This is a genomic window from Pseudoduganella sp. SL102 (assembly GCF_027856995.1).
Classification (GTDB): Bacteria; Pseudomonadota; Gammaproteobacteria; order Burkholderiales; family Burkholderiaceae_D; genus Rugamonas; species Rugamonas albidiflava.
Genome location: NZ_CP115554.1, coordinates 6,825,870 through 6,941,212 on the forward strand (window position 1 = coordinate 6,825,870; position 115,343 = coordinate 6,941,212).

General features: G+C 65.7%; 99 protein-coding genes (2 of these 99 cut by a window edge). 38 read left to right on the forward strand and 61 right to left on the reverse strand.

The window, feature by feature from the left end; translation table 11 throughout:
* The 4 genes in view from accC to OU994_RS28935 are tightly spaced (at most 10 nt apart) and all read left to right on the forward strand, a layout consistent with a single transcriptional unit that may run on beyond the window.
* Positions 1–730, forward strand: partial view of an acetyl-CoA carboxylase biotin carboxylase subunit gene (gene accC / locus OU994_RS28920; protein ID WP_131143931.1) — the 3' portion only. 629 nt of this gene lie to the left of the window's left edge; only the last 730 of its 1,359 coding nucleotides appear in the window; its start codon lies off the left edge, out of view; its stop codon occupies positions 728–730.
* The gene (gene prmA / locus OU994_RS28925) at positions 727–1,668 is read left to right on the forward strand and encodes a 50S ribosomal protein L11 methyltransferase (RefSeq protein ID WP_281608703.1); all 942 of its coding nucleotides are present in this window, start codon (positions 727–729) and stop codon (positions 1,666–1,668) included. Before accC ends, prmA begins: the two co-directional genes overlap by 4 nt.
* A 10-nt stretch (positions 1,669–1,678) precedes the next feature.
* Positions 1,679–2,863 (forward strand): DUF3426 domain-containing protein, encoded by a 1,185-nt coding sequence (locus OU994_RS28930; RefSeq protein WP_281608704.1) that lies wholly within the window; start codon positions 1,679–1,681, stop codon positions 2,861–2,863.
* A gap of 8 nt (positions 2,864–2,871) precedes the next feature.
* Positions 2,872–3,807, forward strand: a complete 936-nt coding sequence (locus tag OU994_RS28935) for a carbohydrate kinase family protein (RefSeq protein ID WP_281608705.1) — start codon at positions 2,872–2,874, stop codon at positions 3,805–3,807.
* Between the two features lie 403 nt (positions 3,808–4,210).
* Here the strand turns inward: OU994_RS28935 and OU994_RS28940 are convergent, their stop codons facing one another.
* Together OU994_RS28940 and OU994_RS28945 are read right to left on the reverse strand one after the other, a co-directional pair.
* Positions 4,211–4,720, reverse strand: coding sequence for a YggT family protein (locus tag OU994_RS28940; RefSeq protein WP_371861748.1), 510 nt, complete (start codon positions 4,718–4,720; stop codon positions 4,211–4,213).
* 210 nt (positions 4,721–4,930) lie between these two features.
* Positions 4,931–6,136, reverse strand: a complete 1,206-nt coding sequence (locus OU994_RS28945) for a transcriptional regulator (protein WP_307731762.1) — start codon at positions 6,134–6,136, stop codon at positions 4,931–4,933.
* A gap of 1,025 nt (positions 6,137–7,161) precedes the next feature.
* On the opposite strand from OU994_RS28945, the gene OU994_RS28950 reads away from it, so the two are divergent.
* Together OU994_RS28950 and OU994_RS28955 are read left to right on the forward strand one after the other, a co-directional pair.
* Positions 7,162–7,353: a hypothetical protein gene (locus OU994_RS28950; RefSeq protein WP_281608706.1), complete on the forward strand. Its 192-nt coding sequence runs from the start codon at positions 7,162–7,164 to the stop codon at positions 7,351–7,353.
* A gap of 74 nt (positions 7,354–7,427) precedes the next feature.
* Complete coding sequence (locus OU994_RS28955; RefSeq protein WP_281608707.1) at positions 7,428–9,512, forward strand: glycoside hydrolase 43 family protein; 2,085 nt, start codon at positions 7,428–7,430, stop codon at positions 9,510–9,512.
* A 401-nt stretch (positions 9,513–9,913) separates the two neighbouring features.
* Here OU994_RS28955 and OU994_RS28960 read toward each other — a convergent pair whose 3' ends face one another.
* The 13 genes from OU994_RS28960 to OU994_RS29020 form a co-directional block, all read right to left on the reverse strand.
* The gene (locus OU994_RS28960; protein ID WP_281608708.1) at positions 9,914–10,954 is read right to left on the reverse strand and encodes a T6SS immunity protein Tli4 family protein; all 1,041 of its coding nucleotides are present in this window, start codon (positions 10,952–10,954) and stop codon (positions 9,914–9,916) included.
* A gap of 103 nt (positions 10,955–11,057) precedes the next feature.
* Positions 11,058–12,947, reverse strand: coding sequence for a triacylglycerol lipase (locus OU994_RS28965; RefSeq protein ID WP_281608709.1), 1,890 nt, complete (start codon positions 12,945–12,947; stop codon positions 11,058–11,060).
* Between the two features lie 194 nt (positions 12,948–13,141).
* The gene (locus OU994_RS28970) at positions 13,142–14,263 is read right to left on the reverse strand and encodes a ribonucleotide-diphosphate reductase subunit beta (protein ID WP_281608710.1); all 1,122 of its coding nucleotides are present in this window, start codon (positions 14,261–14,263) and stop codon (positions 13,142–13,144) included.
* Between the two features lie 99 nt (positions 14,264–14,362).
* Complete coding sequence (locus OU994_RS28975) at positions 14,363–17,326, reverse strand: ribonucleoside-diphosphate reductase subunit alpha (protein WP_281608711.1); 2,964 nt, start codon at positions 17,324–17,326, stop codon at positions 14,363–14,365.
* Positions 17,327–17,994: 668 nt separating this feature from the next.
* Positions 17,995–19,452 (reverse strand): sigma-54 dependent transcriptional regulator, encoded by a 1,458-nt coding sequence (locus OU994_RS28980; RefSeq protein ID WP_281608712.1) that lies wholly within the window; start codon positions 19,450–19,452, stop codon positions 17,995–17,997.
* Positions 19,449–21,167 (reverse strand): PAS domain-containing sensor histidine kinase, encoded by a 1,719-nt coding sequence (locus tag OU994_RS28985; protein ID WP_281608713.1) that lies wholly within the window; start codon positions 21,165–21,167, stop codon positions 19,449–19,451. Before OU994_RS28985 ends, OU994_RS28980 begins: the two co-directional genes overlap by 4 nt.
* Before the next feature lie 53 nt (positions 21,168–21,220).
* Positions 21,221–21,493 (reverse strand): PP0621 family protein, encoded by a 273-nt coding sequence (locus OU994_RS28990; RefSeq protein WP_131143918.1) that lies wholly within the window; start codon positions 21,491–21,493, stop codon positions 21,221–21,223.
* Complete coding sequence (locus tag OU994_RS28995) at positions 21,490–22,293, reverse strand: inner membrane protein YpjD (protein WP_131143917.1); 804 nt, start codon at positions 22,291–22,293, stop codon at positions 21,490–21,492. Before OU994_RS28995 ends, OU994_RS28990 begins: the two co-directional genes overlap by 4 nt.
* A 202-nt stretch (positions 22,294–22,495) precedes the next feature.
* Positions 22,496–23,308, reverse strand: a complete 813-nt coding sequence (locus tag OU994_RS29000; protein WP_281608714.1) for an ABC transporter ATP-binding protein — start codon at positions 23,306–23,308, stop codon at positions 22,496–22,498.
* A 1-nt stretch (position 23,309) separates the two neighbouring features.
* Positions 23,310–24,131, reverse strand: a complete 822-nt coding sequence (locus OU994_RS29005; protein WP_131143915.1) for an ABC transporter permease — start codon at positions 24,129–24,131, stop codon at positions 23,310–23,312.
* Positions 24,132–24,140: 9 nt separating this feature from the next.
* Positions 24,141–25,106, reverse strand: a complete 966-nt coding sequence (locus OU994_RS29010) for an ABC transporter substrate-binding protein (protein WP_281611747.1) — start codon at positions 25,104–25,106, stop codon at positions 24,141–24,143.
* 83 nt (positions 25,107–25,189) lie between these two features.
* Positions 25,190–26,221 carry a M48 family metallopeptidase gene (locus OU994_RS29015; protein ID WP_281608715.1) on the reverse strand — a complete coding sequence of 344 codons (1,032 nt, stop codon included), beginning with the start codon at positions 26,219–26,221 and terminating at the stop codon, positions 25,190–25,192.
* Positions 26,222–26,224: 3 nt separating this feature from the next.
* Entirely contained in the window at positions 26,225–27,274 is a 1,050-nt protein-coding gene (locus tag OU994_RS29020; protein WP_281608716.1) for a YjgN family protein, read from the reverse strand.
* Positions 27,275–27,491: 217 nt separating this feature from the next.
* Between OU994_RS29020 and ffh the strand changes: the two genes are divergently transcribed.
* The 3 genes from ffh (at position 27,492) to OU994_RS29035 (ending at position 32,518) form a co-directional block, all read left to right on the forward strand.
* A complete protein-coding gene (gene ffh / locus OU994_RS29025; protein WP_131143911.1) occupies positions 27,492–28,859 on the forward strand; it encodes a signal recognition particle protein in 1,368 nt (455 codons plus the stop codon).
* 332 nt (positions 28,860–29,191) lie between these two features.
* A complete protein-coding gene (locus OU994_RS29030; RefSeq protein WP_130187556.1) occupies positions 29,192–29,575 on the forward strand; it encodes an SWIB/MDM2 domain-containing protein in 384 nt (127 codons plus the stop codon).
* 264 nt (positions 29,576–29,839) lie between these two features.
* Positions 29,840–32,518, forward strand: a complete 2,679-nt coding sequence (locus OU994_RS29035) for a Calx-beta domain-containing protein (protein WP_281608717.1) — start codon at positions 29,840–29,842, stop codon at positions 32,516–32,518.
* Between the two features lie 77 nt (positions 32,519–32,595).
* Here OU994_RS29035 and OU994_RS29040 read toward each other — a convergent pair whose 3' ends face one another.
* Entirely contained in the window at positions 32,596–33,231 is a 636-nt protein-coding gene (locus OU994_RS29040; RefSeq protein ID WP_281608718.1) for a lytic transglycosylase domain-containing protein, read from the reverse strand.
* The gene (locus OU994_RS29045) at positions 33,231–34,967 is read right to left on the reverse strand and encodes a proline--tRNA ligase (protein ID WP_281608719.1); all 1,737 of its coding nucleotides are present in this window, start codon (positions 34,965–34,967) and stop codon (positions 33,231–33,233) included. The genes OU994_RS29040 and OU994_RS29045 overlap by 1 nt, the downstream gene beginning before the upstream one ends.
* 263 nt (positions 34,968–35,230) lie before the next feature.
* On the opposite strand from OU994_RS29045, the gene OU994_RS29050 reads away from it, so the two are divergent.
* On the forward strand, positions 35,231–35,860 hold the full coding sequence (locus OU994_RS29050; protein WP_131143907.1) for an RNA pyrophosphohydrolase: 630 nt from the start codon (positions 35,231–35,233) through the stop codon (positions 35,858–35,860).
* Positions 35,861–36,061: 201 nt separating this feature from the next.
* Complete coding sequence (locus tag OU994_RS29055) at positions 36,062–36,493, forward strand: DUF1841 family protein (RefSeq protein ID WP_281608720.1); 432 nt, start codon at positions 36,062–36,064, stop codon at positions 36,491–36,493.
* 189 nt (positions 36,494–36,682) lie between these two features.
* Here OU994_RS29055 and OU994_RS29060 read toward each other — a convergent pair whose 3' ends face one another.
* Both OU994_RS29060 and OU994_RS29065 read right to left on the reverse strand, forming a co-directional pair.
* A complete protein-coding gene (locus OU994_RS29060; RefSeq protein WP_131143905.1) occupies positions 36,683–37,027 on the reverse strand; it encodes a cytochrome c in 345 nt (114 codons plus the stop codon).
* Positions 37,028–37,035: 8 nt separating this feature from the next.
* A complete protein-coding gene (locus OU994_RS29065; protein ID WP_131143904.1) occupies positions 37,036–37,365 on the reverse strand; it encodes a cytochrome c in 330 nt (109 codons plus the stop codon).
* A gap of 217 nt (positions 37,366–37,582) precedes the next feature.
* Here OU994_RS29065 and OU994_RS29070 point away from each other — a divergent pair, with 217 nt between their 5' ends.
* The 6 genes from OU994_RS29070 (at position 37,583) to OU994_RS29095 (ending at position 43,751) form a co-directional block, all read left to right on the forward strand.
* Positions 37,583–38,446, forward strand: a complete 864-nt coding sequence (locus tag OU994_RS29070) for a MoxR family ATPase (RefSeq protein WP_281608721.1) — start codon at positions 37,583–37,585, stop codon at positions 38,444–38,446.
* Positions 38,443–39,054, forward strand: a complete 612-nt coding sequence (locus tag OU994_RS29075) for a GNAT family N-acetyltransferase (protein WP_281608722.1) — start codon at positions 38,443–38,445, stop codon at positions 39,052–39,054. Before OU994_RS29070 ends, OU994_RS29075 begins: the two co-directional genes overlap by 4 nt.
* Positions 39,048–40,217, forward strand: coding sequence for a VWA domain-containing protein (locus OU994_RS29080; RefSeq protein WP_281608723.1), 1,170 nt, complete (start codon positions 39,048–39,050; stop codon positions 40,215–40,217). Before OU994_RS29075 ends, OU994_RS29080 begins: the two co-directional genes overlap by 7 nt.
* A gap of 155 nt (positions 40,218–40,372) precedes the next feature.
* The gene (locus OU994_RS29085; protein ID WP_281608724.1) at positions 40,373–41,716 is read left to right on the forward strand and encodes a sensor histidine kinase; all 1,344 of its coding nucleotides are present in this window, start codon (positions 40,373–40,375) and stop codon (positions 41,714–41,716) included.
* Positions 41,716–42,465: a LytTR family DNA-binding domain-containing protein gene (locus tag OU994_RS29090; protein ID WP_281608725.1), complete on the forward strand. Its 750-nt coding sequence runs from the start codon at positions 41,716–41,718 to the stop codon at positions 42,463–42,465. The genes OU994_RS29085 and OU994_RS29090 overlap by 1 nt, the downstream gene beginning before the upstream one ends.
* Before the next feature lie 194 nt (positions 42,466–42,659).
* Positions 42,660–43,751, forward strand: coding sequence for a S41 family peptidase (locus OU994_RS29095; protein WP_281608726.1), 1,092 nt, complete (start codon positions 42,660–42,662; stop codon positions 43,749–43,751).
* 87 nt (positions 43,752–43,838) lie between these two features.
* Here OU994_RS29095 and OU994_RS29100 read toward each other — a convergent pair whose 3' ends face one another.
* The 7 genes from OU994_RS29100 to OU994_RS29130 form a co-directional block, all read right to left on the reverse strand.
* On the reverse strand, positions 43,839–44,543 hold the full coding sequence (locus OU994_RS29100) for a TorF family putative porin (RefSeq protein WP_281608727.1): 705 nt from the start codon (positions 44,541–44,543) through the stop codon (positions 43,839–43,841).
* Between the two features lie 111 nt (positions 44,544–44,654).
* On the reverse strand, positions 44,655–45,419 hold the full coding sequence (kdpE, locus tag OU994_RS29105; RefSeq protein ID WP_373922503.1) for a two-component system response regulator KdpE: 765 nt from the start codon (positions 45,417–45,419) through the stop codon (positions 44,655–44,657).
* Positions 45,397–48,150, reverse strand: a complete 2,754-nt coding sequence (locus OU994_RS29110) for a DUF4118 domain-containing protein (protein ID WP_281608728.1) — start codon at positions 48,148–48,150, stop codon at positions 45,397–45,399. Before OU994_RS29110 ends, kdpE begins: the two co-directional genes overlap by 23 nt.
* Before the next feature lie 18 nt (positions 48,151–48,168).
* Positions 48,169–48,753, reverse strand: a complete 585-nt coding sequence (gene kdpC, locus OU994_RS29115; RefSeq protein ID WP_281608729.1) for a potassium-transporting ATPase subunit KdpC — start codon at positions 48,751–48,753, stop codon at positions 48,169–48,171.
* A 22-nt stretch (positions 48,754–48,775) separates the two neighbouring features.
* Positions 48,776–50,851: a potassium-transporting ATPase subunit KdpB gene (gene kdpB, locus OU994_RS29120; protein WP_281608730.1), complete on the reverse strand. Its 2,076-nt coding sequence runs from the start codon at positions 50,849–50,851 to the stop codon at positions 48,776–48,778.
* 9 nt (positions 50,852–50,860) lie between these two features.
* The gene (gene kdpA, locus OU994_RS29125) at positions 50,861–52,579 is read right to left on the reverse strand and encodes a potassium-transporting ATPase subunit KdpA (RefSeq protein ID WP_281608731.1); all 1,719 of its coding nucleotides are present in this window, start codon (positions 52,577–52,579) and stop codon (positions 50,861–50,863) included.
* Complete coding sequence (locus tag OU994_RS29130; RefSeq protein ID WP_131143893.1) at positions 52,576–52,674, reverse strand: potassium-transporting ATPase subunit F; 99 nt, start codon at positions 52,672–52,674, stop codon at positions 52,576–52,578. Before OU994_RS29130 ends, kdpA begins: the two co-directional genes overlap by 4 nt.
* Before the next feature lie 355 nt (positions 52,675–53,029).
* Here OU994_RS29130 and OU994_RS29135 point away from each other — a divergent pair, with 355 nt between their 5' ends.
* Both OU994_RS29135 and parC read left to right on the forward strand, forming a co-directional pair.
* On the forward strand, positions 53,030–55,027 hold the full coding sequence (locus tag OU994_RS29135; RefSeq protein ID WP_281608732.1) for a DNA topoisomerase IV subunit B: 1,998 nt from the start codon (positions 53,030–53,032) through the stop codon (positions 55,025–55,027).
* A 17-nt stretch (positions 55,028–55,044) separates the two neighbouring features.
* The gene (gene parC, locus OU994_RS29140; protein ID WP_281608733.1) at positions 55,045–57,387 is read left to right on the forward strand and encodes a DNA topoisomerase IV subunit A; all 2,343 of its coding nucleotides are present in this window, start codon (positions 55,045–55,047) and stop codon (positions 57,385–57,387) included.
* 935 nt (positions 57,388–58,322) lie between these two features.
* Here the strand turns inward: parC and OU994_RS29145 are convergent.
* The 3 genes from OU994_RS29145 to OU994_RS29155 form a co-directional block, all read right to left on the reverse strand.
* Positions 58,323–59,387: a patatin-like phospholipase family protein gene (locus tag OU994_RS29145; RefSeq protein ID WP_281608734.1), complete on the reverse strand. Its 1,065-nt coding sequence runs from the start codon at positions 59,385–59,387 to the stop codon at positions 58,323–58,325.
* Positions 59,388–59,661: 274 nt separating this feature from the next.
* Positions 59,662–60,129: a hypothetical protein gene (locus OU994_RS29150; protein WP_131143886.1), complete on the reverse strand. Its 468-nt coding sequence runs from the start codon at positions 60,127–60,129 to the stop codon at positions 59,662–59,664.
* A 142-nt stretch (positions 60,130–60,271) separates the two neighbouring features.
* Positions 60,272–61,681, reverse strand: a complete 1,410-nt coding sequence (locus tag OU994_RS29155) for an IgA Peptidase M64 (protein WP_281608735.1) — start codon at positions 61,679–61,681, stop codon at positions 60,272–60,274.
* Between the two features lie 113 nt (positions 61,682–61,794).
* Between OU994_RS29155 and OU994_RS29160 the strand changes: the two genes are divergently transcribed.
* On the forward strand, positions 61,795–62,394 hold the full coding sequence (locus tag OU994_RS29160) for a sigma-70 family RNA polymerase sigma factor (protein ID WP_307731764.1): 600 nt from the start codon (positions 61,795–61,797) through the stop codon (positions 62,392–62,394).
* Positions 62,391–63,086, forward strand: a complete 696-nt coding sequence (locus OU994_RS29165; RefSeq protein WP_281608736.1) for an anti-sigma factor domain-containing protein — start codon at positions 62,391–62,393, stop codon at positions 63,084–63,086. The genes OU994_RS29160 and OU994_RS29165 overlap by 4 nt, the downstream gene beginning before the upstream one ends.
* On the opposite strand, the gene OU994_RS29170 is transcribed toward OU994_RS29165, so the two are convergent.
* The 8 genes from OU994_RS29170 to OU994_RS29205 all read right to left on the reverse strand — a co-directional run bounded on the left by OU994_RS29170 (position 63,087) and on the right by OU994_RS29205 (position 74,239).
* Positions 63,087–65,084 (reverse strand): TonB-dependent receptor, encoded by a 1,998-nt coding sequence (locus OU994_RS29170; RefSeq protein ID WP_281608737.1) that lies wholly within the window; start codon positions 65,082–65,084, stop codon positions 63,087–63,089.
* A 1-nt stretch (position 65,085) separates the two neighbouring features.
* A complete protein-coding gene (locus tag OU994_RS29175) occupies positions 65,086–66,306 on the reverse strand; it encodes a HupE/UreJ family protein (RefSeq protein WP_281608738.1) in 1,221 nt (406 codons plus the stop codon).
* The gene (locus tag OU994_RS29180; protein ID WP_281608739.1) at positions 66,303–67,466 is read right to left on the reverse strand and encodes a lipopolysaccharide assembly protein LapB; all 1,164 of its coding nucleotides are present in this window, start codon (positions 67,464–67,466) and stop codon (positions 66,303–66,305) included. Before OU994_RS29180 ends, OU994_RS29175 begins: the two co-directional genes overlap by 4 nt.
* A gap of 13 nt (positions 67,467–67,479) precedes the next feature.
* Positions 67,480–67,719, reverse strand: coding sequence for a hypothetical protein (locus OU994_RS29185; RefSeq protein ID WP_281608740.1), 240 nt, complete (start codon positions 67,717–67,719; stop codon positions 67,480–67,482).
* A 10-nt stretch (positions 67,720–67,729) separates the two neighbouring features.
* Positions 67,730–69,229, reverse strand: a complete 1,500-nt coding sequence (locus OU994_RS29190) for a DUF4331 domain-containing protein (protein ID WP_281611750.1) — start codon at positions 69,227–69,229, stop codon at positions 67,730–67,732.
* A gap of 125 nt (positions 69,230–69,354) precedes the next feature.
* Positions 69,355–70,587 (reverse strand): cyanophycinase, encoded by a 1,233-nt coding sequence (locus tag OU994_RS29195; protein WP_281608741.1) that lies wholly within the window; start codon positions 70,585–70,587, stop codon positions 69,355–69,357.
* Positions 70,588–70,725: 138 nt separating this feature from the next.
* Entirely contained in the window at positions 70,726–73,470 is a 2,745-nt protein-coding gene (locus OU994_RS29200; RefSeq protein ID WP_373922637.1) for a TonB-dependent receptor, read from the reverse strand.
* Between the two features lie 160 nt (positions 73,471–73,630).
* Positions 73,631–74,239: a hypothetical protein gene (locus tag OU994_RS29205; protein ID WP_281608743.1), complete on the reverse strand. Its 609-nt coding sequence runs from the start codon at positions 74,237–74,239 to the stop codon at positions 73,631–73,633.
* 105 nt (positions 74,240–74,344) lie between these two features.
* Between OU994_RS29205 and argH the strand changes: the two genes are divergently transcribed.
* The 3 genes from argH (at position 74,345) to OU994_RS29220 (ending at position 78,121) form a co-directional block, all read left to right on the forward strand.
* Positions 74,345–75,745 (forward strand): argininosuccinate lyase, encoded by a 1,401-nt coding sequence (gene argH / locus OU994_RS29210; protein WP_281608744.1) that lies wholly within the window; start codon positions 74,345–74,347, stop codon positions 75,743–75,745.
* Between the two features lie 131 nt (positions 75,746–75,876).
* Positions 75,877–76,449: a TRAP transporter small permease subunit gene (locus OU994_RS29215; RefSeq protein ID WP_131148839.1), complete on the forward strand. Its 573-nt coding sequence runs from the start codon at positions 75,877–75,879 to the stop codon at positions 76,447–76,449.
* Positions 76,450–76,462: 13 nt separating this feature from the next.
* Positions 76,463–78,121, forward strand: coding sequence for a TRAP transporter large permease subunit (locus OU994_RS29220; protein WP_281608745.1), 1,659 nt, complete (start codon positions 76,463–76,465; stop codon positions 78,119–78,121).
* Between the two features lie 123 nt (positions 78,122–78,244).
* Here the strand turns inward: OU994_RS29220 and OU994_RS29225 are convergent, their stop codons facing one another.
* A complete protein-coding gene (locus OU994_RS29225; protein WP_131143877.1) occupies positions 78,245–78,910 on the reverse strand; it encodes a hypothetical protein in 666 nt (221 codons plus the stop codon).
* Positions 78,911–79,440: 530 nt separating this feature from the next.
* Here OU994_RS29225 and OU994_RS29230 point away from each other — a divergent pair.
* Together OU994_RS29230 and OU994_RS29235 are read left to right on the forward strand one after the other, a co-directional pair.
* Positions 79,441–81,993: a M4 family metallopeptidase gene (locus OU994_RS29230; RefSeq protein WP_281608746.1), complete on the forward strand. Its 2,553-nt coding sequence runs from the start codon at positions 79,441–79,443 to the stop codon at positions 81,991–81,993.
* 207 nt (positions 81,994–82,200) lie between these two features.
* Positions 82,201–83,430 (forward strand): Xaa-Pro peptidase family protein, encoded by a 1,230-nt coding sequence (locus OU994_RS29235; RefSeq protein WP_281608747.1) that lies wholly within the window; start codon positions 82,201–82,203, stop codon positions 83,428–83,430.
* Here the strand turns inward: OU994_RS29235 and OU994_RS29240 are convergent.
* The 13 genes from OU994_RS29240 to paaA all read right to left on the reverse strand — a co-directional run bounded on the left by OU994_RS29240 (position 83,416) and on the right by paaA (position 95,919).
* Positions 83,416–83,886 carry a hypothetical protein gene (locus tag OU994_RS29240; protein ID WP_281608748.1) on the reverse strand — a complete coding sequence of 157 codons (471 nt, stop codon included), beginning with the start codon at positions 83,884–83,886 and terminating at the stop codon, positions 83,416–83,418. The genes OU994_RS29235 and OU994_RS29240 overlap by 15 nt on opposite strands.
* 56 nt (positions 83,887–83,942) lie before the next feature.
* Positions 83,943–85,979 carry a phenylacetic acid degradation bifunctional protein PaaZ gene (gene paaZ, locus OU994_RS29245; RefSeq protein WP_281608749.1) on the reverse strand — a complete coding sequence of 679 codons (2,037 nt, stop codon included), beginning with the start codon at positions 85,977–85,979 and terminating at the stop codon, positions 83,943–83,945.
* Between the two features lie 12 nt (positions 85,980–85,991).
* Positions 85,992–86,612, reverse strand: a complete 621-nt coding sequence (locus tag OU994_RS29250) for a phenylacetic acid degradation protein PaaY (RefSeq protein WP_281608750.1) — start codon at positions 86,610–86,612, stop codon at positions 85,992–85,994.
* Positions 86,613–86,618: 6 nt separating this feature from the next.
* Positions 86,619–87,839, reverse strand: a complete 1,221-nt coding sequence (gene pcaF, locus OU994_RS29255; RefSeq protein ID WP_281608751.1) for a 3-oxoadipyl-CoA thiolase — start codon at positions 87,837–87,839, stop codon at positions 86,619–86,621.
* A gap of 2 nt (positions 87,840–87,841) precedes the next feature.
* Positions 87,842–89,164 (reverse strand): phenylacetate--CoA ligase PaaK, encoded by a 1,323-nt coding sequence (gene paaK, locus OU994_RS29260; RefSeq protein ID WP_281608752.1) that lies wholly within the window; start codon positions 89,162–89,164, stop codon positions 87,842–87,844.
* Positions 89,165–89,203: 39 nt separating this feature from the next.
* The gene (paaI, locus tag OU994_RS29265) at positions 89,204–89,656 is read right to left on the reverse strand and encodes a hydroxyphenylacetyl-CoA thioesterase PaaI (protein ID WP_131143870.1); all 453 of its coding nucleotides are present in this window, start codon (positions 89,654–89,656) and stop codon (positions 89,204–89,206) included.
* Positions 89,646–91,202, reverse strand: a complete 1,557-nt coding sequence (gene paaH, locus OU994_RS29270; protein ID WP_281611751.1) for a 3-hydroxyacyl-CoA dehydrogenase PaaH — start codon at positions 91,200–91,202, stop codon at positions 89,646–89,648. Before paaH ends, paaI begins: the two co-directional genes overlap by 11 nt.
* Positions 91,202–91,993, reverse strand: coding sequence for a 2-(1,2-epoxy-1,2-dihydrophenyl)acetyl-CoA isomerase PaaG (gene paaG, locus OU994_RS29275; RefSeq protein WP_281608753.1), 792 nt, complete (start codon positions 91,991–91,993; stop codon positions 91,202–91,204). Before paaG ends, paaH begins: the two co-directional genes overlap by 1 nt.
* A gap of 172 nt (positions 91,994–92,165) precedes the next feature.
* Positions 92,166–93,248 carry a 1,2-phenylacetyl-CoA epoxidase subunit PaaE gene (gene paaE / locus OU994_RS29280; protein ID WP_281608754.1) on the reverse strand — a complete coding sequence of 361 codons (1,083 nt, stop codon included), beginning with the start codon at positions 93,246–93,248 and terminating at the stop codon, positions 92,166–92,168.
* 14 nt (positions 93,249–93,262) lie between these two features.
* Positions 93,263–93,793 (reverse strand): 1,2-phenylacetyl-CoA epoxidase subunit PaaD, encoded by a 531-nt coding sequence (paaD, locus tag OU994_RS29285; protein WP_281611752.1) that lies wholly within the window; start codon positions 93,791–93,793, stop codon positions 93,263–93,265.
* A gap of 16 nt (positions 93,794–93,809) precedes the next feature.
* Positions 93,810–94,574 carry a 1,2-phenylacetyl-CoA epoxidase subunit PaaC gene (paaC, locus tag OU994_RS29290; protein WP_281608755.1) on the reverse strand — a complete coding sequence of 255 codons (765 nt, stop codon included), beginning with the start codon at positions 94,572–94,574 and terminating at the stop codon, positions 93,810–93,812.
* A gap of 8 nt (positions 94,575–94,582) precedes the next feature.
* A complete protein-coding gene (paaB, locus tag OU994_RS29295) occupies positions 94,583–94,867 on the reverse strand; it encodes a 1,2-phenylacetyl-CoA epoxidase subunit PaaB (RefSeq protein WP_131143865.1) in 285 nt (94 codons plus the stop codon).
* 62 nt (positions 94,868–94,929) lie between these two features.
* Complete coding sequence (paaA, locus tag OU994_RS29300; protein WP_281608756.1) at positions 94,930–95,919, reverse strand: 1,2-phenylacetyl-CoA epoxidase subunit PaaA; 990 nt, start codon at positions 95,917–95,919, stop codon at positions 94,930–94,932.
* A gap of 119 nt (positions 95,920–96,038) precedes the next feature.
* On the opposite strand from paaA, the gene paaX reads away from it, so the two are divergent.
* Positions 96,039–96,977: a phenylacetic acid degradation operon negative regulatory protein PaaX gene (gene paaX, locus OU994_RS29305; RefSeq protein WP_281608757.1), complete on the forward strand. Its 939-nt coding sequence runs from the start codon at positions 96,039–96,041 to the stop codon at positions 96,975–96,977.
* 51 nt (positions 96,978–97,028) lie between these two features.
* Here the strand turns inward: paaX and OU994_RS29310 are convergent, their stop codons facing one another.
* From OU994_RS29310 to OU994_RS29320, 3 genes are all read right to left on the reverse strand, one after another.
* Positions 97,029–98,108: a suppressor of fused domain protein gene (locus OU994_RS29310; protein ID WP_281608758.1), complete on the reverse strand. Its 1,080-nt coding sequence runs from the start codon at positions 98,106–98,108 to the stop codon at positions 97,029–97,031.
* A 225-nt stretch (positions 98,109–98,333) separates the two neighbouring features.
* Positions 98,334–98,660 carry a hypothetical protein gene (locus OU994_RS29315; protein ID WP_281608759.1) on the reverse strand — a complete coding sequence of 109 codons (327 nt, stop codon included), beginning with the start codon at positions 98,658–98,660 and terminating at the stop codon, positions 98,334–98,336.
* A 146-nt stretch (positions 98,661–98,806) separates the two neighbouring features.
* Positions 98,807–99,295, reverse strand: a complete 489-nt coding sequence (locus OU994_RS29320; RefSeq protein WP_281608760.1) for a DUF1579 domain-containing protein — start codon at positions 99,293–99,295, stop codon at positions 98,807–98,809.
* 200 nt (positions 99,296–99,495) lie between these two features.
* Between OU994_RS29320 and OU994_RS29325 the strand changes: the two genes are divergently transcribed.
* A complete protein-coding gene (locus tag OU994_RS29325) occupies positions 99,496–100,176 on the forward strand; it encodes a hypothetical protein (RefSeq protein WP_281608761.1) in 681 nt (226 codons plus the stop codon).
* Positions 100,177–100,193: 17 nt separating this feature from the next.
* Here the strand turns inward: OU994_RS29325 and OU994_RS29330 are convergent, their stop codons facing one another.
* From OU994_RS29330 to OU994_RS29345, 4 genes are all read right to left on the reverse strand, one after another.
* Positions 100,194–100,544, reverse strand: a complete 351-nt coding sequence (locus OU994_RS29330; RefSeq protein ID WP_281608762.1) for a nuclear transport factor 2 family protein — start codon at positions 100,542–100,544, stop codon at positions 100,194–100,196.
* Positions 100,545–100,645: 101 nt separating this feature from the next.
* Positions 100,646–101,317: an aquaporin gene (locus tag OU994_RS29335; protein ID WP_281608763.1), complete on the reverse strand. Its 672-nt coding sequence runs from the start codon at positions 101,315–101,317 to the stop codon at positions 100,646–100,648.
* 134 nt (positions 101,318–101,451) lie between these two features.
* Complete coding sequence (locus OU994_RS29340) at positions 101,452–103,050, reverse strand: alkaline phosphatase (protein WP_281608764.1); 1,599 nt, start codon at positions 103,048–103,050, stop codon at positions 101,452–101,454.
* Between the two features lie 122 nt (positions 103,051–103,172).
* Positions 103,173–104,147, reverse strand: a complete 975-nt coding sequence (locus tag OU994_RS29345) for a GlxA family transcriptional regulator (RefSeq protein ID WP_281608765.1) — start codon at positions 104,145–104,147, stop codon at positions 103,173–103,175.
* Between the two features lie 117 nt (positions 104,148–104,264).
* Between OU994_RS29345 and OU994_RS29350 the strand changes: the two genes are divergently transcribed.
* The 4 genes from OU994_RS29350 (at position 104,265) to OU994_RS29365 (ending at position 107,026) form a co-directional block, all read left to right on the forward strand.
* Positions 104,265–105,155, forward strand: coding sequence for an MBL fold metallo-hydrolase (locus OU994_RS29350; protein ID WP_281608766.1), 891 nt, complete (start codon positions 104,265–104,267; stop codon positions 105,153–105,155).
* Between the two features lie 116 nt (positions 105,156–105,271).
* Positions 105,272–105,820 carry a cysteine hydrolase family protein gene (locus tag OU994_RS29355; protein ID WP_281608767.1) on the forward strand — a complete coding sequence of 183 codons (549 nt, stop codon included), beginning with the start codon at positions 105,272–105,274 and terminating at the stop codon, positions 105,818–105,820.
* A 203-nt stretch (positions 105,821–106,023) separates the two neighbouring features.
* A complete protein-coding gene (locus OU994_RS29360; protein WP_281608768.1) occupies positions 106,024–106,626 on the forward strand; it encodes a nucleotidyltransferase domain-containing protein in 603 nt (200 codons plus the stop codon).
* Positions 106,586–107,026, forward strand: coding sequence for a DNA-binding protein (locus OU994_RS29365; protein WP_281608769.1), 441 nt, complete (start codon positions 106,586–106,588; stop codon positions 107,024–107,026). Before OU994_RS29360 ends, OU994_RS29365 begins: the two co-directional genes overlap by 41 nt.
* Positions 107,027–107,061: 35 nt before the next feature.
* On the opposite strand, the gene OU994_RS29370 is transcribed toward OU994_RS29365, so the two are convergent.
* A complete protein-coding gene (locus OU994_RS29370; RefSeq protein WP_281608770.1) occupies positions 107,062–108,147 on the reverse strand; it encodes a TRAP transporter substrate-binding protein in 1,086 nt (361 codons plus the stop codon).
* A gap of 142 nt (positions 108,148–108,289) precedes the next feature.
* On the opposite strand from OU994_RS29370, the gene OU994_RS29375 reads away from it, so the two are divergent.
* The gene (locus OU994_RS29375) at positions 108,290–109,414 is read left to right on the forward strand and encodes a M14-type cytosolic carboxypeptidase (RefSeq protein WP_281608771.1); all 1,125 of its coding nucleotides are present in this window, start codon (positions 108,290–108,292) and stop codon (positions 109,412–109,414) included.
* Here OU994_RS29375 and OU994_RS29380 read toward each other — a convergent pair.
* Positions 109,335–110,201, reverse strand: a complete 867-nt coding sequence (locus OU994_RS29380) for a helix-turn-helix transcriptional regulator (RefSeq protein ID WP_281608772.1) — start codon at positions 110,199–110,201, stop codon at positions 109,335–109,337. The genes OU994_RS29375 and OU994_RS29380 overlap by 80 nt on opposite strands.
* Before the next feature lie 129 nt (positions 110,202–110,330).
* On the opposite strand from OU994_RS29380, the gene OU994_RS29385 reads away from it, so the two are divergent.
* From OU994_RS29385 to OU994_RS29405, 5 genes are all read left to right on the forward strand, one after another.
* Positions 110,331–110,726 carry a hypothetical protein gene (locus OU994_RS29385; protein ID WP_281608773.1) on the forward strand — a complete coding sequence of 132 codons (396 nt, stop codon included), beginning with the start codon at positions 110,331–110,333 and terminating at the stop codon, positions 110,724–110,726.
* 85 nt (positions 110,727–110,811) lie between these two features.
* Complete coding sequence (locus OU994_RS29390; RefSeq protein WP_281608774.1) at positions 110,812–111,216, forward strand: hypothetical protein; 405 nt, start codon at positions 110,812–110,814, stop codon at positions 111,214–111,216.
* The gene (locus tag OU994_RS29395; RefSeq protein ID WP_229420663.1) at positions 111,213–112,007 is read left to right on the forward strand and encodes a DUF2145 domain-containing protein; all 795 of its coding nucleotides are present in this window, start codon (positions 111,213–111,215) and stop codon (positions 112,005–112,007) included. The genes OU994_RS29390 and OU994_RS29395 overlap by 4 nt, the downstream gene beginning before the upstream one ends.
* Before the next feature lie 85 nt (positions 112,008–112,092).
* Positions 112,093–112,512 (forward strand): hypothetical protein, encoded by a 420-nt coding sequence (locus OU994_RS29400; protein WP_281608775.1) that lies wholly within the window; start codon positions 112,093–112,095, stop codon positions 112,510–112,512.
* Complete coding sequence (locus tag OU994_RS29405; protein ID WP_281608776.1) at positions 112,509–113,294, forward strand: DUF2145 domain-containing protein; 786 nt, start codon at positions 112,509–112,511, stop codon at positions 113,292–113,294. The genes OU994_RS29400 and OU994_RS29405 overlap by 4 nt, the downstream gene beginning before the upstream one ends.
* 422 nt (positions 113,295–113,716) lie before the next feature.
* Here OU994_RS29405 and OU994_RS29410 read toward each other — a convergent pair whose 3' ends face one another.
* Positions 113,717–115,343: the 3' end of a TonB-dependent receptor gene (locus OU994_RS29410; RefSeq protein ID WP_281608777.1), read on the reverse strand. Its footprint extends 2,072 nt past the window's final position; the window shows 1,627 of its 3,699 coding nt (coding positions 2,073–3,699); its start codon lies beyond the right edge, outside the window; the stop codon is at positions 113,717–113,719.

Genomic DNA, 115,343 nt, shown 5'->3' on the forward strand with positions numbered 1-115,343 from the left:
GGAAATCCAGATCCTCGCCGACGAACACAAGAACGCCGTATGGCTGGGCGAGCGCGACTGCTCCATGCAGCGCCGCCACCAGAAGGTGATCGAGGAAGCGCCGGCCCCCGGCATTCCACGCAAGCTGATCGAGAAGATCGGCGACCGCTGCGCCGAAGCCTGCCGCAAGATCGGCTACCGCGGCGCGGGCACCTTTGAATTCCTGTATGAAAACGGCGAGTTCTACTTCATCGAGATGAACACCCGCGTGCAGGTGGAACACCCGGTGACGGAGATGATCACCGGCATCGATATCGTGCAGGAACAGATCCGCATCGCCTGCGGCGAGCGCCTGCGCTTCCGCCAGCGCGACGTGATGCTGTCCGGCCACGCGATCGAGTGCCGCATCAACGCCGAGGACCCGTTCAAGTTCACGCCGTCGCCGGGCCGCATCACGTCGTGGCATGCCCCGGGCGGCCCTGGCGTGCGTGTCGACTCCCATTCGTATGCGGGTTACTATGTACCGCCGCACTACGATTCGATGATCGGCAAGGTGATCACCTATGGCGCCACGCGCGAGCAGGCGATCCGCCGCATGCAGATCGCGCTGTCGGAAATGGTGGTCGAGGGCATCCTCACCAACATCCCGCTGCACCGCGAGCTGATGGTCGATGCCCGCTTCATCGAAGGCGGCACCAACATCCATTACCTGGAACAGAAACTGGCGGAAATGCCGAAGGCGGGTGCATGAGCTGGAACGAAATCGTCATCGAAGTCGCCCGCGAGCATGCCGAGGCGCTGTCGGACGCGCTGATGGAAGCGGGCGCGCTGTCCGTTTCCGTCGAGGATGCGGACGAAGGCACCGAAGCGGAACAGCCGCTGTTCGGCGAACCGGGCATGGAGCCGAAGGAAGCGGCGTGGGAACACAGCCGCGTGGTGGCCCTGGCCGACGTCGATGCCGATCACTCGTTCATCGTGGCCGCAGCGGCCCGCGCCGTGGGCCTGAAGGCCCTGCCGGCCTACACCACGCGCAGCGTGGCCGACGAAGACTGGGTGCGCCTGACGCAATCGCAGTTCGAGCCGATCCACATCGGCAAGAACATCTGGGTCGTGCCGAGCTGGCACGAGGCGCCGGACCCTGCCGCGCTGATCCTGGAACTCGATCCGGGCCTGGCATTCGGCACCGGCAGCCACCCGACCACGCGCTTGTGCATGGAATGGCTGGAAGCCCATCCGGCGCCCGGCAAGACGGTGCTCGATTACGGCTGCGGTTCCGGCATCCTGGCAATGGTGGCTCGCAAGCTGGGCGCCGAAAAGGTCGCCGGCGTCGATATCGACCCGCAGGCGATCGACTCGGCGCGCGACAACGCCGCCCGCAACCAGGTACAGGACATCGAATACTTCGTGCCGGAAGACTTCGCGCAATCGGCTTATGCCAGCGCGCAGTTCGACATCGTCGTCGCGAACATCCTGTCGTCGCCGCTGAAACTGATGGCGCCGATGCTGTCGGGCCGCGTGGCCGGCGGCGGCGCGCTGGTGCTGTCCGGCGTGCTGGCACGCCAGGCCGAGGAAGTGGCCGCCGCGTACGCGCCGTTCATCCAGCTGTCCGTCTGGGCCGAGCACGAGGGCTGGGTCGCCCTGTACGGCCGCAAGGGTGCCGAAACCGCCCCTCCTTCTCGCCAAGGGTAACGCTGCACGCATGGCGCTCGCCACCAAATGCCCCCACTGCCATACCGTGTTCAGGGTCGCCCTGGACCAGTTGAAGCTGCGTGGGGGCATCGTGCGTTGTGGGGCCTGTAACGAGATCTTCGACGGCAATGCGGCGCTCGTGGAGCCCGCGGCGCCCTTCGCCATGACGCCCGTTGCGCCCATGGCGGCTACTCCCTCATCCGCGCCTGCCGCGCCGAAGCTGGACCTGGAGCTGGACCTCGATGACGTGGCGGTCCACGTACGGGAAGCCGAGCCGGAACCGGCGGCGGAACCGGCGCATGGACCTGAACCCGAGTTGGAGCCAGAACCTGAGCCTGAGCCTGAGCCTGAGCCGGAACCTGAGCCGGCGCCCGAGCCCGCATCAGCCGACAGCCACCGCCGCGAACCCGCGTTCGACATGCCGTCCGAGCACATCGTGGCGGTCGCGCTGGATGACCTGCACCATTTCGACGACGAACCCGGCGACGACCCCGAACCGGTCGTCCCGTCCCCTGCATCGAGGAACAGCGCCAGCGATGCAGCCAACGAGGCCGCCGAACGCGCGTCCGACGATGCTTCCGCTGCCGACCTGCTGGCGGCCGCGCCGGAAAGTGCGCTGCTGGCCGCCGGCGCCGGTGGTGCCACTGCCCTTCCCGATGACGCCGACGGGCACGAAGAAGAACCGGAATTCGTCCGCCAGGCGGCGCGCCGCGAGCGCTCGCGCCACCTGGCACGGCTGGCGATGATGGCGGGCATCCCGCTGCTGGCGTTCGTGCTGCTGGGCCAGGGCGTCTACTCCTTGCGCAATCGGCTGGCCGCCGACTATCCGGCCATGAAACCGGCGCTGCAGGCGCTGTGCGGCCCGCTGGGCTGCACGGTCGAGCTGCCGCGCCAGATCGATGCGCTGGCGATCGAACAGGGCGAGCTGCAGACGCTGGCACCCGACACGTACAGCTTCGTCACCGTGCTGCGCAACCAGTCGCGCTCCGTGCAGGCCTGGCCGCACATCGAACTGGTATTGAACGACACGGCCGACAAGCCCGTGCTGCGCCGCGTGTTCGCGCCGCGCGACTACCTGGGCAAGGCTGCGCTGGCCCAGGGCTTCCGCCCGCGCAGCGAGCAGTCCGTCAAGCTGTACTTCGAGCTGGACCGGCTGCGCGCCTCCGGCTACCACATCGCCATTTTCTACCCCTGAAGACTCCCATGAACCAGACTTCCCTGATCTGTGGCTCGCTCGCCATCGACATCATCATGCAATACGAAGGCCGCTTCGGCGACACGCTGCTGGCCGACCAGCTGCACAAGGTGAACGTATCGTTCCTGGTGCCGACCATGCGCACCGAGTTCGGCGGCTGCTCCGGCAACATCGCCTACAACCTGAAACTGCTCGGCGGCGATCCCCGCATCGTCGGCGTGATGGGCCAGGATTGCGCCGCCTACCTGGAGCGCCTGCAAAAGCTCGGCATCAGCACGCAGAACATCCTGATCAAGAAGGATGCGTACAACGCCCAGTGCTTCGTCACGGCCGACTCGGACAATAACCAGATCAACGCCTTCCACCCGGGCGCCATGTCGTTCGCGCACGAGAACGACATCGAAGCGGCCGGCCCGGCGCGCATCGCCATCATCTCGCCGGACGGCCACCTGGGCATGCTCAAGCACGCCGAGGTCCTGGCGCGCCTGGGCATCCCGTTCGTCTTCGACCCGGGCCAGCAACTGCCGATGTTCACGCCCGAGCAGCTGCACAAGTTCATCGACCAGGCCACCTACGTGACCTGCAACGACTACGAGATCGAGCTGCTGATGGACCGTACCGGCCTGGCGCTGGACGACATCGCCGCCCGCGTGGAAGCGCTGATCGTTACGCGCGGGGAGAAGGGTTCGGAGATCTACACGGCGGGCCAGCGCATCGACATCCCGGCCGTGGAAGCGGCCGTGCTGGACCCCACCGGCTGCGGCGACGCCTACCGCGCCGGCCTGCTGTACGGCCTGTCGCACGACCTGGGCTGGGAAACCACCGGCCGGCTGGCCAGCCTGCTGGGCGCGATCAAGATCGCCCACAAGGGCGCGCAGAACCACTGGTTCACGCGGGAAGAGATCGCGGACCGGTTCGAGCAGGCGTTCGGGTACCGGTTCTAGAGGTTGCTAATGGCGGTGGCGTACAGTTGTCTGTCCCTGATGTCGCCTGGTTAAGCGTTACCCGACACATTGAAAGTGCATGCATTCACCCCAACAGCGAAGGGCTGGGGTCAGGGAGGAATGCTGGCATGCATGCCAGCATCGTTCCGCAGGCGCGAAGCAGGCTTCGCGAAACCCCTGCTACACCCCGCCGGGTATCTGACCCCTGAATTTGCACTTGGGGTGGGCTTATCTAAGCGGCATAAGGATCAGTCCCTCGATCTGCGATGTCGGCTCCGCTCCCTGCCAACAACTGGCTGGGACAGACCCCTTAAACGCGACCGCCATCAGCGACATCGAGCTTCCACCCCACCCCAAAACAAAAAAGGCGCCGCGGCGCCTTTTTCATTGGCTCATCAACACCTCACCGGAACAGCATGTCCAGCACGAGCTGGGCGATCTGCAGCAGCACCAGCGCGACCAGCAGCGACAGGTCGAGGTTGCCCACCAGCGGCACCACGCGCCGCACGGGCTTGAGGATCGGCTCGTTCAGGGCGCGCACGAACGGCGCCAGCGGCGCGTGCGGGTTGACCCAGCTGAAGATCGCCTCGACGACCAGCAGGATCATGAAGCCATACAGGATCCACTGCAGGAAGCGGTGCAGCGCCATCAGCATGATGAGGTCGAACGGGTAGCCGGCGAACCAGCGCACCGACGTGGCCAGCACCACGATCAGGAAGGCGCCGAGCAGGCTGGCCCAGTCGTAGCCGCCCACGCCGGGCACGAGGCGGCGCATGGGGCGCACCAGCCAGTCCGACAGCTGGAACGTAAATTGCGCCACCGACGAAGGCGGACGCACGCGTGTCGCCTGCATCCAGAACCGCAGCAGCAGCACCCCGCCGAGCAGGACGGCAACGGTATCGACGATCAGCATCACAATACTAAGCACGAGCATTCTCCATAAAAAAACCGCCGTGCGATTGTCTCACACAGCGGTATTCTCGCCCATCAGGCCGCTAATCGGATCCGCTCAGTGGATACGCATCACTGGATGCGCTCACTGGACACAATTTGCGGATACGACGAGCGGCCGCGATCGGCGACCGGGACGGGCGGCCGGCATGGCCGGCACGCCCGTCGCCGATCAGGAAGGACGGGTGCTGGTCGGGAACGGCCATGCGGCCGCCGGTGCCAGCGTCGTCTTCGCCGATGGTACGGAAGCGGCGGCCGGAACAGCGGCCGGTGCTGCCGCCGGCGTGTCCTTCTTCGCTGCCGAATCCTTCTTCGCTGCGGCCTTCTTCGGCGCAGCGGCTTTCTTCGCTACTGGTTGTTCCGCGGGCTTGTCGGCCGTAGTCGCTGCCGGGGCGGTAGCCGGCGCGGCCTCAGGCTTTTTTGCTGCGGTCTTCTTCGCGGCTGGCTTGGCGGCTGGCTTGGCGGCTGCCTTCGTTGCGGCCGGCTTGGCTGCCGGAGCTGCCGACTTGGCTGCCGCCTTGGCGGCGGGCTTCGCTGCTGCGCCCTTGGCTGCAGGCTTGGCGGCTGCACCCTTGGCTGCTGGCTTGGCGGCAGCGGTCTTGGTGGCGGCGGCCTTTTTCGCTGCAGGCTTGGCTGCCGGCTTGGCGGCGGCGGTCTTGGTTGCGGCCTTCTTCGCTGCAGGCTTGGCGGCCGGCTTGGCGGCGGCGGTCTTGCCAGCGGCTTTCTTGGCTGCAGGCTTGGCGGCCGGCTTGGCGGCGGTCTTGCCAGCGGCTTTCTTGGCTGCAGGCTTGGCTGCCGGCTTGGCGGCGGCCTTCTTGGCTGCAGGCTTGGCTGCCGGCTTGGCAGCGGCCTTCGTCGCGGTCTTCTTGGCTGCAGGCTTGGCTGCCGGCTTCGCAGCGGCCTTCGTCGCGGCTTTCTTGGCTGCCGGCTTCGCGGCGGTGGCCTTGGTTGCCGACTTCTTCGCTGCCGGCTTGGCGGCGGCCGTCGTCGATTTCTTCGCTGCCGTCGACTTGGTTGCCGTCGTCGACTTCTTCGCTGCCGTCGACTTCGCTGCCGTCGACTTGGTTGCCGTCGACTTCGCTGCCGTGGACTTGGCCGCGGTCGACTTGGTTGCGGTGGTGGACTTCTTCGCTGCGGCCGGCTTTGCCGCTGCCGTGGTCTTCTTCGCCGCCGCCGGCTTCGCAGCCGCCGTGGTCTTCTTCGCTGCAGCAGGCTTTGCCGCGGCGGTCGTCTTCTTCGCCGCAGCAGGCTTGGCAGCCGCGGTGGTTTTCTTCGCAGCGGCAGCCGGCTTGGCGGCTGCAGCTTTCTTGGCAGGAGCGGCAGCGGCCTTGGTGGCGGCTGGCTTCTTCGTATCGGTCTTCTTGGTGGCGGTAGCCATTTTATTTCTCCTTCATCCGGGATGAAAATACGCACATAGTTGAAACCCGTCCGGCATACCCGTCGGCATGGCGGGCGAATTATTCATCGGCACAAGCATTTCGATGTTTGCGCTAATGAATTCGGCACCCGGCTGAACTGCTGCAGCTCCTCACGACTGCAGCACTTCAGCCATTCGACCAGCGTCACCGTCCGGTACGTTGTCGTTCGTACCCTGCCTCGTGCCTCATGCACGGGGCGCGGCGCCGGTCTCAAAATTCTTGTTCTTCGTGTCTCCGGTATCGGGCGCATACCCAGCTCCGACCCTTTGCATCCGCTCACATCGTGCCTGGCTCTCAAAGAAAAAACCGCCCGGCCTGACGATGTTCAGGCGAGGCGGCCTACCAGTTAACCATGTGGTTGTCGTGCATATCTGTGCGAACTTTTGTCCTGTTGTTCTTTGCCGCGGTGCTTGATTGCGCTCTTGGCTTTTTCGGGAATCGCAGCTTCGAGACACACTCGAAAAACACTGCTTGCAAATACCCTTGTTTTCAAGCTCGTAAAGTACACGAAAACCTTTGTGATGTGCAACCGGCACGCATGCTTTTCGCAGTGTTTTTTTACTGGGCTGCGCGAGGTAGCGCACATAGCCGAGCGCACCTCGCGCGCCGCGCGTCATCGCGCAGCCTCGCTGCGTGGCCAGCGAAAGAACATACCGCTTCGCATAGCGCCTTTACCTAAAGGCGCTATGCGAAGCGACACGACGCCGCCACATGCATGAGCCGGCATGCGCGCGACGCGCGATGGCTGCTTCGCCGACGCGCCACATGGATGACGCCGCACGAAAAAAAAGTGCGCGCCCATGCACACGCAATGGTGTGCGCTCCCCCGAAAGAGCCATCCCGCGGCGTCCGCGCGCGACGCGACGCAGCCCCTCCGCATATCGAAAGACGCGCCAGGCATATCGACGCTGCACGCCACTTCGCCTTCCACGCACTGCTGCCGCGCTAAGAAATCACCGCGCTGATCGAAGGCCTCGTTGCCGCGATGGTCGCGATCACGGCCGGCCCGGCGGCACGCAAGCACCTGCTGGACACGGCGGCGCGGCGCACCCCGGCACCGTTCGGCGGCCTCGCACCGGAAGGCTTCACGCTGTCCGATCCGGCGGCATCGCGCAGCGAAGGCGCCGCATTTGCGGGCCCGCCAGGCCATACCCTTCTTCATATGGATGAGCGCTAAAAATTGATTGGCCAGTGGCAGCCGTTACGGTTATGTTGGGCTCCCCACATCGACCGCCTCCACGGATTGCCGACATGCCGACTCTGTTCTCCCTGCGCCTCGCCGCCACCTTCGCCCTGTCCTCTACCCTGATCGTCGCACCCGCGATGGCCCAGCTTCAAGCGCGGCCCGCGACCGGGCTGTCGACCGCGACCTGGACGCCGGACAACGGCAACGGCACCTTCACGAACCCGCTGTTCTACGACGAGTTCTCCGACCCGGACATGATCCGCGTCGGCGAGTACTTCTACCTGACCGGCACCACCATGCATGCGATGCCGGGCCTGCCGGTGCTGCGTTCGAAGGACCTGGTGAACTGGGAGTTCATGAGCTACGCAACGCCGAAGCTCGACTTCGGCCCCGCCTACCGGCTCGAAGATGGCAAGGGGATCTATGGCCGGGGCATCTGGGCGCCCAGTTTCCGCTTCCACGACGGCACCTTCTACATCTTCAGCAACGTGAACGGCCGCGGCACGCAGATCTACACGGCCACCGACCCGAAGGGCCCGTGGACGCACCGCGAGATGAAGCGCAGCCTGCACGACCTGTCGGTGCTGTTCGACGACGACGGCAAGGTCTACGTGGTGTGGGATCACCAGGAAATGAAGATGGCCCAGCTCACCGCCGACCTCACCGACCTGGTGCCGGGCACCGAGAAAGTCCTCTTCAGGAAGGACCAGGGCATGGGTGAAGGCGCCCACCTCCTGAAGATCGACGGCAAGTACTACATCCTCAGCGCGAACTACGCCGGCGGCTTCCGCATGCCGGCCGCGCGCGCCGACCACCCGTTCGGACCGTGGGAGGTGAACCATTCGATCAGCACCAACGAAGGCTTCGGCCTGGCCCAGGGTAACCGGCTGAAGAAGAACGAGGCACCGTTCGAGGCGGTACCGGGCGACCCGAAGCGCCACGACGCCACCGCGATCCACCAGGGCGGCATCATCCTGACGCCGGCCGGCGAATGGTGGGGCTACTCGATGATGGACTACAACTCGGTGGGGCGCCTGCTGTCGCTGTCGCCGGTGACGTGGCAGGATGGCTGGCCCTACTTCGGCCTGCCGGGCAACCTGGGCCGCAATCCGCGCACCTGGGTGAAGCCGAAGACGGACGCGCCGCAACCCGTCGCGGTGCCGTTCCAGCGCAGCGACGACTTTTCAGGCACCGCGCTGAAGCCGGTCTGGCAGTGGAACCACGTGCCGGTGGATGGCAAGTGGTCGCTGGCCGAGCGGCCGGGTTACCTGCGGCTGCATGCGCTGCCGGCGAAGTCGTTCTGGGAAGCGAAGAACAGCCTGACGCAGCGCGCCATCGGGCCGAAGTCGTCGCCCACCGTCGCGCTGGACGTCGCGGGACTGAAGGAGGGCGACGTGGCCGGCCTGGCCCTGCTGAACCTGCCGTATGCGACGCTGGGGGTGGAGAAGACCGCCGCCGGCCTGTCGATCGCCGTGTTCGACCAGGCGAGGAATGCGACGCAGCGCGTGCCGGTCAAGCTCGATGCCAAAGCCGCGCGTGTCTGGCTGCGCGCCGATGCCGACTTCCTGACGGAGAAGGCGCGCTTTTCGTACTCGGTCGATGGCAGGAAATTCGTGCCGCTCGGCGACGAGTTCACGATGATCTTCCAGCTCGTGACCTTCCAGGGCGTGCGCTACGCCCTCTTCAACTACAACACCGCGGGCACCGAAGGCGGGGTGGCCGACTTCGACAGCATCGATGTTTACCAGCCCTACCCGCACGGCCTGATGCGCGCGATCCCGCTCGGGAAGACGATCCGGCTGACCTCTTTTGGTGCGAAGACGGGGTTGCAAGCCGGCGGCGGCCGCCTGTCGGTCGGCGCACCTTCCGCGTTCGCCGTGCAGGACATGCAGCTGGGCCGGGTGGCGCTGCGGTCCGGCAAGCAGTACCTCACGGTGGGTCCGGATGGCGCGGTGTCGCTGGCCGATGGCGCGCCGGGCGCGGCGCAAAGCTTCCAGTGGATCGAGACGCCGACCGGGGAGCTGGTGCTGATGTCGATCGCGAACAACCGCTTCCTGCGCATCGATCCAGCGTCGCGGTCGATCGCGGCGGATAGCCCGGGGCCGCTGACGGAGAGCGGGGATGGGACGCGGTTTATCTGGGCGCGGTGAGTTGGGTGGTTTGAGCTGAACGACCTGCGCCGAGCGCAGGGAGTCAGATAATCGCGCGTTATAGGGAACGCCAACCTGTCGAGGTTGGCGTTCTTTGATGAAGGACTCTACCCGGCAGGTCCATCGCTAAGGGTTGCGATCTTCCCTGTCCAACCTTCGCAAGGCGCGACGCAGCCGCCAATTCTCCCCGATCAAGCATATCGATGCCACCGTCAGCAGCACGTCGAACGCATCCTGGCTCAAGTAGTGCCAGAAGGCCCACGCTGCGAAGGAGCTTGCCAGCGCAGTGACGATGAGCAGGACACAGTCGCGGTAACCTTCAGGCATCGTCGTTCCTTGTTCTCGATATGGGTGGGGCAGCCGTCACTATCGTTCATCAAGAGTGAACTGCTGCAAAGGCGTCATCGCCTTCCTCCTCCGTCAGCCCCGACGCCTGGAGGAAAATAGTAGGACCCCACGGGGGCACCCGGCACCTTGACGCGGAACTTCAGTCCGTCAAGGAGTTTGTCCCACAGGGCGATTGCTTCTGCATCGCTCAGTGACGACTTCGCCGCTGCGCCAACCAGGTTATCGGCGACCTTCGTGTACATGCGGGCACTGAATTCCGCCGGGTTCGCGACATCCTTTGGCGTGCCAATGGAACACCATTCGAAGTCATGCGTGCCGTCTGCGCGCCTCACTAACGATTCCTCGCCCTGCCAATGCTGGACAGCGCGCCTCCCTTCGCGTAGTACTGTGCGATCGGGATAACGGCTGCCCTGGATCTCCTGAGCGCCCCGGATACGCGCCAGCAGCCCCAGCTCTTCGCGCTTCATCCTGTCGAAATCGTCTTTCTTGAGGTCACTGTACGCGTCCTTGTTGGAACTGATCGAGAACGTGACATCGGGAAGGGTGGGAATGTAGAGCCCTGCGTTCACCATTTCCTGATCGTTGTAGAGATCGCTGGCCATGAAGGCCTTCTCGATGCAATAGCCTTGGGACGTCGGGACCTCGTCATCTTCCCTCAGACTCAAGCTACGGGCTTGGGCCGCTTGTCTTCTCGCCACTAAATCCTGAGTTTCACGATCCCCCAAGGAATCGCCAAGAACAAAGATTAAATCATTCTTCACGATATAAGTGTCAAAGTATAAGGCATTATATTCTTTTGCAACCTCATCTTCGTAATACCGGATTTGCAAGCTACTCTCCACTGGCCCGCTTCCATTGTAGATCACTTCATAACTACTATATTTCCTCTTTAACATCGCGATATCTTCAACTATTTGTGCTCTTGCCTTGAGCAAGTCGCCTTCGATAATTCTGATCCGGGATGGAAAGGATGCTTCGCCCCACAGAAGTTCGGAATCCTCGGGAACTTGCAACGCATATCGACCAAAACATGCCAGCTTAGTTCGGTCGAACGTTTTTTTGAGTATCATATTGCTTTTAGAATTACGAGGCATCGCGCTCTCCTGACCCGACTGATTTGGTGTACATGCCAAAATAAATCCAGCGCAGGCCAACTGCACCAGCATAGATAAAGCATCTGTAGTACTCGCCCATCTATTACTTGGCCCAGTGCGCTTTTTTTGCGATCTGCACGATAGAGTAAAGAAGTGAAACAAGTACCTGCGGCTCGGAAAAACTCGCTTGATGCTCATAATCTCCTCCATCTCTGCCGTGAATATACTGGATCGCTTTTATATGCTGAGCGGAACGTGCTGATGGCACCGTCTCATCGCCGCTCGCGTTGGGTTGCTGTAGTGAAATTTTTATCAACCGTGATCCTGCCTGGACGGTTAATCCGCCTCTACCATTCTCCGATACTAATATCCACTTATCTGGAGGGGGTAGATTCTTGAGGGTGCCTCCATAGACGTCGGGTTCGGATATCTTCAGGATCACTTCGCCGTAGCAGCTTTTACTGGACGAGTCGCAGTAGCTTGCAAAACTGGCATTTGGATGAAAAGTGCTGCTGATCGCCTGCGTGAAACGGTAGGCCTTCACTAGCCGCATCATTACGTTTCGAATCCCGCCTCCATTAGTTTCCTTTACGTTGCCCAAGTTGACCCAATCGGGATTGATAAGCCGCCACCATATTGGTGCAGATTGCAAATAGATGCCTTGAAGCGAACTGTCATCAACACGTGGCCAGCTCGACACGAGCCGGTTAGCGTAGTCATGTAATCTCAACCATTCCTTTCCGTACATCTCGCTTGGCAAAAGCTCAAGCGGTCCAGGGGCGTTCGCCAGGATCGCCGTAGCATCCGCCCCGTGCAGCCCGAATAGCCGAGCCTGAACATCGGCGAATGGCGAGTTTCCCTCCCTGAAGCCGAAGCGCATACGTTTATAAGTGGCGGCAGCACCCGTCACAGGCATCGCGCTATGGTACATACCGAGCACTTTGACGGTTTGATCCGCAAGCAGATTCCCGTAGTCCGGGTGAATGAGCGCACGTGCCAGCAAGCCACCCATACTGTGCGTGACAACGATGACCTCATCGCACTTGAATCCGCGAGCGACGTATCCCTTGACCAGACCTCTGATTCGCTCTGCTATGACTCTGGCGCATTCGCCATTACTCTTCAAGAAGTTATAGCCCATGGCATGAACCGGATACCAGCACGGTGCGATCATTTTCAGGTCGGCTTCGGTAATCGCAGCGCCGGACTTTCCGCCGAAGGCGGTTGGCGGTTGTAACAGCAGATGGCTGAGACCACGGTTCGCCGCAGCCAGCAAAGGCTTGCCATCTTCCGAGGTCGAATGTTTGCGCCAGCGAAACTGGATTTCGCCGTCGCGGACGATATTGTTGAGGAACGCTTCCGTCGTTTTCAGCATCTCGGAATATGGCCCGGTGAAAAATAGTTCACTCCACCCGCGCCAGCGCGCTACCTGTGCAGCCGATTGCTGCTTCTTTGGTACCTGCCCCGGCTTGGTTGTACCGGCAGCCTTCCAGGGCTGGCCAAGCAGCGGTGGAATCGGCGCCAGGGTGTCAGGTACGTTTTGGTGGCGAGCATCCGATGCCAGGGTTTCTTTTCCCTCGGGGTCGAATCGGTCTTTGCTCTCTGTATAGTGGTAATACTCGACCTCGGTTTCGTTCGGGTCGAAATTCAGCTGGCGCTCTGCGGGAGAAGCGTTTCTAAGCCAGCCGCCATAGCCGGTTTCGGTAAGAATTTGCGACGCCCCCGACTTGGTGATCAGGTCATCCGGCCGCCAGCTACGATTATCGTCACGTTTCAGTTTTGCCTGCCTCGCCTTGCTCAATCGCAAATTACTGCCCATCACTCCAGGCAGAAAAATGACTGGTATGACCTTGCCTGGCGGGACACATACGTCATGGCGCACCTTGTCGCAGATTTCCGTCATGTGCACGTTGTATTCGGCCCATCCGCCCACCCCTTGCGTAAAATGACCTCGGTGGTTGCCTCGCTCATTCAAGTCGTCGTCCATGCTCATAGCAGCGCTCCTCAATTTTCCCCAAAAGCAACATCGGCCAAGGAAATATAGTCATTCGTGAGGAGTCGAGCATTGCGTCGACGCAATTTCAGGTCAGGCTCTACGCTGACACAGGGGCATACATTGCCGCGCAAAAGAAAAAGGCCTGTCTCTCGACAGGCCTCCATATAGAACGTATTACTTCAAGCTGAACATCAATCCCAGTTCAGCGCCCCACCCGTCTGGTACTCGGTCACGCGCGTCTCGAAGAAGTTGCGTTCCTTCTTCAGGTCGATCATCTCGCTCATCCACGGGAACGGGTTCTCGTCCTGGTCGAACATCGGCTCCAGGCCGATCTGCACGGCGCGGCGGTTGGCGATGAAGCGCAGGTAGCCCTTGAACATGGCCGCGTTCAGGCCCAGCACGCCGCGTGGCATCGTGTCTTCGGCGTAGCGGTACTCCAGTTCCACGGCTTCCTGGAACAGCGCCTTGATTTCGTCGCGGAACTGCGGGGTCCACAGCAGCGGGTTTTCCAGCTTGATCGTGTTGATCAGGTCGATGCCGAAATTGCAGTGCATCGATTCGTCGCGCAGGATGTACTGGTACTGCTCGGCGGCGCCGGTCATCTTGTTCTGGCGGCCCAGCGCCAGGATCTGCGTGAAGCCCACGTAGAAGAACAGGCCTTCCATCAGGCAGGCGAACACGATCAGCGATTTCAGCAGCTTCTGGTCGCTTTCGATCGTGCCGGTGGTGAAGGCCGGGTCGGTCAGCGTATCGATGAACGGGATCAGGAACTGGTCCTTGTCGCGGATCGACTTCACTTCGTTGTAGGCGTTGAAGATTTCCTGCTCGTCCAGGCCCAGCGATTCCACGATGTACTGGTAGGCGTGCGTGTGGATGGCTTCCTCGAACGCCTGGCGCAGCAGGTACTGGCGGCATTCCGGCGCCGTGATGTGGCGGTAGGTGCCCAGCACGATGTTGTTGGCGGCCAGCGAGTCGGCCGTCACGAAGAAGCCCAGGTTGCGCTTGACCAGGCGGCGCTCGTCTTCCGACAGGCCGTTCGGGTTCTTCCACAGCTCGATGTCGCGCTGCATGTTCACTTCCTGCGGCATCCAGTGGTTGGCGCAGCCGGCCAGGTACTTGTCCCAGGCCCACTTGTACTTGAACGGCACCAGCTGGTTGACGTCCGTCTTGCCGTTGATGATGCGCTTGTCCTCGGCGTGCACGCGGTGCGAGATCTGCTCGGCGGTGGCTTCCGGCTCGGCGGCGCCCTGGCCGCTCTGGCCCATCACAGGAGCGGCGGCAGGTTTCACCACGTCATCTTCCCAGTTCAGCATAGTGTTTTCCTTTGTTTGTGATGGAAACCGCCCCGGGCGGTTTCCTGTCTATATCAGATGGCGACTCGGCGGCGCCGAGTCAAGAAGCTGTCGGCAACCTTATTGGCAGGCTTCGCACTCTTCGAAGCCCGCATCGCCCGGACGGAGGTAGCACGCGGCACCTTCCTGCACTTCCTGCACCGTGGTCGGCGCGGTGTGCGTCGGCACGGCCGTGCCGGCGGCGGCGGTCGCAGAACCGGCAGCAGCGGCCGAGGTCGAGTCGATGGCGGCCGGCGACACGGCGTTCAGCGCGCCCGTCTTCGAGGTCGACTTCTCCATGTGCGAAGCGGCGATCGTGCGCAGGTAATACGTGGTCTTCAGGCCGCGCAGCCATGCCAGCTTGTACGTCTCGTCCAGCTTCTTGCCGGATGCGCCGGCCATGTAGATGTTCAGCGACTGGGCCTGGTCGATCCACTTCTGGCGGCGCGACGCGGCTTCCACCAGCCAGGTCGGCGACACTTCGAAGGCCGTGGCGTAGATGTCGCGCAGGTCTTGCGGCACGCGGTCGATCTTGGACAGCGAACCGTCGAAGTACTTCAGGTCGGCGATCATCACCTCGTCCCACAGGTCGCGCGCCTTCAGGTCGCGCACCAGGTAGGCATTGATCTCGGTGAACTCGCCGGACAGGTTCGACTTCACGTACAGGTTCTGGAACGTCGGTTCGATGCAGGCCGAGACGCCGATGATGTTCGAAATGGTCGCGGTCGGGGCGATCGCCACGCAGTTCGAGTTGCGCATGCCGAACTGCTTGATGCGCTCGCGCAGCGGGGTCCAGTCCATCGACGACGACATGTCCTGCTCCAGGTAGCCGCCGCGCTCTTCGAGCAGCAGCTTCACGGAGTCTTGCGGCAGGATGCCGCGGTCCCACAGCGAACCCTTGTACGAGGCGTACTGGCCGCGCTCTTCGGCCAGCTCGGTCGAGGCGTAGTAGGCGTAGTAGCAAACCGCTTCCATCGACGTATCGGCGAAGTTCACCGCCTCTTGCGAAGCGTACGGCACGCGCATCATGTGCAGGCAGTCCTGGAAGCCCATCACGCCCATGCCCACCGGACGGTGGCGCATGTTCGCGTTGCGCGCCTTGTCGACGGCGTAGTAGTTGATGTCGATGACGTTGTCCAGCATGCGCATCGCGGTGCGGATGGTCTTTTGCAGCTTCACATGGTCGAGCTTGCCCTCTTTCATGTGCGCCGGCAGGTTCACGGAACCCAGGTTGCAGACGGCGATCTCGTCCGGGCCGGTGTTCAGCGTGATCTCGGTGCACAGGTTCGAGCTGTGCACCACGCCCACGTGCTGCTGCGGCGAACGGATGTTGCACGGATCCTTGAAGGTGATCCACGGGTGGCCCGTCTCGAACAGCATCGACAGCATCTTGCGCCACAGGTCCAGCGCGGCGATCTTCTTGAACACGCGGATTTCGCCGCGGGCCGCCGCGGCTTCATAGCCGAGGTAGGCTTCTTCGAAGGCCTTGCCGACCTTATCGTGCAGGTCCGGCGTTTCGGACGGCGAGAACAGCGTCCAGTCGCCCTTTTCCATCACGCGCTTCATGAACATGTCGGGAATCCAGTTCGCCGTGTTCATGTCGTGCGTGCGGCGGCGGTCGTCGCCGGTGTTCTTGCGCAGGTCGAGGAATTCCTCGATGTCCATGTGCCAGGTTTCCAGGTAGGCGCACACGGCGCCCTTGCGCTTGCCGCCCTGGTTCACGGCCACGGCCGTGTCGTTGACCACTTTCAGGAACGGCACCACGCCCTGAGACTTGCCGTTGGTGCCCTTGATGTGGGCGCCCAGTGCGCGCACCGGCGTCCAGTCGTTGCCCAGGCCGCCCGCGAATTTCGCCAGCAGCGCGTTTTCCTTGATGGCGTCGTAGATGCCTTCCAGGTCGTCGGAGACGGTGGTCAGGTAGCACGACGACAGCTGCGAGCGCAGCGTGCCGGAGTTGAACAGCGTCGGCGTCGACGACATGAAGTCGAACGAGGACAGCAGGTTGTAGAACTCGATCGCGCGCGCTTCGCGGTTTTCCTCGTTCAGCGCCAGGCCCATCGCCACGCGCATGTAGAACGCCTGCGGCATTTCGATGCGCACGTCGCGGATGTGCAGGAAGTAGCGGTCATACAGCGTTTGCAGGCCGATGTAGCCGAACTGCAGGTCGCGGTCGGCGACCAGCGCCTTGGCCAGCTTCTGCAGGTCGAACTCGGCCAGCTTCGGGTCAAGCAGCTCGGCGGCGATGCCCTTGGCCACGTATTGCGGGAAGTACTCCACGTAGGCCGCGGCGGCTTGCGCCTGCGGGGTTTCCTTGCCGAAGACTTCGCGGCGGATCACGTGCAGCAGGATGCGGGCGGTAACTTGCGTGTAGGCCGGGTCCTTTTCCATCAGCGCGCGGGCAGCCAGGATGGCGGACTTGTACAGCTCTTCGACGGGCACGCCGTCGTACAGGTTGCGGAACGTCTCGGAGAGGATGGCGTCGGCATCGACGTGCTTTTCCAGGCCGGAGCAGGCGGCATCGATCAGGTCGCGCACTTCCTGCACCACCAGCGGGCGGCGCTGGCCATTCTCGGTCACATGCAGTTCCGGCTCGGCGATGCCGGCGGCGCCCGCGGCGGCCTTCTTGGCACGGCGCTCTTCCATCTGCTTGGCGCGGTACAGCACATAGGCCTTGGCCACGTCGTGCTCGCCGGAGCGCATCAGGGCCAGTTCCACCTGGTCCTGCACGTCTTCGATATGGAACGTGCCGCCGGAAGGCTGGCGGCGCACCAGGGCATTCACCACGTTGTCCGTCAGCTGTTCGGCCAGGTCGCGGATACGCGCGGACGCTGCGGCCGGGCCGCCCTTGTCCGTCTGCACGGCCAGGAAGGCCTTGGTCATCGCGACCTTGATCTTCGATGGCTCGAAGGCCACGACGGCGCCGTTACGGCGGATGATGCGGTAGTCGCCCATGGCTGCTGCGGTGGCCAGGCCGCTGGCCGGCTGCGCTGCGGCGGCTGGAACTTGCTGGGCGGACTGCGTGGTGATGTCTTGGTTCGATTGCATGTGTATTCAGCTCCCGATTAGTTGTTCGGAACAAATTCTTTCGCCACAAAAAAACGAGATAAGAATGGCAATGCCGGGGCCCTCGAAACAGATGTTCGAATGACTCTCCGGTTGCCGGTTCTTGCCCGGTGGCTCATGTGTGGTGCGGTATCGGGTGTGGGCCCTGGCGCTATCGAAGAGATGCCTGATCACAACAAAGTTATCAACGCAGTTATCAACTGGGTTATCAACTGAGTTATCAACCGAAATCGCCAAGTTACCCACCAGGTTATCCACCTGAGCACTAGATTTAGTGCACCACACAATCTATGACACTAATTGTAGTGAGCGAGGATGCGCGCGACAAGCGTTACGACCGGATATTTTTGCCAGAATGCCTAATAATTCTATTGACTTTTGAAGCCTTCGATAAGAACAGGCGTTCTTTGGTAAGCAAGCGCTAACCGCGCAAATGTGCTAGCCATGCAAGCTTGCCCAAGCTTTCAGCAATGGTCGCCACGACGCCTCCCCGGGTTGCTTTATGATACCGCCAGCGGTGCCCGCCAGCTTCGAAGCAACGAGTGCCGGACATTTCCCCGCATGCATTCGCCGGGAAAAATGCCGGCCCCCGGTCCCGGCCCGGCAGGCAAACACCGGTGTCCGGCACCAGGCTTCCAGGTACGTCTGGTTTACCCCTCGGGCTCCTGGATGCCCAGTTTCTGCATCTGGTAGCGCAACTGCCGGAAGCTGATCCCGAGCAGTTGCGCGGCCTGGGTGCGGTTGTACTGGGTCTGGTCGAGGGCGCGCACGATGATCTCGCGCTCCACCCGCTCGAGGTACGCGGGCAGGTTCGACGGCAGCACGGAAAGGTCGGGCAATGGCGGCATCCGTTCGCCGGCCGGTGCCGGTGCGGGGGACACCAGCGGTACCGGGGCCTCGACCGGAACCGAAGCGGCCGGCGCGGGCGCCGGAGTCGCCGCCTGGGGTTCGGCCAGCCTGGCCCCCTTCAGCGCCAGGTCGGCCACGCCGATCACGCCATCGTTGGAAAACGCCAGCGCCCGTTCCAGGATGTTTTCCAGTTCGCGCACGTTGCCGGGAAAGCTGTAGCCGCGCAGCGCATCGAGCACGCCCGGCCCCAGGGTGGCCGGCGGGCCGCCCGGCGCGCTCAGCCGGGCCAGGATCGCGTCGGTCAGCACCGGCAGGTCGTCGAGCCGCTCGCGCAGCGGCGGCAGCGACAGCTCGATCACGTTCAGCCGGTAGAACAGGTCCTGGCGGAACTTGCCCTGCTCCACGCAGCGCGCCAGGTCCTGGTGCGTGGCGCTGACGATGCGCACATCCACCGGTTCCTCGGCGGTGGCGCCGATCTTGCGCACGCGCCGCTCCTGGATCGCGCGCAGCAGCTTGACCTGCATCGGCAGCGGCAGGTCCGCCACCTCGTCGAGCATCAGCGTGCCGCCGTTGGCGGCCTGGAAGAAGCCGTCGCGCTCGTCCGCTGCGCCCGTGAACGCGCCCTTGCGGTAGCCGAAGAATTCCGCCTCCATCAGCGCCTCGGGAATCGCGCCGCAGTTCACGGCGATGAACGGCTTGTCGGCGCGCGCGCCCTGCGCATGGATTTCGCGGGCGGCCAGTTCCTTGCCGGACCCCGATTCTCCCGTGATGGCGATCGGCGCCATCGAGCGCGCCAGCCGGGCGATCTGCGCGCGCAGGGCCTGCATCGCCGCCGACTGCCCCTTCAGGCGGCTGTCCACCGTGCTCGGCACCGCCGGCCCGGAAGGCACATTCAGCTTCAGTGCCGACTGCACCATCATGCGCAGCTGGTCGAGCTGCAGCGGCTTCGTCACGTAATCGAAGGCGCCCGCCTTCAGCGCCACCACGGCGTTTTCCGCGCTGCCGAACGCGGTCACCACGGCCACCGGCAGGTTGCGGCCGCTGGCGGCGATCTCGCGCACCAGGTCCAGGCCCAGGCCATCGGGCAGGCGCATGTCCGTCAGCACCAGGTCGTACTCGTGGGCGCCCAGCTGGGCGCGCGCGCTGCGCAGGTCGGCCGCGCCATCCACGTCCAGGCCCATCTTGAGCAGCGTGATTTCCAGCAGGTCGCGCAGGTCGTCTTCGTCATCGACCACCAGTACGCGGGGGGAGGTACTCATGTCGGCTCTTCTTCTCTTGACGGGTGCGCGAACGTGATGACGAACCGGCCGGAAGACAGCGGCGCGGCCACCGGCCCGGCATCGAGGCGGTATTCGTAGTCCAGCATCGCCTCGTTGTTCAGGCACAGCTCGCGCGCCAGGTACAGCCCCAGCCCCGTGCCCTTCGACGAGGTAGTGTAGAACGGTTCGAACAGGTGGGCCCGCACCTCAGGGGAGATGCCGGGGCCGTCGTCCTGCACGTGCAGTTCCGTCGGGCGGCCCGGCACCTGCACCACGAACAGCCGGATCGACGACGGCTGCCGGCTGGCATAGCGGATCGCATTGCCGAGCAGGTTGAGGAGCACTTCGCGCAGGTGCAGCGGATCGAAGCGCACCGTCACGTCGCGCACCCGGGCCACGTCGAGCACCTGCGGATCGAGCCGGTGTGTTTCGTCGAATTCGGCCTTCAGCTCGGCGACCAGCGCGGCCAGCGCCAGCGGCTCGTCGTGCACGTGCGCCTTGCGCGACAGTTGCAGGATGTCTTCCACCATCCGGTTCACGCGCGCCACGTTGTCGCCGATGATCTTCAGCAGCCGGGCATGCACCGGCGTATCCAAGTCCTCGGCCAGCAGCGAGTTGGCATGGCCGATCGCGGACAGCGGGTTGCGCACCTCATGCGCGATGCTGGCGGTGAGCCGGCCCATCGACGCCAGCTTCAGCTGCTGCGCCTGGTTTTCGATGGCCGTCACATCCTGCAGGAAGATCACGTTGCGCTCGGTGCCCAGTGCCATCGTGTCGGCGGCCGCGAAACGCACTTTCAGGTGCGCTGCCAGGTCGGCCCGCACGCTCCACGCCGTGGTCGGGTCCTGCAGTGCGGGATCGGTGTACGGCTTGACGGTCACGTAGACGGTATGGCGGGCCGGGTCGGCGCGCCAGTCCTCGTAGGCTTGCGCGACCGGATGCAGCGAGGGCATCGCGCCCAGCCGCAGCCCCAGCGCGCCGGACAGGCCGAGCATCTGGCGCGCCGCCGGGTTGCCGGCCAACAGTTCGCCATTCGGCCCGACCACCACGATGCCATCGCCCGCCTGCGACATCACCAGCCGGTTGACGGCCTGCTGCACGCCGATCTCGATGCCGCGCTGTACCGCCAGCTCTTCCTGGTTGATCAGCCGCGCCGCCATGCGGTTCACCACCAGCACGGCGGCAAAGAAGGCCGCGCCATACAGGCCGGCCTGCAGCACGGCCTTGTCGCCATCGCCTTCCAGCGCCCGCCAGATACTGTCGGCCAGCATGAACAGCGACGCCAGCGAGGCCCAGAACAGGGCCAGCACCAGCGGCGCAAGGATCGCGCACCCGGCCAGCGGGAACAGGTACAGAATGCCCAGGCCGCTGCGCACGCCGCCACCCGCTGTATACAACAGCGAGATGACGACCAGGTCGCAGGTGACCTGGGACAGCAGCTGGAGCATGAACCGGCGGCGCCACCAGGCCGCCGTGAGCGCGAACAGGACCGCCAGGAACAGGTAGAACGCGCAGGTTTGCGCGTACAGGAAGCCGCCGGTCGATGGCAGGCCGCGGCTGTCGAAGCTCAGGTAGGCGAGCAGCACCAGCGCAATGACGACGCGCGTGGCGTTGAGCGTTTGCAGCGAGCGCCAGAACGTGTCGCGGGCCGCCGGGGACAGCGCCGGCAACGCGCCGGCCGCCTGCGCCCCCGCACTGAATCCCCTGTCGATCACCTGTCGATCACCTGTCGATCACCTGTGTTCCGGCCGTTGCGCGGACCGCCGGTTCATTTCAGCGGCGCGTGCGCGGGGCTGCAGTAATCGCGCCCGTTGGCGGGCACGTTCTCCGATGCCGGGAAATGCACGCCGCAATGGGCGCAGCACAGCATGGCTTCGGGCGGTGTCACCTGCCGCGAAGTCGAAGCATTCGCCTGGCGCTGCTGCTCGCGCTGTTGCTGCTCCCACTGCTGCTGCTGCCGCCGCTGCGACGCCTTCAGCTTGGAACGGATGGCGAAATACACCAGCAGCGCAAGCGCCAGCCAGAACAGGATACGTGTCATGCGAAACCTCGGTGTAGCACTACTTCCAGAACAAAACGGCTGCCGACGTAGGCCAGCAGCAGCGTGGCGAATCCCGCCAGCGTGAACGACAGCGCCGTCTTGCCGCGCCAGCCGCGAAAGTGCCGGCCGGCCAGCAGCGCCGCGAACAGTACCCACGACAGCAGCGTGAACACGGATTTATGGTCCCATTTCAGCGCCTGGCCGAACAGCTGCTCGGAAAAGACGATACCGGACAGGACAGTGAGGCTGAGCAGCGCGAAGCCGAAGCCGATCAGGCGGAACAGCAGCTTTTCCATCGTCAGCAGCGCCGGCAACTGGTCCAGCGCGGCGGACAGGAACGTGACTTGTTCGCTGCGGGTGTGCAGCCGCGATTCCTGCAAGGCCATCAGCACGGCATGGAAGGCGGCGATCGTCAGCGTGCTGTAGGCCAGCGTGGCGATCGCGATATGCCAGCCGAACATCGGCGAGCGCCCTGCCAGCGCTATCAGCGCGCCGGGGAACAGGGCCTGCAGCGCGCAGGCGATGGCGGCGCACGGCATCACCATGCGGCGCAAGCCATCCAGCGAGAAATTGCGGTTCTCGATCCAGTAGGCGCCCACCGAGATCCACAGGGCGGACGACAGCATCGCCGCGAAGCCGAGGCGCAGCGAGCCAGGCACCACCACATCCATCCACAGGCCCGCGCCATGCACCAGCCAGGCCAGCGCCGTGCCGGCGGCAATCGGCCTGGCCTTCGCGGCAGGCAACAGGGCGCACACGATGTACAGCAGCGCGGCTGCGATCAAGAGAATGGTCTGCATCCGCGCAGTTTACACTAACGCGGCCATGCCGACCGGTGGGCAAAAGCGCCGAAGTCCGGTGTCTGACACCATTTTCCAAGGGAAAATGGTAAGACACCGGTTTTCCTGGAGCCTGCCGATCGCGCCGATCATGCGAAAACCGGTGTCGGACAATTTTTCTGGAAACACCATCCAGAAAAAATGTCCGACACCAGGGCCAACGCTAATCCACCGCCGCCAGCCGCAGCTCGTCGTGGTGATGCCGCTGCTGCTCTTCCATCACCAGCTGCCCCAGCTCGCGCTTCAAGCCATTGAAATCGGCGCCGGCGGGGTCGCGCAGGCGCGGCAGGTCGACCAGGATGTCGCGCTTGATCGTGCCGGGCCGGTAGGTCATCACCACGATGCGGTCGGCCAGGTAGATCGCTTCCTCGATCGAATGGGTGACGAAGATGATCGTCTTCTTCAGTTCGGACCAGATGCGCAGCAGCTCGTCCTGCAGGTTGCGGCGGGTGAGCGCGTCGAGCGCGCCGAACGGTTCGTCCATCAGCATGATCGGCGAATCGAGGGCCAGCACGCGGGCGATCGCCACGCGCTGGCGCATCCCGCCGGAAAGGTCCTTCGGATAGCGCTGCCGGAAGTCCGCCAGCGACAGCATCGCCAGCAGCTTGTCGACGGTGGCGCGGATCGCCGCTTTCGGCTGGCCCTTGATTTCCAGGCCGAAGGCGATGTTGTCCTCGACCGTCATCCACGGGAACAGCGCATATTCCTGGAACACCATGCCCCGCTCGGGGCCGGGCGCGGTGACCGGCTGGCCGTCGGCCGTGATGGTGCCGGTGGAAGGCAGCGCGAAGCCGGCCACCGCGTTCAGCAAGGTCGACTTGCCGCAGCCGGAAGGGCCCAGCAGGCAGACGAACTGGCCGCGCGGGATGGCCAGCTCGATATCCTGCAAAGCCACGACTTCGCGCCCGCCACCGGTGGCGAACACCTTGCTCACGCCCGATACGACGATGTGCGCATCGTTCTTTTCCAGGTCCATGTCAGTTCTCCAGGCCGCGGTGCCAGCGCAGCAGGTGGTTGTTAAGGCGGTTCACGCCCACGTCGATGGCCAGCCCGATCACGCCGATGGTCAGCATGCCGGCAATGATCTTGTCGGACCAGAAGTACTCGCGTGCCTCGGTAATGCGGAACCCCAGCCCGTTGCTGACGGCGATCATCTCGGCCACGATGACGACGATGAACGCCGTGCCGATGCCGATGCGCACGCCCGACAGGATATACGGCACGGCCGCCGGCAGCATCACGCGCAGGAACAGCGTGCTGCCCGAGGCGCCCAGGTTGCGCGCCGCGCGGATATAGATGCCGTCGACCTGGCGCACCCCGGCGATCGTGTTCATCAGCACCGGGAAGAACGCGCCCAGCGCGATGAGGAACACGGCCGGCGGGTTGCCCAGGCCGAACCACAGGATCGACAGCGGAATATAGGCGATCGGCGGAATCGGCCGCAGCAGCTGCACCAGGGGATTGAGCCAGGCATACACGCGCGGGCTGGCGCCCATCGACAGGCCGATCGGCAGCGCCAGCCCGGCACCGATCAGGAAACCGACCGCCACTCTATATAGAGAGCCCAGCGAATCGTGGATCAGCTCCCCGGAAAAGGCCCACGCCAGCCACGATTGCGTGGCCGGGTCGTGCGGCTGCAGCGGCAGCAGGTACTCGACCCACTTCGTCACCACCGCCCAGGGCGACGGCAGCACCTGGGGATTGACCCACCCCATGCTGGAAAACAGCTGCCATGCGGCGATCAGGACCACCGGCACCACCATGCCGATGCCGGCTTCCCGCCAGTCGATGCGCGCCATGCCGCCCCCTTACTTGATGCCGAGGCTCTTGCGGGCCCCCTCCAGCAGGTCGGTCTTGACCCAGTCCTTTGCCACCGGCGGCCGGCTCATGCGGCCGACGCCGGTCTTCACCATCACGTCGGTCGTGGTCTGGATGTGTTCCACCGAAATGTCGTGCACATAGGGTGAATTGCCGATCGCGTCCTCGAAATCGTCCTTGGTGATCTGCCCCTTGAACACCACTTCGCGCACATATTTTTCGGCCACGGCCTTGTTGTCGATGAAGGTCCTGGTCGCTTCGACGAAGCAGCGCATGAATTTCTCGGCCACCGGCCGGCGCTCCTTGTAGAATTTTTCCGTCATCACCATGGTGCGCACTGGCTCGCCGATCGGCGTGTTGTACGGCTTCATGATCTCGTTGCCGAAGCCCTTGTTGATGGCTTGCGAGGACTGGGGTTCGGATTGCATCATCGCGTCGATGTTCTTGCCCAGCAGCGCCTGGTTCAGGTCGGCGTAGGCCAGGAACACCAGGCGCACGTCCTTGCCCGGCTGGTCGGAAGCGGTGAGCCCGGCCTGCTGCAGCTCGGCCAGCAGCAGCACTTCCTGGATGCCGCCGCGCGTGACGCCCACGCGCTTGCCTTTCAGGTCCCTGATCGACTTCATGGCCAGGTCGGTGCGGCCGACCAGCCGCGCGCCGCCCTTGGCGAAGCCGGCCACCACGTAGATCGGCGCCCCGCCGGCGCGGCCGGAGATGGCCGCCTCGGACGCCGTGGCGCCCACGTCGAGTTCACCGGCAATGATTGCCTGCATCACGTCCAGCCCCTTGGCGAACACGTGCTCCTCGACCTTGATGCCGCACTTCGGCGCGATTTCCTTGATATAGGAAACCGCCCCGTAGTGGGCGAACTTCAGGTTGCCCAGCCTGACCACGTCCTGCGCCTGCGCACCCTGGACCGCGCCGAGCGCCATGCCCGCCGTTACCACCATTGCCACCATCGACTTCAGCTTCATCCGCGTCTCCCCGATTGTTTGAACAGCGGGGCCATCATAGCAAGCCCTGCCGTTCGAACGCGAGGAATTCATTGCTTGTAGCGACCATGCTGGCGCACGCGCGCCAGCCGTTCGGCCGTATCGGGATGGCTGGACAGGTAGGCTGGCACCTGGATGCCTTCCTCCTGCAGGCCCTGCAGCGCTGAAAACACTTTCTCCATGTGCGCCAGCGGCAAGCCGTTCCTCTCCAGCAGCGCGACGGCGTAATCGTCGGCCTCGCGTTCCGCATCGCGTGAATAATGCAGGTCCAGCGCCAGCGCCGGCAGGCCGGCCACCAGCGAGCTGGCGTCGCCGGAGATCAGCAGGCTGGCTGCGGCAACGATGGAACCCTGGATCAGCCGCCGTGTCAGGTGGCGGCCATGCAGGTGGCCCAGTTCGTGCGCCAGCGTGGCCATCACGGCGCCATCGTCACCGAGCAATTCCACCATCTCGTCGGTCATCACGATGTGGCCGGAGGGCAGCGCAAACGCGTTCGGGCCGATGCGGCTCTTGCGGAACACCAGTTGCCACGCAGGCGCCGGCCCGCCGGCCAGTCCGTCGGTCGTGCCCGGCGGCACCAGCTGCGCGAAGCGCGCCGCCAGTTCGCCGCGCCGCACCGCGGGCAGCCGGCTCGGCGAGAACACGTGCCGGTCCAGCAGCGCCAGCGTGCCCTTGCCCATCTGGCGCTCGACCGCTACGGGCAGGTTGTGCGCCAGCAGGTCGGCGCCGGCCGGCAGCACGAACAGGTAGCCCAGCACCAGCACGCAGCTCGTGACGCACAGCGCCACCAGCGTGCCGCGCCAGCTTTGCTGTGCACGCACCACCATGCTGTCGCGGTGGCCGGTGGCGTGCAGCAGCGTGTCGAGCGCCGCCTGGTCGTCCGCCTCGAAGGTGGCTTCGTCGGGGAACGTCAGCTTGCGCGGTGCATGGGCGATCCGCTCGGCCACGCGCATCTCCCTCAGCGGCGTGCTGCGTTCGACGTCGCCCTCCAGGTGCACGGCGCCGTCGCGCACGGCCAGCGTGACACGGTGCGCGCGCGACGTGGTGCCATCGAAATAGCTGCCGGCCAGGCCCGTCTCCATGCCTTACAGCGCCAGGTCGAAGTCGGCCAGGTCGGCCGCGCCGTCGCCGATGGCGCTGACCTGCGCCTGCTGGCCGGCCACGAAGTCGTCCAGGTTGCCATTGACGATCAGCGAGGTGCATTCCAGGCGGTACTTCATGGCGCGCACGGTGGCGAACGGTATGAACAGGCCCAGCGTGAAGATGATCGCCAGCAGGTTGGTGATGTAGATGCCGGCAATGCGCGTGACCCGCATCGTGGAGCGGAAGGCATGGTCGCCCAGTTGCGTATGGTTCCAGACCAGGTTCTGCAGCACCGTCATGAATACCCAGCCAGCGCACAGGATGAAGGGGTAAAGGACCAGCGGACCGAATACGACCATGGCGATCCAGTCGGCCTTGAAAGATGTCGTCAGCACGATCGCGACCACGGCGACCGCCGCCACGCAGACAGCGAACAGCCCCAGGTAGGCCTTGTAGAAACTGCCCACTGCCGCGTCGAACGAGAACGGCGCATTGCCGAAGCGGCTGCTGGTGTGCTGGAAGCGCTTGACCCGCTGGTGCGCGAACGGATACAGCAGGCCCAGGGTGAGCACGCCGAGCAGTGGCAGCACCAGGAAATACAGGTAGGCTTCTTTCGCCGTGCCGCCGAAGCCGAAGCGGATGCCGCGGTAGCTGCTGTTATACAGCGCGAACTGCAGGCTTTTCCACAGCAGCCATGGCATCACCGCCCACATCAACGCCACCATGGCGAAACCGGCCACCGGCGACAGCTTGAACGCCAGGCTGTAGCCGCCAATCAGCAGGCCGGCGATGGCGCGCCCCTTCAGGATCGCGAGCGGCTTGGCATGGTACTCGAAGCCGCCGCCGGCCAGCCGCGTGTTGGCGTAAAAATACTGGTTGCGCCGCACCTTGGCCCAGGCCGTATAGATGCCCAGCGTGACGACCGACAGGAACAGGTTGACGATCCAGATCCGGAAATACTCGCTGCCCGAGGCGGTGAAGGCAAAGCCCTCTTCCCGGCTTTCCGGGTCTACCTGCCGTACCGCTGCACCGCCGCTATGTATGCTGCTCATGATGCTCCCCATGATGGTGAGATTGAAGTGAACGAGCACGATGCAGGCGCCTTGAATAGTTGTCAATCAGAAATGACAAATGTTCTCATGGAGTGTGCACGGCTGTGACAATTGGAGAGCATCGCCGGCTTCCCCGCGCCGGACCCGCGCCCTCCGCACTCATGTAAAATGGCACGGTTTCCGGGCAGCTGCCCGCCTCTCTTACTGATCACCCGACATGCTAGACAATCTGACTCAACGCCTCGCCAAGGTCGTCAAGACCATGCGCGGCGAGGCCCGCCTGACCGAAGCCAACACCGCCGAGATGCTGCGCGAAGTACGCCTTGCCCTGCTCGAGGCCGACGTGGCGCTGCCCGCGGTGCGCGAATTCATCGGCAAGGTGAAGGAAAAAGCGCTGGGCGAGGAAGTGGTGGGTTCGCTGTCGCCGGGCCAGGCGCTGGTGGGCGTGGTGCAGCGCGAGCTGGGTGCGCTGATGGGCGCCGACCTCGGCCCCGAAGCGGCGCAACTGAGCTTCGCGCAGCAGCCGCCGGCGATCATCCTGATGGCCGGCCTGCAGGGTGTGGGTAAAACCACCACCGTCGGCAAGCTGGCCAAGTACCTGCGCGAGCAGAAGAAGAAAAAAGTGCTGACCGTCTCGGCCGACGTGTACCGCCCCGCGGCGATCGCGCAGCTGCAGTCCGTGACCGGCCAGGCCGGCGCCGACTTCTTCCCGTCCACCGCGCAGGACAAGCCGGTGGACATCGCCCTCTCCGCGCTGGACTGGGCGAAGAAGCATTACCACGACGTGCTGATCATCGACACCGCCGGCCGCCTGGGCATCGACGAAGAGATGATGAAGGAAATCGCCGCCGTGCACGGCGCGGTGAAGCCGGTCGAGACGCTGTTCGTGGTCGACGCCATGCTGGGCCAGGATGCGATCAACACGGCCAAGGCCTTCAACGACGCGCTGCCGCTGACCGGCATCGTGCTGACCAAGCTCGATGGCGATTCACGCGGCGGCGCGGCGCTGTCCGTGCGCCATATCACCGGCAAGCCGATCAAGTTCGCCGGCGTGTCCGAAAAACTCGACGGCCTGGAAGCGTTCGATCCGGCGCGGATGGCCAACCGTATCCTCGGCATGGGCGACATCCTCGCGCTGGTGGAAGAAGCGCGCAAGGGCGTCGATGCGAAAGCGGCGGCGGACCTGGCCGCGAAGGTCAAGGCGGGCGGCAAGTTCGATATGAACGACTTCAAGGCGCAGCTGGGCCAAATGAAGAAGATGGGCGGCATGGCCGGCCTGGTCGACAAGCTGCCGGCGCAGTTCCAGCAGGCGGCCGGCAACGCCAACATGGACCAGGCGGAAAAGCAGGTGCGCCGCATGGTCGGCATCATCGATTCGATGACGCCGGCCGAACGCGCCAAGCCCGACCTGATCAAGGCGGCCCGCAAGCGCCGCATCGCAGCCGGCGCCGGCGTGCAGGTGCAGGAAGTCAATCGCATGCTGAACCAGTTCGAGCAGATGCAGACGATGATGAAAAAACTGCAGGGCGGCGGCCTGATGAAGATGATGCGCTCCATGAAGGGCATGATGCCGGGCATGCGCTAATCGGCCTGCGCTGAAACGCGGCCATGGCGGCGGCGCGGCGACTTGCCGTACCTGAGTACTGTCTGCGTCGCCGCGCCTTGCCCTGACCACGTTGCAGCACAGTCCCGGCGACTGTGTTCCGCGCCCGCAAAGCCTGATACCACGGGCGTTTCTTCCTTCTAACCGCCCTGTGCGCAAGCCCAGCGGCGGTTTTTGCCATTATTAACCTTTCTTTACGTGCCGTTTCCCACAAATAAGACGAAAAACGCTTGCATCCTTGTAAAAAGCCCACCAATATTAGCCGTGCGATTGTAGTGCGCAAATTTCCCTGTGTTTGTTAAGGAGGCTCGAATATGGCAACAGCCAAGAAATCCACGGCAGCACCTGCCAAGAAAGCCGCGACCAAAGCGGCTCCGGCAAAGAAGGCCGCCGCTCCAGCGAAAGCTGCAGCCAAGCCGGCAGCGAAAAAGGCAGAACCCGCAGCACGCAAGCCCAATGCAGCATTCATGAAAGAGATGACTCCGTCCGCACAGCTGTCTCCGGTAGTTGGCGCCTCCCCGCTGCCACGCACGGAAGTCACGAAGAAAGTCTGGGAATACATCAAGAAGCACAACCTGCAGGACGCTGCCAACCGCCGCATGATCAACGCGGACGACAAGCTGAAAGCTGTCTTCGGCGGCAAGGCCCAGGTTTCCATGTTTGAAATGACGAAGCTGATTTCCGATCACCTGAGCTGACCATGTACCGGCCAGCCCGGTTGTAATCGCCCCGGCGTGAAAACACCGGGGCATTTTTTTTGGCGCTGTTCGCTTTAAACAGGCATCGTCGCTGAGCAGGCCTTGTCACTAAGCAGGCTTTGTCGTTGCGTTTGGCGCTGTTCGCCTTCAGCGCCGCTTTCCAGGCCGCTTCTTTGCTCCGGCTGATGACAACTTGCATTTAATAAGTTGCCAAAAAGCTTATTTTTATCGATGATGGCATCCCCACAAGACAAAGGAGATGCCGTGTCCAGCCAAGTTTCCGCCCCCATCGACGTTGCCCAGCCGCCCACGCTGTCGGTTGGCGATATCCAGGTCGACCGCTCCACCCATTTCGCTACGTTCACCATCACGCTGGACCGGGCCATCACCCAGCCATTCAGTGTCGACTACGACACCATCAACGGCAGCGCGTATGCCGGCGTGCGCGGCGATTACATGGCCAAGGCCGGCACGCTGCATTTCGCCGCCGGGCAAACCACGCAGGTCGTGTCAATCCCGCTGGCCGCCGCGGACGCGCAGGGCGCCGAATGGTTCGGCCTGCGGCTCGGCGCGTTGCATGGCCCGGGCGCCCGCACGGTGACGGTCGGCGACGCGGTCGGCCAGGCCCTGCTGGGCGGCCAGGAGGCCGCTACCCTGTCGCCCTACCTGCGCATCGCGGACGTGGTGACCGACGAAGGCAAGGGCTACCTGGAGTTCGTGGCAACGCTGAGTGCGCCGAGCGCCGGCGCGGTCAGCTTCAGCTACAAGGCTTATGCGGCGGACAATCCCGGCCAGTTGGTCGCCGAGTCCAGGGTAACGATTCCCGCCGGCGCGACCCAGCATGTGATCCGCCTGCCCATCGCGGACGATACCGGCGTCCGCGATGCCCGCAACATCGTGCTCGAGACTTCCGCCGTGTCGGGCGCCCGCGCCGAACGTTCCGGTGCCACCGGGACGGTGCTCGACAACGACATGATGGCAAACGGCATCGTCAAGTCGCTGCTTTCCGTGGGCACGGTATCGGTCGATGAAACGGCGGGGCTGGTGACTTTCGCGGTCACGCTCGACAAGCCGGTGGACGCGCCCGTCTCGGTGCGCTATGCCACCGGGGATGGCAGCGCCGTTGCCGATCCGCTCGGCGGCGACTACCAGGCCGGGTGGGGCACCGTGCATTTCGCCGCGGGCGAGCAGGTCAAGTACGTGACCGTTGCGCTGCGCGACGATGCGCTGGCCGAACAGGCCGAGATGTTCCAGCTGCACCTTGCCACCAATCCCACCGGGCCCGGCGCCGGGTTCGTGGTGGTCAGCACGACGCCCGGCGAAGCGTGGATCGGCCGCAGCGACCTGCCGGCGGCCAGCACGCCGGCGCTGACCGCCGGCAGCGTGACGGTGGGCGGCAACGAAGGCTATGCCGAGTTCACGCTGACCCTGTCGGCAGCCGCGCCGGAACGCGTGAGCGCCGGACTGGTATTGCTGGATGCGCAGACGAAGGCGACGGTCCGCTTCGTCGGCAGCGTCGAATTCGAACCGGGCACCACGCTGCAGACGGTGCGCGTGCCGGTCGGCGAGGGCTCGCCCTTCGTGGCGGACAAGGCTTACGAGCTGGCGCTCGCCACCCCGCACAACCTGTCGACCGCGGCGGGTGCGACGCTGGCCAGCTTCACCGTCACCGAAGGCGACCCTTCCATCAGCAGGATTCCGGCCGCGTCCGTGCGCGACGTCACCGTCGATGAAGCCCATGGCACGGCCACGTTCAGCGTGGTACTGGACCGCCCGGCCACGTCGCCGCTGACGTTCTCCTGGCATACCGCGGACGGCACCGCGCGCGCCGGCAGCGATTATGTCGCCGCCAGGGGCGTGGTGACATTCGGCGCGGGTGACGTGGTACAGCGCGTCACGGTGCCACTGGTGCAGGACCACGCGGCGGAGGGGGCGACGGAAACCTTCCAGCTGGTCATCGAACTGCCCGACGGCAGCATCGACGCATCGATCCGCGACAACTCGGGAAGCGCCTTCATCCGCGACAGCGGCGGCACGGCGCAAAGCTACACGATCGCCGCCCGTGCTGCCGTGGCCAGCGAGAATGGCTGGGCGGAGTTCGACGTGACCGGCAGCGCGATGAAGGGCGGGCCGGAGCTGACCTACACGATCAGCGGCATCGATGCGGACCGCGTGGCCGGGGGCCTGGAGGGCACGGTCACGCTGGGCGCGGATGGCAAGGCCCTGCTGCGCGTGCACCTGCTGGACGACCTGTCGGCCAATCCGGATGCGACACTGAAGGTCACGCTCGGTTCCGGCGCAAGCGCCGCGGTGACCGTGGTCGACACGCTGCCACTGAGCGGCACTCCCGGCAACGACCGCTTCACGCTGCCGCTGCATCGCGATGACCGCTTCGATGGCGGCACGGGGCTCGACACCGTGCTGGTGGGCGGCGTGCGCGAACAGTTCGACCTGGCCAGCTTCGAAGGTGGCTGGCACCTGCGCAATGCGGCGACAGGCACCACGATCACGCTGGTGGACGTGGAGCGCATCGAATTCCAGAACGGCGCGGTGGCGCTCGACCTCGACGGCCATGCCGGCCAGGCGTACCGGCTGTACCAGGCGGCGTTCGACCGCCTGCCGGACCAGGAAGGGCTGGGCTTCTGGATCGCGGGCCTGGACAACGGCGCCACGCTGGCGGATGTGGCGGCCCAGTTCGTGGGTTCCGCCGAGTTCGCCCAACACTATGGCGCGAACCTGGGCGATGCCGCCTTCGTCACGGCGCTGTACGCCAACGTGCTGCACCGCGCGCCGGATGTCGGCGGCGAGGCATTCTGGCTGGGTGCGCTGCAAAAAGGCGTGTCGCGCGCCAGCGTGCTGGTGGAATTCAGCGAGTCGGCCGAGCACCGCGCTTCCCTGGTGGCCTCGGCGCAGGACGGCATCGAGTTCCAGGTATTCGGCTGACAAGCCGGCATGACAGGAAGAGCAACAGAAGAAACGCCGGCGGTTTCCGCATGACAGGAACCGCCGGCGGTACCGGCTCAGCGCCAGTTATTCCAGGCTTTGAGCACCGCGTTCGGGTAGGCCGGCTTGCCGCGGCTGCCGTTGTAGCGCCCCAGCGCCAGGAACAGGTCGCCCCGTTCCATGTCGATGTACATGCGCAGGATCGCGCAGCCATAGCGCAGGTTGGTCTGCATGTTGAACAGCTTGCGGCGGTCGCGGTCGCCGATCACGTTGGTCCAGAACGGCATCACCTGCATGTAGCCGCGCGCGCCCACGATCGACACGGCGTACTTGCGGTACGCCGACTCCACCTGGATCAGCCCCAGCACGAGCGAAGGCTCGAGGCCGGCGCGGCGCGCCTCGTACCACACGGTTTCCAGGAATTCGCGGCGATGCATCTCGTCGGGCAGCTTGCGCGCCAGGCGCCCTGACATGTCGGCCAGCCAGGCCTCGTAGCGCGCCTGGTCGGCCGGATTGGTGAACGCGGGCTTGGGTGGACGGGCATCGAGGATCGCGTTGGACAGCGCCAGCCGCACCGAGTCGGCCAGCGATTCCTCTTTCTGGTTGCCGGCAAAGCCGAAAGGCGCGCACAGCACGCCGGTGGCGAAGGCCACCGTGTGCCACCAGCGCAAGGGGCGCGCCCACCAGCGGCGCCTTTCCCGGCCCACCTTCATTATTGCTGCACTCGGGCCTTGATGAAGGCCACGATGTCCGCCACCGGCACGCTGGTGGCCTCGGTATCGCGGCGGCCCTGGTATTCCAGGTTGCCATCCTTCAGGCCACGGTCGCCGATCACCACGCGGTGCGGCACGCCGATCAGTTCCCAGTCGGCGAACATGGCGCCCGGGCGCAGGCCGCGGTCGTCGACGATCACGTCGATGCCGGCCGCCAGGGCCGCCGCGTACAGCTTCTCGGTCTCTTCCTTCACCAGTTCGCTGCGGTCGTAACCCATCGGGCACAGCACCAGCTCGAACGGCGCGATCGAGGTCGGCCAGATGATGCCCTTGTCGTCGAAGTTCTGCTCGATCGCCGCGCCCAGGATGCGCGTCACGCCGATGCCGTAGCAACCCATCTGCAGCGGTGCCGGCTTGCCGTTTTCATCGAGGAAGGTGGCGTTCATCGCCGCCGAGTACGCAGTACCCAGCTGGAACACGTGGCCTACTTCGATGCCGCGCTCGATCGCCAGCGTGCCCTTGCCATCCGGCGAGGGATCGCCCTCGACCACGTTGCGCAGGTCGGCGGTGACGTGCGGCTCGGCCACGTCGCGGCCCCAGTTGGCGCCCGTGAAGTGGAAATCTTCCTCGTTCGCACCGGTGACGAAGTCGGCCATGTTGGCCACGGTCCGGTCGGCTACCACCGTGACCGGGGCCTTGGTGCCGATCGGGCCCAGGTAACCCGGCTTGCAGCCGTACACTTCGGCGATTTCCGCTTCGGTGGAGAAGCGGTAGGCACCCTGCAGGCCCGGCACTTTCGCCGCCTTGATCTCGTTGAGCTCATGGTCGCCGCGCAGCAGCAGCATGAAATACTGTTTATCCAGTTTGCCGTCGGTCTCGGTTTCCACCGTCAGCGCGATCGTCTTCACCGTCTTCGACAGGTCGATGCCCAGCAGTTTCGCCACGTCCTCGCACTTGGCCGCCTTCGGCGTGGCCGTCTTCACCAGCTCGGCGGAAGGCGCGGCGCGCGTGCCCGACGCTACCGCCTCGGCCGCTTCCATATTGGCCGCGTAGTCGGAGGTGGGGCAATACACCAGCGCATCTTCGCCGGTGCTGGCGATCACGTGGAATTCATGGGAACCGGTACCGCCGATGGCGCCGTTGTCGGCCGCCACGGCACGGAACTTCAGGCCGAAGCGCGTGAAGATCTTCGTGTACGCATCGAACATGACCTGATAGGACTTTTGCATGCCTTCCAGGTCGCGGTCGAACGAGTACGCATCCTTCATCGTGAATTCACGGCCGCGCATCAGGCCGAAGCGGGGACGGCGCTCGTCGCGGAACTTGGTCTGGATGTGGTAAAAATTCAACGGCAGCTGGCGGTACGACTTGATCTCGCTGCGCACCACGTCGGTGATCACTTCCTCGGACGTGGGCTGGATCGCGAACTCGCGGCCATGCCGGTCCTTTACGCGCATCAGTTCCGGCCCCATCTTGTCCCAGCGGCCGGTTTCCTGCCACAGCTCGGCCGGCTGGACCAGCGGCATCAGCAGCTCGATGGCGCCGGCGCGGTTCATCTCCTCGCGCACGATCGCCTCGACCTTGCGGATCACCTTCAGGCCCATCGGCATGTACGTGTAGATGCCCGAGCCCAGCCGCTTGATCATGCCGGCCCGCATCATCAGTTTGTGGCTGACGATTTCGGCGTCGGAAGGCGCCTCTTTGAGTGTGGAAATAAAAAACCGTGACGCACGCATATCTGTGAATTCTTTTCAAAAAGAGAGGGTTATAATCAACCTAATTTTAAAGGATTAGCTGGCTGATGCATCCATCATTTATACAATCTGCGCAACTGCGTGGCCAACCGCGCGTTCAACGGCGCGCCAGGCCGCGGCCTTCAACCGCGGTCGCGCCGGCTGCTTCCCTACCCGGGGGGCGCTGCCGGCACGCGGAATCATGGGCAAAAATGTAAGAAGATAGGTGGGGGCTGCGTCGGCACGCAGAAAGTTTGAGGTGCACTATGCTCGATCGGGAAGGGTTCCGCCCCAACGTCGGCATCATCCTGCTCAACTCGCATAACGAGGTGTGGTGGGGCAAGCGGGTGCGCGAGCACTCATGGCAATTTCCGCAAGGAGGAATCAAGTACGGCGAAACACCCGAGCAGGCAATGTATCGGGAGTTGCAGGAAGAAATCGGCTTGCGCCCGGAACACGTGAAAATCGTGGGCCGCACGCGCGACTGGCTGCGTTACGAGGTACCGGACCATTTCATCAAGCGCGAGATCCGCGGCCATTACCGTGGCCAGAAGCAGATCTGGTTCTTGCTGCGCATGTGCGCGCGCGACAATGAAGTGAACCTGCGCCTGACCGACCACCCTGAATTCGACGCCTGGCGCTGGCACGAATACTGGGTGCCGCTGGACGTGGTCATCGAGTTCAAGCGCGAGGTGTACCAGCGCGCGCTGCAGGAATTATCCAGGTTCCTCACCTGGCCCGCGCACGGCGAACGCCGCCATTCGTCGCGCTACCTGCGCCAGCCGCATGGCCGCGGCCAGCAGGGCCAGCGGCCCCAGCAGCAGACGGTGGCGGCGCCGCCACAGGAGTTGGTCGGTTGCGACGGCGCGGCGCTGGCGACGTCCGGCAAGCGCTGACGTTCGCCGATCCGGCGCCGCCGGATGCACTGGTGTCGGACATCCTGCCTCCGGCAGGGTGTCCGACACCGTTTTTCGTCGCCCGCCACCAGCGCGTGTTTCTTCATCGGCAGGTATCGGCTGCTTTCCACCGCCCGGCACCGGCAAGCGTTTCTTTGTACAATGTGCGCCTCCCCGCACAATGCACGCCTTCCGCCAGCCATGTTCACCCCCTCCTCCCACGACGTCCGCCGTTTCTTCTGCGAAGTGTTCCGCAAGGACCGCGCCCATGAAATCCTGACCCCGCTCGAAGCGATGGCGCTGGACTGGGTGCGGCTGCATCCCGAGTACGATACGGCGCTGGCCGACGTGGATGCGGCACTGGCCCGCGATTACTCGGTGGAAGGCGGCGAAGCCAATCCCTTCCTGCACCTGGCGATGCACCTGTCGATTTCCGAGCAGGTCTCGATCGATTCTCCGCGCGGCATCCGCGCCGCCTACGAAGCGTTGTCGAAAAAGCGCGATTCCACGCACGAGGCGCAGCATGAAATCATGGAATGCCTGGGGGAGATGATCTGGAAGTCGCAGCGCAGCGGGCTGCCGCCGGACGGGGATGCGTACATCGACGCCGTGAAGCGCCGCGTGCAGCAGTGAAAGTTGCCTGGAAAATGGGGTCGTCCTGATGCCACTCGCTAAGCGTCATCCGGCACATTGAAAGCGCATGCGTTCACCCCAACCGCGAAAGGCTGGGGTCAGACCCGGCGGGTCTGACCCCGGATTTTGCACTGGGGTGGCATTATCTAAAAGGCATCAGGGTCTGCCCCTGAGTTTGCTGATTCTCGTTCAGCGCTTGATGACCATCGAGCCCGGCAGGCTGTGGAAATACGCCGCCAGGTCTTCGATATCCTTGTTCGACAGGGGCTTCACCAGCCCGCCCATGATCGGGTTGTTGCGGCCGTTCGGGCCGTCGCCGCGCTTGTAGGCGACCAGCGCATGGGCCAGGTAATCCTTGTGCTGGCCGGCCAGCTTCGGATAGCTCGGATCGATCGGCGAGTTGTAATCCTTGCCATGGCAGGTGGCGCAGGCGTACTTGTCGGCCAGGGCCTTGCCGTTGTTGATGTTGCCGCCGGCGGCGGAGACCGCGGCGGAGGCGATGCAGCAGGCCACGGCGAGCAGGGTTTTCTTCATCGTGGTCCTCATTTCTGCTTGGCGTAATAGGCGGCGATGTCGGCGATGTCCTGGTCGGACAGGCTGACGGCGATGCCCTTCATCGACGGGTGCTTGCGGTCACCTTTCTGGTAAGCCTTGAGCGCCGCTTCGATGTACCTGGCATTCTGGCCGCCGATCTTCGGCACCTGGAACACTTCGGGGAACGTGGCCTTGTAGCCCGGGATGGCGTGGCAGCCGATGCACATTTCGATCTTGGCTGGCGCGGCGGCCGGGTTGCCGACGACGTCCGCGGCGACGGCGACCTGGGTTGCCTGCGTGGCGCCGGCAAGCAGGCATACTGCTATGAGTCTATTCATGGGTGGCTAGTCGAATCCAAAAGAGTAATTGGAGGGGACTCATTCTCGTCGCGGTCTCCGTGTCCCCTTGCTGCTTGCATAAATACTTGCTTTTCGTGCTACCAGCGGCCGATTCTAGCGCAGCTGTTTCCGGTCGTCCACCACGATTCCAGTACGTTCTGGCATGCTCGGAACTACCGTATACTGGCTTTTTTCGTCCGCTACGGAAAGCTTTTCCATGACCGTCTCCCACCAGACCCCACGATTCGACGGCTCCGCCCAGTATGTTGCCACCGCCGACCTGAAACTTGCCGTGAACGCGGCCCTCACGCTGCAGCGCCCGCTGCTCGTGAAAGGCGAGCCGGGCACCGGCAAGACCATGCTGGCCGAGGAAGTCGCCGCCGCGCTGGACCGCCCACTGTTGCAATGGCACGTCAAGTCGACCACCAAGGCGCAGCAGGGGCTGTACGAATACGACGCCGTTTCGCGCCTGCGCGATTCCCAGCTGGGCGACGAACGGGTGCGCGACATCCACAACTACATCGTCAAGGGCGTGCTGTGGCAGGCCTTCACCGCGCCGGAACCGGTGGTGCTGCTGATCGACGAGATCGACAAGGCCGACATCGAATTTCCCAACGACCTGCTGCGCGAACTGGACCGGATGGAATTCTACGTGTACGAGACGCGGGAGATGGTGGTGGCGAAGCACCGCCCGCTGGTCATCATCACATCGAACAACGAAAAGGAATTGCCGGATGCCTTCCTGCGCCGCTGCTTCTTCCACTACATCGCCTTCCCGGACAAGGATACGATGGAAGCCATCGTCAAGGTGCACTTCCCGCACCTGAAGCAGGAATTGCTGGCGCAGGCGCTGCGGACGTTCTATGAAGTGCGCGATGTCTCCGGCCTGAAGAAGAAGCCGTCCACCTCCGAATTCCTCGACTGGCTGAAACTGCTGCTGGCCGAGGATATCCCGCCCGAGGCGCTGCGCAGCAACGACAGCAAGGCGATCGTGCCGCCGCTGCACGGCGCGCTGCTGAAGAACGAGCAGGACGTGCACCTGTTCGAGCGCCTGGTGTTCATGGCGAGGACCAACCGGTGATCGACGTCCGCCCCGTCACGCTGGAGTTCAATGGCGTGCGCCTGGAGCCGCTCGAGCAACGCCACGCCGACGGCTTGCGCGCGGCCGCCCGCGACGGCGAGCTGTGGAAGCTGCGCATCACCTCCGTGCCGGAGCCGGACAACGTGGCGGCCTACATCGCCACCGCGCTCGAGATGCGCCCTGCCCGGCTGGCCTTCGCCGTGCTCGATGCCGCCACCGGCGAAATCCTGGGTACCACCAGCTACCACGACATCGTACCCGCCATCGACCGGCTCGAGATCGGCTACACGTGGTATGCGAAAAGCCGCCAGCGCAGCCACGTCAACACCAGCTGCAAGCGCATGCTGCTGGCGCATGCCTTCGACACGCTGGGCTGCGCCGTGGTGGGCCTGCGCACCGACAACTTCAACCATGCCTCGCAGGCCGCCATCGAACGGCTCGGCGCAAAGAAGGACGGCGTGCTGCGCCACCATGGGATCCGGCGCGACGGCACCGTGCGCGACACGGTCATGTACAGTATCGTGCGCGGCGAATGGCCGGAAATCCGCGCGCACGTCGACTATCTATTGCAACGTCCGCAACGTCCGCAACCTCCACGCCCATGCTGATCGACTTCTTCTTCACGCTGAAGGACGCGAAAATCCCCGTCACCATCAAGGAATTCCTCACCTTGCTGGAAGCGATGGAGCGCGGCGTCGTCACGCAATCGTTCGACGATTTCTACTACCTCGCGCGCCTGGCGCTGGTGAAGGACGAAGCCCACTACGACCGCTTCGACCGCGCCTTCGCCCAGTATTTCAAGGGTATCGACGGTGCGTTCGACGGCAAGGCATCGATCCCGCTGGACTGGCTGCTGCAGCGCATGAAGCGCGAACTGACCGACGAGCAGAAGGCCTCGCTGGAAAAATTCGGCTACGACAAGCTGATGGACCGGCTGGCCGAACTGCTGAAGGAGCAGAAGGAACGCCACGAAGGCGGCGGCAAGTGGATCGGCACCGGCGGCACCTCGCCGTTCGGCAACGGGGGCACCAACCCGGAAGGGGTTCGCATCGGCGGCAAGGGCGGCGGTCGCACGGCCGTCAAGGTGTGGGACCAGCGCACCTACAAGGACTACGACGCCGACAAGGAGCTGGGCACCCGCAACATCAAGGTGGCCCTGCGCCGGCTGCGCCGCTTCGCGCGCGATGGCGCCCAGCAGGAACTGGCGCTGGACCAGACCATCCGCGCCACCGCCAACAATGCCGGCTGGCTCGATATCCGCATGCAGCCGGAACGCCGCAACAACGTGAAGGTGCTGATGCTGTTCGACGTGGGCGGCACGATGGACGACCACATCGAGCGCACCGAGGAACTGTTTTCCGCCGCGAAGTCGGAGTTCAAGAACATGGAGTTCTTCTACTTCCACAACTGCGTCTACGACTACCTGTGGAAGAACAACCGGCGCCGCAATGCCGAGCGCTTCCCCACCTGGGACGTGCTGCGCAAGTACCCGCCCGACACCAAGCTGATCTTCGTCGGCGACGCCACCATGAGCCCCTACGAGATCCTGCAGGCCGGCGGCTCGGTCGAATACAACAACGAGGAAGCCGGTGCCGAATGGCTGGCCCGTTTCACGCACGCCTTCCCGAAGTTCGCCTGGCTGAACCCGGAGCCGGAACAGTACTGGCAGTACCGGCAATCGATCGCGATCATCGGCCAGCTGATGAACGGGCGCATGTTCCCGGTCACCCTGGACGGGCTGGAGCGGGCGATGCGGGTGCTGAGCAAGTAGGGTATCGGCCGCCAGGCGCCGGCGGCGATCCGGTTAGCGGCATTCATCCCGCCGGCGCCGAGTTCCTCCCCGATTCACGGGCATTCGTCGCATGGGCGAAATCATCCTCTCGCCCGCCGCTAGAATGGCGGGGCAAGTCCAACACGAGGATTCCGATGAGCTCTCCCGCTTACCCGCCATTCAACGCGCCGCCCGTGCCGAAGATTACGCACGAGCGCCGCCTGGTGCGCCGCTACCTGCTGCAGTCGGCGCTGCGCTTCAACGCCGGTTCGCTGCTGTTCGTGTCGCTGGCGATCGCGCTGCTGCCTCTCGGGATGGATATCGGCACGCCTGCGCCGGGCGAAGCGGGAGTCCGCAAGCTGGATCCGTACATCGTCGGCGGTGTCGTGCTGGCGATCATGGCCTGGCTCGCACTGTTGTCCAGCGGGATCGCCCGCGGCTTTCTTTCCCGGCTGGGCGACCAGGGCACGGCGCTGTCCGCCGAGTGGATCGCATCCACGGTGACGCGCCGCATCGATGCCCCGTTCAATCCCTACACCACCTTCGACCTGTGCACCGAAACCCTGTCGGGACTGGCGCTCGGCACCGCGCTGGGCTACGCCGGGCCGCCGGCGTTCTCCCATGACCCGTTCAAGGGCCGGATCGTGCTGGGCCGCTGGCGTCCGCCGGTACTGGGACGCCATGTCGAGGTGAGGGTCTCGACCGAGCTGGGTCCCAGCTGCCGCATCGAGCTGCGCAGCCGCCCGGGCCTGGCCTGGTTCGCGATCCAGCAGGGCCAGTCGCTGAAGGCCGCCGAGACGGTGTGCGCCCACCTGCGCCAGCACCTCGAACGCCACGCGGCCGTGCTGGAAGCGGCGCGGCGCGAACGCGAGCTGGAACGCACCTCGCTGCAGGCGCGCCTGTCGGCCCTGCAGGCCCAGGTCGAGCCGCACTTCCTGTTCAATACCCTGGCCAACCTGAAGTACCTGATCCGCACCGACCAGCAGGCCGCCCAGGAAATGCTCGACCACCTGGTCGGCTACCTGCAGAACGCACTGCCGGACATGCGCTCGGTATCCTCGACGCTGGGCCGTGAAATGGACCTGGCCAGCGACTACCTGGCGGTGATGCGTATCCGCATGGGCGAACGGCTGCGCTTCGACGTCGCCGTGGACGACGACTTGCGCAGCCTGCCGTTTCCGCCGGCGATGCTGATCTCGCTGGTGGAAAACGCCGTCAAGCACGGCCTGGAGCGGGCCAGCCGGCCGGGCCTGATCACCGTCGGCGCGCAGCGCGAGCACAAGGGGGATGGCGAGCTGCTGTGCGTGTCCGTGGTCGATGACGGCGTCGGCCTCACCGAACAGGCCGGCCAAGGCACGGGCCTGGCGAACATCGCCGAACGCCTGGCGCTGCTGTACGGGCGCGCGGCCAGCCTGTCCGTGGAGCCCGGCGGCGGACAAGGCGAAGCACGGGGTGTGAAGGCCGTGCTGGCGGTGCCCGTGGCAGGAAAGGACGCCTGATGCCGACCGCCCTGATCGTCGAAGACGAACCGCTGCTGCGGGCGGAACTGGCGGACCAGCTGCGCGGCCTGTGGCCCGAACTGCGGATCGCCGGCCACGCCGAGAACGGCATCGACGCGGTGGCGCGCATCGACGCCTTGAAACCGGACATCGTGTTCCTGGACATCCAGATGCCCGGCCTGAACGGCCTGGAAGTGGCGCGCCACATTCCCGAATCCTGCCAGGTGGTGTTCGTCACGGCCTACGCGGAACATGCGCTGGCCGCCTTCGATGCCGGCGCATCCGACTACCTGGTCAAGCCATTGACCACCACGCGCCTGCTGCGGACGATCCGCCGCCTGAAGTCGCGCGCGGTCGCAAATCCGCCGCCGGCCGTGTGGGAAAAGCTGTTCGAACGGGATACCGCGCCGGTGTACCTCAAGTGGATCAAGGCATCGAGCGGCAATACGGTGCGGCTGGTGATGGTGAGCGAAGTGCTGTACTTCCAGTCGGACGAGAAGTACACCCGGGTGGTGACGGAGAAAGGCGATGCGCTGATCCGGCTGCCGCTGAAGACCCTGCTCGAGCAGCTGGACCCGCAGCAGTTCGCGCAGATCCACCGCAGCGCCATCGTCAACCTCCAGGCAGTCGACCGGATCGAACGCAATGATCCCGAGGGGCGCGGCGCCGGCCTGGAGGTGATCCTGAAGGGCCGGGCCGAGCGCCTGGCCGTCAGCGAAGCCTTTACCCGGCAGTTCCGCCAGATGTAGCCGGGCCGGGTAATGCCGGGCCGCCACCCGGCGCAGCGATGTCCAGTTTGCTGCCCGCGAGCTCGCAGCCGACGGTTATCCGGTCATCAAAATTAGTCTGAATGAAGCAGCTGGATGGCCTGTGGACTAGGCCGCCGATCGCGCACGCCTGTTCGATCGGCACGACACATTGTTATCAACCAGGAGGAGAAAAAATGAAGAAGAAATGGATCGTCATACCGTCGTTGCTGGTGCTGGCCGTGGTCGGCGTAGTGGCTGCAGCAGGTGCGACCCAGCCCATGTGGCGGCCGCTTTGGGAGCGGGTCAATCCACCGCCGAAGGTGGTGGTCGATCGCGCGATGCGGACGAAAGCGCTCGATACGCTGGTGGCGAAGCTGAACGAGAACTATATCTTCCCCGACAAGGCCAAGGAGATCGAAAAAGTGCTGCGCCAGCGCCAGCAGGAGGGCAAGTACGATGGCATTACGGAGGGCGAACAGCTGGCAAGACAGCTGACGGAAGATATTCACGGCGTCGTGAAGGACCTGCACATGGCGGTGGTATCCAGCCCCGGGATGGTTCCGCCCGACGACGCGCTCGGACCTCCTCCCAGCACGCGTGCCGAGTGGGAGGAGCGCGCCCCTCTACCCATGCGCCTGTTCGCCCGTGTGTCGGACCTTGGCGTGGAAAAGGTGGATCACCTGGGCCCGAGGGTGGGCTACCTGAAGCTCTCCGCATTCCATCCTCATTTCCTGGTGGAGGAAAAGTTTGCCGCGGCGATGGACAAACTGGCCGACACCGATGGCCTCATCATCGACCTGCGCGAAAACGGCGGTGGCGCACCGGACTCGGTGGCCTTGCTGGTCAGCTATTTCGTCGACGGGCGGACCCGCCTCAACGATATCTGGGACCGCAAGACCGGCGTCGCCAAACAGTTCTGGTCGGTGGACAAGCCTGGCGGCAAGCGCTATGGCGGCAAGAAGCCGGTGATGATCCTGGCCGGCCCAGGCACGATGTCCGCCGGCGAAGACTTCGCCTACACGATGCAGGCACTGAAACGCGCCACGGTGATCGGCGAGCGGACCTGGGGCGGAGCCCACCCGGCGCGCCCCTATCGGCTTGGCGACCACTTTTTCGCCGTGATCCCTGACGCGCGCAGCATCAGCCCGATCACCCGGAGCAACTGGGAAGGCACGGGCGTCATCCCGGATATTCCGGCGGCACCCGACAAGGCGCTGGCGATGGCCGAGGACCTGCTGCGGCGCCGCCTTCAGGGCTCCGCCCCGCTGGCCGCGGCGGGACACTGACGGCTCCGCCGCACTTCCCGGCGCTACCCTCGCCGCCAGCCGCGACGCGCTGTTATCCCGCGTGGTTCGCGGCTGATCCGACAACGGTCAGAATACCTTCGATACGGTCAGCAACACTGCATCCCGCCCCGTAAACTTGCCGTTGACGGGCGAAGCATAGGCGGCCTTGCCCGCGTTGGTCCCCACGTAAGCCACGGCCACGGTAACGATGCCGATGTCCTTCGTCACGCCGGCCTTCCAGTCCGTGTAGCTGGAGGCATCGTGGTTGCGCACTTCCTGCCGGCCGGCATGCAGGTTGACGGTCCAGCCGCCGCCCACGTCGTGGTTGACCGACGCATCCAGGTAGCCGCTGTGCCGGCTGTCGGCAAAGCCGAACAGGTTGGTCGCCGCATGCGAGTACTTCAGCGTGGCGGGGCCGTAGCCCAGCTGCCCGTAGAACTCCAGCGTGTCGGCATCCGGATGCAGGCCGTTCGAGGGATAGCCATAGCCCAGTACGCCGATATCGTACGTGACACCGTTCGCGAGCTCGCCGCGCTTGCCGGCGTAGACGTCGATCTCCACGCTGCCGTCGCCGCCCGCATCCTTCGTCCATTTGATCGTCGAGGCCCAGGCCCCCACGTAGACGCCGCCGTCCGTCCAGTCGGCGCCGCCCTGCAGTGCCGGTTGCAGCCGGGTCTGCGAAATGCCCCGGTAGCGGTAGTCGGATACGCCGGCCACGTTGTACGTGACCTGCGCCGAAGCGCCGGTCGCAAACAGGACGGCAAGGGAGATGCCTGAAAACAGTCGTTTCATGGTGTCTTTCAAAAATTGAGGGTGAGTGCGGCCTTCGCCGGCACGCGCGGGCGTGGCGGCGCAGCTGGCCTGTGCTGCGAAGTAAAGTTGCCAGCCAGTGCTGGCCGGGCGCTAGCCGGGGGCGAGCAGCAGCCGGTAGCCGACCGCCGTCTCGGTCAGCAGGTGTGCCGGCTGGGCGGGATCGCGCTCCAGCTTCTGGCGCAGGTGGCCCATGTAAATGCGCAGGTAATGGCCGTTGTCGGCGTTCGACGGTCCCCATACTTCGCGCAGCAGCTGGGGATTGGTCACCACGCGGCCGGCATTGTTGACCAGTACCGCCAGCAGCCGGTACTCGGTCGGCGTCAGGTGCACCATCTGCCCGCCGCGGGTGACCATGCGCGCCGGCAGGTCCACCTTCACGTCGCCGAACTGCACCACGCCGCCGGCATCCTGTTCCGGCGCGCGGCGGCGGCGCTGCAGCGCGCGCACGCGGGCCAGCAGCTCGCCGACACCGAACGGCTTGGTCAGGTAATCGTCGGCACCGGCATCGAGCGCGTGGATCTTCTGCTCTTCGGCGACGCGGGCCGACAGCACGATCACGGGCACCGGCGACCATTTGCGCAGGTCGGCGATCAGGTCGACGCCATCGCCGTCGGGCAGGCCCAGGTCGAGGATCACCAGGTCGGGGCGGCGGGTACCGGCGTCGATCAGGCCGCGCTGCATCGTCGCCGCCTCCTGCACGTGCCAGCCCTCTTCCTCCAGCGCCATGCGCACAAAACGGCGAATCTGCGGTTCATCCTCGACCAGCAGCGCGGTCGGCGTCGGCCCGTCCGCCAGCTTGCTGGTCGGCTTATTGGCCACCTTGTCGGTCAACTTATCGGTCAATTTGTCGCTCATCCAGTGGTTCCTCCGGCAGCGCGGGCGGGGTCCCCAGCGGCAGCGTGAAGACCAGGGCCGCGCCCCCGTCCCCGCCGCGCCGCGCGGAGATCGCGCCGCCGTGCGCCTCGATGATCGCGCGGCAGATCGCCAGCCCCAGCCCCACGCCGGGCTTGGCGGATTCGCGTTCGCCGCGCGTGAATTTTTCAAAGATCGCTTCTTCCTGGCCGGCCGGCAGGCCGGGGCCATCGTCGGCCACGGTGACTTCCAGGCTGCCGCGAAAGACCCGCGCGGACAGCGTGATCGTACTGCCGGCCGGCGTATATTTCGCCGCGTTTTCCAGCAGGTTGCCGAGTACCCGCTCGACCAGCACGGCGTCGTAGCGCACCAGCGGCAGGTCGGCCGGCAAGGCCGTGGCAATGCGGTGCCCGGCCAGCAGCGTGCGGCTGGCGCGCAGCGCGCTGCCCACCGTTTCCTCCAGCGCCTGCCATTGCAGGTTCAGGTGCACGGCGCCGCTTTCGATGCGCGCCATGTCGAGCAGGTTCGCCACCAGGGTGCTCATGCGCACCGTTTCTTCCTGCAGCGCGCGCGCCAGGTCCATCTGCATGGTGGACAGGGCCGGTTTCGACATCGCCAGCGACTCGGCCAGCCCCACCAGCGACGTCAGCGGCGTGCGCAGGTCGTGCGACAGCGCCGCCAGCAGCGAATTGCGCAGCCGCTCCGATTCCATCTGCACCAGCGCTTCCTGCGCCACATCGATGTAGTGCACCCGCTCCAGCGCGATCGCGGCCAGCGCGGCGAACGTGTCGAGATGGCGGCGCTGTTCGGGGATCAGCAGCCAGCGGCGCTCTTCCGGCTGCAGCGCCAGCACGCCACGGGTGCGCATCGGCGCGACCAGCGGCAGGTAGAACCAGGGCGACGCCGGCAGCGTGCCCGTGCCGATGCCGGCCGCCTCGGCATGGTCGAATGCCCACTGGCCGATGGCCGGATCGGGCGAATCCGCACCTTCGGCGGACGCCGGCGGCACGGCCGCTTCCAGGCGCCCTTCGGCATCCGGCAGCAGCAGTGCCACGCGCGCGCGAAACGCCTGCGCCAGCGTGCGCTGCGTGATCTCGACCACCTGCTCCCCCTGCAGCACGCCGGTCAGCTCGCGCGCATATTCATAGAGCGCACGCACGCGCTCCTCGCGGTGCGACGCCACCCGCGCCTGGAAGCGCAGGTTGGCGGTCAGGTGGCTGGTGATCAGGCCCACCACCAGCATGACGCCGAACGTGATCAGGTACTGGACATCGCTGACGGCGAACGAGAACGTGGGCTGCACGAACAGGAAATCGAATGCGGCCACGCTGGCGAAGCTGCACAGCACGGCCGGCCCGCGGCCCAGCCGGAACGCCACCACCAGCACGGCGAGCAGGAACAGCATCGCGATGTTGGTGACTTCGAGTGCGCCCGCCAGCGGCAGGCCCGCCAGCGCGACGGTGCCGCTGGCGGCCAGCGCCAGCACGTAGCGCCCGTACCCAGCCTGCCCCGAAAAACGGTGACAGTCACCATTTTTTCTGGAACTTCCGTTGCCCGTAAATTGGTGACTGTCACCGTTTTTGGAGAAACTTTGCTCGGCGGAAGCGACTTCGACAATGTCCAGCGCCGGAGCGGCGGCGGCGATGCGCCGCTGGTGCGGCGTGCGCCACGGCCAGGCGGGTGCGGCACGGCCCAGCACCACCCTTGGGATATTCTGCGCCAGCGCATAGCGGGCAATGGCGGCGCCGATGTCGTCGCCGGCCAGCACGGCCGTGGTGGCGCCCAGGTCCTGCGCCAGTTTCAGCACCTGCAGGATCTTCTCGCGCCGCGCGGCCGGCAGGCGTTGCAGCGCCGGCGTTTCCACGTACACCGCATGCCAGTCCGTGTTCAGCTGGCTCGCCAGCCGGGCCGCGCTGCGCACTACCTGTTCGCCATCCGCTCCAGTGCCCACGCAGGCCAGCAGCGCCACGCCCGACTGCCACAGCGGGCTGATGGCCTGTTCCACGCGGTAGGCCTGCACATCGCCGCCGATGCGGTCGGCGGTGCGGCGCAGCGCCAGTTCGCGCAGCGCGATCAGGTTCCCCTTGCGGAAGAAATTGCGGGCGGCGCGCCCGGCCTGCTCGCCCTGGTAGACCTTGCCCCGCCTGAGCCGGTCGAGCAGTTCATCGGCTGGCACGTCCACCAGCACGACTTCGGCGGCCCGGTCGAACACCGTGTCGGGCAGCGTTTCCGCCACGCGGATGCCGGTGATGCCGCCGACCACGTCGTTCAGGCTTTCCAGGTGCTGCACGTTCACCGTGGTGAACACGTCGATGCCCGCGTCCAGCAATTCCTCCACATCCTGCCAGCGCTTCGGGTGCCGCGAGCCGGGCGCGTTCGAGTGGGCCAGTTCGTCCACCAGGATCAGGCCGGGGCGGCACGCCAGCGCGCCGTCGAGATCGAACTCGGGCAGCATCCTGCCGCGCCAGGCCACCTGCTTCGGCGGCAGCACCTCCAGGCCGTCGAGCAGCGCCGCCGTCTCGCCGCGGCCATGCGTTTCGGCGATGCCCACCAGCGGCCGCACGCCCTCGGCCTGCAGCTTGCGGGCGGCCGACAGCATCGCGTAAGTCTTGCCCACGCCGGCCGAAGCGCCGAAGTAGATGCGCAGCCGGCCGCGCGCGTCGCGCTGTTCGCCGGCTTGCACCCGGGCCAGCAGGGCGTCCGGGTCGGGGCGTTGGCTGTCGATGGGAATCATGCGGCGCAGTGTAGACGATTACGGCGCAGCGGGCGCAAGGCGGTCGAGCGCCAGGTTCAGCGCCAGTACGTTGACCCTGGGTTCGCCGAGGAAGCCGGACAGCGGCCGCTCGGCGTGATCCTCGATCAGGGCCGCCACGCCGGCCGGGGCGATGCCGCGAGCGCGCGCCACGCGGCCGGCCTGGTAGCGCGCCGCCGCCAGGCTGATCTCCGGATCCAGGCCGCTGGCGGACGCGGTGACCAGGTCGACCGGCACCGGCGCCGTATTGCCCGGGTCGGCCGCGCGCAATGCCGCGATGCGGCCCTTGACGGCATCGTGCAGTGCAGGGTTCGTGGGGCCCAGGTTCGAGCCCGCCGAAGCGGCGCCGTGGTTCGGCGCCGGGCTGGTGGCCGACGGCCGTCCCCAGAAGTAGCGCGGCGACGTGAACGCCTGGCCGATCAGGCGCGAGCCGACGGCCTGGCCGTCGCGGACGACGACACTGCCGGCGGCCTGGCCCGGCCAGGCCAGCTTGCCGATGCCCGTGACCACGGCGGGATAGACGATCCCGCACAGCAGCGTCAGCGTGGCGAAGATGGTGGCGGCGGGGCGGAGATGGGAAATCATGGGGGTTCCTTTCAGACGTCGTTCAGGCGAAGTGCAGCGCGGCCAGCGCCATGTCGATCAGCTTGATGCCGATGAACGGCAGCACCAGGCCGCCCAGGCCATACACGAGCAGGTTGCGGCGCAACAGCACGGCGGCGCCCAGCGCCCGGTACTTCACGCCCCGCAAGGCCAGCGGGATCAGGAACACGATGATCAGCGCGTTGAAGATCACGGCGGACATGATGGCCGAGCCGGGGCTGGCCAGGCCCATCACGTTCAGGCTGTTCAATTGCGGATAGGTGCCCACGAACGCCGCCGGGATGATGGCGAAGTACTTGGCCACGTCGTTGGCGATGGAAAAGGTGGTCAGCGCGCCGCGCGTCATCAGCATCTGCTTGCCGATCTCCACGATTTCCAGCAGCTTGGTCGGATTCGAATCCAGGTCGACCATGTTGCCCGCTTCCTTGGCCGCCTGGGTACCCGTGTTCATCGCCACCGCCACGTCGGCCTGGGCCAGCGCCGGCGCGTCGTTGGTGCCGTCGCCCGTCATCGCCACCAGCCGGCCCTCGGCCTGCTGGTGGCGGATCAGCTTCAGCTTGTCCTCGGGCGTCGCTTCGGCGAGGAAATCGTCGACGCCCGCCTCGGCGGCGATGGCCGCCGCCGTCAGCCTGTTGTCGCCGGTGATCATCACGGTACGGATGCCCATCTTGCGCAGTTCGGCAAAGCGCTCGCGGATGCCGGCCTTGACGATATCCTTCAGCTCGACCACGCCCAGCACCCGCCCGCTGTCGACCACCACCAGCGGCGTGCTGCCGCGGCGCGCCACGTCGTCCGCCAGGCGCGCCACCTCGGCCGGCCAGTGGCCGCCCTGCCGCTCGACATGCCTGCGCATCGTATCGGCGGCGCCCTTGCGCAACTGCCGCTCGCCGATATCCACGCCGCTCATGCGCGTCTGCGCCGTGAATTCCACGAATACCATGTCCTCTTCGGCTCCCGCGGCAACCAGCTCATGCGCTCGTTCGTCCATCGCAAACCGCTGGCGCGCCAGCACGACGATGCTGCGCCCTTCCGGCGTCTGGTCGGCCAGCGAGGCCAGGTTCGCCGCACTGGCCAGCTGTTCTTCCGTCACGCCGGGCGCCGGCAGGAACGCGGCCGCCTGGCGGTTGCCGTGCGTGATCGTGCCGGTTTTATCCAGCAACAGCACGTCGACATCGCCGGCCGCCTCCACCGCCCGGCCGGAAGTGGCGATCACGTTCGCCGCCATCATGCGGCTCATGCCGGCCACGCCGATGGCCGACAGCAGGCCGCCGATCGTGGTGGGGATCAGGCACACGAGCAGGGCGATCAGCACCGTCACCGACACTGGCGCGCCGCTGCCGGAAGCCTGCACGGCGAACAGCGAGAACGGCAGCAGGGTCACGGTCACCACCAGGAACACGATGGTCAGCGCGACCAGCAGGATGGTCAGTGCGATCTCGTTCGGCGTCTTCTGACGTTTGGCGCCCTCCACCATCGAGATCATGCGGTCGATGAACGCCTCGCCGGGATTGACGGCGACGCGCACCACCAGCCAGTCCGACAGGACCCGGGTGCCGCCCGTCACCGAGGAAAAATCGCCGCCCGATTCGCGGATCACCGGCGCCGATTCGCCGGTGATCGCGCTTTCATCGACGGATGCGACGCCTTCGATCACCTCGCCATCGGCGGGCACGACGTCGCCCGCCTCGACCAGTACCGTCATGCCCTTGCGCAGGTCGCTGGCCGGTACCGGCAGCCAGCTGGTGCCGTATGCCGGAGTGGCCAGTTTCTTCGCCGTGACCTGCTGTTTCAGCGCACGCAGCGATGCCGCCTGCGCCTTGCTGCGGCCCTCGGCCAGTGCCTCGGCGAAGTTGGCGAACAATACGGTGAACCACAGCCACACCGCGATGGCGGCGATGAATCCGGGGCTGGCTTCGCCGCTGCCGGTGGCGGCCTGCGCGGCCAGCAGCGTGGTGGCGATGCTGCCCACGTAGACGACGAACATGACCGGGCTGCGGAGCTGCACGCGCGGGTGCAGCTTGCGCAGCGCATCCAGCGCGGCGGCTCCCGACAGCCGGCGGTCGAACAGGGTGCTATCCATGAAAACCTCTTAGTGGAAAAGTTGCAGGTGCTCGACGACCGGGCCGAGCGCCAGCGCGGGCACGTAGTTCAGCACACCCACCAGCAGCACGACGCCGATCAGCAGTGTCACGAACAGCGCGCCATGGGTCGGCATCGTGCCGGCCGTGACGGGCAGCCGCGCCTTGCCGGCCAGCGAACCGGCGATCGCCAGCACCGGCACGATCACGCCGAAGCGGCCGAACCACATGGCGATCGCCAGCATCGTGTTGAAGAACGGCGTATTGGCGGACAAGCCGGCAAACGCGCTGCCGTTGTTGTTGGCGGCGGAACTGAAGGCATACAGGATCTCGGAGAAACCGTGCGCGCCGGGATTGGCGATGCCCGCCGTGCCGGCCTCCGCCACCACCGCGACGGCGGTACCGGACAACACCAGCAGCGGCGTGACGAGAATGGCGATCGACGTCATCTTCATCTCGTAGGGGCCGATCTTCTTGCCCAGGTATTCCGGCGTGCGGCCGATCATCAGGCCGGCGATGAACACCGCCAGGATCGCGAACACCAGCATGCCGTACAGCCCGGAGCCGACGCCGCCGAAGATCACTTCGCCGAACTGCATCAGCAGCAACGGCACGGCGCCGCCCAGCGGCATCAGCGAATCGTGCATCGCGTTCACGGCGCCGCAGGAGGCGGCCGTGGTCACGGCCACGAACAGCGCCGATCCCTTCACCCCGAAGCGGGTTTCCTTGCCTTCCATATTGCCGCCCGACTGCAGCGCGCCGGCCGCCTGGTCCACGCCAAGTGCCTGCAGCGCGGGGTGCGCGGCCTGCTCGGCGGCGAACACCGCGAGCGTCATCAGCACGAACACCACCGTCATCGCCGCCAGCACGGCCCAGCCCTGGCGGATATCGCCCACCATGCGGCCGAACGCAAAGCACAGCGCGGCGGGAATCAGGAAGATCGCGAGCAGCTCGATGAAATTGCTCAGCGCCGTCGGGTTCTCGAACGGGTGCGCGGAATTGGCGTTGAAGAAGCCGCCGCCGTTGGTGCCCAGCAGCTTGATCGCTTCCTGCGAGGCGACCGGGCCCATCGCCAGCGTCTGCACACCGCCTTCCAGCGTGGCGACGGCGCGGTAGGCGTCGAAGTTCTGGATCACGCCCTGGCTCATCAGCAGCACGGCCAGCAGCAGCGACAGCGGCAGCAGCACGTACAGCGTGGCGCGGGTCGCGTCGACCCAGAAATTGCCGATGGAACCCGTGGCGCGGGCCGCGAATGCCCGGATCAGCGCGAACACCACGGCGATGCCGGTGGCGGCCGAGAAGAAATTCTGGCCGGCCAGCGCCACCATCTGGGTCAGGTAGCTCATGGTCTGCTCCCCCGCGTAGCCCTGCCAGTTGGTGTTGGCGACGAAGCTGACGGCCGTGTTGAACGACGAATCCGGGCTCACGCCGGGCAGCGACTGCGGATTCAGGGGCAGCCACCCCTGCAGGCGCTGCACGGCATACACGAACAGCGTGCCCAGCGCGTTGAAGACGATCAGCGCGGTGGCATAGGCTTGCCAGCCCATGGTCCGGTCGGCCGGCACGCCGGCGGCGCGATACAGCGCTCCTTCGAACCGGTGCAGCCAGCCCAGGCCCCGGATCGGGCCATCGCCCTCGCCCACCCGGGCCAGGAAGGCGCCCAGCGGCCAGGCCAGCGCCAGCAGCACGAGCAGGAAGGCGCCCAGCAGGATCAGCGATGGGGTCGTCACAGCGCCTCCGCCTTCAGGAGCGCCACCAGCAGGTAGACGAACAGGGCGGCGGCAGTGGCGGCGCCGGCCACGTACACGACTTCGGTAGGGTTCACGGCCGGCTCCCCAGGCGGGCGCACCCCGCCGCCATGCCCCATGCCAGCGCGGCAAACGCGCCGATCAGTGCCAAAAACACGCTATCCATCGCTTTCCTTCCAGCTGTTGTCATGGAAGGCAGGTTATCGACGGGGGTCTAAAAACGGGGTAAAGACTTGCCGCCCCCGTGTAAACAAGGTATAAAAACGCCTTTTTACTGTATATTCATACAGCATTTGTATAATGTGTCCCACCCGGCGGCACCGTGTCGATGCGAGAGCGCTTGCTTTCCGGCCCGGCGCCTCGGCTAGAATGCCGGACTATCCGCTACCGCGTCCACCATCCGTTTCAGCTTCAATTACGCAATTTGCAAGTATGGCCACCAAAAAACCAGTTTCCGACTACAGCGAATCATCGATCCGCGTCCTGAAGGGCCTCGAACCCGTCAAGCAGCGTCCCGGCATGTATACCCGGACGGAAAATCCGCTGCACATCATCCAGGAGGTGATCGACAACGCATCCGATGAGGCGCTGGGCGGCCATTGCCGGAACATCGTCGTCACGCAGAACGGCGATGGCAGCATCACCGTCGAGGACGACGGCCGCGGCATCCCGGTCGGCCTGCACCCGGAAGAAAACGTGCCCACCGTGGAAATCGTGTTCACCCGGCTGCACGCCGGCGGCAAGTTCGACAAGGGCTCGGGCGGCGCGTACGCGTTTTCCGGCGGCCTGCACGGCGTCGGCGTGTCCGTCACCAACGCGCTGTCGAAGCGCCTGGAAATCAATGTCTGGCGCAAGGACGACAAGGGCAACGGCTACCACACCATCGTGTTCGAGAACGGCGACCTGGTGCAGCCGCTGGCCTCCGGCCCGGCGCCCAAGGATGGCAAGAAGTCCGGCACCCGCGTCACCGCCTGGCCCGATCCGAAGTATTTCGACTCGCCGCTGATTTCCCAGGTCGAGCTGCAGCGCCTGCTGCGCTCGAAGGCGGTGCTGCTGCCGGGCGTGACCGTCACGCTGAAGAATGCCAAGACGGGCGACGTGCAGACGTGGCAATACAACGACGGCTTGCGCGGCTACCTGATGGAAGCGCTGGCCCAGACCGGCAACGGCGAAACCTGGGTGCCCCTGTTCGAGGGCGAGCAGTTCGCCGGCCCGGACGCGGAAGGCTTCGCGGAAGGCGAAGGCGCCTCGTGGGTGGTGGCATGGACGGAGGAAGGCGCCATCATGCGCGAATCCTACGTGAACCTGATTCCCACGCCGAATGGCGGCACGCATGAATCCGGCTTGCGCGAAGGCTTGTTCGGCGCGATGAAGAACTTCGTCGAACTGCACTCATTGTTGCCGAAAGGCGTAAAACTGCTGCCGGAGGACGTGTTCGCGCGTGCCTCGTTCGTGCTGTCGGCGAAGGTGCTCGACCCGCAATTCCAGGGCCAGATCAAGGAACGCCTGAACTCGCGCGACGCGGTGCGCCTGGTCTCCACGTTCAGCAAGCCGGCGCTGGAACTGTGGCTGAACCAGCACATCGACTGGGGCAAGAAGCTGGCCGACCTGGTCATCAAGCAGGCCCAGTCGCGCCTGCGCTCGGCGCAGAAGGTGGAGAAGAAGAAATCGTCCGGCGTGGCCGTGTTGCCGGGCAAGCTGACCGATTGCGAATCGACCGACGTGTCGCGCACCGAACTGTTCCTGGTCGAGGGCGACTCGGCGGGCGGCTCGGCGAAGATGGGCCGCGACAAGGAATTCCAGGCCATCCTGCCGCTGCGCGGCAAGGTGCTGAACTCGTGGGAAACCGACCGCGACCGCCTGTTCGCCAACAACGAGATCCACGACATCGCGGTGGCGATCGGCGTCGACCCGCACAGCTTCAGCGACACGCCGGACCTGTCGAACCTGCGCTACGGGAAAATCTGCATCCTGTCGGACGCCGACGTCGACGGCTCGCACATCCAGGTACTGCTGCTCACGCTGTTCTTCCGCCACTTCCCGGCGCTGATCCAGAACGGCAATATCTGCGTGGCGCGCCCGCCGCTGTACCGCGTGGATGCGCCGGCGCGCGGCAAGAAGCCGATCCAGAAACTGTATGCGCTCGATGACGGCGAACTGACCGCGATCGAGGACAAGCTGCGCAAGGATGGCCTGAAGGATGGCAGCTGGAGCATTTCCCGCTTCAAGGGCCTGGGCGAGATGAACGCCGAGCAGCTGTGGGAAACCACCATGAATCCCGATACGCGGCGCCTGCTGCCGGTGGCGCTGGGCGATTTCGCGCATACCGAGGCGGCGGCCCGCTTCAACATGCTGATGGGCAAAGGCGAAGCCGCCGCCCGCCGCGCATGGATCGAGGAACACGGCAACGAAGTCGAAGCAGATATCTAAAATAGTGAAGAAGCACCATGAGCCAAGCAAACCTCTTTGACGCACCGCCGCCGGACGATCCGGCCAATGGCGGCAACGACGGCAACGGCGGCGAATCGCTGACCCTGTCCACCTTTGCCGAACGCGCCTACCTCGACTACGCGATTTCCGTGGTCAAGGGCCGCGCCCTGCCCGACGTGTGCGACGGCCAGAAGCCGGTGCAGCGCCGCATCCTGTATTCGATGAACGAACTGGGGCTGAACGCCACGGCGAAGCCCCGCAAGTCCGCCACCGTGGTCGGCGACGTGCTGGGCAAGCTGCACCCGCACGGCGACCAGTCGGTGTACGACGCGCTGGTACGCATGGCGCAGGACTTCTCGCTGCGCTACCCGCTGATCGATGGCCAGGGCAACTTCGGCTCGCGCGACGGCGACGGCGCCGCGGCGATGCGTTATACCGAAGCGCGCCTGACGCCGATTGCGAAACTGCTGCTCGATGAGATCGACCACGGCACCGTGGACTTCATCCCGAACTATGACGGTTCGACGGAAGAACCGGCGCTGCTGCCGGCGCGCCTGCCGATGGCGCTGCTGAACGGCGCTTCCGGCATCGCCGTCGGCATGGCCACCGAGATCCCGTCGCACAACCTGCGCGAAGTGGCCGCGGCCACCGTGGCGCTGATCCGCAACCCGAAACTGTCGCACGCCGAGCTGATGGAAATGATGCCGGGCCCGGACTTCCCGGGCGGCGGCCAGCTGATCACGCCACAGGCGCAGATCGCCGACATGTACGCCTCCGGCCGCGGCAGCATGAAGGTGCGGGCACGCTGGAAGATCGAGGAATTGGCGCGCGGCCAGTGGCAGGCCGTCGTGTACGAACTGCCGCCGGGAACGTCGGCACAGAAGGTGCTGGAAGAAATCGAGGAATTGACCAACCCGAAGGTCAAGCTGGGCAAGAAGGCGCTGTCGCCGGAACAGCTGGCGCTGAAGCAGCAGATCCTCGGCGCGCTGGACACGATCCGCGACGAATCGGGCCGCGCCGCGCCGGTGCGCCTGGTATTCGAGCCGAAATCGAAGAACCAGGACCAGAACGAATTCATGCTGATGCTGCTGGCGCACACGTCGCTGGAAACATCGGCGCCGATGAACCTGGTGATGATCGGCGGCGATGGCCGTCCGCGCCAGAAGGGCCTGACCGAGATCCTCACGGAGTGGATCGCCTTCCGCTTCGCGACTGTCACGCGCCGCACGCAGCACCGCCTGGCCAAGGTCGACGACCGCATCCATATCCTGGAAGGCCGCGAAACGATCCTGCTGAACATCGACGAGGTGATCCACATCATCCGCAATGCGGACGAACCGAAGCAGGCGCTGATCGCCCGCTTCAACCTGTCCGACCGGCAGGCCGAGGATATCCTGGAAATCCGGCTGCGCCAGCTGGCGCGCCTGGAAGCGATCAAGATCCAGCAGGAACTGGCCGAACTGCGCAAGGAAAAGGGCACGTTGCAGGACCTGCTCGACAATCCTTCGTCGATGAAGCGGCTGATCATCCGCGAGATCGAAGCCGACGCCAAGCAGTACGGCGATGCGCGCCGCACGCTGATCGAGGAAGCGCAGCGCGCCACCGTCGAACAGAAGATCGTCGACGAACCGGTCACCGTGATCATTTCGCAGAAGGGCTGGGTGCGCGCGCGCACCGGCATCGGCCATGACCGCGGCCAGTTCACGTTCAAGGCCGGCGATGCGCTGCACGATGCGATCGAATGCCGCACCGTCGACACCCTGCTCGGCTTCGGCGACAACGGCCGCGTGTACTCGGTGCCGGTGGCCGCGTTGCCGAACGCGCGCGGCGACGGCGTGCCGATCACCACGCTGGTCGACCTGTCCGGCGGCGCGCGCCTGCTGCACTACTTCGCCGGTCCCGCGTCGACGCAGCTGCTGATGGCCTCCGACGCCGGCTTCGGCTTCGTCACCAAGGCGGGCGACATGGTCAGCCGCCAGAAGAGCGGCAAGTCGTTCCTCACGCTGGACGATGGCGCCAAGCCGCTGGCACCCACCGTGGTGCTGCCCGAGGCCAGCGCGATCGCCGTGGTGTCCGAGAAGGCGCGCCTGCTGGTGTTCGGCATGGACGAGATGAAGGTACTGTCGAACGGCGGCCGCGGCGTGACGCTGATGGAACTGGAGCCGAAGGAAAAACTGGTGGCCGCCTGCGCCATCACGCAGAAAGGCGTGACCGTCATCGGCATCGGCAACGCGCAAAAGGTCAAGGAAGAGCGGATGACGCCGAACGCGCTGGCCGAGGGCGAGCACTTCGGCAAGCGCGCGAAGAAGGGCAAGCCGATGCCGACCCGGATCAAGCCGACCGGGTTGCTGGCGAACTGATGTCGGGCGCGTGCTCTGCTGCGCGGCCGATACTGAAAAGCCCGGGATGATTCCCGGGCTTTTTTACGCCCGCCAGCGCATTGGTGTCGGCATCGCATGGGAAAACCGGCGGCCCCTGGGGTCAGACCCCCATCACCGCTACCGACAGGGCTCGCTGCCAACGGTGACGGGGGTCTGACCCCGGCACTTGCTGTCCGTGTGTTTTGTGCGCTGCTGCGCGGCCGATACCCAAAAACCCGCGGCGCCAGCACTGGTTTCGGACACTTTTTCCGGACGATTTTCCCGGAAAAGGTGTCCGAAACCGGTCTTCCCTTCCGGTGTCGGCATCGCATGGGAAAACCGGCGGCCCCTGGGGTCAGACCCCCATCACCGCTACCGACAGGGCTCGCTGCCAGCGGCAACGGGGGTCTGACCCCGGCACTTGCTGTCCGTGTGTTTGTGCGCTGCTGGGCGGCCGATACCCAAAAACCCGCGGCGCCAGCGCTGGTGTCGGACACTTTTTCCGGACGATTTTCCCGGAAAAGGTGTCCAACACCGGTCTTCCCTTCCGGCGTCGGCATTGCATGCGAAACCGGCGGCCCCTGGGGTCAGACCCCCATCACCGCTACCGACAGGGCTCGCTGCCAACGGTGACGGGGGTCTGCCCCCGGCACTTGCTGTCCGTGTGTTTTGTGCGCTGCTGCGCGGCCGATACCCAAAAACCCGCGGCGCCAGCGCTGGTGTCGGACACTTTTTCCGGACGATTCTCCCGGAAAAAATGTCCGACACCGGTCTTCCCTTCCGGCGTCGGCATTGCATGCGAAACCGGCGGCCCCTGGGGTCAGACCCCCATCACCGCTACCGACAGGGCTCGCTGCCAACGGTGACGGGGGTCTGACCCCGGCACTTGCTGCCGGCCCTTGGGGTCTGACCCCGGCACTTGCTGTTCCTGTGTTTCAAGCGGCCGACCGCAGCAGCGGCCGCGGTGCCGTCCGCGCCAGGTATTGCTGCGCCGCCGCGTACCCTGCCTCGTAGCGCCCCGCCACGCTGTGCCGGGAGAAATCGTGGTCGCCACCGGCCGGCGCCGGCGTGGCGGCGATCACGTGCAGGTTCTTCAGCGCGCGCAGGCGCATCAGCCAGGCAAATGCCGGCAGCGATTCCACGGCCGTGCCGGCCGCCACCGTCTCCAGCTTGTCGAGCATCGCCACGAAGCCGTCGAGCTTGGCATCGCCGCCATACTGCGCCCAGAAGCGGTTCTGGTATTGCAGCGCGATCGTGCGCGTCTGCACTTCCTGCATGGTGGCCGGCGTTGGCTGGCCATCGGTGGGGAACAGGTCGACGACGAAGATCGGCAGCGAGCCGATTTCTTCCGGTTCCAGCAGGTTCAGCAGCGAATCGATCGGCGTGTTGGAGAACAGCCCGCCATCCCAGTAATCGGTGCCGTCGATGCGGGTGGCCGGAAAGCCCGGCGGCAGGCTGCCGCTGGCGACGACATGGGATGGCGTGAGCTTCGTGCGCACCGCCCTGTGGTGGCAGCTGTCCACGTGCGCGCCATGGGCCACGTGGTTGGAGAACGTGGTTTGCCCGCCCGTGTGCAGGCTGGTGGCCGTCACGCCGAAGCGGATGTGCGCGGGATCGTTGAGCTGCTCGAAGTCCAGGTGGGCCGCCAGCGTGGCCAGCATCGGCGCCGTGGTGCAGAAGCTGGTCCAGCCGGCCAGGTTCCAGTAATCGGTACGGGACAGCCAGAAGTTCGGATTGCCCAGCAGTGACAGGTCGGCCTGCTTGTCAGCCGGCAGGAACGGCACGGTGGGCAGTGTGATCGCCTGCCACATCTTCTTCAGGCTGGCGGCGATATCGCCATCCTTCGCGCCGGCGATCGACGCCGCGTTGATCGCACCGATCGACACACCGGTGACCGCCCTCGGATACCAGCCTTCCTCGACCAGCGCCGTGACCACGCCATACTCGAACGCCCCCAGCGCACCGCCACCTTGCAGGATCAATGCCATCGGCTTTTTCATGAACTCCTCCGTACGAACAGATCAAGAGAAGTTCCAGATTGCCGGGCGGACGCGAGGCGGTGTTGATCCGCGTCAATGGCTCACGGAAAGCAACAGCGGCGCAGGAACCGCCGATAGCGTTCGCGGATTCCGCGGGATGTCGGGAACGAACACCGGTGTCCGACACCGGGGCGCTGCTGCCACTGGCTGCATCGCATGCCGCTCACTGAACGGCAAAACGCCTGGGGCCGTGTCGTTCAACACGGCCCCAGGCGTTCTTTACTGCGCTGCCGGCTTAGTGCTTGGCAGCTTCCTTCTTCACGTCGGCATTGGCCTTGGCGATGGCTTCGTTGGTCTTGGCGGCGGCCAGCGCTTTTTCCTTGTCGGCTTCAGCCACTTCCTCGGCTACCTTGGCATCGGCCTTGGCGATTTTCTTGGCGGCCGTGGCATCGGCGGCGGCGATCTTCTTGTCGGCCTTGGCTTCGGCCTTCAGGCGGTCTTCCGGATCGGCGTCGGCCACTTTTTCACCGGCCTTCAGGTGTTCCTTGTTGGCCTTTTCCTGGGCCTTGGCGACCTTTTCATTGGCCTTCGACTGGGCTTTCGCTACATCTTCATCCGCGTTGGCCACTTTCTTGGCCTGCTTTTGCTGTGCCTTGGCGATGTCCTGCTGGGCTTCGGCCTGGGCCTTGGCGACATCGTTCGACTGGGCGTAGGCGGTGGTTGCAAAGACGCCGGCGATCAGGGTTGCGAGCAGTTTGTTCATGATAGACACCTTTCCAGTGGTTTTATCGGAGTACGTTGTTGTACGTTGTTGAATGCGTTTTGTTCTGTCACGGGATCAGAATAAAGTTTCCAACCGATATCCACTGTGCGGTATCGAACCTAGTAACATTTTGTTATCTTTCTTACTTTCTTCCCGGTCGCGAGTAGAGGTCGATGGTCTGCCCCACCGCCTCCGCGCACACGGCGCAGAAGGCTTCGCTGCGGTCGAACATCAGGCATTGCTGCTGCGAGCGGTAGTAACCCTTGGCCTCGTAGTTGGCGCCCTCGAACGCGCCCACCGTCTTCGCGTGGGGCGCCTGCGAGAACAGGCGCCCGGTCCAGGCGAGATCTTCGGCGAACAGCTTGCTCATCTCGGCTTCGGGCCGGTTGTCCTTGCGCAGCCGGGCGCGCACCTTCTGGTACTCGCGCGAATGGGCTTCGTAGGCGTCCTTCGGCCACGGCGTCGGCAGCGGCGTGCCGGGCTTGACGAAGTGCCGCCATTTCACATTGGCCGGATCGTGCAGCGCCGTCACGTTCGGCTCCCACGGCTCCGGGCGCCCGGCGCTCGCCTGGTAAGCCACCGGCGACGTGTAGTACTCGTCCGCCAGCCCGGCGAAGTGGTGGCCGAACTCGTGCACGAACAGGTAGTTGGCCCAGTCGTTGTTGGCCGCCGCCGTGCTGAACTGGCCGTAGATGCCGCCACCGCCGTAGGTATCGTTGTTGACGAGGATCTCGATGAACTCGTAGGGCGCGTGCTGGGCGATGTCGCGCAGCGCGCGGTTATCGGTGGTCAGCACATAGCGCTCGCTGCCGAAGATGTCGTAGCGGGTGTTCAGCGCCGAAGCGTGATGGGTGTTCGTCGACGGCCGGCTGACGCCCGGCTCCTCGGTCGGCACGGCCAGGCCCCACACGTTGAAGTCCTGCGCGCGTTCCTTGAACGGCGACACGGTGAACAGGTAGTCGGCCAGGCGCTTCGCGGTCTGCTCGAACTTCTTCAGCTCGGCGCGCGTGTAGCCGTCGCCAAGGATCAGCAGGTCGACCTTCTGCGGCGATGGCCCGCTGACCCGGAGCGGGATCGGCTGCGCCGGTGCCGGCGGCTGCTTGCGCACCACGTCGAGCGCATCGGTGTCGACGTCGGCCGTCCACACGATCGAGAACTGGTTGCGCTCGTCCCGTTTCAGGATGCGCACCTTGACCGGGGCGTCGGGTTTCGGAAAGCGCACCGATTCGCCGAACGCGCGCGTCGCCTTGCCCGCCTCGTCGGTCGTCTTCCATTCGCCGAACACGGTCGAAAAACCGCGCGAGTACAGCAGCTTGCCCGTCTTCGCATCGACCACTTCCACCTTGTTGATGCCGCGGTCGGTGTCGTCCAGCGTGCGCGTCATGTCGCCCGGCCAGGGCAGCGGTTCGATCACCACGCGGTCCAGCGCGTAGTGCTCCGACAGCGCATTGCCGCTGTGGAGATAGTCGACGCGCACGGTGGCGGGTTGGGCGGCAAAGGCCGTGCCGGCGCAGGTGAGACAGGCCAGGCCGGCGAGGAAAAACGCGCGCATACAAGCTCCTGTAAACAAATGTGGCGGCCATTGTAACCGCGGCACCGGCAGTCCTTGCCCGCCCGGACAAAGCAGGATAACCTGCAGTTACCACCTCCCAGCCACCGAGCGCCGTGCCCTACGACACCCCGAAAGATCCGGACCAGATTCCGGATTACCTGCACGGCCTGCTGCTCGCCGCCGCCCGCCGCGATGCGCAAGCATTCCGCACGCTGTACGACGCCACCGCGCCACGGCTGTTCGGCTTTGCCCTGCGCATCCTGCACAAGCGCGAACTGGCCGAGGAAGCGCTGCAGGATGGCTACGTCGCCATCTGGCATGCCGCCGCCACCTACCAGGCCGCGCTGGCCGCGCCGATGACATGGATGGCCACCATCGTGCGCAACAAGGCGCTCGACATCCGGCGCCGCCAGGACCATCCGGTCGAAATCGATGCGGAAGGTTTCGACAGCGATATCGTCGCCGCGCTGGCCACGGCCGGTCCCGGCCCGGAAGATGCGCTGCAACGCTCGGCCGAGGCGCAGGCGCTGGCGCGCTGCATGGCCACGCTGGAACGCCGCCACCAGCAAGCCATCGGCCTGGCGTTCTTCCATGACCTGACCCACGGCGAAGTGGCGCAGCAGCTGGCACTGCCGCTCGGCACCGTGAAGACCTGGATCCGCCGCGGCCTGGACCGGCTGAAGACGTGCCTGGCCCGGGGGGAGGCGCCATGAACCACCGCGACCATCCCGACCTGTGCGACCGCCTGGCCGCCGAATACGTGCTCGGCACGCTGCAGGGTGGCGCGCGGCGCCGCTTCGAAGGCTGGCTGCATGGCGACGCGGCCCTGCGCCGCACGGTGGCCGAATGGCGCGACCGGCTGGTGCCGCTGGCCGAATTCGCGCCGCCGCAGGAGCCGCCGGCCCGCGTATGGCGCGGCATCGCCCAGCGCCTGCGCCTGGAGGATGGCGCGGCGCGGCCGTGGTACCGCGAGGCGCTGCAATGGTGGCGCATGCTGGCTGGCGCTTCCACCGCGGCGGCCGTGGCGCTGGCGGTGGTGCTTGCCGTGCAGGAGCCGGCGCCAAGCATCGACACCTTCGCCGCGCTGACGGACGACAGCGCGCGGGCGGCGGTGCTGGTCACGGCGGACCGCCGCAACAAGGTGATCGCCATCCGCGCGGTGAGCGGCACGCCGGTGCCTGGCGACCGCACGCTGCAGCTGTGGGCCATCACGCAGGCCGGCACGCCGCGTTCGCTGGGCATCCTCGACGAACGGGGCAGCGCCGCGATCGCGCTCAGCGACCGGGCGCTGGGGCCGGATGTCGCGGTGCTGGCCGTCAGCCTGGAGCCGAAGGGCGGCTCGCCGAACCCGAACGCGCCTACCGGGCCGGTACTGTACAAGGGGGCCTGGGTGCGCGTGCTGTGATCAGAACGCGTGGCTGAGCGTGAGCCGCACGGTGCGCGGTTCGACGGGGTGGAAATGCATGTCGTCGCGCCCGGGTAGTCCGGCCCGCGCCTCGCCGGGCAGGCGGGAAGCGTAGTAATACTCGATGTCGCTGGCCTGCCGGTCGAACAGGTTGAACACGTCCAGCGCAAGCCGAGTGTGCTGGCCGAAGCGGTAGCCGATGCGTGCCGCGGCCAGCGTGGACGGTCGCGAGCGCACGCTGCCGTCCTCCACCAGCGCACGCGGCCCCAGGTACCGCACGTCGAAGCCGGCCGACCAGCGTCCGCCGGCCTGCGCGTAGCGCACGTCCAGCGTCGCCATCCGTTCCAGCGCGCCGGGCACCCGGTCGCCCTCCTCCGCCGGCTGCGTGTAGCGGGCCCGGGAGACGGCCAAGTCCAGGTCGGCCCGCCATGGCCCGCGCTTCAGTTGCGTGTTCCACTCGATGCCTCGCCGCCGGCTGGCGCGGCTCGGCTCCGTGATGCCGGCATCGCCCACGTAGACCAGCTCCGAAGCGCTGGCCAGGCGCCACGCCGTCAGCGATGTCTCCAGCCCCGGCGCCAGCTCGCTGCGCAGGCCGAGCTCCATGCCGCGCGTGCGCACCAGCGGCGTCACGCCATCCACCACGCCCCGCGCATCGTTGCTGTGGAAGCCATGGCCGGCATTGAAGAACAGTTCCGCGCCGTGCCACGGCGCGGCGATGACGGCCAGCTTCGGCGTGGCGATCGTGGCATCGGCGCGGCGCCCGTCGACATCGAAGCGGTAGGCGTCGCCGCGCAGTCCGGTGACCGTGCGCAGCCACGGCGTCCACTGCACCGAGCTCTCGGCGAACACGCCCGCGCTGCTCTCCTTTATCCGGTCTTCGCGCACGGTGGCGATGGTGCGGCGTGCCACGGTCGTGTACAGCCCGACTGGCGACACCCGGTCGCTGCGCACCTGCACGCCGGCGCGGTTGTCCAGTTCCAGCCCGGCCAGCGTGCCGCGCCACGCATACTCCGCATCGCCGCCCAGCATCAGGCGCCGCTCGCTCTGGCGGAACTGGTCGCCGTCGTCCGGCCGGTCCAGCGCGTAGGTGAAATTGCTGTACAGGTCGAGCGCCGAGCGCACCGCCCAAGCGTTCAGTTCGACGCGGCCGCCGCCCCACGGACCCTGCCGGCCGGCGGACAGGCTGTAGCGCGAGGCCCGGCCGCCATCGCTGGCATCGAGGCTGCCGAAGCGGCCGACCTGCGCCACGGCGCGCAGCGGGATCTGGTCCGTCGCCCGCCAGCGGTTGCGGTAGGCCATGGCCGTCACGTGCCAGCCATCTTCGGCGCCGCCTTCCCCGCTTCCGCCGCTCCAGCGCAGCACGCCGGAGAAGCGGCGCACGTCTTCCGGAACGGTCCAGGGCCCGTCGTTGCGCTGTACCTCGAGGCCATACAGCAGCCTGTCCGCTGAAGTACCGCCCGCTGTGGTTCCGGCCAGCACCGCGCGCCGGTAGCCATGCTGGCCCGCCGTGATGCTGGCGGTATCCGGCACGGCATCGGCCAGCCCGATGCGCGCGCTGCCCGCCGAAGCGAAATCGCCGTCGCCGGCGGCATATGGCCCCTTGCGGTAGTCGATGCGCCGCACCAGCTCGGGCATCACGAAGTTCAGGTCCGAGTATCCCTGGCCGTGCGCATGGCTGCGCATGTTGACGGGCATGCCGTCGACGAAGGTGGCGAAATCGGTGCCGTGGTCGAGGTTGAAACCGCGCAGGAAATACTGGTTGGCCTTGCCGTCGCCGCTGTGCTGGGTGACGGCGAGGCCCGGCACGAACTCCAGCAGCTCGCCGGTGCGCAGCAGCGGCCGGGCCGCGATTTCCGCCGCGCCCACGCTGCCGGCGCTGGCGGCATCGGCGCCGCCAGCGCGCTGGCCGGTGACCTGGACCACGGCCATGCCGGGTTCGGCGGCTGCGCAACAGGTCGCCGCGAGCAGGCCGCCCGCGGTGAAAATGGTTCGCCACATGTCAGGCTCCGGGTGCAAGGAAGTTCGCTGCGAGCAGGTCGACGGCGCTGACATCGAAAGCGCGCTCGCCCAGCCAGACCGCGGCAATCACGGCGATCGCCAGCGAGCCGCCCGGCAGCAGCACGCGGCGATAGACGTGCGTGGCGCGCAGTGCGAACGCCAGCGGCAGGACCACGGCCACGATGGCCAGCTGGCCCAGCTCCACGCCCAGGTTGAAGCCGGACAGCGACGCCGCCAGCGCCCCGCGTGGCAAGCCCAGGTCGGCCAGCACGCCGGCGAAACCGAAGCCGTGCACCAGGCCGAACAGCAATGCCGCCGCCCAGCGCGGGCCCGGGATCACGGGCCACACATTGTTCAGGGCGGCCACCACGACGGAAGCGGCGATCGCCGATTCGACCCAGCGTGCCGGCGGCGCGACCACGCCCAGCGCGGCCAGTGCCAGCGTCAGCGAATGGGCCAGCGTGAACGCCGTCACCGTCTTCAGCACGTCGGTGGCGGCGCCCCGGAATGCCGGCACGTGCCGCCAGCCGCCCTCGCGCCGCACCAGCACGGCCGGCAGCAGCAGCGAGACGAGGAACAGCACGTGGTCGTAGCCGATCCAGATATGCCAGGCACCGTGGCGTACGTAATCGAAGAACTGGCGAAGCGCCTGGCTGGCCGTGTGTTCCCGCGCCAGCGGCACGGTCTGCACCGGCCGCTCGCCGCCAAGGATGGCGGTGCGGGCCATCTCGCCCTTTTTGCCCGCGCCGATGCGCAGCAGTCCGCGGTGCTGCGCATCGACATCGCCGAACAGCCGGTACGCGACGGTCAGTTCCTTCGGCGTGGCGGCGCACGTGCCGCGCAACGGCAGCACCGTGTAGGCACCATCGGTGTGGTGGTCGACCTGCTGGGGGCCGGCGGTGAGCGTGCACGGCACACCGCCGGCGGCGATGCTGAGCCGGGACAGCGCATAGGCCTCGATCGTGCCATGCCGGGCGCGCAGCTCGTCCCACGTCAGCCGGCCATCGCCGTCGCCATCGAGGCCCACGGCCATGTCGAGGTCGCGCAGCGCGATATCCCAGTGCCCTTCGATGCGGCTGCCATCCACGCGCAATACCAGGTAGCTGTCGCTGGGCTTGTGCGCGAAGGCCGGCAGCGCCTGCAGCAGCAGGAGCGGCAGCAGGAGATGAGAAAGAAGATGGAGCAAAAGCGGGAGCCTGGAGGGGGCGGCGAGAGTTGTCATGATGCCGTCTCCGCCAGCCGCGCGACGGTCACGTCCTGCAGCCCCTGCTCGCGGATCCAGCGCAGCACCGGCTGCAGCGCCGTCCGGTCGCGCGCCGCCAGCCCGGCTTCCAGCAGCAGGCGAGTATCGGCCAGCTCCTTCTGCACCTGCCAGTTGCGCTGCGCCAGCGCCAGGGCAGCCCGGGCATCGCCGAGCACGTGCAGCGTGAAGCGGGCCTGTTCGCGCAGGTGCACCGTGTCGCCGCGCAGCGCGGCGGCATCGAAACGGGCCTGCAGCTCGGCGCGCACCGGCGCCAGCGCCTCCTGCCTGCCCAGCGCGCGCAGCGCCAGCGCATGGCGCAGCAGCAGCGCGTCGTTGCGGTGATGGTCGCGCAGCAATGCCGGCACGTCGGCCGCGCGCCCCCGGTCCAGCAGGAAGTCGGCGTAGGCGCCCAGCAGGTAGCTGTCGGTGGGTGCCGCGCGCAACGCGGCGGCGAAGCGCTGCTGCGCCAACGGCACGTCGCCGCGCCGCGCCGCGAATTCCGCCAGCATGGTCAGTGCCCATGTCCGGGTGTCCGGCGCGGCATCGCCTCCACGCTCCAGGCCGAGGGCGAGCAGCCGTTCCGCGCCGCGCATCCGGCCCGTGTTGGCGCCGGCCACGGCCAGGCAGGCAAAGGTCTCCAGCTGGCCGGTCAGCGACGACAGCCTGGCGCAGCTGGCGACCGCGCCGGCGCTGTCGCCCTGCACCGCCTGTACCGTGGCCAGTGTCAGCCAGGCCTGGACGGCGCGCGGTTCGCTGGCCACGATGCGGCGCAGCTCGGCCTGGGCCTCGGTGAAATGGTGGCCGTTCTGCAGCAGCGTGGCGCGCAGCAGCCGTACCTCGTTCGGCGCGTCCGGCCGGCCCCACCAGGGCGCCAGCACCGCCTGGGCTTGCCCGTAATAGCGCGGGTCTGCGCTGCCGCGGCCCAGCGCCACGTAGCGCCGCGCCAGCGCCACCGCGGGCGCCGGGTCGCGCGGCGCCGCCGCCACGGCGGCCCGCAACGTGCGCAGGCCATCGTCCTGCCGCGGCAGTTCGGCGATGATTTCGTTGCCGGAGGCCGGCGTGCGCGGCGCCGCCGCCCCTTGCATCAGGGGCATCAAGGGCAGCAGCGCCAGCGCCGCGATAGCAAGGGGGCGTTTCACGGCGCGCCCCGGCTCAGTTCAGCACCTGCGGTTCCCGGTCGTCGACCGGGCTTGCCCCGCTCTCGACCGCGACCGGCTCGCCATCGGCATCGCGGCCGAGCAGGCCCTGCACGCTGGTGACGAAGGCATCGGCCCCGGCCACGGGGCCGGGGGCGGGAGGAGGAGCGGCCGGGCCCGCGCCGGCCGGCGAATCACCACTGCCGCCACCGCAACCGACAAGCAGCAGGGCCGCCACGAAACAAGCCGTCTTCATGGTGCTCTCCTTATGGCCGCGACGCGACCGATTGCGGCGAACCGGCGATCGGCGTGGTCAGGTAGGGGAACGCCGCGTCGAACGCGCCGTCATCCAGGTAGGCACCATCGGTGAAGCGGATCGCGCCGGAGGGCGCCTGGGCCGGCGCGCAGCCCAGGTTCAGCGTGCACAGCTTGCCCATCGCCACGCGCAGTTCGATATCGACCACGTCGTCGCCGGGCCGGCGGCCGTTCGGGAAGCCGGCATTGTCGCCGTCGATCACGCCAAGCCGTTTTTGCGCCCCTTTCGGTACCGGCGCGATGGCCGTGTTCAGCCGCAGCATCTCGGACGGCGTCACTTTCACGGGCTGGTTCAGGCCCGGCACGCCCGTCAGGAACACGGTCACCAGGTCATTGCGAGGGAAGTTCGTGGGCGCTTTCACGCCAGCGCTCGCGAACAGCGTTTCCACCAGGGCCGGCAAGGTGGGATTGGTCACGTAGTCGAGGAACTGCGTGTCGCCGTTGGGGCGGCTGTGGTTGAAGCGGTCCTTGTCCTTCAGGCCGATCACCACTTCGTTCACCAGCGGCATGCCCAGGCGCGACACCTGGGTCCAGGCGCCGCCCTCCTTGGTAGTACTGTTCAGGTTATTCGGCACCGGATTGATCAGCCTCGCCTGCGGCAAGCTGGCCGTGGTCCAGGCGCCGATGACGGGATCGGCGCCGCCGGCGGCCACCAGGCAGCTGGCCGCCACTTCCATGGCGATCGTCGTCACGTTCTTGTCGGCCAGGTCGTCGCGCGCGCTGCGCTCGGCGTTCGCGTCGAATTCCACCGCCGGCGACTTGTAGTTGACCAGGTCGAACGTTTCACCCAGGTTCACGGCGAACGGATCCTTGCGCTGGCCCACGAACATCCGCGCCGGCGTGTCGCAGCCCGGAATCGTCACGTCGACCACGTGCCGCCCCGCATAGCCGGCATAGTCGGGAATCGCCTTGTTGCCGATATTGTCGACCGGCTTGTCGAACACCTTCGCGCCGCTGGGGTTGCCGACGCGGTCCCGCGTGCCGGTACGCCGGTCGCCCCGCACCACGGTCACCGAGTAGGTTTCCCGCACGTTCAGGCCTGGCGGATTGACGTCGCTGATGGCCCCGCCATTGATGATCAGCGGAATCGGTACTTTCTTGCCGCCGACAACGAAGGCGTCGTTGCGGCTGGTATTGGCGAAGCGGAACTGGAACGTGATGTCTTCCTTGGCGTCGCCGTTGTTGTCGACGTGGATCTCGTACAGCGCATTGGGATCCAGCTGGAAGTAGTTCGGCCCGCCATAGGCGTCCTGCAGCGGCAGGTAGTTGGCCACCAGCGTGACGAATTTCTCGCGGCCGGGCTCGTAACTGCGGAACATGTAGAAGTCCGTCGCATCGGCGCGCGGCATGCCGGCGATGAACGGCGCTTCGCGGTGACTCGATGCCTGCGCCGGCAAGGACAGCAGCGCCAGTGCGAACGGCAGTGTAACGGGTAACGAACGTTGAATCAGGTTGACCACGATATTCCCCTTTATGTAGTGGAGACAGCGTGGCCTTATACGCACCGGCGCGCCGGGCGGATTCAATTATTTTTAATTTATTGTTTCATGCTCAGCAATACAATCGCCGGCGTGATTCAGCGGTACTTGTAGAGTGGCCTGGGGATATCGATCGGCCGGATGTCGAGCCGCACGTTGAGCACCGAATAGGCCTCGACCGTATTGGAAATGTAGCCGACCGTCTCCGGCGTCTTGGTGAAGCGGAATTCGAAGCCCACTTCCGGCGCCGTCGAGCGCGGGTTGCCGCTGGCGATGCCGATCGCCTCGCTCTGGTCGCTGTCGATCAGCCGCTCCATGATGTTGACGACGGCCTTGTTGCCGAGGATATCGTTGCTGTACACGGGACCGCGCAGCGCGGTACGGGCGGGGTCCATCCGGCCGCCGGCCTTGTCCGGCGACGGCGTGAAGCTTTGCGTGATGATGTTGAACTTGTCGCCCCGGTCGAGGTAACTGATGCGCACATTGCTGACATTGAAATCGGGCCGGCTGGTGTCGGTGACCGCCAGCGACAGGTCCATCAGCAGCGCTCCCGTGTAGCCGATGACTTCCACTTCGCGCTGGGCATTGATGACCATCGCGCTATCCTCGTCCACCCCCAGCCCCAGCTTGTAGTTCTTGGCCAGCATGACGGGGATCATCCGGGCGAAGCGGCCACGCACCAGCAGGTGCTGGTCGACGAACACGTCGTCGCCGATGAAGCCCAGGCCCGGGGCGATCTCCTGCCCGTCCTTGACGCCGCCGCGCAGCATCGCCAGGATCGCGTCGGGCCGGTAGAACATGGTGCTGCTCATGATGGCCGCGCCGGCGCTGGTGCCGGCCACCACGCCGCCGCGGCGGTACAGGTCCCAGATCGCCTCGAGCGCCAGGGTGCGCGTGCCGTTCTCGCGGATCAGCGCCTGCGTGATGCGGGCCTGGTCGCCACCGGCGAAGTACACGCCATCGGCCTTGCGGATCTTTTCCGCCAGCGCCGCATCGTCCGCCGCCTTGCGGTAGTCGCTGTTGGCCAGCCGCTGGGCCACCGGCACCGCGAATGGCTCGGCGCCGTATTTCTTCAGGTAGGCGATACTGGTGGCGGCGGCCCGCTCCGGGTTGCCCGATGCCGAGGGAAAGACGGCGATGCGGGCGCCCTTGCCGCCCGCCAGGCCGACGATCTTCTGCCACACATCGGCATTGTCGGCCCGCAGGCCGCCGCCGATGATCACCAGCGAACCCTTGGCCGCCGGCAGCGGCGCGCGCGACGCCGCCGGTTCCTCGGGCACCGGCGCCAGGGTCTGCGCCGTGGCTGCCGGGCTGGCCAGCGCTGCAATCATGACGCAAGCCGTGGCGAAACGCGTGGCGAGGCTCGCGGCGAGGTTTGGCTTCAAACCTGGCTTGAACCTTGGCTTGAACCTTGGCTTGAAACCTGGCTTGAAATCTGGCTTGAAGCCCGGCTTGGACATCGGCTCTCCTTATTTGAACGCGTAATTCACGCTGGCATAGAAGCGGCGGCCGCGCGGGTCCGTGTACGTAGGGTCGTAGCCTGACAGGAAGTGGTACGCCTGGTTCGAGTACGGCGGGCTGCGGTCGAACATATTCTGCACCCCCGCGCGCACTTTCAGCGCACGGCTCGCCTGCCAGGCGGCGGACATGTCCCACAGCGAGTAGGACGTCACGTGGTTCGGTTCCACCACGCTGCCGTCATCGATGTTGATCGCCGAATTCTGGTCTTCGTACGACGACGAGAAGGTATTCGACAGGCTGGCCGAGAACGGCCCCTTCTCCCAGTCGAACGTGATGGTGTGGCGCCAGCGCTGCACCACGCCGTCGGTGACGAAGCGGCCAAGGTTGCTGATGAACGGGTCGCCCGGCGCGGTCTGGATCTTCGAATCGATCACATAGGTGCCCGACAGCCGGCCGCCGAAGCGCCCGGCCGGCGTATCGACACCGTGCAGGTCGACCACCAGGTCGATGCCGCTGGCAACCTGCGCGCCGCGGTTCTCCTTGAACAGGTCGATGTACTCGATTTCATTGTCTTCGTCACGATGCACCAGGTCGCCATATTTTTCCAGGTTGGACAGGATGATGTCGTCGCCGATCTCGCTGATCAGGTTGGTGCGCCTGATCTTCCAGTAATCGATGCTGGTGGTGATGTTGCGGGTCGGTTCCAGCACCGCCCCGATCGAGTACTGGCGGCTGCGTTCCGGTTTCAGGCCAGGATTGCTGTAGCGCCGCGTATCCCAGTTGTTCGCGCAATCGGCGTAGTTGTAATCGAGTTCGGCGCACAGCACGGGATCGGGCAGCGTGGCCGTGACGCTGTAGACGGTGGGACGGTGCAGGTCGGTCATCGACGGTGCGCGGAAGCCGCGGCCCGCCGAAGCGCGCAGCATCGCCCATTTCACCGGCGTGTACGACAGGCCAAGCTTCGGGCTGAAGGCGCGGCCCACCGCTTCGTAATGGTCGTAGCGCGCCGAGAGCTGCGCCTGCCACTCTTTCGCGAACGGTGCCTGCAGCTCGCCGAACAGGGCGGCCACCTTGCGGCTGTCGTGCGTGGCGCGCCCGCCTTCCGGGGCGGGATCGTCGTTGATGTTGTCCGTCAGGAGCAGTTCGGATGGCGTGAAGTCGGTCTTCTCGCGGCGCCATTCGCCGCCCACCGCCATCGCCAGGTCGCCGCCGGGCAGCGCCATCAGCGTGCGCGTGGCCTTGAAGTCCACCGAATCCATCACGCCCCTGGCATGGCGCACCACGTCGTTGACCTGGATGCTTTCCAGGTACGCCCTCCCTTCCGCGCCCGATGGCCCGAACGGATTGATCAGGCCGGCCGAGATGCCTTCGATCAGTTCGTTGTACAGCACATAGCCGTGCGTGTCCCGGTCCTTCACGGTGTTCACGCTATGGTTGTAGGCCACGTCGTAATCCCATTTGCCGAAGGTGCCGTTCACGCCCACCACGTAGCGCTGGCCGATGCTCGTCAGCTCGCTGGTGCGGTTGCCCGCCTCCAGCAGGCGCATGCGCAGCTGCAGCATGCGGTCGCCATCTTCCGAATTTTCCAGCCCGGTCCCGGCCAGCGCCGGCACCAGGCTGTAGTCGATGTCGCCGGTGACGCGGGTCGACGAGCCCACGTAGCTGGTGCGTGCCCGGCTCAGCATCACTTCGCCGTACAGCTGGTGGCCGCCGCCCAGGTCCAGCACGCCGCGTGACAGGAAGCTTTGCTTGGCCGACTTCGGGTACAGCTCCGTGTCGCGCATGTAGTCGTAGGTGCAGGCATCGATGCCGCCGGTGCCATCGGGCAGGTACAGGTTGGCCGGCGAATTGCATTGCGGGATCGACAGGTTGATGGTCTGGTTCGTCAGCTCGCGTCCGCCCACCGTGAAGCCGATCGAATTCAGGTAATCGCGCTGGTCCCGCGACAGCCGGATGTTCGCCGGGCTGGTGTAGCCGGACAGCAGGTGGCCCAGCCGCTCGGGAATGCGCAGCCCGCCGATGAATTCGCGCTGCGACGAACGCAGCGCCTCGGTTTCCTGCGCATCGAAGGTGGCGAACACGTTGTAGCCATCCTTCTGCAGGTCGCCGATGCCGCCGCTGATCGTGGCCTGCCGCTTGGCCGCGCCGCCTTCGTCGGTGCCGCCGCCATAGGCACCGAGCTCGATGCCCTGGAAATCCTTGCGCGTGATGAAGTTGATCACGCCGCCGATCGCATCGGTGCCGTACAGCGCCGATGCGCCATCGAGCAGCACTTCGACGCGGGCCAGCGCCGCGGCCGGGATGTTGTTCAGGTCCACGCCGGTATCGTCGCCGGGGGATGCGAAGTTGGCCATGCGCCGGCCATTGAGCAGGACCAGCGTGGACGAGGTGCCGATGCCGCGCAGGTTGGCGCTGTTCATGCCGCGCTGGTCGACGCCGCCCACATTGATCGACACGCCGTCCGTCAGCCCGCCCACGTTGGCGGAAATGCGCGTCATCAGCTCCGCCGCGGTGGTCACGCCGGCCTTGTCGATTTCCGCGCGCGTGACCACCTGCACGGGCAGCGGTGTTTCCGATTCAATCTGCTTGATCGCCGAACCGGTGATTTCCACGCGCGGCACGCTGTTCCCGATGGCCGGGTCCTGCGCCCATGCGGCTTGCACCGCCAACGCCATGACGGCGCCGGCGGCCAGCCGCCCATGCAGGCAATGACGAACTTTATTTTGTGTTTTCTGGTGGTGAGGCTTGCCCATCGTTCCCGCTCTCCGATCGATCATGTTTTTCTGCCAAAATTGACATTCGCGCGCTAATGTACGCAGGTCGGCGGCAAAACTCAAACGTGCTCGGGGTGGGCGTGGTGCACAAACGTCGTTCAAGGTATCGGCGCCGCATCCATCCGCGCCGGGCTTTCGATCACTTCAGGTAGCGCTCCGGCAGCGGATTGCCATCCGTCTCGGCCTGCCACACGAGCGACTGCACCCACCAGCGCTTGCCGTCGTTGACCAGCTGGATGCTGTTGATCCCGCGCTGGAACGGCCTGGCCTCCTCTTTCGCATGGCGCGATTCGTAGGTGGAGAACACGTGGGCGATCTGGCCGAACTGCTCGCTCTTGCGCGCCAGTTCCGATTCGAAGAAGCCCTCCTTGGCGAACAGCGGCGTGACTCGGGCGATGTAGTCGTCCACCGACAGCACGCGGGTAGTGAACACGCCTTCCCGGTTCCGGCCATGCACGATCATCTTGCCATCGGGGCGGAACAGCGCGCGCAGGCGGTCCCAGTCGCGCGCCTTGCCGGCCGGGCCGGAGATCGTGTCGTACAGCGCGGCGATCACGGAATCGACGCTGGCCACGTCGGCAACGATGGCGGAAGCAGGGCTGGAAGGGCTGGTAACAGGGCTGGAAGCGGCGGCGGCGGGCGAGGCGGCCGGGGGTGCCGCCCTGGCCGCGGCGGGCTGCGCAACCGCGCTTGCGGCCATGCCGGCCGAAGCGGCGGACAACACGAACATCGCGATCGACTTCTTCATCGTGGGCTCCTGTACTCAAAAACACAACAATAGCACCGGCCGACAAAAGGACGGAAGGGCGCCAACGTTGGCTATAATCGCCGGATTACCTGGACCTCCCTAATCATGACTGAACAACTCTCCAAAAAAGGCGAGGCCTGGTCGGCCCGCTTCTCCGAACCCGTTTCCGATCTCGTCAAGCGTTACACCGCCTCGGTATTCTTCGACAAGCGCATGTGGAAAGCCGACATCGAAGGCTCGCTGGCCCACGCTGAAATGCTGGCCGCGCAGGGCATCATCCCCACCGCCGACCTGGAAGCGATCCGTGGCGGCATGGCGCAGATCACCGCGGAGATCGAAGGCGGCCAGTTCGAATGGCTGCTGGACCTGGAAGACGTGCACCTGAACATCGAGAAGCGCCTGACCGAACTGGCCGGCGATGCCGGCAAGCGCCTGCACACGGGCCGTTCGCGCAACGACCAGGTGGCCACCGATATCCGCCTGTACGTGCGCTCGGCCATCGACGACATCACCGCCCTGCTGACCCAGCTGCGCAGCGCCCTGGTGGACCTGGCCGAACAGCACGCGGAGACGATCCTGCCGGGCTTCACGCACATGCAGGTGGCCCAGCCGATCACCTTCGGCCACCACATGCTGGCCTATGTCGAGATGTTCGGCCGCGATGCCGAGCGCATGGCCGACTGCCGCAAGCGTGTCAACCGCCTGCCGCTGGGCGCCGCGGCGCTGGCCGGCACCACCTTCCCGATCGACCGCCTGCGCGTGGCGCAGAGCCTGGGCTTCGACGACGTCTGCCACAACTCGCTGGACGCCGTGTCGGACCGCGACTTCGCCATCGAATTCACGGCCGCCGCCTCGCTGATCATGACGCACGTGTCGCGCATGTCGGAAGAACTGGTGATCTGGATGAGCCCCCGTGTCGGCTTCATCGACATCGCCGACCGCTTCTGCACCGGCTCCTCGATCATGCCGCAGAAGAAGAACCCGGACGTGCCGGAACTGGCGCGCGGCAAGACCGGCCGCGTGTACGGCCACCTGATGGGCCTTCTCACGCTGATGAAGGGCCAGCCGCTGGCCTACAACAAGGACAACCAGGAAGACAAGGAGCCGCTGTTCGACACCGTCGACACCGTGGTCGACACGCTGCGCATCTTCGCCGACATGGCCGGCGGCATCACCGTCAAGCCGGAAGCCATGCGGGCCGCCGCGCTGCAGGGCTATGCCACCGCGACCGACCTGGCCGACTACCTGGTCAAGAAAGGCCTGCCGTTCCGCGATGCGCACGAAGCCGTCGCGCATGCGGTGCGCACCTGCGTGGACGCGAACTGCGACCTGGCCGACCTGTCGCTGGAGCAGCTGCGCGCGTTTTCCCCGCTGGTCGGCGAAGACGTGTTCGAGGTGCTGACCCTGGAAGGTTCCGTGGCCGCGCGCGACCACGTGGGCGGCACCGCGCCGAACCAGGTACGCGCCGCGATCGCGCGCGTGCGTGCGCAACTGGCCGGTAACTGACCGATGGCCGGCAAGCAGACCACCCGGGGAGTCACGGCCATGTAAGCGATCGCCCTCGTCACCGCATCACCTAAGCATCTTGGGCGCCAGAGCAGCGCCCGCTAATAAAAGCAAAGGAGACAACGATGTTGATGGCAATATCCCGGGCAATCGATGAACTGAACGACAGGATCGCGGCGGCGGTGTCATGGGCCCTGCTTGCCGCGGTGCTGGTCTGCGCGGCCAACGCGCTGATCCGCTATACGTTCAATGCCAGTTCCAATGCTTGGCTGGAGATCCAGTGGTACCTGTTCGCCGCGGTCTTCATGCTGGCCGCGCCGCACACGCTGCGGCGCGACGAGCATGTCCGCATCGACGTGGTCGTCGGCCGCTTTTCCCGCCGCACCCAGGTCTGGATCGACCTGTTCGGCTTCTTCCTCTTCCTCCTGCCCATCTGCTGCGTGATCCTGTACTACGGGATTCCCTTCGCCTATGAATCGGTGCGCAGCGCCGAGATGTCCAGCAATTCCGGCGGCCTGATCGTGTGGCCGGCCAAGATCCTCGTACCGGTCGGCTTCGCGCTGATGATCCTGCAGGGAGTGTCCGAAATCATCAAGCGCATCGAGTACCTGCTCGGGCGGCTCGACGAGCGCGCCTTCGTCAAGCAGGCACCGACGCCGCAGCAGGAAATCGACGCCATCAAGCAAGCCAACCGGATCGACTGAGGAAGCACGGGACATGGAAGCATTCATCATCGCCAATATCGCGCCGATCATGTTCGGCACCCTCGTGCTGTTCCTGCTGTGCGGTTTCCCGGTGGCCTTCGCGCTCGCCGCCAACGGCCTGTTCTTCGGTTTCGTGGGCATCGAGCTGGGCCTGCTGAAACCGGAACTGCTGCAGGCGCTGCCGAACCGGATCTTCGGCATCATGGCCAACGACACGCTGCTGGCCATCCCCTTCTTCACGCTGATGGGCCTGATCCTGGAACGCTCCGGCATGGCCGAGGACCTGCTCGACACGATCGGCCAGCTGTTCGGCCCGATCCGCGGCGGCGTCGCCTTCGCCGTGATCTTCGTCGGCGCGCTGCTGGCCGCCACCACCGGCGTGGTCGCCGCCTCGGTGATCTCGATGGGGCTGATCTCGCTGCCCGTGATGCTGCGCTATGGCTACGACAGGCGGCTGGCCTCGGGCGTGATCGCCGCTTCCGGCACGCTGGCCCAGATCATCCCGCCATCGCTGGTGCTGATCGTGATGGCCGACCAGCTGGGCCGCTCGGTGGGCGACATGTACAAGGCCGCGTTCATCCCCGGCCTGCTGCTGACGGCGATGTATGCCGGCTACGTGGCGGCGGTCGCGATCTTCCAGCCGCACAAGGCGCCGGCCCTGCCGCTGGAGGCGCGCAACCTGCGCGAACCGAACGGCGATTCGGGCGTGCGCTCGCTGCTGGTGCTGCTGGTGACTGCGGTGGCGGCATTTTACGCCTTTGCTTCCTGGTACGAGCTGCACCACCCGGAGGCGCACCGCGATGAAGTGGGCATCTTCGCCGCCGCGCTGGGCATCGTCGGCGCGTTCCTGTTCGCGCTGGCCAACCGCTACCTGAAACTGGGGCTGCTGTCGCGCATGGCCGAGAAGGTGGTGTTCGTGCTGATCCCGCCGCTGGCGCTGATCTTCCTCGTGCTGGGCACCATCTTCATCGGCCTGGCCACGCCGACCGAGGGCGGCGGCATGGGCGCCGTGGGCGCCCTGGTGCTGGCGCTGATGAACCGGCGCCTGACCTGGCCCCTGCTGAAGCAGGCAATGATGTCGACCACGCGGCTGTCGTGCTTCGTGATCTTCATCCTGATCGGCTCCACCGTGTTCGCGCTCGTGTTCCGTGGCGTGAACGGCGACCTGTGGGTCGAACACCTGCTGACCAGCCTGCCCGGCGGCTCGACCGGCTTCCTGATCGCCGTGAACATCCTGTTCTTCGTGCTGGCGTTCTTCCTCGATTTCTTCGAACTGGCCTTCATCCTCGTGCCGCTGGTCGGCCCGGTGGCGGAAAAGCTGGGCATCGACCTGATCTGGTTCGGCGTGCTGCTGGGCGTGAACATGCAGACTTCGTTCATGCACCCGCCGTTCGGCTTCGCGCTGTTCTACCTGCGCTCGGTGGCGCCGAAGGCGGTGAAGACGTCCGACATCTACTGGGGCGCGATTCCCTTCGTGTGCATCCAGGTGCTGATGGTCGTGCTGATCATCGCCTTCCCGAAACTGGTGTCCGTGGAAACCCGTACCGACATGACCGAGGAAGTCGAACTGAAGATCGACGCCCCTGCCGACTACGGCTCCCCTGCGGAAGAACCGGCGGAAGGCGAGGCGCCGCAACTGAACTTCTCGACGGACGAGCCGGAGAAGAAGTAGCGTGCCGCTGGCGGAAAAACGGTGACAGTCACCATTTGTTTTGCAACATTTCCTGGAAAATGGTGACAGTCACCGTTTTTGACATTTCCTGGAAAATGGTGACAGTCACCGTTTTTGATGCAACTAGTGCTGCACGAGGCTGGCCAGCACGGCGAATGCGGCGCCGGTGTGCTGCCGCTCGAGGATCAGCGTCAGCTCCGTGTGCGTGGAAATCAGGTTGACGAGGTTGACCTTGTCCCACGCCAGCTTCTTCAGGATCGCGTGGTAGATGCCGGGGGTGCGGTGCGAGTCGGCGGTCAGCTGCAGCGTGACGGCGTCGAGGTTTTCCAGCCGCGCCAGCAGGCATTCGCCGTCGAACACGGCTTCCACCAGCGGGATCAGCGGGCGGCTGCAGATCACCATCGCTTCGTTGACGCCGCGCGTGGCGGTCAGGAACATGTCGCCGCGGCGGCCGGCCTGCGCCAGCAGTTCGCGGTGGCAGTGGTCGATGCGCGGCGATTCGCGCCACGTCAGTTCGACGAGGTCGGTGCGCGCGGTCAGTTGCCCGGTGCGCCGGGCCAGCAGGATTTCCCGGGTATCGTCGCAGCCCTGCCCCGGCAGGCGCTCGGCCAGGCGCCGCAGCGCCATCACCACGGCCGCCTGGCCGACAGGTTTCCACAGGTCGCTCTCGAGCTGCGGCTGCAGCTGGCGCGCCAGTTCCGACAGGTTGATGAGGCCACGGCGCAAGCCCTCGCTGAGGAAGGGCGACTCCATGACGATGCGTTCTACTCTGGTAGCGATGGACAGCATGGCTCCACACCCGCGAGGGCGCTCCTTGAAATGGCATGCGCGGTGCCACCGCCGGACATGGCGGATCGCACGAACGCGCGGAAAGTGAAAGGAAGCGGCGAAGGCCTAAGCGGGTGGCGGGAGCGGGGGCGGGCGGCGAGGAGCCAGGGTGAAGCGGCGGTGTGATGGCATGGTCATGGTTGTGCGTCCCTGAATGTGCTCAGCGCTTACTGATGATGTGTACCTTCCCGGTGCGCTGTTATCGTTGGCCCGGCAGGCATGCGTGGCTTGCCGGTGCTGTGGGTAGTGTAAAGCGAATTGTTGCGCAGGCGTGAAAAAGCACGCCACAATTCGCGACCGTTGCATGGCGCCGACAAGGGCGCCAATCGTGCGCCGCGGCACGTACGTTCGTGCCTGAAAGAATGTCCCATTCTTAACAAACGGGAGCTCAGCGACTCATTTCGGAAGATTTTTGACATGCGATGTGCCGGTTGCATAGTGTCGCGTTCACCCGCGGTCACAGCGGGCCTGTCACTCACATTGGAGAAGAAATGAACCTTCGCTTGAGCATCCTGGCGGCCGCAATCGCCATCCTTCCCTTCGGCGGCGCCGCGGCGCAATCTCGCGGCATCCTGCCCGACAGCCTGATGGCCGCGCCGGCCCAGGAAATGACTGCCGCCGCCAGGGCCGGCCTGGAAAACCGGCTGGCGTCGCGCCGTGCCGCCGCGGGCCTCGATGAAGACCATGGCTTCAAGGTGGGCCGCCAGCATCCCGGCACGCAAGGCACGCGTATCGTGCGCGCGCAGCATACGTGGAAGGGCCTGCGGGTATTCGGTTCGGAATCCGTGGTGGTCACCGACGACGATGGCGAGATCGTTAGCGAATCGGCCTCCAGCCGCCGCGAAGGCCTCGACGGTTCGCGCGCCACGGCGGCCAGTGCGCAGCCGGCACCGGACGTGGCGCCGGCGATCTCGAAGGAAGACGCCATCGCCAGCGTGGTACGCCGCGTCGCGCCGGTGGGCAAGCACCGCTGGAAGCCGGAAGCGGAACTGCTGATCTACCCGGTGATGAAGACCGTGCGCGTGCCGGGCGCGGAAAAGAAATCCGAGGCGGCACTGAACGCGCTGGATGTGGAAGAAGTGGTCGAGCGCTATGCGCTGGCCTACCTGGTGCAGACACGCATGGCCGTCAACAAGAAGCTGGTGTACCGCGACAGCATCGTCGACGCGCACACGGGCGAGCTGATCGCCGAATGGGATGCGCTGCAAACGGTGGCCGGCACCGGCAAGAGCCAGTACAACGGCACGGTGCCGATCAATACCACGCTGTCGGGCAGCACGTACCAGATGCTCGACGGTTCGCGCGGCACCGGCGGCCGTTACGGCGGCATGGCGATCACGAACGCGAACCACAGCCCGGAAACGAATCCGAACCCGGGCAGCATCTACACGAACACCACGAACACCTGGGGCGATGGCCAGCAGTACATCAACGGCGGCAGCACGACGAATGCCAACGGGCAGACCGCGGCCGTGAATGCGCTGTGGGGCCTGATGAACACCTACGACGCGATGAAGAACGTGCTGGGCTGGCAAAGCCTGGATGGCAACGACACGTCGACCTACATCGCCGTCCACGTCGACAACCAGTACGACAACGCCTTCTTCGAGCCAGGCTGCAAGTGCATGTACATCGGCGATGGCGGCAGCACGTTCTACAACCTGGGTTCGATCGACGTGATCGGCCACGAGATGCACCACGGCGTGACGGACGCCACGTCGAACCTGATCTACTCGGGCGAATCGGGCGGCTTGAACGAATCGTCGTCCGACATCGGTGGCGAGATGACGGAAGCCTACGCGCGCGCCGGCGGGACGGGCAGCGTGATCCCCGCCACCGGCAACGATTGGGTGATGGGCCGCGAGATCAGCCGCTCCGGCCAGCCGCTGCGCTACCTGTACAAGCCGAGCAAGGATGGCAGCAGCCCGAACGCGTGGACGTCGTCGCTGAGGAACCTGAACGTGCACTACAGCTCCGGGCCGAACAACCGCATGTTCTATTTCCTGTCGCAGGGTTCCAACGCTACCAGCAGCAGCGAGTACTACAGCGCCTACCTGACGCAGCAGCCGCGGGCGATGACGGGCATCGGCAACGACAAGGCCTTCCGCATCTGGTTCAAGGCGAATACGACGAAGCTCACGTCGTCGTCCAACTACGCCGATGCGCGCGCCAAGATGATCGCCTCGGCCGAGGAACTGTATGGCGCCGGCAGCCGCGAAGCCATCGCCGTGAAGCGCGCCTATGCGGCGATCAACGTGGGCACGGACGTGGCCGAAAGCGGCGGCGGCGGCACCTCGCTGGCGATCGCCACGCAGCCGGCCGGCATGACCGTCTCCGCCGGCGGCACCGCGCGCTTCACCGTCTCGGCAACCGGCGGTACCGCGCCGTACAGCTACCGCTGGTACCGCAACAATGCGCTGGTCAGCGGCGCCACGTCCGCCGCGTATTCGTTCACCGCGCAGGCCACCGACAATGGCGCCGTGTTCAAGGCCACCGTGACCGACTCGGCCTCCACGCCGGCCACCGTCACGTCGGGCAATGCCACGCTGACCGTCAGCGGCACCGGTGGCGGCGGCACGGGCAGCGAACGGGTGACCAACGGCGGCTTCGAATCGGGCGCCACCGGCTGGGCCGGCAGCACTGGCGCCATCGGCACCTTCTCCGGGCAGACGGCGTACGAAGGCAGCCGCTACGCCTGGCTGGGCGGCAACGGCCGGACGACGACCGAAACGCTGACGCAGGACATATCGATCCCGGCGACCGCCACCGCCGCCTCGCTGACGTTCGCGCTGCACATCGACACGGCCGAATCGGGCTCCACTGTCTATGACCGGTTGGCCGTCACCGTGAAGAACACGTCCGGCACCACGCTCGGCACCTTGGCCACCTACTCGAACGCCAACGCCGCCGCCGGCTACCAGGTGCGCACCTTCAGCCTTGCCGCCTACAAGGGCCAGACGGTGCGGCTGTCGTTCGCGGCGACCGAGGACAGCTCGCTGCAAACCTCGTTCGTGGTCGACAAGGTGAGTGTGGTAACCCAGTAATAGTTTCCTGAAACTGCCATCAAGTCGGGGGGTAGCAGGGGTTTCGCGGAGCATGCTCCGCGCCTGCGAAACGGTGCAGGCTTGCAAGCCTGCACTCCTCCCAGTCCCATAGGAGGGACAGTCCCCCTGGGAGGGACAGTCCCCATCTTTTTTACAACAGTTCTGCAAGGCACTGCTAAGATGCCCGCTTCTTTTCGAGGAGGGAACATGGGCATCGGAGGAAACACCATCGAACAGGCACTGGCGGCGCTGTCGAACATGACAGCGGGCGCAGTGGCCATCGGGCGCGAGGAACACGTGGCGCGCATCGCCAGGGCGCAGGCGTTCATGCGCGCGCAGGGCATCGCGGCACTGTGGCTGAACGCGGGCACGAACCTGCTGTATTTCACCGGCATGAAGTGGCACCCGAGCGAGCGGATGGTGGGCGCGGTCCTGCCGGCAGAGGGCGCGCTGGCCTACCTGGCGCCGGCCTTCGAGGAAGCCACGCTGCGGGATTTCATGGTGGTCGATGGACCGATCCACACATGGCACGAGCATGAAAACCCGTGCGCCCTGTTCGTCGACACCCTGCGGGCGCTGGGCATCGAGCCGGGTGCACGCATCGGCATCGATGAAAGCACGCCCTTCTTCACGTCGGACGGCATCCGCCAGCAAGCCCCGGGCTACCTGCTGGAGAATGCACGGACGGTGACGGCTCACTGCCGCACCCGCAAGTCGCCGGCCGAGATCGCGCTGATGCAGCGCGCCAAGGACATGACGCTGGCCGTGCACGTGGCCACCGCCAGCATCCTGCGCGAAGGCATCACGACCAGGGAAGTGGCCGACTTCATCGATCTTGCGCACCGCAAGGTGGGCGCGCCGGCCGGCTCATATTTTGTCATCGTGCTGTTCGGCGAAGCCACGGCCTTCCCGCACGGCGTGTCGTACGTGCAGACGCTGAAGGACGGCGACACGGTGCTGGTCGATACCGGCTGCAAGCTGCACGACTATATTTCCGACATCACGCGCACCTACGTGTTCGGTACGCCGAGCGAGCGCCAGCGGACCGTGTGGAATGCGGAGAAGGCTGCGCAGCAGGCCGCGTTCGATGCGGCGCAGCTGGGCGTGCCGTGCGAGGAAGTCGATGCGGCGGCGCGCCGCTCGCTGGCGGCGGCCGGCTTCGGCCCCGGCTACGCCCTGCCCGGCCTGCCGCACCGCACGGGCCACGGCATCGGCCTGGATATCCATGAATGGCCGTACCTGGTGGGCGGCGACAAGACCCCGCTGGACGTGGGCATGTGCTTCTCGAACGAACCGATGATCTGCGTGCCGGGCGAATTCGGCATCCGCCACGAAGACCACTTCTACATGACGGAAAACGGGCCGCGCTGGTTTACCCGGCCGGCCCGCTCGATTGACAACCCCTTCGACGATCCGTCCGGTCTACAGGGCCAGTGACCGGTCCTTCATGCGGTGGAAGACGCAATGCGGCAGCGCCGCGTCGAAATCGCCATCCGGCCGCTGGCGCAAGGTGACCCGGTTCGCATCCCACCGGCGCCAGCGCGGCGCCTTGTGGACGAACAGCGCTTCATTGCCGGCGCCGTCGCTTGCGATGAATCCCAGGTCAGCCAGCTGGGCCAGCAATGCCGTACGCGCTCCCGCCGGCACCACGCCATGCACGGGCCGGTACTGCTGGACTCCCATCACGATGCCTGTCGTCGTTCCGGTCACGACGGGAAGCACGAAGTTGGCATAACCAAGCCAATGGCCCGCCAGCAGCAGGCCGCCGATCACGGTCAGCAGGAGCATGCCCAGGATGGCCAGGTCACGGCCGGTGGCGTACGGATAAATCCCGGCCCGCTCCTTGCGGAACAAGGCGTTGGCCGGATAGCTGGAGCAGGTGGTAGCAGTCATCCTTGCATCATACTATCTTCGGCCACGCCGAAAGCTCACCAATCCTCACGTCACGGTCACGCCTTCTTCGACACCAGCGTCAGGATGTCGTAACTGGCCACCAGCTCGTCGTGCTGGTTGGTCACCTGCACATCCCACGCCACCACGCCCTGCCCCACGCCCTTGTCGTCGGTGCGGTTCCGGTCCACCTTGCGCTTGCAGGTGAGCCGTGCGCGAATGGTGTCGCCGATGGCAACCGGTGTGATGAAGCGCAGGTTGTCGAGGCCATAGTTGGCCAGCACCGGGCCGGGCGCCGGCGAGACGAACAGCCCGGCCGCCGCCGACAGCACGAAGTAGCCGTGGGCGATGCGCTTGCCGAACTGGGTCTCCTTCGCGGCGATGTCGTCGAAGTGCATGTAGAAGTAGTCGCCCGAGACGCCGCCGAAATTGACGATGTCGGCTTCGCTGACGGTGCGGCGGTGCGTCAGCAGCGAGTCGCCCACCTGCAGGTCCTCGAAATGCCGGCGGAATGGATGCACCTCGGATTCGCGCACCGCGCCACCGCGCACGTATTCCCCGGTGATGGCCGACAGCATCGTCGGCGACCCCTGCACGGCCGTGCGCTGCAGGAAATGCTTGACGGCGCGGATGCCGCCCAGCTCCTCGCCGCCGCCGGCACGCCCCGGGGCGCCGTGATTCAGTTGCGGCAGCGGCGAACCGTGGCCGGTCGAATCGACCGACGCCTCGCGCTCCAGCACCAGCACGCGGCCATGGTGCGAAGCCGCCACCGGCACCGCATGGGCGGCGATCTTCGGATCCTTCGTCACCAGCGTGGACACCAGGCTGCCCTTGCCTTTCGCGGCCAGGGCCAGAGCTTCGTCGATCCCCTCGTACGTCATCAGGGTGCTGACCGGGCCGAACGCCTCCACGTCGTGCACGGCGTCGTTGTCCATCGCATTGCGGCACATCACCAGCGTGGGCGCGAAGAATGCCCCATCGTGCACGCCATCGCCGACGAGCTTCAGCTCGCCGCCGTGCAGCAGCTCGTTCCCGGCCAGCAGCCGCTCGACCTGTGCCGCCACGTCGCGCTGCTGGTCCTTCGATGCCAGCGCGCCCATGCGCACGCCATCGACCGACGGGTCGCCGACGGTGATTTTCGACAGCCGGTCGCGCAGCCGTTCGGCCACGGACTCGGCCTGCGTGCGCGGCACGATGATGCGCCGGATCGCCGTGCACTTCTGCCCCGCCTTGCCGGTCATCTCGCGCGCCACTTCCTTGACGAACAGGTCGAACTCCGGGTCATCCGGCGTCACGTCGGGCGCCAGGATCGCGCAATTGAGCGAATCGGCTTCCGCCGTGAACGGTACGGAATTGGCGATCAGGTTGCGGTTCGAGCGCAGCTTCTGCGCCGTATCGGCCGACCCGGTGAAGGTGACGGCATCGAAGCCGGTCAACCGGTCCAGCAGGTCGCCGGTACTGCCGATCACCAGTTGCAGCGCGCCGTCCGGCAGCAGGCCGGATTCATGCATCATCCGCACCAGCGCTTCCGTGAGGTAGCTGGTCGCGGTGGCCGGCTTGCCGATGCAGGGCATGGCGGCCAGGAAGCTGGGCGCGAATTTCTCCAGCAGGCCCCAGATGGGGAAATTGAAGGCGTTGATGTGCACCGCGACGCCGCCGCGCGGCACCAGGATGTGCGTGCCCGAGAAGCCGCCGCGCTTGCCCAGCGCCATCGCCGGGCCTTCGTGCAGCACGTTCGACGACGGCAGTTCGCGGCTGCCGATGCTGGCATACGCGAACAGCGTGCCGATGCCGCCCTCCACGTCGACCCAGCTGTCCGGCCGCGTGGCGCCGGTGAAGCGCGAAATCTCGTACAGCTGCTCCTTGCGTTCCATCAGGTACAGCGCCAGCGCCTTCAGGCGCGCCGCGCGCTGCTGGAAGTCCAGCGCCATCAGCGCCGGGATGCCGGTCTTGCGGCCATAGTCCAGCACTTCGCCGAAATCGATCGATTCGGCATGCGTGTGGTAGATCAGGCTGTTGTTCAGCGCGCTGTGCAGCGGCTGGTGCGCTTCCCTGCCGTGCCAGCGGCCGCCGATGAAGCTTTGCAAAGTACCCATGTCCGTCTCCTGTCAGCTTGTTTTCTTGTGTACGTGCAGCGGCACCGAACTATCCCATGCGATGCGCCGGCGGTCCGGCTCGGGCTCGGTGAATGCCTCGACCTCGCGCATGGTGTCGCGCGAACGCACCGCCAGCTCGTGGTATTGCGCGGTACCGATGTTCTTCCACGCGATTTCCTCATCCGTGACCTCGCGGACGATCCGCGCCGGCATCCCCATCGCCATGCTGCGCGGCGGGATCGCCATGTTGGCCTTCACGAAGCTCATCGCCGCCACGATGCTCTCGCTGCCGACCACCGCGTTATCCATCACGACGGCGTTCATGCCCACCAGCGCATTGCGCCCGATCCGGCAGCCGTGCAGCACGGCGCCGTGGCCGATGTGGCCGTCCGCTTCGACCACCGTGTCGCAGTTGGCGAAGCCATGCATCACGCAGCCATCCTGCACGTTCGACCCTTCTTCCAGGACGATCCGCCCGAAGTCGCCGCGCAGCGATGCCAGCGGCCCGACGTAGCAGCGCGGGCCGACGATCACGTCGCCGACCAGCACCGCGCTCGGGTGCACATAGGCCGTCGGATGCACCACCGGCCGCACGCCATTGATTTCATAGACTTTCACGACGCTGTTCACCATGGCCGCTCACACCCGTTCGATGACCAGCGCGATGCCCTGCCCCACCCCGATGCACATGGTGCACAGCGCGTAGCGGCCGCCGGTGCGCTCGAGCTGGTTGACGGCCGCGGTGACCAGCCGCGCGCCGGAAGCACCCAGCGGATGGCCGATGGCGATCGCGCCGCCGTTCGGGTTCACGTGCGGCGCGTCGTCGGCCAGGCCGAGGTCGCGTGTCACGGCCAGGCCTTGCGCCGCGAACGCTTCATTCAGTTCGATGACGTCCATCTGCCCGATCGTGAGGCCCAGCCGCGCCAGCAGCTTCTTCGATGCCGGTGCCGGCCCGAAGCCCATGATGCGCGGCGCCAGCCCGGCCACGGCCATGCCCAGCACCTTCGCGCGCGGCGTCAGGCCATATTGTTCGACCGCCTCGCGCGACGCCAGCAGCAGCGCGCCGGCACCGTCGTTGACGCCGGAGGCATTGCCGGCCGTGACGGTGCCGTCGGGCCGCACCACGCCCTTCAGCTTGGCCAGCTTGTCCAGCGTGGTGTCGGGCCGCGGATGCTCGTCCGTATCGAACACCGTCGATTCGCCCTTCTTCGAGTGCAGCGTGACCGGCACGATCTCGGCATTGAACACGCCGGCGGCATGGCCGGCGGCCCAGCGCTGCTGGCTGCGCAGCGCGAACGCATCCTGGTCGGCGCGGTTCACGCCGAATTCCTGTGCCACGTTTTCCGCCGTCTCCGGCATGCTGTCGATGCCGTGCAGTTCCTTCATCTTCGGATTGACGAAGCGCCAGCCGATCGTCGTATCCTCGATCTTCGCGGTGCGCGAGAACGCGCTGTCGGCCTTGCCCATCACGAACGGCGCGCGCGTCATGCTTTCCACGCCGCCGGCGATGACCAGGTGCGCCTCGCCCGCGCGGATCGCCCGCGCCGCGCTGCCCACGGCATCCAGGCTGGAACCGCACAGCCGGTTGATGGTGTTGCCCGGCACGTCGGGCGGCAGGCCGGCCAGCAGCGCGGCCATGCGGCCCACGTTGCGGTTGTCCTCGCCGGCCTGGTTGGCGCAGCCGAACAGCACGTCGTCGACGCTCTGCCAGTCCACGCCGGGATTGCGTTCGATCAGCGCGCGGATGGGGATGGCGGCCAGGTCGTCGGCCCGCACATTGGCGAGCGCGCCGCCGAAGCGGCCGAACGGCGTGCGGACCGCATCGATGATGTAAGCCGGGTGTTGGTCGAAATCCGTCATGGTCAGTTCCTCGGTCGTTTGTCGATCACGCGGCGCGCCTTGCCCGTCAGCGTGCGCTCGATGCCGTCGGGCGCCACCACGCTGACGCGGGTCGACACGCCGACATGGGTCTTGATGCAGTGTTCCAGCTCATTTGCCAACTGCTGGCTGAGTGCTTCGGCCTCGCCGCCGGGCGTTCCCGGGCGCAGCTCGGCCACCACATCGAGCCTGTCCAGGTGTCCGTCGCGCGTGACGACCAGCTGGTACTGCGGCGCCAGCTTCGGCATTTTCAGGATCAGTTCCTCGATCTGGGTAGGAAAGACGTTGACGCCGCGGATGATCAGCATGTCGTCCGAGCGGCCGGTGATCTTGCCCATCCGGCGCATCGCGCGGGAGGTCGGCGGCAGTAACCGCGTGAGGTCTCTCGTCCTGTAGCGGATCACCGGCATCGCTTCCTTGGTCAGCGACGTGAAGACCAGCTCGCCCTCGGCGCCGTCCGGCAGCACCTCGCCCGTTTCCGGGTCGATGATCTCCGGATAGAAATGGTCTTCCCAGATGGTCGGGCCATCCTTGCTTTCGATGCATTCGCTGGCCACCCCGGGCCCCATCACTTCCGACAGCCCGTAGATGTCCACCGCATCGATGCCGGCGCGCGCCTCGATCTCGCGGCGCATCGCATCGGTCCACGGTTCGGCGCCGAAGATGCCCACCTTCAGCGACGAAGCGGCCGGATCGATGCCCTGCTTCTGGAATTCCTCGATGATGTTCAACATGTACGACGGCGTGACCATGATGATCGACGGCCCGAAGTCGCGGATCAGCTGCACCTGCTTTTCGGTCTGCCCGCCGGACATGGGAATCACCGTGCAGCCGAGCCGCTCGGCGCCGTAGTGCGCGCCCAGGCCGCCGGTGAACAGGCCGTAGCCGTACGAGATGTGCACCATGTCCCCGGCGCGCCCGCCGGCGGCGCGGATCGAGCGGGCTACCACATCGGCCCACGTGTCGATATCGTTCTGCGTGTAGCCGACCACGGTCGCCTTGCCGGTGGTGCCGCTCGACGCATGGATGCGCACCACTTTCTCGCGCGGCACGGCGAACAGGCCGAACGGATAATTGTCGCGCAGCGTCTTCTTGTCCGTGAACGGGAACTTCGCCAGGTCGGCCAGCGAACGGAGTTCTTCCGGATGCACGCCATGCGCATCGAAGGCGGCGCGGTAGTGCGGCACGTTGTCGTACGCGTGCCGCAGGGTTTTCTTCAGGCGTTGCAGCTGCAATGCCTGCAGCTCGTCGCGGCTGGCGCGCTCGATCGGCTCCAGGTCCGCCGGCGCGGGAATAGATTGAACCATTGTCTCCTCCAGTTTGATGCCGAAACTCGTGGCTTGGACTCAGACGACCGTGCCGCCCACCCGGTGCGACTTGCCCCGGAACGTGGCGACCAGCCGGCCATCCTGGTTGACGACGTCGACGTCGTAGATGCCGGTCTTGCCGGCCAGTGCCCGCTCGACCGCTTCCGCGGTGAGCAGGTCATCGTGGCGCCCCGGCGCCAGGTAATCGATGGTGCAGCCGGCCCCCACGGTGTTGTGGTTATGGCTGTTGCAGGCAAAGGCGAACGCGCTGTCCGCCAGGGCGAAGATGAAGCCGCCGTGGCAGGTGCGGTGCCCGTTCAGCATGTCGGCGCGCACGCGCATCGACATGCGTGCATAGCCGGGGCGGATCTCGTCGAGCGTCATGCCCAGGCCCTGGCTGGCGGGATCGCGGTCGAACATCGCCGCGCCGGCCGCTTCGGCAAGCGCTTGCGCCTCCAGCCCGGCTGGCAGGGAGGATGAATCATTCGGCATGGATCGCCTTCCTGCCGGCCTGGCGGCGGCGCAGCAGCGGCGACACGCGGTAGCGGTCTTCCCCATACGTGGCGGCCAGGTTGTCGAGCACCGTGACGATGTGGCCGACACCCACCTCATCCGCCCAGGCCAATGGCCCGCGCGGGTAGTTGACGCCCTTCTGCATCGCCATGTCCACGGCGCGCGCGCTGCACACGCCCTGGTGGACGGTATCGGCCGCTTCGTTGGCCAGCATCGCCACCGTGCGCATCACGGCCAGCCCGGGCACGTCGTCCAGTCGGGTCACGGCGAAGCCGGCGGCCTGGAACAGCGCCACGGCGGATTGGTAGGCTGCCTCGCCGCACTGGTCGGCGCGCGCCACGGCGATGCGGGGGGCATTGGCGGCATCCAGCACGAGATCGAAGACCACCGTGTCGTCATGCCGGTTGGCGCGGGCCCGGGCGGTGGCGCTGCGGCCATCCGTCAGGTAGATCGCCGCGCCGTTGCAGTGGAAGGCCGGCGCCTCGCCATGCTGGTGCCCTTCCATGGACGTGCGGCGGGTGACGTGCAGGCCATGCGCCTCGAAGCGCGCCAGCATCGGCGCCGTCTGCTCGCCGCCGGCGCCCGCTTCCAGGCTGTAGCCCACGTATTCCGGCCGCGGGCAAAGCGGCTCGCTTTTCGGCTGCGGCGGCACGGCGTTGTCGCCATAGCGGTAGAAGCCGCGGCCCGACTTGCGGCCAAGGAAACCGGCATCGACCATTTCGCGCTGCAGCACGGAAGGCGTGAAGCGCGGGTCGCCATAGTACGCGTCGAAGACGGACTTCGTGACGGCATAGTTGACGTCGTGGCCGATCAGGTCCATCAGTTCGAAAGGCCCCATGCGGAAGCCGCCCGCCTCGCGCATCACCGCGTCCAGCGTGGCCGTGTCGGCGGCGCCTTCGTTCAGCAGGCGCCACGCTTCGGCATAGTAGGGCCGCGCCACGCGGTTGACGATGAAGCCGGGCGTGGAGCGCGCATGCACCGGGCTCTTGCCCCATGCGGCGGCGGTATCGTGCACCGCCTGCGCCACCGCGCGGTCGGTGGCGAGGCCGCTGACGACTTCGACCAGCGCCATCAGCGGCACCGGATTGAAGAAATGCATGCCCACCAGGCGCTCCGGCCGGCGCAGCGGCGCGCCCAGCGCGGTCACCGAGATCGACGACGTATTGGTGGCCAGGATCGCCTCGTCGGCAACGATGCCTTCCAGCTCGGCGAACAGTGCGCGCTTGGCGTCGAGCTGCTCGACGATCGCCTCGATCACGAGCGCGGCATCGGCCAGGTCCCGCAGCGAGCTCGCCGCCTGCAGCCGGCCGCGCGCGGCTTCCGCTTCGGCGGCGCTCATCCTGCCTTTCGCGGCCAGCTTGCCGAACGTGCCGGCGATGTCGTCGATGGCCCGGTTCACGGCCTCGGGGCGGGCGTCGTACAGCTTCACGGTGTGCCCGGCGGCGGCGGCCACCTGGGCGATGCCGGCGCCCATGGCGCCGCTGCCGACGACGGCAACGATGGAATCGGTGGTGAGCGCGGCCATCATTCCCCCGTGAAGTGCGGCGTGCGCTTGGCCACGAAGGCATCGACGCCTTCGCGGTAGTCGTGGCTGTTGCCCAGCTCGCGCATCATGTCGGTTTCCAGCTTCAGCTGGGCGTGCAGGCCGTTGCAGGCGCTGAGCTGCATGGCCCGTTTCGTGAACGCCAGGCCCTTGGTGGGGGCGCAGGCGAAATGCTGGGCCATGGCGATCGCCTCGGCCATCAGCGCATCGTCCGGCAGCGCCTTCCAGATCAGGCCCCACTCCTCGGCACGGTCGGCACTGAGCTTGTCACCCAGCATGGCCAGGCCCATCGCGCGCGCCGGTCCGACCAGCCGCGGCAGGTGCCAGGTGCCGCCCGTGTCGGGGATCAGCCCCAGCTTGCAGAACGACTGGATGAACGATGCCGATTTCGCCGCCAGCACGATGTCGCAGGCCAGCGCCAGGTTGGCGCCGGCTCCGGCCGCCACGCCGTTGACGGCGCAGATCACCGGCATCGGCAACTCCTTGATCGCCATGACCAGCGGCGCATAGTATTTTTCCACCGATTCGCCCAGGTCGACGGGTTCGCCGCCGGGCGACACGGCGCGGTCCGACAGGTCCTGGCCGGCGCAGAAACCGCGGCCGGCGCCGGTCAGCACCAGCACGCGCACGCTCTTGTCGGCGCGGATCCGCTCGAAGGCATCGCGCACCTCGAGGTGCATCGCCTGGGTAAAGCTGTTCAGTTTGTCGGGGCGATTCAGGGTCAGCGTGGCGACGCCGGCCTCGATGCCGAACAGGATGTTCTGGTAAGTCATTGCTTGTCTCCTTTTTAACCCAGGGGCAGATGCTGGGGTCGGATCCGTCGGGGTGGAGCAGGGGTTTCGCGGAGCACGCTCTGCGCCTGCGTAACGGTGCTGGCATGCATGCCAGCACTCGCTCCTGACCCCGGCTCTTGGTCTTGGGTTGTGGTTCGGGTTGCGGGCTCGCTTACTCGGCCTGGTCGAAATCGATCACCACCCGGTCCGTGGCCGGGAAGCTCTGGCAGCTCAGCACGAAGCCGCGCGCGATCTCGTAGTCTTCCAGCGCATAGTTGACATCCATGTCCACCTTGCCGTCGACGACCTTGCAGCGGCAGGTGGAACAGACGCCGCCCTTGCATGAATAGCGCATTTCCAGCCCGGCGCGCAGGCCGGCGTCGAGGATCGATTCCTTGTCCTTCTCCATCGTGAACGTGGCGGCATTGCCGTCCTGGATCACGGTGACTTCGGTCAGGTGCTGGGCCGCCTGGGCGTCCAGCTGGGCGCGCGGCACGTGCCGGTGCTTCGGGATCGATGCGGCGAACAGTTCGATCTTGATGGCCGATTTCGGCATGCCCGCTTCCTGCAGCGCTTCGGAAACGCCGTGGAGCATGTCTTCCGGGCCGCACAGGAAGGCCGCGTCGTAGTCGGCGATGTCGATCCACTGCCGCAGGAACTGCTGGGTCTTTTCCTTCGTGATGCGGCCGTTGAACAGTTCGATATCCTGCTGCTCGCGGCTCATCACGTAGACGATGTTCAGGCGTTCCAGGTACAGGTCCTTCAGTTCCATCAGCTCGTTCCTGAAGATCACCGACGACGACGAACGGTTGCCGTAGACCAGCGTGAAACGGCTGCGCGGCTCCGTCATCAGGGTGGTCTTGAGGATCGACAGGACCGGCGTGATGCCGCTGCCGGCGGCGAACGCCAGGTAATGCCGCTCGCTGTCGGCCTGCAGCGGCACGTTGAAGTGGCCCATCGGCGGCATGACGTCGATGACGGCGCCAGGCTTGATCGATTCGTTGGCCCAGCAGGAAAACATGCCGCCGGGCGTGCGCTTGATGGCCACGCGCAGCGCGCCGTCCTGCACGGCCGAGCAGATCGAGTAGGAGCGGCGCACGTCTTCGTCGCCGATCCTGGCGCGCAGGGTCAGGTGCTGGCCCTGCTGGTAGCGGAAGTCGCCGGCCAGTTCGGGCGGCACGGCAAACGTGACGGCGATGCAGTCGCGCGTTTCCTGGTGCACGCGGGCGACGGTCAGCGGGTGGAATTTGCTCATCTGTTTTACCCCGGTCAATGGCACTTGAAGTAGTCGAACGGTTCATGGCACGCGCGGCACCGGTACAGCGCCTTGCAGGGCGTAGAACCGAACTGGCTCGTGAGTTCGGTATGCGTGGAACCGCAATGGGGGCATGCGATTGCCGGCGCGGTGACCGCCCGCCGTGATACCGCGGCGGCCAGGCCGCCACGCAGGTTGGAAATGTCGATCACCTGCTGCGCCGGCGGGGCGATGCCATAGCCATGCAGCTTGCGCTTGCCTTCCTCGCTGAGCCAGTCCGTAGTCCACGCCGGCGACAGGCGCGTAACGATGCGGACATCGTCGACGCCGCGCGCGTGCAGCGCTTCGCGCACCGCTGCCTCGATCACGTGAGTGGCCGGGCAACCGGAATACGTCGGCGTAAGGGTGACAGCGACAGCGTCATCATTGACTTCGACGGCGCGCACGATGCCGAGATCGACGATCGAGATCACGGGGATCTCGGGGTCGGCGACATCGGCAAGCCACGTCCATACGGTGGCTTCATCGAACGAGGTGGCAATCATGGTGTTCACCGCGTTTCTACCATTGTGCGCCGGGATAGGCGCGCTGGAGGAATTGCATCTCGGCCAGCAGGTAGCCCAGGTGCTCGCTGTGCCGCCCCGTCTTGCCGCCCTTCTGCATCCACGCATCCGGCGACGGCATCGCCAGCGTGGCCTCGGCGAAGATGGCACCCACGTGGGCCAGCCATTGCTCGCGCAGCCCGGCGGCGGGCGGCGCGATGCCGGCGGCCACCATCTGTTCGTCCACGGCGTCGTAGTTGAACATCTCGCCGGTGTACATCCACAGCTCGTCCGCGGCGGTCTGCGTATATTCATGGCTGAGCGCCGTGCCGTCGCCGAGACGCACCACCAGGTCGCCGCTGCGCCGCAGGTGGTAGGTGATTTCCTTCAGCGATTTCTCGGCGATTTCAGCGATGCGCGGGTCCGACGACTGCACCAGCGCGCCGACCAGGAAGTAGTGCCACGTATCGAAATAGAACTGGCGCACCAGGGTGTGCGCGTAATTGCCGTTCGGCTGTTCGACCAGCAGCACGTTGTGGAACTCGTGTGCATCGCGCAGGTAGGCCAGCGCATCCTCGTCGCGGCCGCGGCCTTCGAGTTCGCCTGCATAAGTGAACCACAGGCGGGCCTGGCCCAGCAGGTCGAGCGCCACGTTGGTGAGCGCCATGTCTTCTTCCAGTGCCGGGCCCTTGCCGCACAGTTCGGACAGGCGCTGGCTCAGCACCAGGGCGTTGTCGCCCAGGCGCAGAAGGTATTGGACCAGATGAGGTACTTTCGCGTCCATGGCGTGCCTTACAGGTTCTTCACTTCTTCCGGCATCGGGAAGAAGGTGGGGTGGCGGTATACCTTGCTGTTGGCGGGCTCGAACAGCGCGCCCTTGTCGAACGGGCTGCTGGCGACGATGTCCGCCGCGCGCACCACCCAGATCGACACGCCTTCGTTGCGCCGCGTGTACACGTCGCGGGCATTGTTGACGGCCATTTCCGCATCCGGCGCGTGCAGGCTGCCCACGTGCTTGTGGGCCAGGCCGTGCTGGCTGCGGATGAATACTTCCCACAGGGGCCATTCCTTGCTCATGCTTGTCTCCGTGTTGTGTGATTGCCAGGCCGCTGCCTGAGCAGCTTCCCCAGGCCGCTGCCCTAGGCTGCCGCCTTGTCCTGAGCGTGCTTTTCCGCGTGCGCCACCAGCGCATCGCGGAACCACTGGCCGTCGTCCCAGGCTTTCACGCGGGTGCGCAGGCGCTCGCGATTGCACGGGCCATTGCCTTTCAATACCTCGTGGAATTCCTGCCAGTCGATCTCGCCGAAATCGTAGTGGCCGCGCTCCTCGTTCCATTTCAGGTCGGGATCGGGAATCGTCAGCCCGAGGAATTCGGCTTGCGGCACGGTCTGGTCGACCATGCGCTGGCGCAGTTCGTCGTTGGAGAACAGCTTGATGCGCCATTGGGAAGATTGCGCGCTGTTGACGGAGTTCGCATCCGACGGGCCGAACATCATCAGCGACGGCCACCACCAGCGGTTCAGCGCATCCTGCGCCATCGCCTTCTGCTCGGGCGTGCCGCGGCACAGGGCCAGCATGATGTCGTAGCCCTGGCGGGCATGGAACGACTCTTCCTTGCAGACGCGGATCATGGCCCGCGAATACGGCCCGTACGAGCAGCGGCACAGCGGGATCTGGTTGATGATCGCGGAACCGTCGACGAGCCAGCCGATGGCGCCCATGTCGGCCCACGACAGCGTGGGGTAGTTGAAGATGCTTGAATACTTGGCCTTGCCCGAGTGCAGGGCCTGCAGCAGTTCGTCGCGCGAGACGCCCAGCGTTTCGGCCGCGCTGTACAGGTACAGGCCATGGCCCGCTTCATCCTGGATCTTGGCCAGCAGGATCGACTTGCGCTTCAGCGTGGGCGCGCGGGTGACCCAGTTCCCTTCCGGCAACTGGCCGACGATTTCCGAGTGGGCGTGCTGGGAAATTTGCCGGATCAGCGTCTTGCGGTAGGCCTCCGGCATCCAGTCCTTCGGCTCGATCTTGATGCCGTCGTCGATGCGCGCCTGGAAGGCACGCTCCTGTTCACTCATGGACTCGGCTGTCTGTACGTTCTTCAGCCCGGTCTCCACCATCTGTGCATACATGGTTGTCTCCTCCTGTTGCATCGCTCACAGTCATAATACGATACACAATTTTATTTGCAAGATGTTTTTGTGTGTCATATTGATTTTCCGTATCTTGTTCGGCTGCGTACAATGGCGGCATGAACAATGATTCGACCAATGCGGACCTGGACAAGTGGATCGACCGCTTCCTGGCCGAGGAGCCGCCCCGCTCGAAATCGCTGGTGATGACGGTGTTCGGCGACGCGATTGTGCCGCACGGCGGCCTGGCGTGGCTGGGCAGCCTGATCGACTTGCTGGCGCCGTTCGGCGTGAACGACCGGCTGCTGCGCACTTCCGTATTCCGGCTGGCGCAGGAAGGCTGGCTGGTCTCACAGCGCGACGGGCGGCGCAGCCACTACACGATCACGCCAGAGGCGGCGCAGCGCTTCGCGCGCGCCTTTAGGCGCGTGTACGCGGCACCGAACGTGCACTGGCATGGCAGCTGGACCTTCGTGCTGGGCACCAATGGGCTCACCACAGCCGAGCGCGCGGCGCTGCGCAAGGAATTGCTGTGGGAGGGCTACAGCGTGGTGGCGCCGGGCATCGCGGGCCACCCGGCTGGTGACGCCGAAGCGCTGGACGACCTGCTGGGCCGGCTCGACATGCGCGGCAAGGTGTATGTGGTGCAGGCCGCGCAGCTGCCCGGCGTGCAGGGCAAACCGCTGGCGGACCTGATTGCCGAGGGCTGGGACCTGCGGCAGGTGGCGGCCGGCTACCAGCGCTTCATCGACCAGTTCGCGCCGCTGCGCGCGATGCTGTCCGGCGACGTCACGCCCGAGCGGGCCTTCGTCGTGCGTACGCTGCTGATCCATGCGTACCGGCGCGTGCAGCTGCACGATCCGCAGCTGCCGGTGGAACTGTTGCCCGAGCCGTGGCCGGGCGCCGCCGCGTATGAACTGGCGCGCGAGCTGTATCTCCTGACCCATGTTCCCGCCGGCGAACATGTGCTGGAGGCGTTGCGGCGCGAGCAGCCGGATGTGGCCGACGCGGGGCCGGTGTTTTTCGAGCGGTTCGGCGGCTTGCGCGGGCCGGACTAGGCGCGCGGCCAGGAGAGCGGCCGCTCGCCAAAGGTCCCCACGTGGCGCCGGTCAACCGGCGGTACTGACGACATTGCCGTCGGGGTCGCGGAGCGAAGTCTTCTGGACGATCCACGACACGGTCGGCAAGTGGTCCAGCTGGTAACGCCCTTCCTGGGGACGCAGGATGCTGGCAAACTCCTGTGAGCACGCGGGTGTCATGGTGATCGTCACGCTGTCGTTGTCCACGGTGACGCTGCATGCTTCGCCCGGCTCGAACTGCAGGTGCCAGTCGCGGCCTGCAAGCACGAAGGGCCGTTCGAATGGAATCCGCAGCGGCAGCAGCGCGCGCAGTTCGTCTACCTGGCGCGCACCGAACGTTATTTCGGTCAGTGTCGCGCGCAAGAGGCGCTTTTGCTGCACGACGTCCAGCACGTCCGTGTACAAGGCGCCGCACCCGGAACCGTCGCGCTTTAACCCGGCCTCGACTTCGGCGGCCAGGGACGGAACGTCCAGCAGCGAGCCGCGTTCCAGGTCCGTGATCCATAGCGGCATATGGGGCAGGAAGGTATCGAGCAGATACTGCGGCGACCACTGCTTGGCCGCATACTCTTCTTCCTGGGTGAGGCCAACCACCTGGATGAATTCAAGGCGTCCATTCGGGGTCTCGATGGCAGGCAGCTCGGGATCGTTCGCCATTGCCATGGAGCAGATCCGGGTGGCGGTGTCGAGGGCGATCGGACCATTGGCCGTCATCCATTCGCCCGGCCTGAAGACGTTTCCGGTATTGAAGACATAGCGCGCCAGATTCTGCAGCAGCGAAAACACCCACCTCGGCGCTTCGGTGGCACCTTCCGCGGCTCGCAAGCGGAACGTCAGCTCGAAACCGTAGCCGCTCACCTCTTCGTCTTCTTCCTCCTTGTCATACAGTTCCGAGAAGCCGTATGTCACGTAATGCCAATGCGGCACTGGGTGCGCGCGGTAATAAGCACTAATGCCGTCCAGCGGGTCTGGCCCGCCCAGCCGGTAGCCGATGAGCGTGCCCATATGCTGGGGCTTCTGGTCGCCATACAGTGGCGCGAGGGCGGCTTCGATGGCGTCCCAGCCGGCCGTGTTGACGTCGTCCTCGGAGTCGGTCGGATAGTCGTTCATGAGCGCTTTGGGTGATCGTGATGGAAGCCAACGCCTGCCCGGATTCGGGCCGCCGGGGTTTGCGCATCGGCATGCGGGCGGAAGGGATCGATTTTTGCTGGTATAGGCTTGCTCAATTTGCGGACCCGGTTGCAGAACAAGGAAGAAACGCTTCCGGCCGAACGCTGGGCGGAGCCATACGTTCTTGCAAAAAGCGACATCGCTTTGCGCACGATAAGAGGACTTCTACAATTTCGCAAACTCAAGGATTTCTTGCCCCATCAACAAGCAGTCAGGTTTTATCCTGGCGAAGATCAGATGCATACGGTACCGCCCCTTATAAACATGGCCCCATACTTCCAGAACATCAAAAATTTGATTTTTGTTGGCGGGGTTCCTGATAGGCGCAAGGACTTTTATTTTTTCATCTACCCCGATACGATCGTCTGGTCCAACATGAAACTCCAGAAGACGTTCTGCTTGCTTTGTTGCGGCAGCTGCGCATGGATGAACAGGTGCGGCATATGAGCTCTCCAGTAAAAGTATCAAAGGCAGCAACAGTAAATTCTTCATTTTTTTCTCAAAGGGACAGGATTTGGGTTGAAGGAGTGGCCGTTCGCTCCTGACCATGCTCGGCCGTCCAATGTACGGCAGCTTTCGCCGATTGAATCCGCCCCCTCAAGCGCACGAAACAAGGGTGTTCGGAAGACGGTGTGACATCACTCTTTCCGGTGGAAGTCCATGATCCAGTTGGTCTCCCAGGTCTTGCCATCATCCGTGGAAAATGCCTGGTCCCAGCGCAGTTCGTCCGGCCCGATGCGGCGCCAGATGAATCGGACAGTGACCGGAATGTTTCCGTGAAAATCGTTGGCGAGAAATGTACCGACGCCATCCTTGAACCCGCCGACGACAGGCACGTCGAGCCGGCCGGGGAAACGCCCGTCGAGCCACCAGATCGACCATTGTTTCGTGGCCGCGTCGTAGGAGCGCAGCGCGATGGCGCGCACTTCCTGGTCGGGGAAGCGCAGGATGTTGTCCTCGACGTTGCCGAACCCGCCCAGGATCTTGCGGGTGGACATGGCCCCGTCGAACTCGAGCCATTCCTCGCAGTGGGCCAGGCGCTCCTTGAGGCGCCGATGCCTGACATGCCAGTCGCCGATGACGAAATCGAAATCGGCCGGTGCGCCAGCCAGTAGTTCAAGTGCCATGGTGTTCCCAGAATCGTGACGGTTGAGAAGGGTCGCATGGCAGACCGCGGGACCGCAACTATGGCGCAGTATCATTGGTGGCAAATTAACAACAAGACATACCGTTGTCATATTTTCACCGGGAACGAAAAGTAGAATGGCGGAACCTTCGCCCGGTGCGCTTGCCCGGCCCGTTCCTGCTCTTTCCAAAGAAGAATTCGATGCGTTTCGCGTTTACTGCACTGCTCGCAGCAACCCTTTTCTCCACCTGCGCCGCCGCGACCGGCGTGGATATCCTCCCCACCGCCAAGCCGGTGAACGCCCGCGTGATGCAGCTGGGCGTCACGAGGCAGATTGCCGGGATCACCGACCGCTTCAGCGCCGCGGTGGCAAGGCAGCCGGAATGGTTCGTCGCCTATGTCAAGGAACACCAGAATGCCAAGGGCGCGATCCCGTACCACGCGAACATGGGCATCAGCCGGGATGAATACCGGAAAATGGTCGAATCATCGACATCGATGAAGCTGATGCAGACGGGTACGGTGAAGCTGTCCGTCACCAGGCAAGCCGATGGTGGCCTTCGCGTGCAGACCGCGCCGCCCATGCCGGGCCTGGATGGCATCGTCATCGAGCCTGGCGGCCAGGGTGTGAAGACGCGCTATGCCCGGCTGGCCGAGCCGAGCCAGGTCGATAACCGCAATGCCAATGGCCCTACCGGGCGCTGGAGCGGAACGCAATGGGAGCATAAAGCCCGGACGGACACCCATTCTCTCGCCGTCACGCTGGCACTCGGCAAGAGGCCCGAGCATGGCGACGGCATCCTCTACCTCGACGTGCGGGATGTCGGCGAAGGCAAGAAGGACATCTTCTACGAGATCCTGCTGTTTCCGGTCGGGCGGTAGCCGGCCGGCAGAGGGACTCAGCCCACCGGTATCACGAACGCCCTGAGCTCGGCCAGCTTGCCATCGCGCAGGCGCCACACGTCGCAGTAGGCGTTCCGCACCGTTTTGCCCGCCTCGTCCCGGCTGTCGATATCGCCGATCGCCACCACCAGGTCGCCATCGGCCACCAGTTCGCGCACGGTGAACGCCGGCGGCTGCACATATTCCTTCGCCATCCAGGCGCGCACCGCCGCCTTGCCGTGCAGCGTTTCGGCGCCCACCGTGGACCAGACGACATCGTCCACGCAGTGGGACAGGAAGCCTTCGTTGTCGCCGGCCTTCACCGCCGCATTCGCCTGTTGCAGCACACGCTTGTTCGCATCGGACATTGGCACCCTCCTCGTGGTCGTTTGTGCGAATCTATCACGCCTGGCGAGCGCCAAGGGATGCGGGAGCGTTGCGAAAACGGGGTAGCTGTGTCGCAGTTTGCTCAGGTGCGTACCGCGCCGCGCGCCGTTCCATGCAGCCAGATGAAGAGGGCCGTCGCGGCGCCGCCACCGGCCAGTTGCGCCAGCACGAAGGCCGGTGCGTCGGCCAGGCGCAGCACGCCCGCTTCGCCGAAGGCCCTGGCCAGCGTCATCGCCGGGTTCATGAAGGCCGAGGATGAACTGAACCAGCAGGCCGCCATCACATAGGCCGACACGGCGAATGGCGCCACCACCGGGCGGGCCCGGCCGCAGCCGATGAACACGCACAGCAAGCCGAAGGTGGCGATGCATTCGCCCAGCCACTGGCCGCCGCCGGTGTGCGCCTGCTGCGTGGCCATCGTCAGGTCCAGCCCGTACATGCCGTGCACGGCCGCCACGCCGGCCAGCGCCCCTGCCGCCTGGACCGCGATGTAGGGCGCCACGTGGTCGGCACGCAGCGTGCCGCGCCATGCTTCGCACAGCGTCAGCACCGGATTGAACAGGCCGCCGGAAATGGTGCCGAAGGTGAGGATCAGCACGGCCAGCCCGGTGGCGCCGACCAGCGCGCTGACCAGCAGCGCCATCGCCGCGTCGCCGCCGGCGAGACGCTGCGCGGCAATGCCGGCACCGCTGCCGATCGCCAGCAGCAGGGCTGTACCGATGAACTCGGCCGCCAGACGCTTTGCAAGAGCCATCGCACACCTTCCCGGAATACGGATTGAAAACGCGTACTCTAGGGCAACGCGAGGGGCGCGGCTATCCGGGCAAGGCTATATTCAGTATGTAGCGGCAGTGCGGTAATGGTTGCCTGCCGCCCCGCCCCCGCCTGCTAGGCGCCCGCCGCCGCGATGGTCTGGACGAACTGCGATACCCCGTCGAGGTTGAACAGTTCGACCGTCATCGCCCTGGTCCGCGGATCGATATTGACCTCCCCGAAGAACTGGTAGCCGGCAAACGGCGACGACGCCTGGATCGGCGGCGCCTTCGAGAACACCACGCTCGGGCCGAAGGTCCTGTCGAGCACGCCGGGGCCGAAGCTGCCGGCGTTCATCGGGCCGGCGACGAATTCCCAGAAGGGCGAAAAATTCGTGAACTGGGCCTTGGCCGGATCGTAATAGTGGGCCGCGCAGTAGTGGACGTCGGTGGTGATCCAGACCACGTTGGGGACGTCCCTGATCGCGCTGAGCAGCCGGGCCATTTCCAGTTCGCGGCCCAGCGGGACGCCGTCGTTGCCGTTGGCCAGCGCCTCCCACAAGGCATTGCCCTGGCCATCCTTGCCGTCGCCGACATTCAGGCCGATGGGCATGTCGGCGGAAATCACCTTCCACGTCGCTGTCGACGCTTTCAGCCCGGCGACCAGCCATTCCACCTGTTCGGTGCCGAGGAATGCCGAGCTGGCGTCTTCCACGGCTTGCAGGTTGGTGCTGTTCGGGCCGCGGTAGCTGCGCATGTCCACCACGAAGACGTCCAGCAGCGGGCCATGCGACATGCTGCGGTAGATGCGCTGCGGCTCGCTCTGCTTGTAATAGCGCATCGGCGCATATTCGAGGAAGGCGCGGCGGCCGCGCTCCGTAAGCGTGGCGATGCTTTTCTCGGTGTAGCGCGCGTCGCCCGACAGGTTCTTGGCGGCGCTGTAGTTGTTGGTCACTTCGTGATCGTCCCATTGCCACACCTGCGGCACCTGGGCGGCGAACTTGCGGAAGTTCTCGTCCATCAGGTTGTATGCATGGCGGCCGCGGAATTCCTTCAGCGTTTCCGCCACCTTGCTGACTTCTTCCGTGACCACGTTGCGCCAGACCTGGCCGTTTTCCGCCTTGACCTCGGCCTGGATCGGGCCGTCGGCATACACCGTGTCGCCGTTGTGGATGAAGAAGTCCGGATCGCGCACGCGCATCGCCTCGTAGATCTTCATGCCGCCGAAGCTGGTGTTGATGCCCCAGCCCTGGCCGCACTGGTCGCCGCTCCAGTGGAACCGCACGGCCTTCGTGCCATCGGCGGGCGTGGTCCTGAACTGCCCCGACAGGGTTTCGCTTTCGATCTTCGAATTGTCGGGATCCACATAGCGCACGCGCACGAAGATGGTCTGCCCCTGGGGCAAGCCGCCCAGGTCGACACGGGTGGTGAAATCGGTGGCTTCGCTGGCGTACGGGCCGGCGATGCGGCTGGCGTTGGCGAAACGGTCGCTGGTATCGTATTCGACGATCATCTGTGCATTGCGGTCGCTGCGGCTCCAGATGATGGCCCGGTTATCCGTGATGTCGCCGAACTGTATCCCCGACGGCATCTTCGGCCGCTCTTTTTCGCTGGCGCCGATGGCCGCGCTGCTGCCCCCGCAGCCTTGCAGCAGCAGGGAACTCCCTAACGCCGAACTGCCCGCCAGGAGGCTACTGCGAGACAGGAAACGGCGACGCGAAATGGATGAAGTCATGCTTGCTCCGGTAATCTGTGAGCGGGCAAGTGTAGGTTGCCGATATGACATGACGATGAAAACGCGCCTCGCGCGGCGGACGAGGCACGAGGTGATCAGTGGCCGCCGGCATGCGCCCAGCCTTACCCCGCTTCGGTGGCCGCTTTCTGCCCGAAGGTGCGGCGCCAGTCCCGCGGGCTCACCTGGAAGCGCTTCTTGAAGTGCTGCCGCAATGCCAGGGGTGTCTGGAAGCCGGTGAATTCGGAAATCCGCTCGATCGGCATGGCGGTGGTCTCGAGCAGCTCGCGGCTTTGCTGCAGGCGCTCGTTGACCAGCCAGTCGCCCAGCGTCATGCCGGTCGCCTTGTGGAAGCGCCGGGTAAACGTGCGGCGGCTGGTCGCGGCCATGGCCGCCAGGTCATCGATGCTGTGCTGCTTGCCCAGGTTTTCCCGCAAGTAGTCGAGCAGGCGGTTGACCCGCGAATCCTCGGTGGAGGCAGCCACCGGTTGCTCGATGAACTGCGCCTGCCCGCCTTCCCGATGCGGCGGAATGACCATGGTGCGGGCCACCTTGTTGGCGATCTTGGCGCCGTGGCAGGCCCGTACCAGGTAGAGACAACAGTCGAGTCCGGCTCCGGTACCGGCCGAGGTGATCAGGCGGTCCTCGTCGACATACAGCGCGTTCATGTCGAGCTTTACGCGCGGGAAGCGCAGGCTGAAATCCTTCTCGGCCATCCAGTGCGTGGAGGCGCGCCTGCCGTCGAGGAGCCCGGCGTAGGCCAGCACATACGCGCCGTAGCAAAGCCCGACGACGTACGCGCCGCGGGCGTGGGCGCGCGCCAGCGCCGCCACCAGTTCCGGGTCCGGACGCGCGTCCAGGTCGTGCCACCCTGGCACCACCACGATGTCCGCCGTATCGGCCAGTTCCAGGCCGCCATCCGGCTGTATCGTCATGGCACGCTCCGCGGACAGCGGCCGGGCACCCGGCGAGACGATCCGCAAATCGAACAGCGGGCCTTCCGGCATCGCCGCCGTGAAGACGAGGTAAGGCACGGAGAAGTGGAAAGGACTGAAGTCCGGATAAGCGACGAGCGCGACCACCGGCGTTTTCGTTGTCATGGAAGAAGTACCTCGTGTTGTGGCCCGAAACCATCGGTAATTGGCGTGCGGGTCAATATTAGCGCCAACGCCCCGCCGTCACAATGCTGCTATCCCACACCAACTACGGAGCAGTACATGCAACGATCGACAACTTTGGCCCTCCTGCTTTCCCTGACCCTGGGCGCGGCGAGCATCGGGACCCACGCGGCCCCGGATACCGTCCCCAAGACCGGGCAACAGGCTGTCCAGGTACAGCAAATCCGCAATGCCACGGCGAAGATCCACTACGCGGGCAAGACCTTCCTGCTCGATCCCTTCCTGGCCAGGAAAGGCACTTATCCAGGCTTCCCGGGCACCTTCAACAGCCAGCTGCGCAACCCGCTGGTGGAACTGCCGATGCCGCCACGGGATATCCTGCAAGGGGTGGATGCGGTGATCGTCAGCCATACCCACCTCGACCACTGGGACGGTGGCGACCACCAGTTCATCCCGAAGGCAATGCCGCTGTTCGTCCAGGATGAGCGCGATGCCAAGCTGATTCGCAGCCAGGGCTACACGGATGTGCGCATCCTCGGCGAAGGTACCCTGTTCGAAGGCGTGCGGCTGACGCGGACCGGCGGCCAGCATGGCACGGATGAAATGTACTCGAACAGGCAACTGGCCGAGGGACTGGGCAAGGCGATGGGCATCGTCTTCCAGGCGCCCGGCGTGAAAACCGTCTATGTCGCGGGCGATACGATCTGGCACAGCGAAGTCGACCAGGCGCTGGCCAGGTTCAAGCCCGACGTGATCCTCCTGAACGCCGGCGATGCCCGCATGGTGGGCGTCAAGGGTGCGATCATCATGGGCAAGGACGATGTGCTGCACGCCTATCAGCGCATGCCGAACGCGACCATCGTCGCGACCCACCTGGATGCGATCAACCATATGACGCTGAGCCGCAAGGAGTTGCAGGAACACGTCACGCAGCACGGCATCCAGGACCGCGTCCGCATTCCGGCCGATGGCGATATCCTGAAGTTCTGATAGCTACGCTGCACGATGTGCCTGTTCGGCGCCGCACCAGCTCCCCACGGCGCCCGGGCACGCGGTTTCGACAGGCACGCGCCTGTCCCAATATTCAATCCAAGGAAGGAAATCCCATGAGCAAGAGAGCCGTCGTCGTCGTCGACCTCCAGAACGAATATCTGCCCGCCGGCAAACTGCCGCTGGAAGGCATCCACGATGCGCTGAACAATGCCGCACGCGTGATCGCCGATGCTAGGACCAGGGGCGAGCTGGTGGTCAACGTCCGCCATGAATCCGCCGATGCGCAAGCGCCGTACTTCCAGCGCGGTACGGATGGCGTGAAGATCCACGAAGCCGTGGCGCCGCTGGAAGGCGAACCCGTCATCGTCAAGAACTTCCCGAATTCCTTCCTGAAGACCCCGCTGAAGGAGATGCTCGACGAGAACGGGATCGAGGAAGTGACCGTCGTCGGTGCCATGAGCCACATGTGCATCGACGCCACCGCGCGCGCCGCGTCGGACTTCGGCTACAAGACCAGGGTCGTGCACGATGCCTGCGCCACGCGCGAGCTCGAGTTCAATGGCTCGACCGTACCGGCGGCGCAGGTGCACACCGCGCTGATGTCGGCACTCGCGTTCGGCTATGCGTCCGTGCTCAGTACCGACGAGTACCTGGCCAGCTGACAGGCTGCCAGCCGGTTCGTGCGGCCTGGCTGGGCATGGCGGTGGCTGGGCGTGAATACCGTGCATGAGTATGCGCTGGCGAAACTTGCGGGCCAATCCCGAGCGCATCACGTTGCTATTTCTGAGTTGAGAATATGTATCTTTTTCGGAGACACTCGTATCCCATTTGGATACGGATGTCTCATTTTATGATACATTCAAGCATGCTTGCCAATTTTCTGCTCGGTCCTCTCCGCACTCGCATCCTTTCGGCCTTGCTGTTGCATCCCGATACGGCTTGGCACGTGCGCGAGCTGGCGCGCCAGCTCGATGCACTGCCGGGCACTATCAACCGGGAACTAATCAGGTTGGAGGAAGTCGGAATCTTGTCGAAGCAGCGTATCGGAAACCAGGTCCACTATCGTGCCAACCGGGATTGTCCAGTGTTTGCGGAGCTTGCCGGCCTGTTGCGCAAGACCTCGGGGATGGCCACTGTTCTGGCCGACGCTCTTCATCCCCTGGCTGACCGCATCCAGTGTGCGCTGGTATTCGGTTCGGTGGCGCGGGGAGAAGAGACTGCCCACTCCGATGTGGACGTGCTGGTCTTCGGTGATATCGGATTTGCCGACGTTGTGGAAGTCCTTCATCCAGCCCAGGAAGCGGTACAGCGTGAAATCAACCCTGTGGTGTACCGGGCAGATGACTTTCGCGCCAAGTACGCGGCCAACAATACGTGGGCGCATGAGGTGGTCAACAAACCCAAGCTCTTCTTGATCGGGAATGGCGATGACTTTGCAAAACTTGTTGGCCATCCGGAGCCTCGTTGAATTCAACGCCCAGCGCGAAGACATCCAGCGAATCTTGACGGCAGCCGAACGCAACCTTGCCGATGCGGCCGTTACCGCCATCAGCGATGAGAACCGCTTCGATGCCGCGTACAAATGCGTGATGCAGTGCGCAATGGCGAGCCTCATGGCCAATGGCTATCGTACTTCGACCAGCAAGCCCGGCCATCATCAAACCGCGATTCAGGCACTCACCCTGTCGGTCGGCCTCGATGCCAGGACTGTCGTGGTACTGGATAGCCTGCGCAAGCAACGCAACATCAACGACTATGATGGCGAGCCCATCAGCCCGACCGCGGTCGAGGAATGCCAGCGGCAGGCTCATGCCCTGCTGGCCCATGTTCGGGCATGGCTGGCCGAGCACCGGCCAGATTTATACTGAAGGTAAGGTCAGCATCGCCTTCCACTCGGGGCCTCTCACTTGCGCGCCGCGGCGATCAGGTAGTTCTGCATGGCCGCCTCGGCCACCGAAGCCCACTGGTTCTGGTCGTGCCGGAACTTCTTCCACGGCTCGTAGATCTTGCGGAATTTCGCGTTCTTCGCGGCTTCCTCTTCCATCACGGTGGTGGATTGCTTGAACGCCGCATCCATCACATCCTTGCTGAAGTGGTGCAGTTTCGCGCCGTTCTTCAGCAGCCGGGCCAGCGCGGCGGGGTTGCGGGCGTCGTAGTCGGCCTGCATGCGCACGTGGCATTCATAGGCGGCCGCCTCCAGCGCGGCCTGGAATTGCTTCGGCAGCTTGTCCCACTGCCCGCTGTTCACGTAGAGCGACAGCTGCGGCCCGGTTTCCCACCAGCCCGGCGTGTAGTAGTGCGGCGCGACGCGCACCAGGCCGAGCTTTTCATCGTCGTAGGGGCCGACCCATTCGGCGGCGTCGATCGTGCCTTTTTCCAGCGCGGCATACACGTCGCCGGCGGCGATCTGCTGGGGCACCACGCCCATCCGCTCCATCACGCGGCCGGCGAAACCGGCCACGCGCATCTTCAGGCCCCGCATGTCCGCCACCGAGCGGATTTCCTTGCGGTACCAGCCGCCCATCTGCACGCCGGTGTTCCCGCCCATGAAGTTGACGATGCCATAGCCGCGGTAGAACTCGCGCAGCAGTTCGCGCCCGCCGCCCTGGTCGAACCACGCCGTCTGCTGGCGGGACGTGAGCCCGAACGGCACGGCGCAATCGAACGCGAAAGTGGGGTCCTTGCCGAAGTAGTAGTAGGCCGGCGTGTGGCCCATTTCAACGGTGCCGGCCTGCACCGCGTCCATCACCTGCAGGCCGGGCACGATTTCGCCGGCGGCGAACTGGCGGATCTGCAGCTTGCCGCCGGTGAGCTGGGCCACCCGTTTCACGAAGTTTTCGGCCGAGCCGTAGATGGTGTCCAGCGTTTTCGGGAAGCTCGACGCCAGCCGCCAGCTGACGGTGGGCTGGGCCTGGGCAAGGGCCGGCGCGGCAAGCGAGGCGGTACCCGCCACGGCGGCGGAACTGGTCAGGAAGGAACGGCGCTGCATCGACGGACTCCTTGTGAATGGACGAGCCATTGTAGCCCCGCCAGCCGGTGCGCGGCACGCCCGGGGCTGCGTTGGCCACACAAAAGCCGTATCATGGCGGGCTCGCGCCACAAGGCGCCCCAATCCACAACAGGGACACACAATGTCTATCAAGATCAGCAGCCAGTTCGACGCTGGCGCCATCGATGTCGTCAGCGTTACCAGCGCCGGCGACATCGACCTCAATATCCGCAAGGATTCCCATGCCGACATCACCCAGTGGTTCTACTTCCGCGTGCAGGGCGCGGCGGGCGTGCCGCTGACGGTGCGCTTCCTGAACGCCGGCAAGGCCGCCTACCCGGATGGCTGGAAGGACTACCAGGCCGTGGCCAGCTACGACCGCGACACGTGGTTCCGCGTGCCCACCAGCTACGACGGCGAAGTCATGACCATCGAGCACGCGCCCGAATACGACAGCGTGTACTACGCCTACTTCGAGCCGTATTCGTGGGAACGCCACCTGTCGCTGCTGGACAATGCCCAGCTGTCGCCGCTGGCCGAACTGGTCGACCTGGGCTCCACCGTCGATGGCCGCGACCTGAACATGCTGGTCATCGGCGACCCGGACGCGCCGAAGAAGGTGTGGGTCATCGCGCGCCAGCACCCGGGCGAAACGATGGCCGAGTGGTTCGTGGAAGGCATGGTCGAAGCGCTGCTCGACCCGTCCGACCCGTTCGCCAGCCAGTGCCTGAAAGAGGCCGTGTTCTACGTGGTGCCGAACATGAACCCGGACGGCTCGGTGCGCGGCAACCTGCGCACCAACGCGGCCGGCGCGAACCTGAACCGCGAGTGGAATACGCCGACGATGGAGCGCAGCCCGGAAGTGTTCCTGGTCAAGCAGGCGATGCAGGAAACCGGTTGCGACCTGTTCCTGGACGTGCATGGCGACGAAGGCCTGCCTTACGTGTTCGTGGCCGGCAGCGATTCGCTGGAAAACTTCACGCCGGAACAGAAGGCCGAGCAGGATGCCTTCATCGCCGACTTCAAGGTCGCCAGCCCGGACTTCCAGAGCGAATTCGGCTACCCGGACGCGCCTTTCACGCCGCAAGTGCTGACCATGGGTTCGCCGCACATCACCCACCTGTTCGGCTGCCTGTCGCTGACCCTGGAACTGCCGTTCAAGGACAACGCCAACGACCCGGATCCGGTCAACGGCTGGAACGGCGCGCGCTCGATGAAGCTGGGTGCCGCGGTGCTGCAGCCGGTGCTGGCCGCACTGCGCCGGTAATTCCGCCATCTGGTTTGCCGCCAGGTTCGCGAGCGGCCTGGCCGGGAGCATTCAGTTCCCGGCGCAGCGCCGCGAAGGCTTCCGGCATCCACGGACGCGCGGCCAGCAGGAACGTCATCGACTGCCGCGCCTCGTACGGCAGCCGCGCATCGGCCTGGTGCTGCTGCGAAAAGTCGTCCGCCACCTGGCGCAGCCGTTCCAGCAGCGCCACGGTGGACGCCGGCGACAGCATCACGCTCACCAGCCGCAGCATCTCGCCTTCGCCGTCGAAGTGCGCATCGAGGTAGTCGGCGGCCGCTTCGCGCCGGAACCAGGTCTGGATCGGGCCGTCCGGAATCCAGTCGAAGGTGCGCGCCACCAGCAGTTTCACCCGGTTATTCGGCTTCAGCACGAGGAAGCCGATCTTGTCGAGCCGCAGCAGGTACTTCACGGTTTCGGCCTCGGTCAGCGCGAACATGGCCACCAGTTCATCGACCGGCACGCCATTGAGCGCCGCCACCGCCACCAGCAGCAGCTTCGGGTCGCCGATCAATTCTTCTTCCTGCGCATAGCTCAGTTGCGCGATCAGCCGTGGCGCTTCCAGCGCGGAGCGGGTCAGGTCGAGCAGTTCGAGGCCCGCCGCGGCCAGCACTTCATCGAGGCGCTGCAGGGTAAAGCTGCGCTGCGCGAACATGCGCTTCACGCTGGCTTCCGACATGCCGATGCGCCGCGCCAGTTCCGCATACGTGATGCCGCGCGCCTTCAGCTCGCGCTTCAATCCATCCACCAGCATCATGCTGCTCGACATACTCTCCCCCCTTGATAGTATCGCTTTACGATACTTTAACAGCAACGGCCCGCCACTGTGGACGTGGCACTTGCCGCGCCGTCCGCCACGGCCGATGATGCGTGCACCTTCACTTATACGGAACGCATCATGAAAAGCCTGCTGCTCGCCACCCTGCTCTCGTTTGCCTGCGCCACCGGCCAGGCCGCGGACGCGTCCAGCCCATCCGGGGCCATCGGCGACGCTTCGGGCTTCGTGGCGGCCGGCTCGCTGGTATCGGTCGTCATCGCCGGCAGCGTCGTCGTGGTGGCGGTGGACAAGGCCGCCGACGGCATCGACCTCGTGCTGGAAAGCGTGAAGGATGGCAGCCGCGCCACCGTGCGCCTGTCCGGCAAGGCGGCCGAAGGCTTGTCGGTGGCTGCCGGCACCGTGGTCAACGTGTCGGCGACGGCCACCGGCCACCTGCTGGTCGCATCGGGCAAGGTGATCGCCTTCATCCCCAATGAAGCCGGCAAGGCGCTGCTGCGCACCGAACGCGCTTCCTGAGCCGCTGGCTGCGGTTTGCCGGAGCCATTGCCCAACCGACCCAGGCGCGCCATCATGGCGAGCCGATCACCGCCAAGGAATATTGATGAAGAAAATCCTGCTCCCCCTTGCACTGGCCGCGTCGCTGCTGGGCACGCTGCCCACAGCGCAAGCCGCCCCTTCGGAAGCCTCGATGGTCAGCGGGCTGGCCTCCGGCTATGTCGTGCTGGGATCCGTCTTCGTGGCAGGAGCTTCCGGCGCCACCATCGTCGAGAGTGTCAAGGACATCGGTGATGGCGTGGAACTCGTGCTGACCAACACGTCCAACGCCAGCAAGGCCACGGTGCGCCTGTCCGGCAACGCCGCGCGGCAGCTGTCCGTGGCGGCCGGCACGACGCTCGACGTGGTGGCCACGGGATCGGGCCACATGCTGGTCTTCTCCGGCAAGGTGCTGGCCTTCATTCCGAACGAACTGGGCAAGGCGCTGCTGCATCACTCGGAGGTGAAATGATGGCGGGCAAAGCGATGCGGCGGCTGCTGGTTGCCGCCTGCCTTGTCGTGGCGGCGCCCGCGTGGGCCGGGCGCTCGTGCGAGGAAACGCCGATGTCGGTGGCCGAGACCGTGAAGTCCATGGACCTCGCGCAGCGCACCTTCGAGGCGCTCGATGCCAGCGGCAGCCAGGTGGCGCTCGTGTCGCGGGCCGGCCAGGACCTGAGCAAGTATGGGCTGCACTATTCGCACATGGGCATCGTGGTGCGCGACCACCCGGCCGGGCGCTGGACCGTCGTGCATGAACTGAACGAGTGCGGCACGGCCGCCTCGGCACTGTACAACGAAGGCCTGGGCAACTTCTTCCTGTCCGGCCTGTTCCGCCACGACGCCCAGGTGGTCATCCCCGGCCCCGAAGCGCAGGCGCGGCTGGCCCAGCTGGTCACCACCCGCACCGCGCGCCGCCTGCACGATGCCGACTACAACATGCTGTCTTACGCCTGGTCGACGCGCTACCAGAACTCGAACCAGTGGGTGCTTGAAACGTATGCCGCCGCCAGCGCGCCGGCCGGCCAGGTGGAAACGCGCGAGGAGGCGCAGGCCTGGCTGAAGCAGACCGGCTTCGCGCCGATCACGGTCTACGTACCCAGCGTCAAGCGCCTGGGCGGGCGCATGTTCCGCGCCAACGTGGCGTTCGACGACCATCCGTTCGGCCGCCGCATGGCGGGCCAGATCGACACCATCACCACCGATGCGATCGTGCGCTACGTGCAGGCGGTGGATCCGGCGGCGAAGGTGATCACGGTCGAATGACAGACGGCCTCGCGTTGCCTTAGATCAGCACCGGCGGCCACGGCGGGCAGGATCATGGCGGCTCCCCAACCGCTGGAGTATCGCCATGACTCGCCTGCCTGCCCGGTTCCGTGTTCTTTCCGTTGCCCTGTCCATTGTCCTGTCCTGCTCCACCGCCCTCACTCACACTCCCGCCCTTGCCCAATCCGGGCTGTCGCACAGTGTCGGGGAAATTTCCGGCGTCGTCGTTCTCGGTTCGCTGATCGCCGGCAGCGTCGTCGTGGCCAGCTCGCAAAGAATGGGCGAGGATCTTGTGCTGGTGGTGGAGAGGATGGGCAATGCCAGTCGCTCGACGGTGCGCCTGTCCGGCGCGGCCGCCACCAGCCTTTCCGTCGCGGCCGGCACGGTGGTGGACGTCGTTGCCACCTCCACGGGGCATGCGCTGGTCCTGTCGGGCAAGGTCCTCGCCTTCATTCCCAATGAGCTGGGCGAAGTCCTGTTGCATCGCTCCAGGGTGCCGCAATGAAGGCGCTGGTGCCGATGGTGGCGGCCGCGCTGCTGCTGGCCGCGCCGTTCGCACTGGCGGGCCGCAGTTGCGAGGAGGCCCCGCTGCCGCTGGAAGAAGTGACGACGACGATGAAGCTGGCACAGCGCACGCTGAAGGCGCTCGATGACAGCGGCGCGGCCGTGGCCATGATTTCCCGCGCCGGGCAAGACTTGAGCAAGTATGGCCTGGTGTACTCGCACATGGCTTTCGTGGTGCGCGATCATGCGGAAGGCCGCTGGACCGTCGTGCACGAGCTGAACGACTGCGGCACGGCCGGCTCGGACCTGTGGCATGAAGGCATCGGCAATTTCCTGCTGATCGGCCTGCACCGCCACGCGACGCACGTGCTGGTTCCCGGGGCGGATGTGCAGGCCCGGCTGGTAGCACTGCTCGGCACGCGCACGCCGCGCCGCCTGCACGAGCCCCGCTACAGCATGCTGGCCTATGCGTTCTCGACCCGCTACCAGAACTCCAACCAGTGGGTACTGGAAACGCTCGCGGCGGCCAACGCCCCGCCGGGCAAGGTGGAAACGCGGGCGGAGGCGCAGCAATGGCTGAAAGGTGCCGGTTTTGCGCCGCTGACGATCGAGGTGCCGATGTTCACGCGGCTGGGCGGCCGGATGTTCCGCGCCAACGTGATGTTCGACGACCACCCGTTCGACCGCCGCATGGCGGGGCAGATCGACACCATCACCACCGATGCGATCGTGCGCTTCGTGCGTGCATCGGATAGCGCCGCGAGGGTGTTCGTCGTCGATTGACGGCTCCTGGGCCTGATTCGATCACATCCCGGTGACAGGCTCACATTCCGGGAAAAAACCGGTGACAGGCTCCGATTCTCCAGAAAGTTTCCGGAAAATTGGAGCCTGTCCCTAATGCCGCTAAGTCAAGCGTTATCCGACACATTGGAAGCGCATACATTCACCCCAACAGCGAAGGGCTGGGGTCAGGGAGGAATGCTGGCATGCATGCCAGCATCGTTCCGCAGGCGCGAAGCAGGCTTCGCGAAACCCCTGCTACACCCGCCGGGGCGTAGCCGGGGTTTCAAGGAGCATCGCTCCTTGCCGGCGTAGCGGTACTGGCCTACCAGCCAGTACTCCACCCTGACCCCGGAATTGCACTTGGGGTGGGCTTATCAAGCGACATTAGAGCCTGTGCACGGTTTTACTACGACACTCCGCCCTCAATTGCGCAGGTTGATACCCACCATCAGGCGCCGGCCCGGGTACGAGTAGTCGTTGATGCTCGGCGTGCCGTCGGCGAAGGCGGCATACTTGCCCTGGCTGTTCGAGGTGGTTTCCTTGCCCAGGTTGCGGCCCTCGGCGAAGATCTCGATCGAGTCGTTGATGCGGTAGGCGATCTTGGCGTCGATGAAGCGGTTGGCATCGCGGAAGTTCGGCGAGCCGGGGTTGTACGGCTGCACGCCGATCCGGCTGCCACCACCGGCGCTCGGGTAGTTGTTCACCGAGTTCGCGCCGCAGGCGGCGATGCAGGTGAAGTACTCGGCGACGGCCTGCACCGCCACGCGGGCCGACAGCTTGCCGTCGTCATACCACAGCGACCAGTTGTACGAGTACTTCGACTCGCGGGCCGGCGGCAGCGGATCGCCCGTGATCAGGTCCACCACGTTGACGGCCGACGTGGCCGAGCGCAGCTTGGTGTAGTTCAGGTCCAGGCCGAAGTAGCGGAAGTGCCAGGGCAGGAACGTGAACGCCGTCTTGGACGAGAACTCGTAGCCCTTGCGGGTGGTGGCGGCGCCGTTTTCCCACGTGTTGTAGCTGAAGTCCACATCATCGAGCGCCGTGCCGGTTTGCGGATCGACCAGGTTGGAACCCTGGAACACCTTCATGCCGCTGACGCCGGCCACCTGCGCCGGACCGATCTTGCCCTTCTGGCGGAACGCCGTGACGGAGAACATCGAGTCGATGTTCGGATACCATTCCACGGACAGGTTCTGGTTGCGGTTCGACTGCGGCCGCAGCGCCGGATTGCCCACCGTGCCCGAGCAGCGCATGTCCGAGTCGTCGCTGCCGGACACCAGCGCGCGCGTTGCGTCGAACGTGCAGGTACCCGATGGAAGCAGCGAACCGACGCCCGGGCGCGCCACGGACTTCGACTGGTGCCAGCGCACCACCCACTGGTTCGGCACCACCCACAGTGCCAGGTTCCAGATCGGCAGGTAGTCGGTGTCGCTGGCCTCCATCGTGGTGGCGCGCGTGATCGAGGTCGTGGCCGTACCGCCGGCGACGTTCGGGTTCTGTGGATCGAAATTGGCCGTCGGGACGATCGACGTGAAGGTCATGTTGCCCGTGCCTTCGACCCGGGTATTGACGACGCGAACGCCGGCATTGCCGTCGAGCTCCATGCCGAACGGCAGCGGGCGTTCGGAAAACGGCACGTGGTCGAGCGCGAAGTCGGTCATGATGTAGCCGGACCTGGTGCGCTCGCGGAACTTGCTCACCGGTTGCTGGTACACCTTGCCATCCGTGCCCACGCATTCCTTCACGCAGTTGTAGTTCACGTTCGGCGATCCGACCATGCCGAACACCTTCTCCACGTCGATCTCGGTCCAGCCGTTGATCAGTTCGGCCGGGCGGTCCTTGGCACCGGCAAAGAACTGGGTGGTGGCTTTCTGCATCGATTGCGCGATGATGTCCTGGAACTGCGCCGGCGTCAGCACGGTCTGGCCCGACTGGATCGTCGCGGCGCCATACGAATTGCTCGGTACGAAACCGTACTGGCATGGCTTGCCGCCCGCGCCCAGCGAGCCTGGCGTGTCCTGGCAGGCGACGAAGGTGCTGCGCACGTTC

Bases quoted from the DNA above. Each gene is read 5' to 3' on its own strand.
- prmA (WP_281608703.1), top strand. From the start codon at position 727: ATGAGCTGGAACGAAATCGTCATCGAAGTCGCCCGCGAGCATGCCGAG.
- OU994_RS28930 (WP_281608704.1), top strand. From the start codon at position 1,679: ATGGCGCTCGCCACCAAATGCCCCCACTGCCATACCGTGTTCAGGGTC.
- OU994_RS28935 (WP_281608705.1), top strand. From the start codon at position 2,872: ATGAACCAGACTTCCCTGATCTGTGGCTCGCTCGCCATCGACATCATC.
- OU994_RS28940 (WP_371861748.1), bottom strand. From the start codon at position 4,720: ATGCTGATCGTCGATACCGTTGCCGTCCTGCTCGGCGGGGTGCTGCTG.
- OU994_RS28945 (WP_307731762.1), bottom strand. From the start codon at position 6,136: ATGGCTACCGCCACCAAGAAGACCGATACGAAGAAGCCAGCCGCCACC.
- OU994_RS28950 (WP_281608706.1), top strand. From the start codon at position 7,162: ATGGTCGCGATCACGGCCGGCCCGGCGGCACGCAAGCACCTGCTGGAC.
- OU994_RS28955 (WP_281608707.1), top strand. From the start codon at position 7,428: ATGCCGACTCTGTTCTCCCTGCGCCTCGCCGCCACCTTCGCCCTGTCC.
- OU994_RS28960 (WP_281608708.1), bottom strand. From the start codon at position 10,954: ATGCCTCGTAATTCTAAAAGCAATATGATACTCAAAAAAACGTTCGAC.
- OU994_RS28965 (WP_281608709.1), bottom strand. From the start codon at position 12,947: ATGAGCATGGACGACGACTTGAATGAGCGAGGCAACCACCGAGGTCAT.
- OU994_RS28970 (WP_281608710.1), bottom strand. From the start codon at position 14,263: ATGCTGAACTGGGAAGATGACGTGGTGAAACCTGCCGCCGCTCCTGTG.
- OU994_RS28975 (WP_281608711.1), bottom strand. From the start codon at position 17,326: ATGCAATCGAACCAAGACATCACCACGCAGTCCGCCCAGCAAGTTCCA.
- OU994_RS28980 (WP_281608712.1), bottom strand. From the start codon at position 19,452: ATGAGTACCTCCCCCCGCGTACTGGTGGTCGATGACGAAGACGACCTG.
- OU994_RS28990 (WP_131143918.1), bottom strand. From the start codon at position 21,493: ATGACACGTATCCTGTTCTGGCTGGCGCTTGCGCTGCTGGTGTATTTC.
- OU994_RS28995 (WP_131143917.1), bottom strand. From the start codon at position 22,293: ATGCAGACCATTCTCTTGATCGCAGCCGCGCTGCTGTACATCGTGTGC.
- OU994_RS29000 (WP_281608714.1), bottom strand. From the start codon at position 23,308: ATGGACCTGGAAAAGAACGATGCGCACATCGTCGTATCGGGCGTGAGC.
- OU994_RS29005 (WP_131143915.1), bottom strand. From the start codon at position 24,131: ATGGCGCGCATCGACTGGCGGGAAGCCGGCATCGGCATGGTGGTGCCG.
- OU994_RS29010 (WP_281611747.1), bottom strand. From the start codon at position 25,106: ATGGTGGCAATGGTGGTAACGGCGGGCATGGCGCTCGGCGCGGTCCAG.
- OU994_RS29015 (WP_281608715.1), bottom strand. From the start codon at position 26,221: ATGGAGACGGGCCTGGCCGGCAGCTATTTCGATGGCACCACGTCGCGC.
- OU994_RS29020 (WP_281608716.1), bottom strand. From the start codon at position 27,274: ATGAGCAGCATACATAGCGGCGGTGCAGCGGTACGGCAGGTAGACCCG.
- ffh (WP_131143911.1), top strand. From the start codon at position 27,492: ATGCTAGACAATCTGACTCAACGCCTCGCCAAGGTCGTCAAGACCATG.
- OU994_RS29030 (WP_130187556.1), top strand. From the start codon at position 29,192: ATGGCAACAGCCAAGAAATCCACGGCAGCACCTGCCAAGAAAGCCGCG.
- OU994_RS29040 (WP_281608718.1), bottom strand. From the start codon at position 33,231: ATGAAGGTGGGCCGGGAAAGGCGCCGCTGGTGGGCGCGCCCCTTGCGC.
- OU994_RS29045 (WP_281608719.1), bottom strand. From the start codon at position 34,967: ATGCGTGCGTCACGGTTTTTTATTTCCACACTCAAAGAGGCGCCTTCC.
- OU994_RS29050 (WP_131143907.1), top strand. From the start codon at position 35,231: ATGCTCGATCGGGAAGGGTTCCGCCCCAACGTCGGCATCATCCTGCTC.
- OU994_RS29055 (WP_281608720.1), top strand. From the start codon at position 36,062: ATGTTCACCCCCTCCTCCCACGACGTCCGCCGTTTCTTCTGCGAAGTG.
- OU994_RS29060 (WP_131143905.1), bottom strand. From the start codon at position 37,027: ATGAAGAAAACCCTGCTCGCCGTGGCCTGCTGCATCGCCTCCGCCGCG.
- OU994_RS29065 (WP_131143904.1), bottom strand. From the start codon at position 37,365: ATGAATAGACTCATAGCAGTATGCCTGCTTGCCGGCGCCACGCAGGCA.
- OU994_RS29070 (WP_281608721.1), top strand. From the start codon at position 37,583: ATGACCGTCTCCCACCAGACCCCACGATTCGACGGCTCCGCCCAGTAT.
- OU994_RS29080 (WP_281608723.1), top strand. From the start codon at position 39,048: ATGCTGATCGACTTCTTCTTCACGCTGAAGGACGCGAAAATCCCCGTC.
- OU994_RS29085 (WP_281608724.1), top strand. From the start codon at position 40,373: ATGAGCTCTCCCGCTTACCCGCCATTCAACGCGCCGCCCGTGCCGAAG.
- OU994_RS29090 (WP_281608725.1), top strand. From the start codon at position 41,716: ATGCCGACCGCCCTGATCGTCGAAGACGAACCGCTGCTGCGGGCGGAA.
- OU994_RS29095 (WP_281608726.1), top strand. From the start codon at position 42,660: ATGAAGAAGAAATGGATCGTCATACCGTCGTTGCTGGTGCTGGCCGTG.
- OU994_RS29100 (WP_281608727.1), bottom strand. From the start codon at position 44,543: ATGAAACGACTGTTTTCAGGCATCTCCCTTGCCGTCCTGTTTGCGACC.
- kdpE (WP_373922503.1), bottom strand. From the start codon at position 45,419: ATGAGCGACAAATTGACCGATAAGTTGACCGACAAGGTGGCCAATAAG.
- OU994_RS29110 (WP_281608728.1), bottom strand. From the start codon at position 48,150: ATGATTCCCATCGACAGCCAACGCCCCGACCCGGACGCCCTGCTGGCC.
- kdpC (WP_281608729.1), bottom strand. From the start codon at position 48,753: ATGATTTCCCATCTCCGCCCCGCCGCCACCATCTTCGCCACGCTGACG.
- kdpB (WP_281608730.1), bottom strand. From the start codon at position 50,851: ATGGATAGCACCCTGTTCGACCGCCGGCTGTCGGGAGCCGCCGCGCTG.
- OU994_RS29135 (WP_281608732.1), top strand. From the start codon at position 53,030: ATGGCCACCAAAAAACCAGTTTCCGACTACAGCGAATCATCGATCCGC.
- parC (WP_281608733.1), top strand. From the start codon at position 55,045: ATGAGCCAAGCAAACCTCTTTGACGCACCGCCGCCGGACGATCCGGCC.
- OU994_RS29145 (WP_281608734.1), bottom strand. From the start codon at position 59,387: ATGAAAAAGCCGATGGCATTGATCCTGCAAGGTGGCGGTGCGCTGGGG.
- OU994_RS29150 (WP_131143886.1), bottom strand. From the start codon at position 60,129: ATGAACAAACTGCTCGCAACCCTGATCGCCGGCGTCTTTGCAACCACC.
- OU994_RS29155 (WP_281608735.1), bottom strand. From the start codon at position 61,681: ATGCGCGCGTTTTTCCTCGCCGGCCTGGCCTGTCTCACCTGCGCCGGC.
- OU994_RS29165 (WP_281608736.1), top strand. From the start codon at position 62,391: ATGAACCACCGCGACCATCCCGACCTGTGCGACCGCCTGGCCGCCGAA.
- OU994_RS29170 (WP_281608737.1), bottom strand. From the start codon at position 65,084: ATGTGGCGAACCATTTTCACCGCGGGCGGCCTGCTCGCGGCGACCTGT.
- OU994_RS29175 (WP_281608738.1), bottom strand. From the start codon at position 66,306: ATGACAACTCTCGCCGCCCCCTCCAGGCTCCCGCTTTTGCTCCATCTT.
- OU994_RS29185 (WP_281608740.1), bottom strand. From the start codon at position 67,719: ATGAAGACGGCTTGTTTCGTGGCGGCCCTGCTGCTTGTCGGTTGCGGT.
- OU994_RS29195 (WP_281608741.1), bottom strand. From the start codon at position 70,587: ATGATTGCAGCGCTGGCCAGCCCGGCAGCCACGGCGCAGACCCTGGCG.
- OU994_RS29200 (WP_373922637.1), bottom strand. From the start codon at position 73,470: ATGGGCAAGCCTCACCACCAGAAAACACAAAATAAAGTTCGTCATTGC.
- OU994_RS29205 (WP_281608743.1), bottom strand. From the start codon at position 74,239: ATGAAGAAGTCGATCGCGATGTTCGTGTTGTCCGCCGCTTCGGCCGGC.
- argH (WP_281608744.1), top strand. From the start codon at position 74,345: ATGACTGAACAACTCTCCAAAAAAGGCGAGGCCTGGTCGGCCCGCTTC.
- OU994_RS29215 (WP_131148839.1), top strand. From the start codon at position 75,877: ATGGCAATATCCCGGGCAATCGATGAACTGAACGACAGGATCGCGGCG.
- OU994_RS29220 (WP_281608745.1), top strand. From the start codon at position 76,463: ATGGAAGCATTCATCATCGCCAATATCGCGCCGATCATGTTCGGCACC.
- OU994_RS29225 (WP_131143877.1), bottom strand. From the start codon at position 78,910: ATGCTGTCCATCGCTACCAGAGTAGAACGCATCGTCATGGAGTCGCCC.
- OU994_RS29230 (WP_281608746.1), top strand. From the start codon at position 79,441: ATGAACCTTCGCTTGAGCATCCTGGCGGCCGCAATCGCCATCCTTCCC.
- OU994_RS29235 (WP_281608747.1), top strand. From the start codon at position 82,201: ATGGGCATCGGAGGAAACACCATCGAACAGGCACTGGCGGCGCTGTCG.
- OU994_RS29240 (WP_281608748.1), bottom strand. From the start codon at position 83,886: ATGACTGCTACCACCTGCTCCAGCTATCCGGCCAACGCCTTGTTCCGC.
- paaZ (WP_281608749.1), bottom strand. From the start codon at position 85,979: ATGGGTACTTTGCAAAGCTTCATCGGCGGCCGCTGGCACGGCAGGGAA.
- OU994_RS29250 (WP_281608750.1), bottom strand. From the start codon at position 86,612: ATGGTGAACAGCGTCGTGAAAGTCTATGAAATCAATGGCGTGCGGCCG.
- pcaF (WP_281608751.1), bottom strand. From the start codon at position 87,839: ATGACGGATTTCGACCAACACCCGGCTTACATCATCGATGCGGTCCGC.
- paaK (WP_281608752.1), bottom strand. From the start codon at position 89,164: ATGGTTCAATCTATTCCCGCGCCGGCGGACCTGGAGCCGATCGAGCGC.
- paaI (WP_131143870.1), bottom strand. From the start codon at position 89,656: ATGCCGAATGATTCATCCTCCCTGCCAGCCGGGCTGGAGGCGCAAGCG.
- paaH (WP_281611751.1), bottom strand. From the start codon at position 91,202: ATGGCCGCGCTCACCACCGATTCCATCGTTGCCGTCGTCGGCAGCGGC.
- paaG (WP_281608753.1), bottom strand. From the start codon at position 91,993: ATGACTTACCAGAACATCCTGTTCGGCATCGAGGCCGGCGTCGCCACG.
- paaE (WP_281608754.1), bottom strand. From the start codon at position 93,248: ATGAGCAAATTCCACCCGCTGACCGTCGCCCGCGTGCACCAGGAAACG.
- paaD (WP_281611752.1), bottom strand. From the start codon at position 93,793: ATGATTGCCACCTCGTTCGATGAAGCCACCGTATGGACGTGGCTTGCC.
- paaC (WP_281608755.1), bottom strand. From the start codon at position 94,574: ATGGACGCGAAAGTACCTCATCTGGTCCAATACCTTCTGCGCCTGGGC.
- paaB (WP_131143865.1), bottom strand. From the start codon at position 94,867: ATGAGCAAGGAATGGCCCCTGTGGGAAGTATTCATCCGCAGCCAGCAC.
- paaA (WP_281608756.1), bottom strand. From the start codon at position 95,919: ATGTATGCACAGATGGTGGAGACCGGGCTGAAGAACGTACAGACAGCC.
- paaX (WP_281608757.1), top strand. From the start codon at position 96,039: ATGAACAATGATTCGACCAATGCGGACCTGGACAAGTGGATCGACCGC.
- OU994_RS29310 (WP_281608758.1), bottom strand. From the start codon at position 98,108: ATGAACGACTATCCGACCGACTCCGAGGACGACGTCAACACGGCCGGC.
- OU994_RS29315 (WP_281608759.1), bottom strand. From the start codon at position 98,660: ATGAAGAATTTACTGTTGCTGCCTTTGATACTTTTACTGGAGAGCTCA.
- OU994_RS29320 (WP_281608760.1), bottom strand. From the start codon at position 99,295: ATGGCACTTGAACTACTGGCTGGCGCACCGGCCGATTTCGATTTCGTC.
- OU994_RS29325 (WP_281608761.1), top strand. From the start codon at position 99,496: ATGCGTTTCGCGTTTACTGCACTGCTCGCAGCAACCCTTTTCTCCACC.
- OU994_RS29330 (WP_281608762.1), bottom strand. From the start codon at position 100,544: ATGTCCGATGCGAACAAGCGTGTGCTGCAACAGGCGAATGCGGCGGTG.
- OU994_RS29335 (WP_281608763.1), bottom strand. From the start codon at position 101,317: ATGGCTCTTGCAAAGCGTCTGGCGGCCGAGTTCATCGGTACAGCCCTG.
- OU994_RS29340 (WP_281608764.1), bottom strand. From the start codon at position 103,050: ATGACTTCATCCATTTCGCGTCGCCGTTTCCTGTCTCGCAGTAGCCTC.
- OU994_RS29345 (WP_281608765.1), bottom strand. From the start codon at position 104,147: ATGACAACGAAAACGCCGGTGGTCGCGCTCGTCGCTTATCCGGACTTC.
- OU994_RS29350 (WP_281608766.1), top strand. From the start codon at position 104,265: ATGCAACGATCGACAACTTTGGCCCTCCTGCTTTCCCTGACCCTGGGC.
- OU994_RS29355 (WP_281608767.1), top strand. From the start codon at position 105,272: ATGAGCAAGAGAGCCGTCGTCGTCGTCGACCTCCAGAACGAATATCTG.
- OU994_RS29360 (WP_281608768.1), top strand. From the start codon at position 106,024: ATGCTTGCCAATTTTCTGCTCGGTCCTCTCCGCACTCGCATCCTTTCG.
- OU994_RS29365 (WP_281608769.1), top strand. From the start codon at position 106,586: ATGACTTTGCAAAACTTGTTGGCCATCCGGAGCCTCGTTGAATTCAAC.
- OU994_RS29370 (WP_281608770.1), bottom strand. From the start codon at position 108,147: ATGCAGCGCCGTTCCTTCCTGACCAGTTCCGCCGCCGTGGCGGGTACC.
- OU994_RS29375 (WP_281608771.1), top strand. From the start codon at position 108,290: ATGTCTATCAAGATCAGCAGCCAGTTCGACGCTGGCGCCATCGATGTC.
- OU994_RS29380 (WP_281608772.1), bottom strand. From the start codon at position 110,201: ATGTCGAGCAGCATGATGCTGGTGGATGGATTGAAGCGCGAGCTGAAG.
- OU994_RS29385 (WP_281608773.1), top strand. From the start codon at position 110,331: ATGAAAAGCCTGCTGCTCGCCACCCTGCTCTCGTTTGCCTGCGCCACC.
- OU994_RS29390 (WP_281608774.1), top strand. From the start codon at position 110,812: ATGAAGAAAATCCTGCTCCCCCTTGCACTGGCCGCGTCGCTGCTGGGC.
- OU994_RS29395 (WP_229420663.1), top strand. From the start codon at position 111,213: ATGATGGCGGGCAAAGCGATGCGGCGGCTGCTGGTTGCCGCCTGCCTT.
- OU994_RS29400 (WP_281608775.1), top strand. From the start codon at position 112,093: ATGACTCGCCTGCCTGCCCGGTTCCGTGTTCTTTCCGTTGCCCTGTCC.
- OU994_RS29405 (WP_281608776.1), top strand. From the start codon at position 112,509: ATGAAGGCGCTGGTGCCGATGGTGGCGGCCGCGCTGCTGCTGGCCGCG.